Source organism: Mycobacterium sp. NGS40 (assembly GCF_059812735.1).
This window is the reverse complement of the sequence record NZ_JCALDG010000008.1, coordinates 56,241-171,583: the sequence shown is the minus strand read 5'-3', so window position 1 is coordinate 171,583 and position 115,343 is coordinate 56,241. Positions and strand designations below refer to the sequence as shown.

Genomic DNA, 115,343 nt, shown 5'->3' with positions numbered 1-115,343 from the left:
CCGTGCGATTCCGCATACTTGACGACCCCATCAACGGCGGCGGACGTCGTGATAATGGCGGCGGGAGTGCAATCCTGTAGTGCCGACGAAATGCGGCTGTCGTGGGCGCCGAATTGCGGGACCGACAGCGGAACCGCGATGAAACCCGCCTCTAACGCCCCGAGAAAACCGACGACGTAGTCGAGACTCTGCGGGGCCAATATCGCCACTCGATCGCCGGTCGTCCCGCAACGCCGCAGCTCCGCGGCAACGGTCAATGCGCGTCGGCGCAGCTGCGACCAGGTCAGGCTCTCTGCGAAGCCTTTGGGATCGACGTCGTAGTCGATGAACGTGAATGCCGTGTCATTGGGTTGCCGGCACGCATTGTCGCTCAGCACTGCGGGGATGGAGGACTCGATAACGGACATAACGCTACCCTTCTGATTCTTCAAAATATCGGTGCGCATCACGTCCCCCACGGGATGCAGCGGCTTGGTTTTTCGCGGCACCACCCCATGCCACTAACCGATAGGAACTTCTATCTGTGCAGCACCACCCTGGATGAGAAGACTTCAAAGGTGAGGCGGGTGTCCGCGGGTTCATCGGCGGCGGCTACTCCAGTGCGTGAGCACATGGCTTTCGCGACCGTGCCGACTTGCACTCCGACGATCGGCTCCACCCTCTGTGCGACGAAGTGTACCGCCGCGCGGTTCAGCGACGATCCAGCCTGCCCGCGCTTTTCCGGCGCCCGGTGTGGCGCCGTGGTCGCGCTGAGCCGACATGAGCGAGCGCCCGCGGTCATCACCACCTCCACGCGAGGAACCTACCCGTTCTCTCGCGGCCACGTTGGCGAATCGGCGATATCGTTGACCAGCCAATATCGCCGGGCGACCGGCACGCTGGTCCCACAAATAGCCGCTGCACGGCGCCGGCGCATACGCGATGATCGACACCGAGGAGAGCACCGAAGAGAGGAAGCGGCCCATGACAGGCAAGGCGCTGGCAGCAATCGAGCATGCCCTGGCGCTGGCCGGGTCGATGACCTGGGAAATCTTATGGGCGCTGATTCTCGGCTTCGTGCTGTCCGCGGTGGTGCAGGCGGTGGTGCGGCGCTCGACGATCGTGGCGCTGCTGGGCGACGATCGTCCGCGCACCCTGGCGGTAGCGGCCGGCCTCGGGGCGGCATCGTCGTCGTGCTCGTATGCGGCGGTCGCCCTGGCCCGGTCGTTGTTTCGCAAGGGTGCGCATTTCACCGCGGCCATGGCGTTCGAGATCGGCTCCACCAACCTGGTCGTCGAGTTGGGCATCATCCTGGCGCTGCTGATGGGCTGGCAGTTCGCCGCCGCCGAGTTCGTCGGCGGCCCGCTGATGATCATCATCCTGGCCGTCTTGTTCCGGCTGTTCGTCCGGTCCCGCCTCGTCGACGCCGCGCGCGAGCAGGCCGACCGGGGCATCGCCGGATCGATGGAAGGACATGCCGCCATGGACATGTCCGTCAAGAGGGACGGTTCATTTGCCCAGCGCCTGCTTTCCGCAGAAGGCTTCACGTCGGTGTCGCACGTGTTTGTCATGGAATGGCTGGCGATCCTGCGGGACCTGGTGCTGGGCCTGTTGATCGCCGGCGCCATCGCGGCGTGGGTGCCCGAAACCTTCTGGCGGGGTTTCTTCTTGGCTGACGACCCCGGCTGGGCCGCGGTGTGGGGCCCGATCGTCGGGCCGATCGTGGCGATGGTGTCCTTCGTGTGCTCGATCGGCAACGTGCCGTTGGCAGCGGTGCTGTGGAACGGCGGCATCAGCTTCGGCGGCGTCATCGCCTTCATCTACGCCGACCTGTTGATCCTGCCGATCTTGAACATCTACCGGAAGTACTACGGCACCGCGATGATGCTGACCTTGCTCGGCACCTTCTACGCCTCAATGGTCGGGGCCGGGTATCTCGTCGAATTACTGTTCGGCACAACGAATCTCATTCCGGCCGGGCGCACCGCCACGGTGATGGAAGCGTCGATCTCGTGGAACTACACCAGCTGGCTCAACATCGTCTTTCTCGTCGTCGCAGCGGTGCTGATCGTCCGGTTCGTCACGTCCGGAGGAATGCCGATGGTACGGATGATGGGCGGCTCCCCGGAAGCGGCCGACGGTCACCATCACTGACGCGCCAGTGCCGCCGTCCATTGTTCGGTGCTGATCATGTCGCGCCAATTCACGCCGACGGAATCCAGGGCGTCCTCGATGCAGGCCCATACCGACTCCAGGGGCGACGCACCGGGGGCGGCGGCCGCAATTCGGTTCTCCACGGCCAGGTTTGGCGGATTGGGCGCATCGCTGAACGGAGCGAGTTCGTTGATGGCATCGATGACGAGACGTCGCCGGTGCGCGTACGGCGATGCAATCAGCTCCTCGGGCATGATCGGTCGGCCGAAGATGTAGTCCTGCGCGGCCTGGCGATACGGCACCTCGAGCTTGTGACTCACCGGCTCCTCGGGTAAGCCCCCGGCGAAGTACACCGGCACGATCGGCAGTGACATCTCGATCGCCATGTCCAGCAGGGTGGAAGTCAGCCGCTCGACGCGCTGACCGGAGTGGACCTGGCGAGTCCCGTCGGCGTGCACCATCGTCGACACGGCGTGGGCGTCGATATCGCGCTTGATTTCCTCGACCAGGTGCAGGAACTGCTGGGGGTTTTGCTGATCGAAATACCGGATGGTGCGCAGTTGCCTGCCCGCTACCGCGTCGAGCAGCCGCAACAGCTCACCGATCCAACGGTTTTCGTGTTTGGCATGCGCGATCGGCACCACTTGCGTGCCGGTCAGCCATGACGCGATGGTGGTGCCCAACAGCGATTCGATCTGCACCTGGTGGTTGCCCAGCAGCAGGACCGGGCGACCCTGAATCGCCGCCATCGACGGTGGGTCCGCGACGATGACATGCCGGACATAGCGCGACAGCAGGGCCCCGTGCAGCACATCTGCGAAACCGTCGCGCTGCATCCCGAGCGTGGCGGCCCACCAGTCGCGCACCGGTCGCCAATCCGTCTGCAACGACGCACTGGCGCGACACACCCGCTGGCGCGGTTGCTCGATCTCGATCCGGATGCGCTCCAGCGGCAGCGCCGGGCAGCTCACCTGGCTTCCGGCAACCAGAACCTGGCCGGGGTGGATGGCGTTGTGGGCGGCATCGGCGACCGCTTCTTTCGCCGCGATGTCGACGAGCAGCGAATCCCCTTGGCTGTCGGTGCAATACACCGCGTGCAGGGTGCCCTTGAACCAGTCCAGCGTTGCCGCGCGGACCGAATCGAGCGTGACCACGCCCTCGTCGAGCCGCTCGCCCAGCGACATCGCGGGCACCGCCCGGCGTTCGGCCAGGAACGCGCGGCGCTTCAAGCCGCCGGCCTGGGCGAGCGGTCCCTTGGACAACAGGATTTCGACGAGCCGAATGTAGGCCCACGGCTTGCCCCCGGCGCTCAACCACAGATCGATAACCGGCAAGCGGCCATCGTCGTCGTCGAAACCGACGAAACGGGCTTCCACCTCCACGGCACCCTCGGTGGGGGCGTCACGGTAGAACCGCGCCCAGACGACCCGGCTTGGAAACGCGACGGTCGGGTCCGCCGCGTCCGCATACGACTCGACCGCACAACTGTCCGTGGTCCATACGCTCATCGCGGCGTGGGGAACGATATGCAGCGCACCGTCGAGGAGTCCCGGCTGCTGCAGGCCCGCCGGAACCTTGCACAGCTCGACCGCAAGCTTCCCGGACGACCCGTTGCGTGCTATCCGGGCACCGTCGGTCAGCGTGGCGAATGCGGGTCCGTGGAACACCGCACTGGTGGCGTACGGGGTGGCGAAGGGCACCGCCCCGGTCAACTCGGCCGGAGTCGCCGGTTCGCCGGCGTACTGCTCCGCGGTGACGATCGTGGCGTGGGCGTGAGTTTCCCAGCGCGACAACGCCGCTTTCGGGGCGTCTCGCCACACCTCGAGCCGGCCCTCGAAACGTCCGGGTCCAACGGGCACGACGATCGCCCGCAGCCGCTTGGGTGAATCGACGATGATCCAGCGAACCACCCGCAGGTCGGTGACCTCGACCACTTTGGCCGTGCCCGCGGCGCGGCTGACCGCCTGCGCCAACAGATCCAGCACCGACATCATCGGCAGCGACGGAATGACATACGTCGGGCAGTGGTCGGTGATCCAGCTGTCGGCGGCGGGATCGATGGTCGTCTCCACCGTCGTGGCTTGCGCCGTCGCGGACGTTGGCACCGTGGCCGTGGCGGGTAGGGTGGGTGACGTCGTCGACGAGCCGAGCTGCGGTTCCGATTGTCCTTGCGGCACATGGCGTGTGATGCGCATGCCGAGGTTGGTCGCGCTGTAGATCCGCTTGCCGTCCACCCACAGCGAGGCGTCGGCCACGGCCAGAATGCCCGGAACATCACCCTCGTCGCGGGCGATGCGGGTGATCTCGAGCTCGGAGGAGATCTGTTTGTTCGTCGGTACGATCTGTCCGCGATAGCGCCAGGTGATCGCATCGCCCAGCGCGACCGGCTCGAAGCGAGCCGAGGGTCCCGCCTCTGTGCCCAGCCCGTGGTCCAGCATCGCGAATTGCAGGAGCTGCAACATCATTTCGATGCCCAACGAACCGGGCTGCACCGGATCCTGATAGAAGTGGGCCTTGAAGTACCACTCCGCCGGGTCGACGTCCTTGACGGCGCGCCACCGGCCGAGGCCGGCCTCGCCGTCGGTTGGCCATCGTCCCGTCACCCGGTCGATCATCAACAGCATCGGATCGGCCAATCGCGCTCCGGGACCGAAGAACTCGTGCGGGCGCGCGCAAAGGTCGATGACCGGTGCGTCGCATGGGCGCTGCGCGACGGCGCGCTGCTCGTCGGTAACCGGGAGCCCCACCTGCTGTTGCAACGCTTCGCGGCCGAAGTATCCGAAGACCGTGTCGAAGGTGTAGACGGGACCCTCGTCGGCGTGAATCTGACCGTCGAAGGTCACGATGATGGTTCCGCCCGCCTGGGCGATGCTCTTCAAACAGACCTTGGTCCGCAGGGTTCCGGTCGACGGTGTGACCTCGCGGTGCTGCCGGCCGGTGCCATCGAGGTTGCGGAAGTAAAGATCCTTCTCGCTGTTCAACGGGCAGCCGACGTAGCTGGCCAGCCAACCGCAGGGCTGCAGGGCGACCTCCATCAGCACCGCGTTGGGCATCGTCGGCGTCCCGTTCACCGCGAAATACCAAGCATCGCTGGGTACTTCGTACTCCACGACGACTTCCGCACCGGCCTTCACGACGCCGGTCTCACCGACCAGCTCGGTGACCCTGGACATGAAGTGGTAAGGCGGGCCGGGCAGCCTGGCCACCTTGCGATGGGAGTCGAACTTCTCGAACAGCGGGCCGAACGCCAAGGAAGGCTTGGCGATAGCGCTTGCCAGCATCGCTTGGTAGTCGAACGCGAAGCCGTCGACCTCGGCGACTGGTTTGGGTTCGACGTGTCCGACCAACTCCTTGGCGCCCAGATCCATCGGCCAGCCGGGCGAGAGCTTCAGACCCATCCGGCGACAGTGGAACGCCGGCAACCCGTCGACGGTGCACAGCAGGTCGGCGAACAACGTCGGCTCGGGCCCGGCGAGCACCTCACGTACGAACACCTCGTAAACGAGTTCGCGCGATTGCGGTGTGACCTGACCCCGGCACGACAACTTATAGGTCTCGAAAGGCACGGGTTCGAAGCGCCAACCGTCGCATTCCAGCGTCATCCCGAGCGCGGTCATGTAGATGGCCATGGTCTGCATGGTCGCTTCGAACATGAGCGTGCCGGGCATACACGGGTCGTTCTTGAAGTGTCCTGCGAAGTACCACTTTTCGGGATCGATGTGCGCGGCCGCCCGCAGGTAGCCGCGCCCCCACGGGCCGCCGGATAGATCCAGCTGGACGACCTCGTCTACGAACAACATGTCGCCGCCGCCGATGCTGGGCGTGCGGGTGTGGCTGGCCGCACGTTCGAACCCCTGGCCGAATGTGCGCCAAATCTCACCGCCCGACATTGCCTCCAGGTCGGCGCGGGACAGCGAGGTCCGCGACGTCGGCGACGGCGCCGGTTCCATCGGGCCGTCGACGGTCTCGTCCTCGGGACGCCAGAGGATCCCGCCGGAGGAGGCCAGCTCTTCGTCGGAGAAGAATCCGGCCTGGCCGTTGCGCATCGACATGCGCTCGACACCGTCGATCGCGCAGTCGTAGTGGAAGAAGAAGATGCGGATGTCGCCTTGCCGGGCGTGGCCGTCGACGTGGATGTCGAATCGCAGGGTGTCGCCGATTTCGGGTAGTCCGCCCAGGTAGGTCACCTCACAGCCCAGCAGGCGGTACACCCGGTCACCCTTGTTGGCGAAATCGGCGCCCATCCATGAGATGAGCATCAGGTCGGCCTGCCCGGCCTCGATCATGACGCCCGCGGGCATCCGGCCCTGATCGAGATACCACGCATCGGAGGTGACATCGGTTTCGGTCCACAGGGTTCCGGTACCGTTGCGGCCCGGCTCGGCGTCGATGCCCAGGAGGCGATCCGCCAGCAGCAGCGGCGGTTCCGGCATCCGGACCTGACGAAGGTAATTGTCTTGCACCGTGAACGCCTGGCCATAGATGTCGGAGATCTTCCCCGACGCGTGCACCCGCAGACCGTCCTTGTCGAGCGCGAGACCTACCGGCGCGCGCTTGGGTGTAGGCGCCGGAACGTGCTTTTCCGCGGGCCGGACCGGCTGAACCGCCCTGCAGGCACCAGCCAGGGGCGGCTTGTCGATCTCTTTGGGCGCCAACGGCTTCGAGACCGTGTCGCCGTTGCGCGCAGTCGACGTGGAATCGTTGTGGCCCGAGCCGTTGCGGACGCTGTCCCCAGTGGCGGCCGGGTGCGTGCCGCGGTCGTAGACAACCGTCAGCGGCTCTGGTGGCGTCCTGGCGGTCAGCGCCGCGCCGAGCGGCACCCGCACCAACGCCTGCTGCGCCTTGGGCAGAACCGGGGGAACCGGGAGGTGTGTTGCCATGCGCTGCTCCCCTCTACTGGTGATAAAGCGTGAATCCTGTTCGACGTCAACAACGTTCTTAGGTAGCAGGACGTCGGGAAGATGACCGGGGAATCGCAGCCAGGTCGACTTTCCCGACCCGGATCCCGTCTCGGTCCGGTGTGCGTCGAGCGCGCTGGCGTCATGCTGGTCGACGGGCGTTGCCACCAGCACGATTTGCTGTTCCTGGCCGGCCAGCGCGTCGAGGGCGATGGCGACTTCTCGCCGCCGCGAAGACCATTGCGTGCCGTCGGGACGTACGCCGAGAAAGCCGTAGATCACACCGGCGGCGACGTGCAGCAGCCCGGATGCGGCGTGGGCGTGCCCGAGTAGGGGCGAGAGGTCCGTTGCGCCGGGTGCGGTGCCCAACCGAAGGCAATCGCCGCTCGGTCCTCGGCCCGCGGACACAGTGGCAAGAACCGTGTCCTCGTCACGGTGTGCATCGTCGGCGCGTTTGAGGACGAGTACGACGGCGGCGTCACCGGATATCTGCTCACCGGATCCCAACAGCTCCCGGGCCGCCGCTTCGTGCACGGGTTCGCAGCTGAGGTCCACCGCCCCCACGACTGCCGCGTCGATCTCGCCGGCCCGTAATGCGCGGGCGGCCATCTCCAATGCCGTGGTGCCGGAAAGCTCCTCGCGCGATACCGTGAAACTCGGTCCGCGAAGGTCGAATTGGCTGTTCAACCGGTTGGCCACAATGTTGGGCATCGCGCCGACCACCCCGGCGGCGGTCCATCCCTGCGCCACCGCGTCGCGCGCCGTCGCCAGCAGATCCGGGTCATCGATCTCGCCGGCCAGCCGCCAACGCACCCCGAGTCGTGTCACCTCGGCGTCACAGCCCATCCCGACGATAACGCTCGTGGTGTCGGGCGGGAGATCTTTGATCAGACCACCGACATTCATCGCCGCACCGAGAAGGGCGATTTGCTGGGGCAGGGTCTGCTTGAGATCGGTTGGGGGGAAACGTGTCTGAGTAAGGTCGAGGCAGACCTCGGACATCCGCGCCCGTACCGCACCGCTGTCATCGCGGCGGGGAATCGGCTGATTCTTCACCAGATGATCGGCTACCGAGAGGGTTTCGTGTCCATCGCCCACCAGCAGTCCCAGCCCGACGATCGCGATGTCAGCGTCGGCTCCGGTCACGGTCACCGGCCATTGTGGACGGGCGAGATGCTTGTTGGCAGGTTGGACCCATTCTTCCAGCAACAGGTGGGCATTGTTGCCGCCGAAGCCGAAGTTGTTGATCGCGGCGCGACGTGGCCCGACACAATGCCAGGTTTCTGCTTCGGTGAGCAGCCGGAACGGGGAGTCGGCGATAAACGGCAGTGGATCGTCCACGTGCAGCGTCGGGGGCCGGATTCGTGCCCGCATCGCCGCGAGCACCTTGATGGCTCCAGCGGCACCGGATGCCGTGATGGAGTGGCCGAGATTGGATTTCAGCGATCCGATCGGCACGTTCGTCATTCCGTCGAAAATGCGCGCCATGCTCATCAATTCGGTCAGATCGCCCCGGGCGGTTCCGGTGGCATGGCACTCGATCAGGGAGATGTCCTGCGGCTCGAGCTCGGCCATCTCGTAGGCGAGCCGCATCGCGCGTTCTTGCCCCTCCTGCGAGGGCACCAGCAGACCGCGTCCGCGGCCGTCGTTGCCGAGGCCGACCGCCCTGATGACGCCCAATATGGTGTCACCGTCGGCGATCGCGTCCTCCAGCCGGCGCAGCACCAGAATCGCCGCGCCTTCGGCCGGCACCAAACCGTCGGCGTCCTGATGGAACGGGCGCGACCTGCCGGACCGGCTCAGCGCCTGCAGCGCGCTGAAGCCGACGTGTAACAGCAGATCACTGGCCCCGTTGACACCGCCGGCCAGCATCACATCCGCGGTACGGTCGTGCAGCCGGTCACAGGCGAGCTTGATGGCGTACAACGATGAAGCGCACGCGGCGTCGAGGGCGGTGGCACCCCCGGTGAGGCCGAGCGCGTTCGCGATGAGATGAGCGGGCAGGCCGGACATGAACCGGTTACGCCAATCGATCCTGTGTGCTGTTCCGCGCCAGACCTTTTCAGCCAGGTCTGTCATCGTCTTGGTCGGATAGCTCAAGTTTCCGAGGACCACCCCGGCCGAGCCCGGGACTTCGCCGGCACGCCAGCCCGCCCCCGCAATGGCCTGCCGGGCCGCCTCGATGGCCCAGAGGTACAGCGGATCGAGACCATCGAGTGCCGCGGCGTCGAGGAGAAGGTCCCGAGGCGCGAAAGCCTGATCGAAGCCACGCACATATCCACCTCGGTCCGACCAGGTGTGGTCCAGGAAGGCGGAGTTCTTCGGGTCGCGCAGGATGTGCTCAGCCGATACGCCCCAGTAGCCGGGCGGCGCCGAGCCGAGCGCGTCGCGGCCCGCACGCACCGTGTCCCACAGCCCGTCGGGACTCAGGCCGCCGGGCAGAACGCAGCCCTGGCCGACGATCGCGATGGGTTCAAATTTCAAGACGACTCCGCGGCTTTCGGTTGAGATCAGCTGCCGTAGGGGTACATCTCAAGCCGCTTGATGCTGGCAACCACGTGATTGTCCGCGTCAATGAGGTCCAGGTCGCAGACGGTTCGGCTGTTTTTCGCCGCGCCATTGGAGAGCACGCAGCGCAGCCCATCGCCGAGCGCACCGGCTCGGTAGCGCACGATCTCGCCCACCCGCAGCGGCAGCACCTTGGCCCCGAGCTGTTCAAAGCTCCACACCAGTGCCGCTTGCAGGCAGCCGTCGAGCGCGGCCGGATCGGTCGCCCAGCCTTCCCCCGCCCAACCCGCCACCGAGAGCCCGTACAAGGGGGCCGTGGCGGACGACGTCTGGCAGTCGACGCCCTCGAGGACCTGGAAGGCGGGACCGTGGAAGAGCGCACCGTTGGTGTAGCAGGTATCGCGGTTGAGCTGTTTGCCGCCGGCCGGCGCGCTAGCCAGAGTCGGCACCGCCGTTGAGCCCCTGCCTATTTCGAGCGTCGCGGAATAGTAGGCGTTCGATCCGGAAGCGTCGGACAACGTGCACGCCAGCCGATGTGGGTGACCATCGATCGACGCGCAACGCACCAGCAGTGCGTCCCCGCGTTGGTCGAACTCGGACAGCGTCACGCCGCGCAGCACCCGCAGGTCGACGACGCGATCCACACGCTGGCCTGGGCGGCACGCCTGCGCCATCCGCACAAACCATTCCAGCGCCTGCACGATGGGCAGGACCACGTTGCCCTGGATGCGGTGGTCGGCCAGATACGGTTGGCGGGCGGCCTGGGCCACCACACGCGCGACCCGGCCCTCGGCGGACACCGGATGGGTTGGCACACCTGCCAATACGCCGTCTCCGAGGATCACCTCCGGACTGGCCGTCTGCCCGTCCAGCACGTCGGAGACGAATGCGTGGGCACCGTCGGCAAGCGGGATCAAAGAGATTCCCCGGGACTCGAACATCGCCTTGAGACCGGGCGTCACCATACCCGAATCCCAAGGGCCCCAGCCTAATGCGCGAACAAGGCAGCCGGGACCGCGGCGGGCCTGTTCGGCCAGGGCGACCTTGTTGAGTATCTCGTTGGCCATGGCGTAGTCGCTTTGGCCGACGTTGCCGCTGCGTGCTGCCACCGACGAGAACAGGCAGACCAGCTTCAGCGAGTCACCGGCTGTCGCGTCGAGCAGGGCGCACAGACCGCCGACCTTCGTCTCGAAGACACGGTCGTATCCGTCCAGGGTCTTCTTGTGCAAAGGCGCGTCGGCCAATACACCGGCGCCGTGGACCAACCCGGTGATGGGCCCGAAGTCGGCGCGCACGCGGTCAAGCAGCGCGCCGAGTTGAGACGCATCGCGCACATCGGCCGTGGCGTAGCGGACCCGCGAGCCGGCGGCGGATAGGGCAGCAAGCGTGGCGCGCACCTCGCGATCGGCCAGGATGCGCTGCACCTGTTGTTCGAGCTGCTTGGGCGTCAGCTTAAGTCCTTGTGCCGCAGCGCCAGTCAGCAAGGCGCGCTTGAGTTCGGCGTCGGATGTCAGCCCCCGCGCGGCGGCTGGTTCGTCGCCGAGTTCGGTGCGCCCGATCAGCACGAAGCTGGCCCGAGTCTGTTCCGCCAGCGCGATCACCGACGCGGCGGTCACTCCGCGGCCGCCACCCGAGACGACAATGACGTCACGCTGGTCGATGCGACGGGTGTGGGTGGCCACCGGCGCCGCGTCGGCGACCACCGTGACTCGTCCGTGCGCGCTGCCCAGACCGACTTCCAATTCGGCCCCACCCGCCAATATCTCCTGCGCGATGTGCTCGGCGATGGCGGTCGGGGCAAGCTGTGCGGCCGCGATGTCGATGGCCTTGACTTGTGCCCTGGGCCATTCCTGCGCGGCTGTCTTGGCCAGGGCGCCGATGCCGCCGGCCCATGCGCGCGAGCCCGGCTCGGTGAGCAGACCGAAGGTGCCGCCGGTATCCGCAACGGTGACGAAGACGCCGCCGTGTTCTTCATATCGCGCGGCGATGCGTTGTGCATCGGCGAAGACCGCGCGGTTGAGGGCCAGCAAGTCTTCCCGGCTGGTTGTCTGCTGCAGCCCGCCGAGGTGGATCACGGCCTCGGCGCTGGCGCTCGGCTGGTTAACGGTGGTGGCGCTGATCCCGTGGTCGCGAAGGAGGCCGGCCAGGGCCTCACCGACGCCCGGTGCGGCGGCGACAATCTCCACGTTGGCGGCATTGTAGAGGCCCGGCATCGCCATTCCGCTTGCCGGAGCAGCGATTGCGCGCACCGCGTGGCGCGCGATCGCTACTCCGGCTAACTCAAAAGGGAGGCGGTCACCCGCCATGGCGCCGCTGGAGATGGCAGGGACCGGCGGTGGGGCATGCATCGGTGGGGCGCCAGTGTGGGCGACGGGGGCCATCAGCGACTGCAGATAATCAACAATCTCCTGCAACGTCCCCAACGACGCCATCGCCCCAGTCTCCACATCAGGCAACACCGGAACCCGCTCCTGCACCCCCGACAAAATCTCCACCCGCTTAATCGAATCGATGCCCAAATCCGCCTCTAACGCCATCGACAAATCAAGCATCTCAACGGGATAACCCGTCTTCTCCGCCACCACATCCAACATCTGACCCACCAAATCCACCCCCACCACCGACACAACCACCGGGGCCACCGCAGCGCCCGCGGCCGGCGCGGCAGCCGGAGCCGTCGCCGCCGACGGGGCCGGGGCAGGCGGAGCGACCGGGGTCACCAATGCAGTTCCGTTGGCAGTAGCCGGAATTGGAGCAAGTGGCGCGGTCACCGCCGACGGGGCCACCAGTCCTTGCAAAACGCGTTGCAGGCTGTCGAAGGCGTCCCGCAGCGTTCCTACCGCTGCGATCATCTCCGTCACCGCTTCGGCACTCAGCACGGGTGCGGCCGCGGGCGCCGCGACAGGCGCAGGAGCCGCCATCGTCACCGGCGCAGGCGGAGCGATCACGGCGGTCGCGGACGCACCGAGGTGGCCATTGCCATTGCCATTGCTGACGGCATGACCGTTGCCATTGCTCGCGGCATGACCGTTGAGCGCGGCCGCGGGCGCGGCGGGCATCACCGTCGGGGCAACCGGCGCCGGCGGCGGGACCGCGGACGGCGTGCCGTTGATGTGGACCACGGGGGTAATGGATTCAGATGGCATAGATTTGGACTCCGATTCGGTCCTGTGCCCGTTGCTGCGGCCACTGCGGACGAGAATTGTTTCGGTATCGGACGGTCGCCGCACAGCCTCATCGCTGATTGGCGGCCGTCCATAATTGGATCCGTTGATCTTCAAGGTCAGCTTCGGCTTCTCGCGGTTGCGCGGATCGTCGCCGATGCGATAGTCGGCCCACAGGTCCTCGAAATTCATCGGCACGCCCGCGGCGACGAGTTGGGCCAATCCGATCCACAGCGATCGAATGCCATTGCGGCCCTTGGCATCCAGCGACACCGCGGAGTGCTCCTCGCCGGCGAGACACTTGCCGACAAGATTTGTCAGCACGCCGCCGGGGCCGACCTCGATGAAGGTGCGCGCACCGGCGCGCCACATTGCCTGAATCTGCTCGACGAACCGCACCGGCTGAGCGATCTGGTTGGCAAGCGTGGTCCGCATTTGTTGGGCATCACCGGCATACGGCTGCGCTGTCGCATTGGCGTAGACGGGCACCTCGGGCATGCCGAACGCGACACCGGCCAGGAATGAACCGAATGGGACCGCCGCCGGGCTGACGATGTCGGAATGGAATGCGGTAGCGACATCCAGGCGTCGCGCCTTGATGCCCGCCGCGGCAAACCGCTGCGCCGCGTGGTCGATGGCGGTGCTATTCCCGGACAGCACAGCCTGATCGGGAGCATTGTGGTTCGCGATGACAACCGGGAGCCCCCACTCCCCAATCAGTTGGCGGACCTGCTCGACGGGCGCGGTCACCGCACACATCGCGCCGTCGCTGTTAGTGGCCGCTTCGGCCATCAGCTCACCGCGCTTACGCGCAATCTGCAGCGCCACCTCGCCGCTGAAAACTCCTGCGGCACTTAGCGCGGTGACTTCGCCGAAGCTGTGACCACCGACGGCAACGGGTGCAATGCCCAGCGAGTGAATCACCGAGAGCAGACTCAGACTGTGCGCGCCAATACCCGGTTGTGCCCACTCGGTTTTCGTCAGCTCGGCCGCCTGCCGCGCGCGCTCGTCATCGGCGAAGGCCGTCTTCGGCCAGACGACGTCGTGCAGATCGCGATCGGCATTCAACCGGTCAGCTCGCGCGCACTCCCATGCCGCCAACGCAGACTCGTGAAGCTGCGGCAGGTCGGCGCCCATGCCGACGTACTGGCTGCCCTGTCCCGGGAACAGCAATGCGACGGGCCCCGGTCGCTGCGCCGAGTAGAAGTAGCCCCTCGGGGAGGCGAACGACGACGGGACATCCGCCGCGCTGAGCTTCGCCGCGACGTCGTCGAGCATGGTCTGCAAGGTCGCAATACTGTCGGCGACGACAGCCAGCCGGTGAGGTTGCGCGGCGTTGTACGCGGCTTGCGTGTTGCGCGCGATCCAGCTGAGCATGTCCGGACTGTCGACCAGCGATGCCGACAGCGCAGCGGCTTGCTCGGAGAGCGCCGCCGCAGAAGGCGCGCCGAGCACGACCAGTTCGGAATCCCACGAGCGGAACCGATAGGCACGCTTTCCGGTGCCCGCGTACTCCTCGACGGCGACGTGAAAGTTGGTGCCGCCGAAGCCGAACGAGCTGACCGACGCACGCCGGGGAACACCGTTGTCGGCCAGCCATGGCTTGGACTGGGTGGAAAGGTAAAACGGCGACTGCTCGATCTCGAGGGCCGGGTTCGGCCGGTCGATCTTGATCGTCGGCGGCAAGACCTTGTGGTGCAGCGCCATCACCACCTTGAACAGCCCACCCGCGCCGGCCGCACCCTTGGTGTGCCCGATCTGGGACTTGACCGAGCCGAGTGCGCACCACTGCCGATCCTCGCGGCCCGACGCGTTGAAGACCTCCCGCAACGCTTCGAACTCGGCGGCGTCCCCGGCTTTGGTCCCGGTGCCGTGCGCTTCGACGAGCCCGACCGTTTCCGGGCCGTAGCCCGCAGCCTCATAGGCGCGCCGTAGGGCCTTCGCCTGACCAGCCGGGCTGGGCGCATAGATGCTCTTTGCCCGGCCGTCCGAGGAGGTGCCGATGCCCCGGATCACCGCGTAGATCCGGTCGCCCTCGCGCTCGGCGTCGTCGAGACGCTTGAGCGCGAACATGGACAGTCCTTCGCCCAGCATCGTGCCGTCGGACTGGTCGGAGAAGGGGCGGCAGTCGCCACTGGCCGACAGCGCCGTCACCTTGGCGAAGCACATGTACATGAAGATGTCGTTGAAGGCATCGACTCCGCCGGCGAGCACCATGTCCGATTCGCCGAGGTATAGCTCGTGCAGCCCGGCTTCGAGTGCTGCCAGCGAGCTGGCACATGCCGCGTCGATGACGCAGTTGGTACCGCCGAGATCGAAGCGGTTGGCGATCCGCCCGGCGATCACGTTGCCGAGCAGCCCGGGGAAGGTGTTCTCCTGCCAGGTCGCGTAGTTCGACGTCACGCTTTTGCTGAACGCGGCAACCTCGGGCTCCGACAGACCGGCAGCCCGCAGTCCTCGCTCCCAAACCGGCCGGTGCAGACGGCCGCTGATGTAGGTGATCAGCTCCGTGCCGCCGGAGGCACCGAGGATGACGCTGATCCGTTCGCGATCGATGTGAGAAAAATCACCACCCGCCGCGTCCTCTAAAACTTGTTGCGCGACCCGTAGTGCAAGCAGCTGGGCGGTATCGGTCGCGGGCATAACGTTCGGCGGAATGCCGAAATCCATTGGTGAAAAGTCGACATCAGGCAAGAATCCGCCGCGACGCGCGTATACCTTGTCCGGCATATGCGGATCGGGGTGGTAGTAGTCGTCAATGCGCCAGTGTGACTCGGGGACCTCGGAGAACAGGTCGACGCCGCCGATGATGTTGCGCCAGAAGCGCTCGGCCTCGGGAGACCCGGGAAACAGCGCGCTGACGCCAACAACCGCAACTGGGGGGTGCTTGGATGCCATCGATCACCTTTGCATTGGCTAGACGAGCAACATCGAGTGTTTACTTGCGGCACGCCGAAGATTGATCGTCCGGGTTTTGCTGCATTGACCTGTCCCCCCAGACAGGCCGAGCGCTCGCGGGGACCATATCAGAACCGCGCCTGTTGTACTGACGAACTGTCAATACCGTTTGACCGACATTCCGGGCCGGTGATGACCAACGGTTTTGCGGGTTGACATAGTTGGTTATGGGTGATTCGGGTGCCTCTGCCAGCAATTTCCGTTGTCGCACACCGTGCGTACGGTCTCCGCGCCAACAGCCGCCGGGCGCACGCGTAAACACACCCGGCGAGCTTTGCTAAAGCGCCTGGATACGCCGCTGCGGCGGTCGGCGGCGTTGAATTCAGGCGTCACCAAATCCGTCAATTCGCGGTTACTGACGAGTAACAGGAAATATCTGGATATTGTTCGCGTTCCGCCGCCTTTTGCGAGCACGTGAATAGGCCGTGTCAGCTTCGGTGCGCCCCGAAAGCGGGTCGTCTCCGCGGAATTATCGGATCACAATGCGCTAACCGCACGTCAGCAGCTCACAATTCCGCAACCCCGGCACAGTTTGTCGCCATGCGGAAAGGGCCCGCATTCGTCTGCTGCAGGCCGGAAACACCTACAAAGAAAGCGGGCGTGGGGTGTAGTTGAACGCTTGCGCCGGAACGGGCACACCGCATTTGCGAGCCTGGTGGGCCCGGCTGATGTGGGTGGCGCCCTCAAGCAAATTCAGCGCTACTTGATCGACTGTCCGCTGCTCGGCGTCCTCCAGATAGCTACCCGCCACCCAGCTGTTGAAGGCTCCCATCGAGGGGCCGCACCAGATCTGGTAGTCCAGGACACGATCCAGTTGCCCATCGATCGCCCACCGGCTTGATTTGCCGAGGTACCAGCGGAAGACCAGCCCCATCTGATATTTCGAGTCTCGGGTCGCGAGTTCAAGCACCGCGGGGTCGCGCTGCTCCCAGTACTGATGTGTTTCGGCCCAGACCTCCCCGACACTCTTGCCGAGGATTTTCTCCAGCTCCGCACCATGCTTGTCCACGACGGCACTCAGGTTGGGGTTGGCCGCATACCACTCGTAGAGCTTCTTCGCCCGGGGGCCGAACATGGCACCACGCTTGAGGACCTGGAGGTTCACGCCCATCTCGAACATGTCGGACGCCGGGGCCATCATCACGTCGGCCACTCCGGCCTTGGCCAGCATCCCGCGGGCGTGCGGCGAAAGGCCCGACTCGATGCACGACTGGTTGACCGAGCCGGTCAGTACGTAGGCGGCGCCCATCGCGAACGCGCCCGCGACCGACTGTGGTGTTCCAAGCCCCCCGGCGGCACCCACGCGGATCCGGGTGGCCAGGCCGTGCTGCTGTGCCAGCTTGTCGCGCAGCAGGACGATTTCCGAGAACAACGCCGGCAGCGGGCGGTTGTCGGTGTGGCCGCCGCTGTCGGCCTCGACCGTGATGTCTTCGGCCACCGGTACATGCGGCGCGAGCTCGGCTTCCCGCTGAGTCAGCTTGCCGGACGCGACGAGCGCCGACACCAACGCCGCGGGCGCGGGCTCCATGAACATGCGGGCGACCTCGGGACGCGAGATCTTGGCCATCACGTGGTTCTTGCGAACGATCGCGCCGGCCGGATCGGTCGACAGGCCCGACAGGGCGTAGTGCACGACCGCGAGGGTCAGCTTCATGAACGCCGAGGCCTCGACGACGCGGACGCCCCGTTCGATGAACAGCTCGGCGACCCGGCCCTCGAGCGCAACCTCGTTGGGCGAGTGGATCAGGTTGGCGCCCCAGGCAAGTGGCCTGCCGGCCAGCCTCGCCTGAATCTCCGCCAGCCCTCGTTCGACGGCAGCGAACGAGAGGCCGCCCGCGCCGAAGAAGCCCAGCATCCCGGCCTCCGCGATGGCCACCACAAGTGCAGGAGTGGCGATCCCGTTGGCCATGGCACCGGTGACGTAGGGGAAGCGGATCCCGTGGGACTCGCAGAACTCGCGGTCGCCGAGCCATTCCGGATAGATCGGCGGAAGCGTCCCCATCAGTGATATGTCGGCCCCACCGGCGCCGACCAGTTCGCCGCCCATCGCCAGGCCCAGCTGACCGGTGGCGTCCTCGCGGACGACATGAACCGGGTGGCGCACGTACTGCAGGATGTGAGCGATGTCTTGCGGCGCGAACGCCGCCGGCGCGGTCGTCGCTCGCCAGCCGCCCAAGCTAGGGCTCACAGCCGCTTCGGTGCGATCGCTTAATACAGCGGTAGGTCGCTCATCCACTGCCGAGTCCTTCCATCACAGCGTTGACGCGTATCCCCCGCGGTGGCCGAAGCCGTCTGTCGAAAAATCAAGAATGAGCTTCTCATGGACCGCGACCGTGCGGCTGAGGAATCTCAACTCCGTCCGGAAAGTTGTCGGGGCACTCTCCTATAATCGAACTTGTGTTCGAATCAGCCGATCCCGCCGATCTGGTGACGGAGATCGAGTCAACGCACCGGCAGGAGTCGATGCTGGTGGCGCGGCGGATGGCCGCCGTGGCGGCATTGCTTCGGCACCGGGCGGCCGCCACCAAGCAGACCGAACGCGGGCATGGCTATGCCGTGATCGACGGGTTCGAGCGGACCGCGGCCGAGGTGGCCGCCGCGATGAACCTCTCCCCGATGGCGGCAAGTTATCTGGTGACATACGCGGAGTCGCTGGATACCCGGCTTCCCAACCTCGCGGCTCTGCTGTCGGAGGGCCGCACCGATTGGCGCACCGTCCGGTTGATCATCAGCCGCACCGACCTGATCACCGATGACCGGCTGATCGCCGAGGTCGACCGTTCACTGGCCACCCGCATCGGGAAATGGCACGGCTGGTCACGACAACGCATCGTCAATGCGGTCGACGCCACGGTGCGGGCGGTCGATCCCGATGCTGCCCGTCAACGACGCGAGACCGCCGAGAATGACCGGTATATCGCGATCAGCACGCTGAACAACGGGATGGCGGACATCTACGGCACCGTCGGGGCCACGGCCGCGACCGCCTTCGATCGTCGGCTCTCGCAACTCGCGGGCCAAGTGTGCGCCGCCGACCCGCGGACGATGGATCAGCGCCGTGCCGACGCCTTGGCCGCGCTGACGCAGGGGCGGGCCCTGGTGTGCCGCTGCGAACAGCCGAACTGTCCTGCCACGGCCGGCGCCGACGACAGCGATCCGGATTCAGCCGGTGTGCGGGTGGTCATCAACGTGGTCGCCAGCGCACAAACGGTCTATGCCGACGGCGATGAGCCGGGCTACCTCGAGGGTTACGGGATCATCGACGCCGAGCAGGTACGTGAATTGTCCGGCGCCGCAGCACAACTCGTTGCCAACCCGCTCTCCAGCCCGGCGGAGGCACTGCGCTACCAGCCATCCGCGGCACTCGAACGCTTTGTTCGTTGCCGGGATCTGACCTGTCGCTTCCCGGGCTGTAGCCGTCCCGCAGTGGTATGTGATATCGACCACACCATCCCGTTCAACCACCAGGACCCAACAGCCGGTGGCCTGACGGTGGCACACAATCTCAAATGCCTTTGTCGCCAACATCATCGGCTGAAGACCTTCCACGGTGGATGGCGCGACACACAACTTGCCGACGGCACCGTCGACTGGACCTCACCCAGCGGGCGGGTATACCGGACGCACCCGGCCGGGGCGGATCTTTTCGCTCACGCGCGCGGACCGGCGTGTGCCACACCGACTCCGGTGCGACGTGACAGATCCAAGCAGCGACGTGCTCGGATCAGTCAAGCGCGCATGCAGAATCGGCGGTCGCAAGCCCGCAAAGAGGAAGTTGCCGCGCGCAAGTTCCGAAACTATATGCGCGACAGTCTGTTCGCATTCAAGGGCGCATCGAGCACCAGCCCGTTCTGCACCTGGATCAACGAACCCCGCGAGCCCGAGGAACTACCCGATGATTGGGTCCCCGACGCCCCGACGCGGTTGCCCGACGACCCGCCCTATTGATAAAGCCTCACGAAAGCCTTTCGCGCAGACGGCGATTCACCGACTCCGGCAACAGCTTCGAGACGTCGCCGCCCATCATCGCGACCTCTTTGGCCAACGACGACGACACGAACGAATACTGCGGCGCGGTCGCCACGAAGAAGGTGTCCACGTTGGCGATGTGCTTGTTCATTTGCGCCATCTGCAACTCATACTCGAAATCGGTGTCGGTGCGCAGGCCCTTGACGATCGCGGTCATCCCATGGGAGGTGACGAAGTCCACCACCAGGCCTTGCCCGACCTCGACACGCAGATTCGGCAGATGAGCCGTCGCTTCCTCGATCATCGCCACGCGCTCGTCGATCTCGAACATTCCCTTCTTGGCGGGGTTGGTCAGGATCGCCACGACGACCTCGTCGAACTGACCCGCGGCGCGTTCGAAGACGTCGATGTGGCCCAACGTCACCGGGTCGAATGAGCCCGGGCATACGGCGCCGCTCATAAGCGACCAAGGTAGCAGGGCGTCTCAGTCATATTCGGCCAGCTCCAAACGGGTGTCGCCGTAAATTCGCTCCGGCCATGAGGTCCAGCCGTCCGGCCAGGTCAGCGAGGCGCCGGCGGCGGCCCGCTCGACGACTGCGACCGTGGCCGCGCGCACCCAGCCATGAGCGCTCAGCGCGGTCAGGACCGCCTCGACCTCGGCGGCCTCGACGTCGTAGGGCGGGTCGGCGAGCACCAGATCGACCGGGGATGCGGTCCCGCCGGCCAGCACCGCGGCCACCGAGCCCCGGCGCAGCGTCGCGCCCGGCAGACCCAGGGCGTCGATGTTGCGCGCGATGACGGCCGCGGTGCGCTGATCGGACTCGACGAACAGCGCCGAGGCCGCGCCGCGCGAGAGCGCTTCCAGACCCAGTGCGCCCGAGCCCGCGTAGAGGTCGAGCACCGCCAAGCCGGTCAGATCACGCCGCGCGGTGACGATGTTGAACAACGACTCACGCACCCGATCGGTGGTCGGCCGGGTCCCGCGCGGCGGCACTGCGAGGCGTCGCCCTCCGGCGACGCCGCCGATGATGCGCGTCAGCTCAGCACCACCAGCAAATCCCCACCCTCGACCTGCGCGGTGCTCGACACCGCCACCCGGTCCACGGTGGCGTCCTTCGGAGCGGTGATCGGCGCTTCCATCTTCATCGCCTCGATCGTGGCGATGGTCTGGCCCGCGCTCACCCGATCGCCCTCTGCCACTGACACGGTGACGACCCCGGCGAAGGGCGCCGCGATGTGGTCGGCGTTGTTTCGTTCGGCCTTCTCGGCGGTCGGGATCGTGCTGGCAATGCTGCGGTCGCGCACCAGCACCGGACGCAGCTGGCCGTTCATGATGCACATCACCGTGCGCATGCCGCGCTCATCGGGCTCGGAGATGGCCTCCAGACCGATCAACAGGTCGACCCCGCGTTCCAGTGTCACCTGGTGCTCTTTGCCCTGCCGCAGACCGTAGAAGAACTGATTGGCCGACAGATGCGACGTGTCGCCGTAGGTTTCCCTGTGCTCCTCGAATTCCTTTGTCGGACCGGGGAATAGCAGTCGATTGAGGGTGGCTTGGCGTTTGGTACCGCTCAACGCGAGCCCGGCCTCGTCTTCTCCGCTGAGCTGCTGAACCGGCTTGGCGGGCCCGCGGCCCTCCAGCGCGGCGCTGCGCAGCGGCTCCGGCCAGCCACCGGGCGGATCCCCGAGCTCGCCACGCAGGAATCCCACCACCGATTCCGGGATGTCCAATCGCGAAGGCTCCGAAGCGAATTCGTCTGCGGTCAGCCCTGAACCGACCAGGGCCAGCGCCAGGTCGCCGACCACCTTCGACGACGGAGTGACCTTGATCAGCCTGCCCAGCACGCGGTCGGCACCCGCGTACGCCTCTTCGATCTCTTCGAATCGATCGCCCAATCCCAGCGCGATCGCCTGCTGGCGCAGGTTCGACAATTGGCCACCCGGGATTTCGTGGTGATAGACCCGCCCCGTCGGACCGGGAAGCCCGGATTCGAAGGGCGCGTAGACCTTTCGCAGCGCCTCCCAGTACGGCTCCAGTGCGCATACGTCCGAGAGCGACAGACCGGTGTCGTGCTCGGTGTGCGCGGCGGCGGCGACGATCGAGCTCAGTGCCGGCTGGCTGGTGGTGCCCGCCAGTGGCGCGGCGGCACCGTCGACGGCGTCGGCACCCGCGTGCCAGGCGGCCATATAGCTGGCCAGCTGGCCGCCCGGGGTGTCGTGGGTGTGTACGTGGATGGGCAGGTCGAACCGACTGCGCAACGCGCTGACCAACTGATGTGCCGCCTGCGGCCGTAGTAGCCCGGCCATATCCTTGATGGCCAGCACGTGCGCGCCTGCGTCCACGATCCGCTCTGCCAGCTTCAGGTAGTAGTCCAGCGTGTAGAGCCGCTCCCCCGGGTCGGACAGGTCACCGGTGTAGCACATCGCGACTTCGGCAATCGCTGAACCGGTTTCGCGAACGGCATCGATAGCCGGGCGCATCGAGTCCAGGTTGTTGAGCGCGTCGAAAATGCGGAAGATGTCGATACCGGTCGCGGTCGCCTCTTCGATGAACGCCGAGGTGACCAGTTCCGGATATGGCGTGTACCCCACCGTGTTTCGGCCTCGCAGCAGCATCTGCAGACAGATGTTGGGCATCGCTTCGCGCAGCGTGGCCAGCCGCTCCCAAGGATCCTCTTTCAGGAAGCGAAGCGCCACATCGTAAGTGGCGCCACCCCAGCACTCGACCGACAGCAGTTGCGGCATCGTCCGGGCCAGATAGGGCGCCACCATCATCAGCCCACTGGTGCGCACCCGGGTCGCGAGCAGCGACTGGTGGGCATCGCGGAAGGTCGTGTCGGTCACGCCCACCGCCGGTGACTCGCGCAGCCAGCGCGCAAAACCCTCGGGCCCCAACTCAACTAGCCGCTGCTTTGATCCGGCCGGCGGCTCGGCCTCGAGATCGACCAAAGGCAGCTTGTCGTGTGGGTAGACCGTCGACGGGTGCGTGCCATGCGGATGGTTGACCGTCACATCGGCCAGGTAGGTGAGGATCTTGGTGCCCCGGTCGGCCGAGCCGCGCGCGGTCAGCAGGTGTGGGCGCTCATCGATGAACGACGTGGTGATCCGCCCGGCCTGGAAATCCGGATCGTCCAGAACCGCTTGCAGGAAAGGAATATTCGTCGACACCCCGCGAATCCGGAACTCAGCGATCGCGCGCCGGGCCCGGGACACCGCCGTGTGGAAGTCGCGGCCCCGGCAGGTCAACTTGACCAGCATCGAATCGAAGTGGGCGCTGATCTCCGCGCCGAGGTTGGTGCTGCCGTCCAGACGGATGCCGGCACCGCCGGGACTGCGGTACGTGCTGATCCGCCCGGTGTCGGGACGGAACCCGTTGGCCGGATCCTCGGTGGTGATCCGGCATTGCAGTGCGGCGCCGTGCGGCCGGATGTTCTCCTGGCTCAGGCCCAGATCCTCCAGCGTCTCGCCGGAGGCGATGCGTAACTGGCTGGACACCAGGTCGACGTCGGTGATCTCCTCGGTCACGGTGTGCTCCACCTGAATCCGCGGATTCATCTCGATGAAGACGTAATGACCGCTCTCGTCCAGCAGGAACTCCACGGTGCCGGCACAGCTGTACCCGATATGCCGGGCGAAGGAGACGGCGTCGGCGCAGATCATGTCGCGCAACTCCGCGGAAAGGTTTGGCGCGGGCGCCAATTCGATGACCTTCTGGTGACGGCGCTGCACGCTGCAGTCGCGCTCGTGCAGGTGGATCACGTTTCCGGTATTGTCGGCCAGGATCTGCACCTCGATGTGGCGCGGCTTGACCACCGCCTGCTCGAGATAGACCGTCGGGTCACCGAACGCCGACTCGGCCTCACGGCTGGCGGCCTCGATCGCCTCGGTCAGCGCATCGATGTCGGCGACGCGCCGCATACCTCGTCCCCCGCCGCCGGCAACAGCCTTGACGAACAACGGAAACCGCATGTCGGCGGCGGCGGACACCAGCTCCTCGACCGACGCCGAGGGCGCCGAAGATGCGAGCACGGGCAGCCCGGCTTCGCGGGCGGCCTCGATTGCCCGTGCCTTATTCCCGGTCAGTTCAAGGATTTCGGCGCTGGGACCGACGAACGTGATGCCGGCGGCCGCACAGGCCGCGGCCAAGGCCGGGTTCTCCGACAGGAAGCCGTACCCGGGATAGACGGCGTCGGCGCCGGCCCGGGCGGCGGTTTCGACGATCTCGTCGACCGACAGGTAAGCGCGCACCGGATGACCGACGTCGCCGATCTGATACGACTCGTCGGCCTTGAGCCGATGTACCGAGTTGCGGTCCTCGTACGCATACACGGCCACCGTGCCGACGCCGAGTTCGTAGGCTGCGCGGAACGCGCGTATCGCGATCTCACCGCGATTGGCCACCAGCACCTTGGAGATCACCCGCGACTCCTTACAGAAGTGTCGACCAATAGTCCCAGAACCGCACCATGATCAGCAGAAACACCGCGGTGAACCACAGCGCGGTGATCGACCATCGCCATTGATAGAGCAACCGCGCAGCGGTGCTGTCGAGTGCCGGACGAAACACGATGGACCCGACCACCACCAGCAGCGTGATCGTCATCGCCCACACCACCATGCAATACGGACACAACGCCCCGATCCGGTACAGACTTTCGAAGATCAGCCAGTGCACGAACCCCGCTCCGACCAGCAGTCCGACCTCGAGCGAAACCCAAAACCACTGGGGTAGCTCAACTTTCGCCACCGCCAGGACGCCGGCAACTAGCACCACGGTGAACGCCCCGATGCCCAGCAGCGGGTTTGGAAAGCCGAACAACGACGCCTGCGGCGTAACCATCACCGAACCGCACGACAGGATCGGGTTGAGGTTGCACGACGGCACATACGACGGGTTGAGCAGGAGGTCGATCTTCTCGACGGTCAGGGTCGCCGACGAGACCAGCCCGATCGCTCCGGCGATCAGCACCCACCACGCGCTGGCCGTCGGTACCGATGGATCACGCGTCGAAGCCGATGTCGGATCGCCGGACCGCCCGGCGGGTTCGACCGACACCGGGACCGTCACGAAGCCGGAGGAGCGACGGGTGCGTCGATACCCGGCACGTCGCCCACTATGGTCTTGATCTTTCCGACCAGCGCATCGGGTGTCGACGGCTCGTAGTTCTCACCGTTGATCTTGATCGTCGGGGTCGCGGTGATGCCCGCGGCCGAGGCTTCGCCACTGACCTTGGAGATGTACTTCCCGCTGTTGATGCAATCGGGCACCTTGCCGACGACGCCGGCCTCGCGGGCGAGTTCGATCAATTTGGCGTTGTCGGGGAAGCTGCTCCCCCGCTCGTCGGGCTGGATACCGGTCGTGAACAGTGCGGTGTGAAAACGGCGGAACGCGTCCATGTTCTCGTCGGCGACGCACAGCGCTGCCGCCCCCGCCCGCGACGAATAGTTCTGGTTCTTGGAGCTGTCGAGAATGGCCACCATCGAGTAGTCGGCCGCGATGGCTCCGGAATCGATCAGCTTGGCGACCGTCGGCCCGAAGGTGCGCTCGAAATTGCCGCAGGCCGGGCACAAGAAGTCCTCATAAAACGTCACGACAGCCTTCGGGTTGTTCGTCCCGGGCTGGTTGACCACCTTGCTCGACGTGACGCGAACGGTGTCACCCTGACCGGCGATGCCACCCTTCTTGTCCTTATGCGATGTCACGATGTAGAACACCAGCGCGACCGCGAAGACGATGATGAACGCGGTGCCGCCGATCTGAATGAGCCGACCGGACTTCCCGTCTGACGCCTTCAGGTCGAATCGGGGGGGACGTTTCGATTTGTCGGCCACAGCTTCGGTGATCCTTCTGTGTTGGGGCGGCGTGCGGGCGTTACGTCGGAGACCGCGGTACTAGATTACCGGCGAGCGCCGCGCGGCAAATCAGGCCCGGCTCAGGTGAGCGCGCAGTGCGGAAATCAGATCACTGGTGGCGGCGGCGCTGGCGCCCCCCAGCTGAAACAGGCTGGCGAATCCGTGAGTCAGCGAGCCCATGTACCGCAGGTCCACCGGGGTGCCGGCGTCCTGCAGCGCGGAGGCGTAAGCCTGACCTTCGTCGCGCAACGGATCGAAGCCCGCCACGGCGATCAGCGCGGGCGCCAACCCGGACAATGACTCGGCATACGCAGGCGAGACGCGCGGATCCGTCAGGTCGATGCCGGTGCCGTTGAGGTACTCCGCGGTGAACCAGTCGATATCGCGTTTGGTCAGCAGGAAGCCGCGGGCGAACAGGCTCAGCGAACGATTCTGCGCGGTGAAATCGGTCCGCGGGTAGATCAGCCACTGCAGCAGCGGCGCCGGCCCATCCTCTTCGCGCGCCAACTGGCACACGACGGCGGCCAGGTTGCCGCCCGCGCTGTCTCCCCCGACCGCGACGCGCCCCGGGTTCGCGCCGAGTTCTCCGGCATGGTCGTGGGCCCACTTGAACGCCGCGTAGGCGTCGTCGATCGCGGCTGGCGCCGGATGCTCCGGCGCCAGCCGGTAGTCGATCGACAGCACCTGAATCCCGGCGTCGCGGCAGGTCAGGCGGCACAGCGCATCGGCGGTGTCCAGATCTCCGATCGTCCAGCCGCCGCCGTGATAGAAGACCAGTAAGTCCGCGGGCCCATCGCTGGCCGGGCGGTAGTGGCGGGCTCCGATCCCGCCCGCCGGACCGGGAATCGTGAGGTCGTCGACCATGACGTGAATCTGGGGACCGGGTAGCGACAGCAGGGTCTGGCGCATCTGCGCCCGCGACGCCACCGGGTCGTCGTTGACGTCCAGCCCCTCGATGCCGGAGAGCCGCGTCGCGGACAGGACCAGCTGCAGCGTCGGGTCGAGCGTGTTGCCATCGATGATGATCGACCGGCCGCCGAATAGCAGCCGCTTCGCCGGTGTCGGAATCCAGGGAATGGCCTTGACGCCGACGTTGGTGACGACGTCCTGCACGCGATCGGCCCAGCGCGTCGATCCGCGTCGAGCTCCGGGATGCAGGTCCGGCGCGCCTGGCAGACTCTGTGTCATGTCCGGCCCCCTTGAATCAAACTCAGTCACCCTCAATGACGGTCATGCGATCCCCGCCGTCGGGTTCGGAGTCTTCCAGGTCCCTCCGGCAGAGACCGAGCAGGCGGTGCGTACCGCGCTGCAAGCCGGTTACCGGCATATCGACACCGCTGCCGCCTACCGCAATGAACGGGAAACCGGGCGCGCGATCGCCGATTCCGACGTGCCGCGGGATCAACTCTACGTGGTGACCAAGCTGTGGAACTCCGAGCAGGGTTACGACAGCACGTTGACGGCCTTCGACGCCAGCATGGACCGGCTCGGCCTCGACTATCTCGACCTCTACCTGATCCACTGGCCGATGCCGGCGCTGGGAAAGTTTGTCGAAACCTTCAAGGCGTTCGCGCATCTGCGCGACCAGGGCCGGATCCGCTCCATCGGTGTCAGCAATTTCGAACCCGAGCATCTGATGGTTCTGATCGATGCCACTGGCATCGTTCCCGCGGTCAATCAGATCGAGCTGCATCCTCGTTTTCCGCAGACGGAACTACGAAAGGTGCACGCCCAGAGCGGAATCGCGACCGAGGCATGGGCGCCGCTGGGGCAAGGAGCGCTGCTCACAAATCCGACCGTCACCGCCGTTGCGCAAGGTTGTGGGCGGACACCCGCCCAGGTGTTGATCAGATGGCACATCCAGCTCGGTAATATCGTGATCCCCAAGTCAGTGAACCCTGCCCGGATTGCGAGTAACTTCGACGTGTTCGATTTCGATCTCAGCGCCGATGAAATGGCGACGATTTCCTCCCTCGACGACGGAAGTCGGCTTGGTCCTGACCCACGAACCTTCAGTTTCACAGGTAGGTGAATGACGTTGACTGGCGATGCGGGCCTCGCCGTGCCCTCGATCACTCTCAATGACGAAAACACGATGCCGGTGCTTGGCCTCGGCGTCGCGGATTTGTCGGAGGACGAGACCGAACGTGCTGTCTCGGCGGCGCTGGAGATCGGCTGCCGGCTGATCGACACGGCGGCGGCTTACGGCAATGAAGCAGCCGTCGGTCGCGCCATTGCCGCATCCGGGATTCCCCGCGCGGAGCTGTTCGTCACCACCAAGCTCGCCACCGCGGACCAGGGTCTCAAGGGCGCGCAGGATGCCTGCGAAGCCAGCCTCGAACGATTGGGCCTGGATTACCTGGACCTGTATCTGATCCATTGGCCGGCTGCGGCGCTGGGCAAGTATGTGGACTCTTTCGGTGGACTGCTGCAGGTCCGCGCCGCCGGACACGCCCGCTCGATCGGTGTCTCGAATTTCACCGCCGAACACCTCGAGATGGTGATCGACCTGACCTTCACCACTCCGGCGGTCAATCAGATCGAACTGCACCCGCTGCTGAACCAAGACGACATGCGCAAGACCAACGCGCAGCACAATGTCGTGACGCAGTCCTACACACCGCTGGCCCTGGGCAAGCTGAACGACAATCCGACCGTGAATTCGGTGGCCGGTGAGTACGGCAAGACGGCGTCGCAGGTGTTGTTGCGGTGGAACGTGCAACTGGGCAACGCCGTCGTCTTCCGCTCGGCATCACCGGAGCACATCGCCACCGACTTCGACATCTTCGACTTCGAATTGGCCGCCGAGCACATGGACGCGATCAACGCGCTCAGCGACGGAACCCGGCTGCGCCCGGATCCCGACACCTACGAAGGCACCTAGCGCCGGCGCCGGGCCGGCACCCCGACTGTGCGTCTGACGACGCCCCGGCGGCGTGTCGCGTCGCGAGATTCACACTCGCGCTCTCACGGCCCCGCCGGGCAGGTAGTGGCGGCCTGACGCAGCACGCTCGCCGATGCCTGATCCACCGGGAGTTGATAGCCCCTCAGCACCGCGATGAATTGCATCGAGTACTGACAGGCGAACGCCTTGTTGGGCGGCATCCACAGGGCCGGCGCCTGGTCACCCTTGTCCTGATTGGCCTGGCCCTGCACCGCCAGCAGGTTGGCCGGATCGTTGGCGAAGCGCAACCGCTCGGCATCCGGCCAGCCGAAAGCCCCCATGTCCCAGGCGTAGGCGAGCGGGACGATGTGGTCGATCTGCACCGCTTCGCCGACTTTCGCGCCGCGCTGGAATGCGATCGTGGTGTTGGTATACGGGTCGTGCAGCGTGCCGGTGGCAACGGCGGTGGGGCACCGCTTGATCGCCACATATGTCTTATCGACGAGATCGCGGTCGAGGATGTCGTCGCGGGTGTCACATCCGTTGTGCCCGCCCGGCGCGTCGTTGTCGTCGTCCCACGCATCGCCGAATGCCGACCTGCGGTAGTCGTAGTGGTGCACCCGAAGCGGTGCCACCGCGATGCCGGCCAGCACATCGACTCCGGGCGCCACCGTGGGCACGTCGGCGCGCGCGACGATCTCCGCGTGCCTGGCCGATGTCGATCCCAGCGTCTGGTAGGCGACCAGCACCGCGAGCACCGCGACTGCCGATAACCACAGCAGCACTTTGCGATTAATCTGCACCACTTCTGCTCATCGCTCCGCTCTGCATCGTCGCTGGGGCGTCACGACTTATCCAGGTATTCGATGCGATCAGTGTCGGTGAATTGTGCTGCCAGCGAATCCAATTCGGGATTTTGACGGTCGACCTCAAACGCCCGGGTGCAGAATTCGCGTGCCGCTTCGATGTAGGCCAGATGATCGGCCAGCGAGAGCAGCCGCAGATTGATCGCCCGCCCGGACTGGTTGCGGCCCAGCACATCTCCTTCCCGGCGCTCTCGCAAATCCAGCTCGGAAAGGGCGAACCCGTCCAGCGTCGCGGCGACCGCGGTCAGCCGCCGGCCCGCCGCGGAGGCCGGCGAGCTCCACGTGGCAAGCAGGCACAGGCTCGGATGACGGCCGCGGCCGATGCGGCCACGCAGCTGATGCAATTGACTGATCCCGAATCGGTCGGCGTCCATCACCAGCATCACCGTGGCATTGGGGACGTCGACACCGACCTCGATCACGGTGGTGCACACCAGCACATCGGTCTCGCCGTTGCGAAAGGCGGCCATGGCGGCGTCCTTGTCGTCGGCGGCCAACCGTCCGTGCATCAGCCCCAGCCGCACGTTTGACAGCTCACCGCACCGCAGGCGGGCATAAAGCCCCTCGGCGGTCTCCGTCGCGCGCGCGTCCTCGGGCCCCTTCCCCGAATCGTCGGTCTCGTCGATGCGCGGTGCCACCACGTAGGCCTGCCGGCCGGCCGCCACCTCCTCGCGGATGCGCTGCCAGGCGCGGTCCAGCCAGGCGGGTTTGTCCTTGACGAAAATAACGTTGCTGGTGATGGGCTGGCGGCCGCGCGGCAGCTCGCGAAGCGTCGAGGTTTCCAGGTCACCGTAGACGGTCAGCGCGACGGTGCGCGGTATCGGCGTCGCCGTCATCACCAGCAGGTGCGGCGTGATGCCCGCAGGTGCCTTGGCGCGCAACTGGTCTCGTTGCTCGACGCCGAATCGGTGTTGCTCGTCGACGACTACCATGCCCAGGTTGGCGAATTCCACCACGTCCTGCAGCAGGGCATGCGTGCCGATGACGATGCCGACCTCACCGCCGGCGATCTCGCGGCGCACTTGGTTCTTCTGCGCGGTCGACATCGATCCGGTCAGCAGCGCCGCCCGGGTCGCCACGCCGCCTTCACTATCGGCCCCGCCCAGCTGGCCTGCCATCGCCAGTGGCCCTAGCACGTCGTTGATCGACCGCAGATGTTGTGCGGCAAGGACTTCCGTGGGAGCCAGCAGTGCGCACTGGTAGCCGGCATCGACCATCTGCAGCATCGCCAGCACCGCGAGGATCGTCTTGCCCGAGCCGACCTCCCCCTGCAGCAGCCGGTTCATCGGGCGATTTGCCGCGAGTCCATCGGACAGCACCTCGAGCGTTTCGCGCTGTCCGGCGGTCAGCTCGAAGGGCAAGCGGCCCAACAGTTGCGCGACCAAACCGTCTGACCGCCGGGGCGCCGATGGTCCCGATTGCGACAGCTCGCCGTGCCGGCGTGCAACCAGTGCCCATTGCAGGCCGATGGCTTCGTCGAACGTCAATCGTTCGCGCGCACGGCGGCGCTCCGCCTCGTCCTCGGCGAGGTGAATAGCCCGCAGCGCGGCGTCTTCGGACATCAGACCGTGTTCGGCGAGCAACTCCGCGGGCAGCGGATCGGTCACCGGATCGAGAACCTCGAGCACCTGGCGCACGCAGGCGTAGATGTCCCAGCTCTGCAGCTTGGTGCTGGCCGGGTAGATCGGGAAGAAGTGGCGGTCGAAGACCGATGTCAGTTCCTCGCCGGACAGGCCCGCGGAGGTGTCGGCGATGGTTTTCAGCGATTTGCTGCCGCGGTTGCGTCCGCTCGGCGAATTCAGGATGAGAAAGTCCGGATGGGTCAGCTGCATGGCGTTTCTGAAGTAGCCGACTTCACCGGAGAGCATCACCCGGGTGCCCTGGGTGAGGTCCTTGCTGAGGTAGTCGGCGTTGAAGAACGTCGCCGTCACCTTGCCGCGACCCGAGCCCACGGTGATGCGCAGGCATTTGCGCCGCGGATTCTTCTTCATCGGGAACGAGTGGGTGTCGGTGATCGTGTCGACGAGGGTGATGTGCTGGCCGACTTCGGGCCGCTCGGCCCCGTCCGCGGCATCCCATCTCGCGGCCGTCTCGGTATAGCTGCGCGGGTAGTGGCGCAGCAGGTCGTCGACCGTGCGGATGCCGAACACCTCGTCCAGGGAATTCGCCGCCTTGGCGCCCAGCACGTAGTCCAGCCGATCGCTGCGCGACGCCACGATTACTCGACGCCGATCAGCAGAGCGTCGCCGCGGTGGCCGGTGCGGTAGGTCACCAGCTCGGTGCCCGGATGGCGGTCGTGGACGTGCTCTTGCAGGATGGCCGTCACCGAATCGTCGTCGATGCCGGCACCGACCAGCACGGTCACCAGGTCACCACCGGACGCCAACAACAGATCGAGCAGGCCGATCGCCGCCCCGGGCGCGTCGGCGGCCACGATCAACACCTCGTCGCCCGCGATGCCCAGGCCGTCGCCGGGCTGGCAGCGGCCCGCCCAGGTCAGCGCGCTCTCGGTGGCGATACGCACCGATCCGTACCGGGCGCCGCCGGCGGCACGCGCCATCGTGTAGCCGTCGTCGACCGCCTGCCGGTCCGTTTCGTGCACGGCCAGCGCCGCCAGCCCCTGCACCATCGACCCGGTCGGTATCGGCACCACGTCGATGCCCCAGCCGATGGCCGCGGTGCAGCCGGCGACCAGCTCCTCGGCGGCCACGTAGCCGTTGGGCAGCACCATCACCTGCGCGGCGCCGGTGTCGACCACGGCCCGCATCAGTTGGTGGGCACTGATACCGGTGACCGGTTCGCCCGCGTCCGCCGCGGGCGACAACACGTGAGCGCCCTCGCCCGCGAACAGCTCGGCGGCGCCGCTACCGTCGACGACCGCCAGCACGGCCCGTTCCTTGGTCCAGCTGCCCGCGGGCAACCCCACGGCCCCCGAGCTCAGCGACGAAACCATGATCCGGCTCAGCCGTCCGGCCGCCAATCCGGCTTCCACGGCCGCGCCCGCGTCGTCGGTGTGCACGTGCACCGAATAGCTGGCCTGGTTGGTGAACGGCGCGGCGGCGATGGCCACGGAATCACCCAATTTCATCAGCCGGTCCCGCAGCGCGTTGGCCGCCGGCGGATTGCTTCCGTCCAGCCGATACATCACCTCGAACTGCGGTGCCGGCCGTTCGGGGGCACCGGCCACCTGCTGCTCGCGTGGTGAAAGCTCATAGACCGTGCGAGCGGGCGGCTGGCCGCCGACCGTCGAGCGCAGCGCGTCCAGCAGGACCAGCAGGCCCCGCCCACCGGCGTCCACGGCACCGGCGTCGGCCAGCACATCCAGCTGCTCAGGGGTCTTTTCCAGCGCGACGACGGCGGCGTCGCCGGCCGCGGTGATGGCCGAGGCCAGCCCGTCGTTCGCGCACTTCTCGACGGCGTCGGCAGCCGCCCGCAGCACCGAGACGATGGTTCCCGGGACTTCCCGGCCGCCCATCGAGGTGATCACCAGCTCGACGCCGCGCTGCAACGCCGCCCCGAGCAGCATCGCGTCCATGTGTGACAGCTCACCGCCGGAGCCCGCGGCCGCAGTAGCGGTGACGTCGGCGATACCGCGCAGGATCTGCGACAGGATCACCCCGGAGTTGCCGCGCGCGCCGTTGAGCGCACCGGCGGACAGGGCGGATGCGACCCGGGCGACGCAGCGCGGGCTGGCGTCCGCGCCGATCCCGGCGTTGGCCTCGGCCAGCGCGGAACGCATCGTGAACAGCATGTTTGCCCCGGTGTCGGAGTCGGCGACCGGGAAGACGTTGAGACGGTTTATCTCGTCGATGTGCGTGATCAGGTCGCTGACTGCGGTGTGCGCCCAGTCCCGCAGCGCCGGTGCGTCGAGCAGACGATCCGAACTGCCCACTGCGACCCACCTCCTCGGAGCCTTTCGAGCAGACCGCCCAGAATCCACATCTTGCCGGTATGGGCTGACCGGCCTATTGAGCCTAGCCAGCCGCGGCGACGCGCTCAGAAGTAAGCCGAGCGTCAGTTGTGGATCGTTTTGGTGGTTGCCCACCACAGTCGGTATCCTGGGCTGTCGCGGCGCGCAATCCGTGCCGGACCCCCGAACATTTGAGGAGCTTGAACGATGGCCGCTGTGTGCGATATCTGCGGGAAAGGCCCCGGCTTCGGTAAGTCGGTGTCGCACTCCCACCGGCGCACCAGCCGGCGCTGGGACCCGAACGTCCAGACGGTGCACGTGGTGGCGCGTCCCGGCGGCAACAAGCAACGCCTCAACGTCTGCGCGTCCTGCATCAAGGCCGGCAAGGTCGTACGCGGCTAGCCGCGACTACATCACGATGTGTCCGGCATCCACGGGTATCGATACGCCGGTGATGTAGCGCGCGCGGGGACCGACCAGCCACAGCACGGCTTCGGTCACGTCTTGCGCCTCGACCAGCGGCACGTCGGGTAGCAGCATCTGCGCGACGGCCGGGTTCGGATTCTCCAGCATCCGGTTCACTACGAAGTCGTTGAGGATCATCGGGGTCATGACACCGGCCGGATGGATCGAATTGACCCGAATCTTGTGCGGCGCATAGGCGTTGGCGGCCGAACGCATCAGCCCCACCACGCCGTGCTTGGATGCGGCGTAGGCGAACATCGCCGCGGTGCCGTCGCCACCCCGGCCGGTGAGGCCCTGCGACGAGCTGACCATCACAATCGATCCGCCCTTGCCCCCGCGAATCATCGACGGCACCGTCGCCAGCAGCGTGTGCCAGACCCCCTTGAGGTTGGTGTCCACGATCGAGTTGAACACCGGCTCGTTGCGGATCTCGGTGTCACCGATCGCCACCACCCCGGCGTTGGCGATGAGGATGTCCACCTCGCCGAGTTCGTCGATCGCGGTCTGCACGCCGGCCTCCAACTGGGGCAGGTCGCGGACGTCGGCGACGACGGGCACCGCCTTGCGGCCCGCGGCTTCGACCAGGCGCGCGGTCTCTTCGAGATCCGCTTTGGTCCCCAACGGATAGGGAATCGCGTCGATATCGGCGCAGATGTCCACGGCGACTATGTCGGCGCCCTGTTCGGCGAGCGCCACGGCGTGGCTGCGTCCCTGGCCGCGTGCCGCACCCGTGATGACGGCTACCGAATTGTCGAGTTCACCCATGACGGGCAACGTACCTGCCTGCGGGCTTACCATCTGCATCAGGGGAGGATGGCTATGACAATGCAGCTGCAGTCGATCAACATCCCCATGCTCATTGCCCATGCCGGCGGCGATCCCTGGGCCGTCAACCAAAGCCTGCAAGCGGGGCGTCCCGCCCAGATTTCCGATTTGGCGGAGGCCTTTCACGGCGCGGCGGTGTGCACCGCCGAATCCAGTCAGGCTTTCGCGGACGCCCGCCAGCGCTTCGAAGCGGCCTGGAACAGGGAGAACGGCGGCCATCCGATCAATGACTCCGACGAGGTGCAGCGCGTCACCAAATCCCTTGGTGCGCAGTCGCTGCAGTTACCCAAGATCGGCGTCGACCTGGAAAAGATCGCCGCGGCACTGGCCGAAGCCCAGAAGGCCGGCGCGGCACGGATCGCCGCTCTCGAGAGCCAGTTGCAGACGCTCGACAACATGATCACCCAAGCGTTGGCAATGGAAAAGCAAGCCGATCTCAGCGAAGCGGATAAGCGTGCGCTGGCTGCCTTCATCACGACGTGTGAAGACAACGCCATCAATGACACCAAGGCTGCGCTCAACGATCTGCTGGCGACGCGCAACGGTTACGAAGGCACGCTGAAGACCACGATGGCGAGCCTGCACAGCGAAGGCTACGACCCGCCGCAGACCGTCGGTGGCTGGTTCGAAGGCCCGCTGCTACCCGGCCAGGTACGGAATCTGGGTCCGATCGCCGGAACCGGCGCCAATCCCGGCATCCCCGGAATCGGAGCGGCGGACCTAGGCGAAGTGGTGCAGCTGCCAGACGGCCGTTATCTCGCGATCTTCGGGGATTCGTTCTCCGGCAACAAGGCTTACGACGGGACGCATTACCCGTCGGTGGCCGTGCCGGTGACCTTCGACGAGCAGGGCCGTCCCCACTTCGGCGAGCCCCTGACCGGGCCGGACGGCAGCCCGACCATCCTGTTTCCCCCGCCGCCGCAAGCCGCGGGCAAGAACACACTTCCGGCCGGAAGCATCCGGATGCGCGACGGCACCACGTACATGATGGTCGCGGGCACCACCGACCTGAATCCCGACGGCGGTACGTGGCTGACCAAAGTCACCAACGACCCGGCCGGTGGCTGGAAGCCCATCGACGGATCGTGGCGTCCGTGGACACCGGCGCCCAACCCGAACAATGTCCCGCACCCCGGCACCAGTTTGACCAGCCAACCAACCCAGATCAGCGGCTATCAGGCCAACGACGGCAACGTGTACATCGCCGCGGACTCCTTCGACCGCAGCCAGGGCGTCACCATGTACCGCGTGGATCCCGAGCACGTTAGCGACCGTGGCGCATGGCAACCCTGGAACGGCAGCGGCTGGGGCAAAGCCGGTGAAGTCGCGACCGTACCGCTGAGCCCGGACAGGTACGGCGAACTCAGCTTCCAGGAAGTAGGCGGAAAGCCGGTGTTGTCCGGATTCAACAGCAGCCCGGGTGTGAATCAAGTAGAGGTGCGCGTCGCCAACACTCCGACGGACGTATTCAGCGGCAATTCTCCAACCGTGATCGCGCACAACGACAATCAGGGCACCCCGGTCTCGGTTCCCCAGCCTTACGGCGGCTACATCATGCCCGGCTCGACCCTGGACAACCTGAACATCTTCGTCAGCCAGTGGAACACCCAGCTGAATGTCCCGTACAACGTGCAGCAGGTTCTGGTCAATCCGGGGCCATGATCGTCGCGCCGCACGAAAGTAATAGATAGACCACAACTCTCGATAGGACATACATGATCACCAAGGCGTTCGCAGCAGTAGTGGCGGCACCGGCGGTCACCGCGGTGTTCAGCGCCTGCACCGCCCACGCCGATCCGCCGTCGTTCCCTGACATCGCAAGCTATGCACCGGTCAATGTCGCGGACTACGAAGTAGACGCGTCCACCCCGGGAATACCTGCGGCGCAAGTGTTTTTCGTTACCCCGGACGGCGTCAACTGCAACTTCCAATCGGGACAAGCGCAGTGCACGGGAAACAATCTTCCCGGAATCCCGGCTGCCTCACCGACGTCCAAGGGTGCTGCGCGCACGAACTGGATGGGAACCCGGACCGGCCTGCAACAGATCGCACCCTCCGGGGGCACGCCGACCGGAGTCAAGACGCTGCCGCCGCTGCACTCGATCACCGTGGACGGCGTGATGTGCGGCGTCGACAACGCCGGCACCACCGCGTGCAAAGACCCCGACGGCCATGGCTTCGTGCTGTCGGCACACGGGTCCGGCTGGCTGCCGCACGTGTGAACGGGCGGCTAGACGGCCAGCGTGGTGCCCGTCTGTTCTTCGGCGAAGGCCACCAGGCGGGCGGCCACGTCGTAGTTTGACGCCAGCGGTGTGCGGCCGATCAGCGCCGGCTCGCCGCGCAGGCCGAGCCTGCCGCTGACACCGACGAAGCTACCCGGCGGCACCGGTTCGCTGATGCAGTACAACGTGGTGGCCGCGCCTTCGGCGATGTCGTTGGCCAATCGGTCGGCCACGACGGTGACGCCCTTTTGCACCAACGACATCAGCGGCGCGTCGGAGATGTTCGACAGGTTCGAGGCCACCCATCCGGGATGAGTCAGTTGGGTGACGATCGCCGATCCGGCGGCGCGCAACCGGCGATCCAGCTCGAGCCCCCACAGCATGACCGCGAGCTTGGACATGGCATAGGAGCCCAGTCGCGTCCACTTGGTGCGACGCAGGTGCATGTCGTCCAGGCGCAGCTTGGCCGACTTGTGCGCATCGGATCCCACGTTGATGATCTGCGAACGCACCCGGGGCAGCAGCAGATTGGTCAACGCGAACGGCCCGAGCAGATTGGTGCCCAGCGTCATCTCGAAACCGTCGACCGTTTCCTTGCGATGGTCGGTGAGCGTGCCGGCGTTGTTGATCAGAATGTCGACGTCCCCGTCGACCTGATCGGGGAACGCCCGCACCGAGGACAAGTCCGCGAGATCGAGCTTGATCACCGACGTCGAGCCGCCCATCGCAGACATTTCAGAGGCGCGCTCCTTGCCGAGGTCGGTGTTGCGCACGGCCAGGATCACGTGTGCACCGGCTTTGGTCAGCGCCTGCGCGGTGCCCAGGCCGACGCCGTTGGTCGCGCCCGTCACGATGACTCGCTTGCCGGTCAAGTTGCCGAGGCGGCTCGGCGTCCAAGGTGTCGTCACGACGCTTAAGAGTAATGGGCGGTTCTATGTAAGTTGGGTCAGTTCTGCCAACATGGTCTGCATGAGTGACAGCGGACGCGAAATCACCAACCTGATCTACCGGTACGCCGAGCTCCTCGACGGTGGCGACCTGGACGGGGTGGCCGGGCTTTTCGCGCATGGCCGCATCTGCGGCATGGAAGACGGCCCACCGGAAACGGTGTTCGAAGGGTCGGCCCGGGTGCGCCAGATGTACGACATGGCCACCCGGATCTACCAGGACGGCACCCCGAAGACCAAACACAACACCAGCAACGTGCAGCTCCACATCGACGAGGCCGCGGGCACCGCACGCAGCACGTCCTACTACTGCGTCACCCAGGCCACCCCCGAGCTTCCGCTGCAGGTGATTGTCACCGGGCACTACAAGGACACCTTCCACCGGGTCAACGGCGCCTGGTGGTTCGACAGCCGCATCATGTTCGTCGACCAGGTCGGCGACGTCAGCCAGCACCTGAAGTTCTGAACGCGTGACAGCCCCCAGCGCCTTCGACAGCGCCTTTGACCGCGTGCTGGCCGACGCGCAGCGCAAAGAGACGCTAACCGATTGGGGCCCGGGCGAATTCGAGGGCCCGCTGCGGGTGCTGCTGGACGACTACGCGCGCGCCGACCTCAACGCCGTCGGCGTGCACATCCTGCGCTCCGGCATCGTGCACAGCCTGCGCATGCGGCTTCGCACCCAGGAGTGGATCCGCCGGCACCCGGAGATCCTCGACGAGCAGGTCGCCGCGCCGATCGTCGTCGTCGGGATGATGCGCAGCGGCACCACCCTGCTGCAGCGACTGCTGGCCGCCGACCCGCGTTTCGTCTGCGCCTACGGCTGGGAGGTTGTCGAGGTCGCGCCGCGGCTCGACTATGAATTCAGTGTTGCCGACGACGATCCGCGCATCGCGATCAGCGAAGCGCGAGAGGCGAAGTCGCGCGAATTGGCGCCGGATCTGTTCGCGATCCACCCGATGTACGCACGCGAGGCCGAAGAAGAGATCGTCTTCCTGGCCGACGCGTTTCTGTCCCACGTCCCCGAATCCGGTGCGCACCTTCCGCATTACCGGTCCTGGCTCGACCAGCAAGACTTTTCCCCCGCCTACGACCACCTGCACCGCATGCTGCAGTTCATCCAGTGGCAGAAGCGCAGGCGCGGACAGGTGGCGCAGCGCTGGGTACTGAAATCGCCTGCGCACCTTGGGTATCTGGACCTGCTGCGCGCGCGGTTCCCCGGCCTGCACATCGTCCACATGCACCGTGACCCGCGCACCACGATCGCCTCCGGGGCCAGCCTGAACACCACCCTGCACGCGATGCACGCCGACGGCGTCGATGTGCATCGGGTGGGCGAGCAGTGGCTGCAGCGGATGGGCTGGACCAACGATCGGGCCATGTCGACCCGCGCCGGCTGGACTGACGACGCCGCCGTGGTGACCGATATCGGATTCGACGCCGCGGTGGCCGATCCGATCGGACAGGTGGCCCGGGTCTACGACGCCGTCGGCCTGCCGCTCACCGGTCACGCCGAGGATGCGATGCGGCGATGGCTCAACGAGCGTCCCCGCGAGGCGGCCCGCCCGCCCTACGGGCTGGCGAACTACGGCCTGCTACCCGAGCAGGTCGACGAGCGATTCACCATGTACAACCAGCGTTTCGGACAGCACCTTGGAGGAACAGCACATGCCTGACGATCCAGTCTCGACCGCATCCCAGCGCGAACAGGAGCTGGCCGCCCTCGACCTGATCTCCCATCCCACCGTCAAGACCGCGTATCGCACGGTGGCCGAGACCTGGCTGGGACGGGCCAAGGCGTCGGACGCGATGCGCGAGCGGTTCGACGATTCGTTCGCCGAGGTGATGTTCTCGGCGGCGATGTGGTCGTCCAATCAGGACAAGTTGCGGCCCAAGGTCACCTGCATCACCCGGCTGGCGCACCCGGTTGCGGGCCGTCGCATTCCCGGATCACGTTGGGGCATAGACAATCCCGACAGCGTGTATCGGGTGATCCCGATCTCGGGCGACGAGCGTTACGAGATCCGCGGGCGAGTCGGCGAGCACCGCATGACCGAGAACTACTTCACGCTGTGGGACGCCAACATGGGCACCGTCAACGTGCTCAACGGCCGCACGATGGAGGTCGACTCCGACGGCAGCTACACCATCACCGTGGATGCCGACCCGGCCGACGGGCGGAGAAACCATGTGCAGACCTCCCCGGAGGCTCACGAGTTCTACATCCGCGATGTGCTACTGGACTGGGGCCGCGACGACCCCAATTACATTGAGGTGCAACGACTTGGCAGCTCACCGGCCACTGCGGCGCGCACGCTCGACGAGCAGGCCGAGGCGACGGCGGCGATGATGGCGTATTTCGCCAACTTCACCGGCAAGCTCAGCCATGGCGTCTACAAGATGCCCGCCAACCATTTCAACCTGGCCTGGTCGGCGGACAAGGTCGGGGCGATGCGCAACCAGGTGTACGTGATGGGCCGCTTCGAACTCGCGCCCGACGAAGCGTTCGTCGTCGACCTCAACGACGGGGGCGCCGAATACTTCACCGTGCCACTGAGCAATATCTGGGGCACCACACTCGATCTCGTCGACCGCACCGGCAGCCTCAACAAGGCGCAGTCGGTGCCCAATGCGGACGGCAGCTACACCTACGTCATCTCGCCGGTCGACCCCGGCGTCGCGAACTGGATCGACTCCGACGGCCTGCGCGAGGCCATCCTGACCCTGCGCATGGCGGAGTTCGGCGAGACCGGCCCGCGCGAGGACCTCGGGGCCCGCGGACGAGTGATCAAGCTGGACCGGCTCGACGCCGAGGTGCCGCACTTGCCGCGGGTCAGCGCCCAAGAGCGGGCCACCACGCTGGCGCAGCGGCGCGCGGCGTATCTGCGCCGGCTGCCGGAAGGGACGGCCTGAGATGGCGCGCTGGCTGATCACGGGCTGCTCCACCGGCTTCGGACGTGAAATCGCCCGCGCCGCATTGGAAGCCGGCCACAGTGTGGTGGTGACCGCACGACGGGCCGAGACGGTGCAGGATCTGGCCGACGAATTCGGGGACCGGGCCGTCGCCGTAGCGCTCGATGTGACCGATGCCGCCCAGATCGCGGCCGCGGTAGCGGCGGCCGAGCAGGCGTTCGGCGGCATCGACGTCCTGGTCAACAACGCCGGCCACGGCTACCTGTCCTCGGTGGAAGAGGGCGAGGACGCCGAGGTGCGAAAGTTGTTCGACGTCAACTACTTCGGGGCCGTCGACATGATCAAGTCGGTACTGCCGGCCATGCGCGAGCGCGGCGCGGGACACATCATCAACATCTCGTCGATGACCGGTCTGGTGGCCAACCCGCCCAACGCGTACTACTCGTCGACCAAGTTCGCGCTCGAGGCCGTGACCGAGGCGCTGGCCACCGAGGTGCGGCCGCTGGGCATCAAGGTGACCGCGATCGAGCCGGGCGCATTCCGGACCGACTGGGCCACGCGGTCGATGAAGGAATCGCGCAACCCGATCGCCGCCTACGCCGACGTGGCCGCGCGCAAGGACCTGATCAAGCAGTTCGCCGACCATCTGCCGGGCGACCCGCGCAAGGTGGCCGAGGCGGTGCTGATGGTCACCACGCTGGACGAGCCACCGCTGCGGCTACTGCTGGGCCGCGACGTGCTGAAGGCGATGCGCGACAAGATCGCCGCGATGTCGGCGTCGATCGAAGAGTGGAAAGCCGTCACGAAGGACGTGAACTTCCCCGAATCGTGAGCTCAGGGCAGCCGCCAGTCGATCGGGTCGGCGCCCATCCCGGTGAGTAGCTCGTTGGCGCGGCTGAACGGGCGCGAGCCGAAGAATCCGCGCGAGGCGGACAACGGCGAGGGGTGCGGCGACTCGATCGCCACGCAATTGCCCTCTGCCAGCACCGGTTTCAGGGTGGACGCGTCGCGGCCCCACAGGATCGCCACCATCGGCTGCGACCGCGCGACCAGGGCGCGGATAGCGCACTCGGTGACCGCTTCCCAGCCCTTGCCGCGATGCGACGCCGGGTTGCTCGGGCGAACCGTGAGGACCCTGTTCAACAGCAGCACGCCACGCTGCGCCCAGGGCGTCAGATCGCCGCAGGACGGTTGCGGGTAGCCCAGGTCGGCCGCGTACTCGTCGAAGATGTTGGACAGACTGCGCGGCAGCGGCCGCACCTCGGGAGCCACCGAGAAGCTCAGGCCGACCGCATGCCCCGGCGTGGGGTAGGGATCCTGTCCGACGATCAGCACCCGCACCTGATCGAACGGAAAGGTGAAGGCGCGCAACACGTTCGGACCAGCGGGTAGGTACTTGCGGCCGGCCGCGATCTCGTCGCGCAGGAACTGCCCCATCTTGGTCACCTGTTCGGCCACCGGCTCGAGCGCACCCGCCCACCCCTGCTCGACGAGTTCGTTCAATGGACGTGCGGTCACCGGGCAACCCTAACCTTCGAACGACTCCCAGCCCGCGTATCCCTGCCACGCGGCGCCGTCGACGAGCACCCGCGCCGGCCCGTCGAGCACCCGCCCGATCACGCGCCACCCGGATGGCACCGCGCCGGCGAAACAGGCCACCAAGGCGTGGTCTTCGCCGCCGCCCAGCACCCACGACCACGGATCGGCCTGGGTCGCCGCCGCGGCGGCGCTCAGCGCGTCGCGATCGGGCGCCAGCGCCGCGCTGGACAAGTCGATGCCCACCCCCGAGGCGTCGGCGACATGTCGCAGGTCGGCGATCAGGCCGTCGGAGACGTCGATCATGGCCTGCGCGCCCGCGGCCGCGGCCGCGGCACCCTGGCCGTAGGGCGGCTCAGGCACCAGATGACGGGCACGCAGTTGGTCGAATCCACTGATCTCATTGCGCCACAACCAGTATCCCGCAGCCGAGCGGCCGAGTTCGCCGGCGACGGCGAGCACCGCGCCGGGCTTCGCCCCCGAGCGCAACACCGGGGCCCGGCCGCCCAGGTCGCCCAGCACCGCCACGGACAACACCCACAGCGGGGCGCTGACCAGATCGCCGCCGACGATGCCGGCGCCGACTCGCGCGGCCTCGTCCCACATTCCGTCCACCAACGCGTCCGCGTCCGCGGTCGGCGTATCGGCGGGGGCGCCGAAGCCGACCACGAACGCCGTGGCCCGCCCGCCCATCGCCTCGATGTCCGCGGCGTTCTGGGCTATCGCCTTGCGGCCGACGTCATGCGGCGTGGACCAGTCCAGCCGGAAATGCCGGCCGGCCACCAGCATGTCGGTCGACACCACGCTGCGGCCGTCGCCGGCCGATACCACCGCCGCGTCGTCACCGGGCCCAAGCAGCACGGCGTCGGGCTGAACCCGGCCGCGCACCAGCCGGTCGATGACGGCGAATTCACCGAGCTGCCCCAGGGTGGGCGACTCGCCGGATACTTCTTCGCGCACGTCAGCTCCTCCGGCGTGGTACTACACGGCTCTCGTACAGCGGCCCGACCTGCGGTAAGTTTGGTCCCTGCCCGCGCGGGCGGACGGCGCCAGTGTATGAGATGGGAGGTGCCCGGTTCTCGACGCTTCGGGCGTCGACGGCCGGGCGATGATGACCGGTTCGGACTCCGACGACCCAGGCGGACCGCCGCGGGCCCTGCTGATTGCCGCGGTTGTGGTGGCGGTCCTGGCCATCGGCATCGTGCTGGTCATCGCCGCTACCCGCGAAGCGCCGCCGCAGCCGGTCGCCCTTCCCACGGTGCCGGCGCCGCAGGCCGACAGCCCCGCATGCCATGCGCTGTCGGCGGCGCTGCCACAGCGGCTCGGCGACTATCAGCGCGCGCCGCTGGCACAGCCGGCACCCGAGGGCGCGGCCGCCTGGCGCACCGGAACCGGCAACGAGCCGTTGGTCCTGCGCTGCGGGCTCGACCGTCCGACCGCCTTTGTGGTGGGGTCCCCGATCCAGATCGTCGACCGGGTGCAGTGGTTCGAGGTGGCGGCCGAGCAGCAATCCGCCGGTGACGCAGGCAGATCCACCTGGTACACGGTGGACCGGCCGGTGTATCTGGCGCTCACCCTGCCGTCGGGATCCGGACCGACACCGATCCAGCAGCTTTCCGAGGTGATCGACCGCACCGTCACGGCGGTGCCGATCGACCCCGCCCGGCCCGGTGAGCGTTAGCGCAGACCCGTGCCCCGGGCCAGCGCCGTTTCCACCATGGTGGCCAGCAGACTCCGGTAGTCGATGCCGCTGGCCGCCCACATCCTCGGGTACATCGAGATCGTGGTGAACCCCGGCATCGTGTTGACCTCGTTGATCACCGGCCCGTCCTCGGTGAGGAAGAAGTCGACCCGGGCCAGGCCTTGGCAGTCGATGGCCCTGAACGCCCGGATCGCCAATTGACGCACGTCGTCTGCGATCTCGTCATCGACCTTGGCGGGCACATCCAATTCGGCTGCGTCGTCGAGGTATTTCGTTTCGAAGTCGTAGAAGCCGTCCTCGCGACCGCGCACACCGGCCACCCGGATCTCACCTACCGTGCTGGCCTCTATTGTGCCGTCCGGCATTTCGAGCACACCGCACTCCAGCTCGCGACCATTGATCGCGGCTTCGACGATCACCTTCGGATCGTGCCGGCGTGCATCGGCCACCGCGGCGGCCAGTGCATCCCAACTCGCGACCCGGTTGACCCCGATCGAGGAACCACCGCGCGCGGGTTTGACGAACACCGGCAGGCCCAGCCGCTCGCGCTCCTCGGGCGCCAGCGTCTGCCGCGACGGGCGCAGCACCACATACGGCCCGACCGGAATCCCCTCGGCGGCAAGCAGCTTCTTGGTGAATTCCTTGTCCATCCCGACGGCGCTGGACAGCACACCGGCGCCGACGTAGGGCAGACCGGCGAGTTCGAGCAGCCCCTGGATCGTGCCGTCCTCGCCGTAGGGTCCGTGCAGAACGGGGAAGACCACGTCGACCGAACCCAGGACTTCACCGGCGCCCGGCGGTAGCGACACCAGCTGGCCGCCGCGGCGCGGATCTGCCGGCAGGGCCAGCTCGGTTCCCGATTCGGTGGTCACCCCGGGCAGTTGCCGGTCACTGATCGCCAGCGCGTCCGGGTCGCCGTCGGTGAGCACCCACGAGCCTTCGGGGGTGATGCCGATCGCGACCACATCGAATCGTTGCGGATCGAGGTTGCGCAGGATGCTGCCCGCGGACACGCACGAAATGGCGTGTTCGTTGCTGCGCCCACCGAAGACAACGGCGACGCGCACCCGGCTACTGGCGTTCACAACCTGGAGAGGCTACCGGTTGGGATGCCAACGGGTCAGGTCGCCGAGGTGTGGCGGGTTGCCGGAACGGCGGCCGGCGGCGCGCTCATTCCGGCTTGGTGCTGCGGCCCAGCAGCAGGGCCATCGCGTCGTCCACCGAGAGTCCCTTGTGGCAGACCCGGTGTACCGCATCGGTGAGCGGCATCTCGACGTCGTAACTGGACGCCAACGCGAGCACGGATTCGCACGATGTCACGCCCTCGACGACGTGGCCGTCCTTTCCTTCCAGCGCCGCCTGCATGCTTGCGCCCCGTCCCAGGCGCTCACCCATCGACCGGTTGCGCGAATGCGGAGATGTGCAGGTAGCGACCAGATCGCCGACGCCGGCCAGGCCCGCCAGGGTCGCGCCCTTGGCGCCCAGCGCGATGCCAAGCCGCATGATCTCGGCCAGACCCCGGGTGATGATCGCCGCGGCGGTGTTTTCGCCCAGCCCGACGCCGGCCGCCATCCCGCACGCGAGCGCGATCACGTTCTTGCAGGCCCCGCCGATCTCGGTGCCGACCACGTCGCTGTTGGTGTACGGGCGGAAGTAGCCGGTGTTCAGCATGCGCTGCAGGGCGACCGCGCGCCCGGAGTCGCTGCACGCGACCACGGTGGCGGTGGGTTGACATTCGGCGATTTCACTGGCCAGGTTCGGCCCGGAGATCACCGCCACCTGCGACATGTCGACGCCTGTCACCGAGACGATGACCTGACTCATTCGCATCAGGGTGCCCAGCTCGATGCCTTTGGCGAGGCTGACCAGGGTCGCGCCGTCGGCGATCAGGGGTGCCCACTGCTCGAGGTTGCTGCGCAGGTTCTGCGCCGGGACGCCCAGCAGCACCGTCGTCACGCCGTCTAACGCCTCGGCCGCCTCGGCGGTGGCCCGGATACCCGGCGGCAGCAGGGTGCCGGGCAGGTAGGCGGGGTTGTAGCGGGTGGCGTTGATCTGTTCGGCGACATCGGATCGCCGCGCCCACAGCCTGATCTGCGCTCCGGTCCCCTCGAGGGCCTCGGCGAGCACCTTGGCCAGCGACGTTCCCCATGCTCCGGCGCCCATCACCGCAACGGCGCCCGCTGTGCTGGCCATTTCCCATCCCGATCTGTAACAAACGCGGCATCTGCAGCCGCTACACCCTAGAACAGCGACCCGCCGCCGTCACCATGACGGCTCGCGACCGGCGCGGCGACGCGCGCTGGCAGGATTGACGCCATGAGCGGCACCCGGGGTGACGGCGCCGGCGATGTCGCGTTGATCATCGCCGTCAAGCGGTTGGCCGCCGCCAAGACCAGACTGGCTCCGGTGTTCTCGGCGCGGACCCGCGAGAGCGTGGTGCTGGCCATGTTGGTGGACACCGTGACGGCCGCGGCCGGCGTCGCCGCCGTCGGCTCGATCACGGTCGTCACCCCCGACGACGCCGCGGCGGCCGCGGCGGTACGGCTCGGGGCGCAGGTGATCGCCGACCCGACGCCCGAGGGCCACGACGATCCGCTGAACCATGCGATCGCCACCGCCGAACGCTTCGTCGCGGAGTCGTTCGCCAATGTTGTTGCGCTGCAAGGTGATTTGCCCGCGTTACAGACCCAGGAGCTGGCCGAGGCGATCGCCGCGGCACGCGCGCACCGGCGCAGCTTCGTCGCCGACCGGCTGGCCACCGGCACCGCGGCTTTGTGCGCATTCGGCACGGCACTGGAGCCACAGTTCGGCTCGGATTCGGCCGCGCGACATCGTCGTTCGGGTGCGATCGAGCTGACCGGCGCGTGGCCCGGCCTGCGCTGCGACGTCGACACCCCCGCCGATTTGGCCGCTGCCCGCCGGCTCGGCATTGGCGGGTCAACCGCCCGCGCTATCGCCCACCCCTGAGGGCGTAGCAAACCTGTCCGGAGGATGAACGGCACGCCAACGGCGGATGGATGTCTACCGAGCGCTAGCAGCACCACCCGGTGATGAGCAATGATTCCCTCGTGACCGAAATCGAAGCTGAAGCACGGATTGACGAAACCGTGTGGCAACACGGCGACAGCGCCCTGGGCGCTCCCCCTGCTACCACCCACGCGGTGATCGATGATGCGCTGCCGGAGGACCGGTACCTCAACCGTGAGCTGAGCTGGCTGGACTTCAACGCGCGAGTGCTGGCACTGGCCGCCGACACCTCGCTGCCGTTGTTGGAGCGGGCTAAGTTCCTGGCGATCTTCGCGTCGAACCTCGACGAGTTCTACATGGTCCGGGTGGCCGGCCTCAAGCGTCGCGACGAGATGGGGTTGTCCGTCCGCTCGGCCGACGGCCTCACGCCGCGCGAGCAATTGGCCCGCATCGGCGAGCAGACGCAGCGGATCGCGACCCGGCATGCGCGCGAGTTCCTCGACTCGGTGCGCCCGGCGCTCGCGCAAGAAGGCATCTATATCGTCACGTGGGCCGATTTGGATCAGGCTGAGCGCGACCAACTGTCGACCTATTTCACCGAGCAGGTCTTCCCGGTCCTGACCCCGCTCGCCGTGGACCCAGCGCACCCGTTCCCGTTCGTGAGCGGGCTGAGCCTGAACCTGGCCGTCACGGTCAAGGACGGTGGTGGCCAGCACTTCGCCCGAGTCAAGGTGCCCGACAACGTCGATCGCTTCGTCGAACTCGGCGGCGAGGAGGGCGGAAACGAGGGACAAGCCGTCGTCCGCTACCTGCCGACCGAGGAGCTGATCGCGGCGTTCCTCCCGGAGCTGTTCCCCGGCATGGAGATCGTCGAACACCACACGTTCCGCATTACCCGCAACGCCGACTATGAGGTCGAAGAGGACCGCGACGAAGACCTATTGCAGGCGCTGGAGCGGGAATTGGCGCGCCGGCGGTTCGGTTCGCCGGTGCGACTCGAGATCTCCGACGACATGACCGAGGGCATGTTGGAGCTGCTGCTGCGCGAACTCGACGTAAATCCCAGCGATGTCATCGAAGTGCCCGGGCTGCTCGACCTCTCGTCGCTGTGGCAGATCTACGGCATCGACCGGCCGGCGCTCAAGGACTGGACCTTCGTCCCGGCCACCAGCCCGGCGTTCGCCGACAAGGAAACACCCAAGAGCATTTTCGCGACGCTGCGCGAAGGCGATGTGCTGCTTCACCATCCGTATGAGTCGTTCTCCACGAGCGTGCAGCGATTCATCGAGCAGGCCGCCGCCGACCCCAACGTGCTGGCGATCAAACAGACGCTGTACCGCACCTCCGGTGACTCGCCGATCGTTCGGGCGCTGATCCAAGCCGCCGAGGCCGGAAAGCAAGTCGTGGCAATGGTGGAGATCAAGGCACGTTTCGACGAGCAGGCCAACATCCGCTGGGCACGCACCCTTGAGCAATCGGGCGTGCACGTCGTCTACGGCTACGTCGGGCTCAAGACGCACTGCAAGACGTGTCTGGTGGTGCGCCGCGAAGGTTCAACCATCCGGCGCTACTGCCACATTGGGACCGGCAACTACAACGGAAAGACGGCGCGGCTCTACGAGGACGTCGGTCTGCTCACCGCGTCTCCCGAAATCGGGGCCGACCTGACCGATCTGTTCAATTCGCTGACCGGCTACTCGCGCAAGGTTTCCTACCGCAATCTGTTGGTTGCGCCGCACAGCATTCGGACGGGCATCATCGAACGCGTCGATCTCGAGATCGCGGCGCACCGCGAACACGGCGGCGGCCGGATCCGGATGAAAATGAACGCTCTGGTCGACGAGCAGGTGATCGACGCGTTGTATCGCGCCTCGCGAGCCGGTGTGCAAGTCGAGGTGGTGGTGCGCGGAATCTGCGCGCTGCGCCCGGGCGCAGAAGGGTTCTCGGAGAACATCTCCGTGCGCTCGATCCTCGGCCGGTACCTGGAGCACTCGCGGATCATGCATTTCAATCGCCTCAACGAGTTCTGGATCGGCAGCGCCGACATGATGCACCGCAATCTCGACCGTCGCGTCGAGGCGCTGGTTCAGGTCAAGGATCCGAAGCTGACCTCCTATCTGAACGAGTTGTTCGACTCGGCGCTGGACCCGTCCACGCGGTGCTGGGAGCTCGAGGCCGACGGGCAGTGGATCGCGTCGCCACGGGAAGGTCACTCCGTGCGCGACCACCAGGAGTCGCTGATGGAGCGGCACCGGGGCGCCTAACGCCCATGTGGTAATTTTCCAGGCCACCCGATGGCCGGCATGGCGCTGGCCGAATTGACCTGCAGGAGTAAGTTGTCGGACCAGAACTTGTCGGGCGGTCGGCGCTCAGGGAAGCGGATCGTCTACGCCGCAGGCGCGGTGCTGTGGCGACACAGCAGTGCTGATTCGGACAACCCCGAGCTGGAGATCGCGCTCATCCATCGCCCCCGCTACGACGACTGGTCGTTGCCCAAGGGCAAGGTGGACCCGGGTGAAACGGCGCCCATGGCCGCAGTACGCGAAGTACTGGAGGAGACCGGGCACCACGCCGTCCTCGGCCGGCGCCTGGCCAAGGTGAGCTATCCGATCGACGCGGGTGTCAAGAAGGTGTACTACTGGGCGGCGCGCAGCACCGGCGGCAAATTCGTGCCGGGCAAAGAGGTCGACGAACTGATCTGGTTGCCCGTCGCTGCCGCGATGAAGAAGCTCGACTACACTCAGGACCGAAATGTGTTGCGGCGCTTCATGAAACAGCCCGCCGACACGCATACCGTGTTGGTGGTGCGGCACGGCACCGCAGGCCGGAAGTCACGCTTTTCCGGCGACGACACCAAGCGACCGCTGGACAAGAAAGGACGCGCGCAAGCCGAGGCGCTGGTCGCCCAGCTGATGGCGTTCGGCGTCACCGACGTGTACGCCGCCGATCGGGTGCGCTGCCATCAGACGGTCGAACCACTCGCCGAGGAACTGGGTGTGAGCATCGAGAGCGAGTCCACGCTCACCGAAGAGGCGTACGCCACGAGCCCCAAACGGGGCCGGCAGCGGATGCTGCGCATCGCCGGCCGCGAGGGCACACCGGTGATCTGCACGCAGGGCAAGGTGATTCCGGATCTGATCACCTGGTGGTGCGAACGCGACGGCGTGGACCCGGACAAGTCACGCAACCACAAGGGCAGCACCTGGGTGCTGTCGCTGTCCGAGGGCCGACTGGTGGCGGCCGATCACATCGGTGGCGCGCTGGCCGCCAACGTTCGGGCCTGATACACGAAATACCCTTCGGGGGCAGCAATGCCGCCCGAAGGGTATTCGCGTCTGAACTCGGTTGAGTTACTTGCGACCGCGCTTGGCGGCCGTCTTCTTGGCCGGCGCCTTCTTGGCAGCAGTCTTCTTAGCCGGAGCCTTGGTCGCGGCCTTACGCACCGGAGCCTTGGTCGCGGCCTTCTTGACCGGCGCCTTGGTCGCGGCCTTCTTGACCGGGGCCTTGGTCGCGGCCTTCTTGACCGGCGCCTTGGTCGCGGCCTTCTTAGCCGGCGCCTTGGTCGCGGCCTTCTTGGCGGGAGCCTTGGTCGCGGCCTTCTTCACCGCAGCCTTCTTGGCGGGAGCCTTCTTGGCAACCTTCTTGGCTGCCCCTGCGACAACACCACGTTTCACGGCCGGTCCTTCCGACGGGAGGCGCTGTGCGCCAGCAACAACCGCTTTGAATTGAGCACCCGGGCGGAACGCGGGGACGGACGTCGGCTTTACCTTCACCGTCTCACCGGTCCGCGGGTTGCGGGCCACACGCGCTGCGCGGCGCCGTTGTTCGAACACACCGAACCCGGTGATGGTCACGCTGTCGCCCTTGTGTACCGCACGCACAATGGTGTCGACAACATTCTCGACGGCGGCGGTCGCCTGCCGACGGTCCGAGCCCAATTTCTGTGTGAGCACATCTATGAGCTCTGCTTTGTTCATCCAAAACCCTCCGAAGCCAGTGGTCCCATTTTGGGAACCGACTAGCGAACACGGTAAACCCTCACCTAGCAAATTGCCAAGCGCCACGCGCAATTTCACGGCTATGCGACAGGAAATTCCGGAATCTGCTTGCCGCCCTTGGCCGGTGACGCGGGCGAAAAATAAGCCTTGCTAGCTAAGGCGATCGGGGTAATTGGCACCCCGATCAACCGTTCACGGGGCGGGCAGCGTGCGCGGTTTCCAGTCCGGACGGGCCGACTCAAAAGATTCGATCTGGTCGAGTTTCTGCAGCGTAAGGGCTATATCGTCGAGCCCTTCGAGCAGTCGCCAAGCGGTGTGGTCGTCAATCTTGAACGGCAGCACCGTCGTTCCCGCGGTGATATTTCGATCTTGAAGATTGGCAGTGATTTCCAGTCCTGGACTCTGCTCGATCAGCTTCCAAAGCAGTTCGACACCGTCTTGGCCGACTTCGGCCGCCAGCAGCCCCGCCTTGCCCGCGTTGCCCCGAAAAATGTCACCGAATCGAGACGAGATGACCACCCGGAACCCGTAGTCCATCAACGCCCACACCGCGTGCTCGCGCGACGATCCGGTCCCGAAGTCGGGTCCGGCGACCAAGACCGAACCTCGGTCAAATGGACTGAGATTGAGCACGAATGACGGATCTGAGCGCCATGTCGCGAACAAGCCGTCCTCGAAACCGGTTCGGGTGACCCGCTTCAAATAGACCGCGGGAATGATCTGGTCGGTATCGACATTGGAGCGCCGCAGCGGCACGCCAATCCCGGTGTGGGTGTGAAAGGCTTCCATTTTCGTCCTCGATTTCGTTTTCAGTTCAAGTCGGCCGGGGTAGACAATGTGCCGCGGACCGCGGTCGCCGCCGCGACGGCCGGCGATACCAAATGCGTACGGCCCCCTTTGCCCTGGCGCCCTTCGAAGTTGCGGTTGGACGTCGCGGCGCAACGCTCGCCGGGCGCAAGCTGATCAGGGTTCATGCCCAGGCACATCGAGCAGCCGGCTTGCCGCCATTCGGCGCCGGCGGCGACGAATACCTCACTGAGGCCTTCGGCTTCGGCTTGTGCGCGCACCCGCATCGAACCCGGCACGACCAGCATCCGCACGCCCTGGGCCACTGTGCGACCACGCAGCACATCGGCCACCACCCGAAGATCTTCGATACGACCGTTGGTACAAGACCCGACGAACACCGCGTCGACGGCGATCTCGCGCATCGGCATGCCGGGCCGAAGGTCCATATACGCCAACGCTTTCTCGGCGGCCTGCCGCTCGTCGTCGTTGGTCATCAATTCGGGGTCCGGCACCGCCGCACCCAGCGGCACGCCCTGGCCCGGATTGGTGCCCCAAGTGACGAACGGGGTCAACGACTCCGCATCCAGATAGACCTCGGTGTCGAAGACGGCACCGTCGTCGGTGCGCAGCTGTTGCCAATACTGCAACGCGGCATCCCACCGCGCACCGGTCGGCGCGTGCGGGCGGCCCCGCAGGAATTCGTAGGTGGTCTCGTCCGGTGCCACCATTCCGGCCCGCGCCCCGGCTTCGATACTCATGTTGCAGACCGTCATCCGGCCTTCCATGGACAGCGATTCGATCGCGCTGCCCCGGTATTCGATGACATGGCCTTGCCCGCCGCCGGTGCCGATCTTGGCGATCAGCGCCAGGATGATGTCTTTGGCCGTAACGCCGGGCCGCAATTCGCCGTCGACGTTGACCGCCATTGTTTTGAAGGGGCGCAACGGCAATGTCTGAGTGGCCAGCACATGCTCGACCTCCGAAGTGCCGATGCCCATCGCGAGCGCGCCGAATGCGCCGTGGGTAGATGTGTGACTGTCCCCACAGACAATCGTCATTCCCGGTTGGGTCAACCCCAATTGGGGTCCGACCACATGCACGATGCCCTGCTCGATGTCGCCCATCGGATGCAGCCGCACACCGAATTCGGCGCAGTTGCGCCGCAATGTCTCGACCTGAGTGCGCGATACCGGGTCCGCGATCGGCTGGTCGATATCGACGGTCGGCACGTTGTGGTCCTCGGTGGCCAGCGTCAGATCGGGCCGGCGCACCGGCCGGCCGGCCAGGCGCAGGCCGTCAAACGCCTGCGGGCTGGTGACCTCGTGCACCAAATGCAGGTCGATGTAAATCAAGTCGGGCGCGCTGACCCCGTCGCCTGTCGAGCCGGATACCACAACGTGGTCGTCCCAAACCTTTTCGGCCAGGGTGCGCGGCTGGTGCGCAGCTGCCATCGGAGTCACCTCAATCACTTGTTGCGCCTCGATGACCAACAGGGCTGGTGATCTCAGAATGCGAGACGCTAGTATCTCTCTATGAGACAGCATAGCGGCATCGGCGTCCTGGATAAAGCCGTGGATGTGCTGCATACCGTCGCGGAATCTTCCTGCGGGTTAGCCGAACTGTGCGAGCGAACCGGGTTTCCGCGGGCCACCACCTACCGGCTGGCGGCCGCGCTGGAGGTACATCGCCTGCTGGCCCGTGACGACGAAGGTCGTTGGCAACTGGGTCCCGCGCTGAGCGAACTGGCCGCGCACGTCAACGATCCGTTGCTGGCGGCCGGTGCCGCGGTACTCCCCCAATTGCGCGAGACCACCGGCGAAAGCGTGCAGCTGTATCGGCGTGAGGGCACATCGCGGGTTTGCGTGGCCGCCCTGGAACCGTCTGCGGGCCTTCGGGATACGGTTCCGGTCGGCGCGCGGTTGCCGATGACGGCGGGCTCGGGAGCCAAAGTGCTGCTGGCACACAGCGATGTCGCTACTCAGAAAGCGGTGCTGGCGACGGCGAAGTTCACCGACCGGACGCTGGCCGAAGTACGCCGGCGCGGTTGGGCGCAAAGCGTTGCCGAGCGCGAACCGGGGGTCGCGAGCGTCTCGGCGCCGGTGCGCGACGGTCGCGGCGTGGTCGTCGCCGCCATCTCGGTATCGGGCCCCATCGACCGCATCGGCCGGCGCCCGGGCGCGCGCTGGGCGGCCGACCTGCTATCGGCCGCCGACGCCATGGCTCGCCGTCTCTAGTGTGCGTCCAGGACGGTCAGTGTGCGTCCAGGACGCCCTGAGCGCACACTCAAAATCCGCCGCTGACAGACTGACGCGATGGGAACCAACCAGCGCGCCAGCATCGTCATGTCCGACGATGAGATCGCCGATTTCGTCGTCAAGAGCCGCACCGGAACAATGGCCACCATTGGCTCGGACGGCCAGCCGCACTTGACCGCCATGTGGTACGCCGTCGTCGACGGAGAGATCTGGCTGGAGACGAAGGCCAAGTCTCAGAAAGCGGTCAACCTGACCCGCGACCCCCGGGTGACCTTCCTGATCGAGGACGGCGACACCTATGACACGCTGCGCGGGGTTGCCTTCGAAGGCGTGGCCGAGATCGTCGACGATCCGGACGTCGCGCACCGGGTCGGCGTCAGTGTCTGGGAGCGCTACACCGGCCCCTACACCGACGAGATGAAGCCGTTCGTCGAGCAGATGATGAACAAGCGCGTCTGCGTGCGCATCGTCGCGCGGCGTGCGCGCTCGTGGGATCACCGCAAACTGGGATTGCCGCCGATGCCGGTGGGTGGTTCCACCGCACCGGCCGTGCTGGGGACCGGCCAATAAATATGTAGCCCCGATGGGATTCGAACCCACGCTACCGCCGTGAGAGGGCGGCGTCCTAGGCCGCTAGACGACGGGGCCAGAACCGATCCGAGCTGCCAGCATAGCTCACCCGACGGGGGCCACCTAATCGCTTGCAGTGAACCGACTTTGCTGGGGTACCAGGACTCGAACCTAGAATGGCTGAACCAGAATCAGCTGTGTTGCCAATTACACCATACCCCATTGGCTGCCTAAAACCGCTGTTCAGAGCGTTTTCCCGTACTTCTTCACGGGCTGTTGCCAGCCTGGGAGTCCGCCGCCGCCAGCCGTTGTCGGCCTTTGCAAACCGCAGTGCAGACTACCAAAGATTTAGACCGCCTCTTGCCGCGCCGCCCCCAGCCGCTCCAGGCTACGGTCACGACCGAGCAGCTGCAGCGACTCGAACAGCGGCGGGCTGATCGTCGTCCCGGTCGCGGCGACCCGGATCGGGCCGAACGCCTTGCGCGGTTTGAGCGCCAGACCGTCGATCAGCGCGGTCTTGAGGGCCTCCTCGATCGCCGCCACGCTCCAGTCCGGCACGCCGTCCAGCGCCGTCAGCGCGGCGTCCAGCACCGCGCCCGCCTCCGGACCCAGCTCCTTGGCCGCGGCCTTGGGGTCGATCGCGTATTTGTCGTCGTTGAGGAACTTCAGCAGGTCCCACGCGTCACCGAGCACCACGATGCGGGTCTGCACCAGCTCGGCCGCAAAAGCGAAATCCGCTTCGTCGAGCTCCAGGCGATACCCGTGCACGGCGAAGTAGTCGCGCAGCCGGCCAGTGAAGTCGGCCACGTCGAGCATCCGGATATGTTCGGCGTTGAGCGCGTCGGCCTTCTTCTGATCGAAGCGGGCCGGATTGGAGTTGACGTCGACGACGTCGAACGCGGCCACCATTTCGCCGAGGCTGAACAGGTCGTGATCGTCGGCGATCGCCCAGCCCAGCAGCGCAAGGTAATTCAGCAGCCCCTCGGGGATGAAGCCGCGATCGCGGTGGGCGAACAGATTCGACTGCGGATCGCGCTTGGACAGCTTTTTCGTGCCCTCCCCCAATACCGTTGGCAGGTGCGCGAATTCCGGGACCCGTTCGGCCACCCCGATCCGCATCAACGCCTGGTACAAGGCAATCTGACGCGGCGTCGACGGCAGCAGGTCCTCGCCGCGCAGCACGTGGGTGATCTTCATCAGTGCGTCGTCGCAGGGGTTGACCAAGGTATATAAGGGATCTCCGCTGGCGCGGGTCAGCGCGAAATCGGGCACCGAGCCGGCCGCGAAGGTGGTCCTGCCGCGCACCAGGTCATCCCACGCGAGGTCTTCGTCGGGCATGCGCAGCCGCACCACCGGCTTACGGCCCTCCGCCAGATACGCCGCACGCTGCTCCTCGGTCAGCTCGCGGTCGTAGTTGTCGTAGCCCAGTTTGGGATTGCGGCCGGCGGCGATATGGCGAGCCTCGACCTCTTCCGGTGTCGAAAAGGCATGGTAGGCCTCACCCGCCGCGAGCAGCTTGTCCACCACCTCGCGGTAGATGTCGCCGCGCTGCGACTGCCGGTACGGATCATAGGGTCCGCCGACCTCGGGGCCTTCGTCCCAATCCAGCCCGAGCCAACGCAGCGCGTCGAGCAGCGCCAGATAACTTTCCTCGCTGTCCCGCTCGGCGTCGGTGTCCTCGATGCGAAAGACGAAAGTGCCGCCCGTGTGCCGCGCGTAGGCCCAGTTGAACAGCGCGGTGCGGACCATCCCGACGTGTGGGGTGCCGGTGGGCGACGGGCAGAACCGAACCCGGACAGTCCCCGGCGCGGTCACGACTTTCCCTTTCGGACCACGGGATTGGACAGGGTACCGATCCCCTCGATGGAGATGGCGACGGTGTCGCCGTCCTCGATGGGGCCGACGCCGGCCGGGGTCCCGGTGAGGATGAGGTCACCGGGCAGCAGGGTCATCACCGCGGAGATCCATTCGACGATGGCGCCGACGTCGTGAATCATCAGCGAGGTGCGGCTGTCCTGCTTGACTTGGCCGTTGACCTCGGTGCGCAACGCGAGGTCGGCCGGGTCGACATCGGTGACGACCCAGGGCCCCACCGGGCAGAAGGTGTCGTGCCCCTTGGCGCGAGTCCACTGGCCGTCGGCCTGTTGCTGATCGCGCGCCGACACGTCGTTGGCGATCGTGTACCCCAGGATGTTGTCGGCGGCCTGGGCGGCGGGCACGTCCTTACACGGCCGGCCGATCACCACAGCCAACTCTCCTTCGAAGTGCACAGGTGATGCGTTGGCGGGCAAGCGAATCGGCACGTTCGGTCCGATGATGGAGGTGTTGGGCTTGAGGAAGATGATCGGATCGGCCGCGGCCGGGCCCGTTGCGAAGTTCGCCATCTCGGCGATGTGGTCGGTGTAGTTCTTGCCGACGCACACCACCTTGCCGGCCAGCATCGGGGCCAGCAGCCGGACGTCGGCCACCGGCCACGAGCGGCCGGTGAACGTCGGGGTGCCGAACGGGTGCTCGGCGATCTCACGGGCAGTCATCGCGCTGGGATCCTCCAGCGGACCCTCGATGCTGACGAAGGAGACACCATCCGGACTGGCGATTCGACCTAGGCGCATTTCGTTGAGCCTAATGACGGCCGTGAGCCTGACAGCAGCCGGGCGGGACGACGCGTGTGCCACGATGAGGGATGCCCACGGACCCGGGAGTCACGGGCCAACTGAGTGCTGGCGCCCGCTGGTCCATCATGGTCATTTCGCTATGGGTGACGGCGAGTTCGTTCCTCTTCATCAACGGCATCGCGTTCTTGATTCCCTCGCTCCAGGCCAAACGCGGGATTCCGCTGACCGAAGCCAGTCTGCTGTCGTCGATGCCGAGCTGGGGAATGGTCCTGACCCTGATCGGTTGGGGCTACCTGCTCGACCGCGTCGGCGAGCGGGTCGTGCTGACCGTGGGCTCGGCGCTCACCGCGGCAGCGGCCTATGCCGCGGCGTCGGCCCAGTCGATGGTGTTGGTGGGTGCCTACCTGTTCCTGGGTGGCATGGCCGCGGCGAGTTGTAACGCCGCCGGCGGCCGGCTGGTGTCGGCGTGGTTCCCGGTGCACCAGCGTGGCCTGGCGATGGGCATCCGCCAGACCGCCCAGCCGTTGGGAATCGCCCTGGGCGCATTGGTAATGCCCGAGCTGGCCGAACGGGGACTGCACGCCGGGCTGATGTTCCCGGCACTGGCATGCACCTTCTCGGCGGTGGCCAGCGCCGTGGGAATCGTCGACCCGCCGCGCAAACACCGTAAAGTGGCCACTGCGCAGGAATTGGCCAGCCCTTACCGGAAGTCGCTGACGCTGTGGCGAATTCACGCGGTGGCGGGTCTGCTGATGATGCCGCAGACCGTGACCGTGACGTTCATGCTGGTGTGGTTGATGAGGCACCATGGCTGGACCGTCGCCGAAGCCGGCGGTGTGGTTACCCTCTCGCAGGCCCTTGGCGCGCTGGGCCGTGTCGAGGTCGGCCGGTGGTCGGACCGGGTGGGCTCCCGGATGCGCCCGGTGCGAATCATCGCCGTCGCCGCGACGCTGAGCTTGTTGCTGCTCACGCTCGCCGACGACGGCGACTGGGGTTTCGAAGTGCCGGTGATGATCGTCGTCTCGGTGATCGCGGTGCTCGACAACGGATTGGAGGCAACCGCGATCACCGAATTCGCCGGGCAGTTCTGGAGCGGACGCGCACTGGGAATCCAGAACACCACCCAGCGGCTGTTCGCGGCCGCGGGAGCCCCGCTGTTCGGTGTGCTGATCGACGCGGCCAAATATCCGACGGCCTGGGCGTTGTGTGGGTTGTTCCCTTTGGCGGCAATACCATTGGTGCCGGCCAAGCTGTTGCCGCCGGGCTTGGATTCCAGCGCAGCTACAGCGCGGCCGCGATCCGCTCCCCGACTTCGGCGGTGGAGCGCCGCTCGTTCCCCCGAGACGCCAGATACGTCTCGACCGCTCGGTCCACCCGGCTAGCGGCTTCGGTCTCACCGAGGTGAGCGAGCAGCAGCCCGACCGACACGATGGCCGCGGTCGGATCGGCGATGCCCTTGCCGGCGATGTCGGGCGCGCTGCCGTGCACCGGCTCGAACATCGACGGGTTGGTCCGTGTGGCATCGATATTTCCACTGGCGGCCAAGCCGATTCCGCCCGTCACCGCGGCGGCCAAATCGGTGATGATGTCGCCGAACAGGTTGTCGGTGACGATCACGTCGAAGCGGCCGGGGTCGGTGACCAGGAAGATGGTGGCGGCGTCGACGTGCTGATACGCCACCTCGACGTCGGGGTAGCCCGCACCGACTTCGGCGAAGACTCGCGACCACAGTTTCCCGGCGAAGGTCAGCACGTTGTTCTTGTGCACCAACGTCAGATGCTTGCGACGCTGCCGGGCCCGCTCGAACGCGTCGGCCACGACGCGACGCACCCCGAACGCGGTGTTGACGCTGACCTCGGTGGCGACCTCATGCGGGGTCCCGACCCGGATCGCGCCGCCGTTACCCGTATACGGCCCTTCGGTTCCCTCGCGCACTACCACGAAATCGATTTCAGGGTTGCCCGCCAGCGGGCTGCTGACGCCTTTGTACAGCCGGGCCGGACGCAAGTTGACGTGATGGTCCAACTCGAAGCGCAAGCGCAACAACAGCCCTCGCTCCAGCACGCCGCTGGGCACCGACGGGTCACCGATCGCGCCGAGCAGGATCGCGTCGTGCTGGCGCAGCTCGGCGAGCGCGGACTCCGGCAGCAGCTCGCCGGTGGCGTGGAAACGCCGTGCGCCCAGGTCGTATTCGGTCTTCTCGACGCCCGGCTTGACGGCATCCAATATCTTGACCGCCTCGGCGACTACCTCGGGCCCGATGCCGTCGCCACCGATGATCGCCAATTTCATGACAGGTCAACAACTTCCAGTTTGTTGGCGCCGACCGCCTGCGAGATCGCCGAGCGCACGTCGGCGGGCACGTCCTGGTCGAGCCGCAGCAGGATCGTCGCGCTCGGACCCTCGGCGTCCTCGGAGAGCTGTGCGGCCTGGATATTGACCCTCGCCGCCCCCAGCAGGGTGCCGATCTTGCCCAGCGCTCCGGGCTGGTCGATGTAGTTGATCACCAGGTTCTTGCCCTGCGCCCGCAGGTCGAAGTTGCGGCCGTTGATCTGGACGACCTTCTCGACCAACTGCGGACCCGACAGCGTGCCCGCGACGTTGACGCTCGAGCCGTCGTGGGCGACGGCACGCACGTCCAGGACGCTGCGATGGTTGGGACTCTCGGTGGCCGTGCTGATTTCGGCGGTCACGCCGCGCTCGGCCGCCAACGCCGGCGCGTTGACGAAGGTGACCGGATCCTCGATGATCGCCGAGAACAGACCGCGCAGGGCCGAAAGCTTCAGCACCTCAACGTCTTCGGACGCCAACTCGCCGCGCACCTGGACCGACAGCGACGCGGGCAGGCCATCGGTCAGTGCCGCGGCCAGCACGCCGAGTTTGCGCGCCAGGTCCAGCCAGGGCGCCACCTCCTCGTTGACCACGCCGCCGCCGACGTTGACCGCGTCGGGCACGAACTCCCCCGCCAGCGCCAGCCGCACGCTCTCGGCGACGTCGGTGCCGGCCCGGTCCTGCGCCTCGGACGTCGATGCGCCCAGGTGCGGTGTCACCACCACCTGCGACAGCTCGAACAGCGGGCTGTCGGTGCACGGCTCCTTGGAGTACACGTCGAGACCGGCCGCACGCACATGCCCGCTGGTGATCGCCTCGGCCAGCGCGGCCTCGTCGACCAGCCCGCCGCGCGCGGCATTGACGATGATGACGCCGGGCTTGGTCTTGGCCAGCGCCTCCTTGTCGATCAGGCCGGCCGTCTCGGCGGTCTTGGGCAGGTGCACCGAGATGAAGTCGGCACGGGCCAGCAGGTCGTCGAGGGAGAGCAATTCGATGCCGAGCTGCGCCGCGCGGGCCGGCGACACGTAGGGGTCGTAGGCCACGATGTGGGTGCCGAACGCGGCGATCCGCTGGGCGACCAGCTGGCCGATCCGGCCCAGCCCCACCACCCCGACGGTCTTGCCGAATATCTCCGTGCCGTTGAACGACGACCGTTTCCAGGTGTGTTCGCGCAGCGATGCGTCGGCCGCGGGGACCTGCCGGGCCGCCGACAGCAACAGCGCCAGAGCGTGCTCGGCGGCGCTGTGGATGTTCGACGTCGGGGCGTTGACCACCAGGACGCCGCGCGCGGTGGCCGCGTCGACGTCGACGTTGTCCAGACCCACCCCGGCGCGGGCGACGATCTTGAGTTTGGGGGCGGCCGCGAGTACCTCGGCGTCGACGGTGGTCGCGGAGCGCACCAGCAGCGCGTCGGCCTCGGGCACCGCTGCCAGCAGCTTCTCCCGGTCCGGACCGTCTACCCAGCGCACCTCGACCTGGTCGCCCAGGGCGGCGACAGTTGATTGAGCGAGTTTGTCGGCGATTAACACAACAGGCAAGTTCACCCGACCAGGTTATAGGCCGGGGTCTGGGCTGTAATTGTCCGATGGACGTCACCTTCGATGTGACGACAGTCGGCAGTGGACCCAACGGGCTTTCGACGGCCGTGATCTCCGCCCGCGCGGGACTCAAAGTGCAGGTCGTCGAGGCGCAGCCCACGTTGGGGCGGCGGTGCGCGCACCGCGGCCGACCCAGAATTTCCCGGAGTCGAACACGACATCTGCTCGGCGGCGCATCCGCGGGCGCTGGCGTCGCCGTTCTTCGCGCAGTTCGAACTGCCCGCGCGCGGCGGGCGGCTGGAGGTCTGCGACATCGCCTACGGCAACCCGCTGCCGGGCCGACCCGCCGCGATCGCCTACCGCGACCTCGAGCGCACCTGCGCCGAGCTGTCCGACGCGCTGCGCCTGGGCTGCGGATGCGGACTCAGGGCACGCCGGCGTGGGGGGTTGGGCGGAGGGGACGGCGGTGCGTTGTTCACCGGCGTTGCCGCCCATGTGCTTTCGCGGATGCCGTCCCTGACGGCGGCCGGTGCCGGGTTGATGCTGGCGACCCTCGGCCATGCGGTCGGCTGGCCGATCCCGGTGGGCGGCAGCCAGGTGATCACCCACGCGCTGCTCGCCGACCTGCGCGCACACGGCGCTGAGGTGGCCACCGGCATCGAAATCAGCGCGCCGCCCGGGCCGTCGCCCGGAGTTGTCGCCTACGACACCGCGCCCACCGCACCGCTGCGGATATACGGTGCAGCGCTACCGGAACACTACGCAAAGGCGGCGACATGGGAATGGGCGGCAATTCCGCGTGGCGCGCGATCGCCGGGCCCACGCCGCGCCTAAACCCCTAGCCCACAACGATTCCCAAGACGTTCTGTGTTCGGCGGCCACACCCCCGGGCGGCGGCGTGCACGGTATGGCCGGCTACTACGCCGCGCGCAGCCTGCTGCGCCGCGAGTTCGGGTTGGACATGCCTAGGCTGGCGCCATGACCAAACTCGCGATCATCTACTACTCGGCCACCGGCCACGGCACCACGATGGCCAACCGTGTCGCCGCGGCGGCGCAGGCCGCCGGCGCGGAAGTCCGGGTACGTCCCGTCGCCGAGACGCGTGATCCGGAATCCTTCGCGCAGAACCCCGCCTGGGCGGCGAACTACAACGCCACCAAGGACCTGCCCGCGGCCACCGGCGACGACATCGTGTGGGCCGACGCCGTGATCTTCGGCTCGCCCACCCGATTCGGTTCTCCGGCGTCGCAGCTGCGGAACTTCCTGGACTCACTCGGCGGGCTGTGGGCCGAAGGCAAGCTGGCCGACAAGGTGTACGCGGGCTTCACGTCCTCGAACACCGCGCACGGCGGCCAGGAGACCACGCTCGTCGCGCTCTACCTCACGCTGATGCACTTCGGCGGCATCCTGGTGCCGCCGGGCTACACCGATCCGAGCAAGTTCGTCGACGGCAACCCCTACGGGGCCAGCCTGCTCACCACGCACGACAACATCGAGGCATTCGACGACGCCACCGGCAACGCGCTGGATCATCTGGCCCGCCGCGTCGTAACGATCGCCGATCGTCTGGAGTCGTAGCAGCTGTACGCGGGCCAGCCGGGCACCCGACGCGGGCCGCCCGGCCAGCCGGGCGTTCGGCGTAAGAGGGTTAAGCCGTTTCGGTGATCGGGCGGTCGACCCAGCTCATCAGGTCGCGCAGCTTCTTACCGGTGACCTCGATGGGGTGCTCGGCGTTCTCCTTGCGCAACTGCTCGAGCTGCTTGTTGCCGCCCTCGACGTTGGCGACCAGCTTCTTGGTGAATTCACCACTCTGGATGTCGCGCAGGATCTCTCGCATCCGCTCCTTGGTGCCGGCGTCGATGACCCGCGGGCCCGACAGGTAGCCGCCGAACTCCGCGGTGTCGGACACCGAGTAGTTCATCCGGGCGATGCCGCCCTCGTACATCAGGTCGACGATCAGCTTCAGCTCGTGCAGCACCTCGAAGTACGCCATCTCCGGCGGGTAGCCCGCCTCGACCATCACGTCGAAACCGGTCTTCACCAATTCCTCTGTGCCACCGCATAACACGGCCTGCTCGCCGAACAGGTCGGTCTCGGTCTCATCCTTGAAGGTGGTCTTGATGACGCCGGCCCGGGTGCCGCCGATGGCCTTGGCGTAGGACAGCGCCAGCGCCTCGCCCTCGCCGGTCGGGTCCTGGTCGACGGCGATCAGACACGGCACGCCCTTGCCGTCGACGAACTGACGGCGCACCAGGTGCCCGGGCCCCTTCGGGGCGACCATCGCGATCGTGACGTTGCCGGGCGGCTTGATCAGATCGAAGTGGATGTTGAGACCGTGACCGAAAAACAGTGCGTCGCCGTCGTTCAGGTTCGGCTCGATGTCGTTCTTGAAGATGTCGGCCTGGGCGGTGTCGGGCGCCAGCAGCATGATGACGTCGGCCCACTTGGCGACCTCGGCGGGAGTGTCTACCTCCAGGCCCTGCTCCTCAACCTTGGCCCGCGACTTCGAACCCTCCTTGAGCCCGACACGCACCTGCACACCGGAGTCGCGCAGGCTCAGCGAATGCGCATGCCCCTGGCTGCCGTATCCGATCACGCCGACCTTGCGACCCTGGATAATCGACAGGTCGGCGTCGTCGTCGTAGAACATCTCTAGTGGCACGGTGAATCTCTCTTTCTTATTGGACTTTTGGAATGTGTATCGCTTATTTGGCGGTGCCGATTCCACGCGGCCCACGGGATAGCGACACCACTCCCGATTGGACGATCTCGCGGATACCGAACGGTTCCAGCACTCGCAGCAGCGCTTCGAGCTTGCCGCGGGTACCGGTCGCCTCGACGGTCAGCGAATCCAGCGATACGTCGACTACCTTGGCGCGGAACAGGTTTGCCGCTTCGATTACCTGGCTGCGGGTACCGGAATCGGCCCGCACCTTGATCAGCGCCAGCTCGCGAGCCACCGAGTTGTCCTCGTCCTGCTCGACAATTTTGATGACATTGATCAGCTTGTTGAGCTGCTTGGTGACCTGCTCGAGCGGAGTCTCCTCGGCGGAAACCACGATGGTCATCCGCGACATGTCCTTCTGCTCGGTGGCACCCACAGCCAGCGACTCGATGTTGAAACCACGCCGCGAGAACAGCGCCGCGACGCGCGCGAGCACACCCGGCTTGTCTTCGACCAACACCGAAAGTGTGTGCGTTTTGGCGTACATATCAGGCGTGCCCTTCGGTTTCGTCGTCGAACAGCGGCCGGATTCCGCGGGCGTGCTGAATCTCGTCATTGCTCGTCCCGGCGGCCACCATCGGCCACACCTGTGCATCCGCGCCGACGATGAAGTCGATCACCACCGGGCGGTCGTTGATGGCGCGCGCCGCCTTGATCGCCTCGACGACGTCTTCCTCACGCTCACAACGGATTCCGACACAACCCAGCGCCTCGGCCAGCTTGACGAAGTCCGGGATGCGGTGAGAGTGCGTGGCCAGGTCGGTCTGCGAGTAGCGCTCCTCGTAGAACAGGCTCTGCCACTGCCGCACCATGCCCAGGTTGCCGTTGTTGATCAGCGCCACCTTGATCGGCACGCCCTCGATCGCGCAGGTGGCCAACTCCTGGTTGGTCATCTGGAAGCACCCGTCACCGTCGATCGCCCAGACCTCGGCCTCGGGACGAGCGACCTTGGCGCCCATGGCCGCCGGGATGGCGAAGCCCATGGTGCCCAGGCCGCCGGAGTTGAGCCAGGTGCGCGGCTTCTCATAAGAGATGAACTGGGCCGCCCACATCTGGTGCTGCCCCACGCCGGCCACGTAGATCGCGTCGGGCCCGGCGATCTTGCCGAGCTGCTCGATCACGTATTCCGGGCTCAGGCTGCCGTCGCTCTGCGGGCCGTAACTCAGCGGATAGGTCGACTGCACCTCGTCCAGATATCCCCACCAGGCGGTCATGTCGATCTTGCCCGGGGTTTCGTACTGGCGCAGCATCGCGATCAGGTCGGTGATGACGTTCTTGACGTCGCCCACAATCGGCACGTCGGCGACCCGGTTCTTGCCGATCTCGGCCGGGTCGATGTCGGCGTGGATGACCTTCGCTTCGGGCGCAAAGGAATCGAGCTTTCCGGTCACCCGGTCGTCGAAGCGGGTGCCCAGCGCGATCAGCAGATCGCTGCGTTGCAGCGCGGCCACCGCGGCGACCGTGCCGTGCATGCCCGGCATCCCCAGGTTCTGCCGGTGGCTGTCCGGGAACGCGCCCCGCGCCATCAGCGTGGTGACCACCGGAATCCCGGTCAGCTCAGCCAAATCCCGCAGCTGCTCGGTCGCCTCGCCGCGGATCACGCCGCCGCCGACGTACAGCACCGGTTTGCGCGCACGCGCGATCAGCTTGGCGGCTTCGCGGATCTGCCGGCTGTGCGGCTTGGTGTTCGGCTTGTAACCGGGCAGATCCATTTTCGGCGGCCAGCTGAACGTGCATTGACCCTGCAGCACGTCCTTCGGGATGTCGACGAGCACCGCTCCCGGACGCCCCGAAGCGGCGATGTGGAAGGCCTCGGCCATCACCCGCGGAATCTCGTCACCCGAGCGGACCAGGAAGTTGTGCTTGGTGATCGGCATTGTGATACCCGAGATGTCGGCCTCCTGGAAGGCGTCGGTCCCGATCAGTGACCGCCCCACCTGCCCCGTGACGGCGACGACGGGGATCGAGTCCATCTGCGCATCCGCCAGCGGGGTCACCAGATTGGTGGCACCGGGACCCGACGTGGCCATCATGACGCCGACCTTTCCGGTGGCGTGCGCATAGCCACTTGCCGCGTGACCGGCACCCTGCTCGTGCCGAACCAGCACGTGCCGCAGCTTTTTCGAGTCGAACAGCGGGTCGTAAACCGGCAGCACGGCGCCACCCGGGATGCCGAAGATGACCTCGACGTCGAGTTCTTCCAACGACCGGATTACCGACTGAGCACCGGTAACTTGCTGCGGTGCAACATGTTTCGCTTGCTTGGCCGGAACTTTTGCGGCGTCTTCGGTGCTTTCCGTGGCGTCCGGCGCCCAGTCGTCTCCATTGTGCGACTTGGGTGTCTGTGACCTGGTGGGTGCGCTCACTCTGGTGATTGTCCTCTTAGTCCTGATTTGGCTGGGGAAGTTTCGTTGATACGCAAGAAAAAACCCCCGTCAGCTCTCGCTGATCGAGGGTTGCGCGTTGGTGCCGGATCGCTTCACATGCTGAAGGAACTAGTCACGCACCAACGCGCGGCTAATTACTACGAGCATCCCGGGCTTTCCGGTGGTCTCCATAGCCCCCGACGGTAGCCTTCGCACTGCTCAACCGTCAAATCCGGTGCGACGGGGCCCCGTCATGGCCGCGCCGGCACCACCCGCGGCGCCACGAAGTCACCGGCGCAACCCGGGGTGAAATGATGCTGGGGTGGCCTCCGGTTCTGCAGCCCCGACACCCGTGCCCGTAGTGATCAAGATCTCACCGATGGCGCACCTCGCCGTGGGATTTCTGACGCTCGGATTGCTGATCCCGGTGCTGGCCTGGCCGCTGTCGACCCCACTGCTGCTGATCCCGGTGCTGTTGTCCGCATTGATCATCCGGCTGCGCACCGTGGCCGACAACCAGGGTGTGACGGTGCGGAACCTGACGAGCAGCCAAACGGTCGGCTGGGACGACATCGACGGGCTGCGCTTCCACCGCGGTTCGTGGGCACGCGCCAGGCTCAAGAGCGGAACGGAACTACGCCTGCCGGCGGTGACTTTCGCGACACTCCCGCAGCTGACGGCGGCCAGTTCGGGGCGAGTCCCCAACCCCTACCGATGACCGGCTGACGGGCGATTCAGGCGATCGGATTGACGCCGTTGAGCAGCACCCACACCGCGATACCGGCGGCGATGCCGGCAAGCAGGGCCACAAACGACCCGATGAAGGGCCGGTGCGCCCATCCCCTGTTGGCGTCCAGGCCATAACGGCCAGGCCCGGCCAGAATAATCGCAACCGCGAGGACGATCAGCGTGATCTGGTACTCGTGCCCCTGCGGCAGGAAGTACGCGAACGTGTGTGGTCGCGCCGACACGCTGACCAGCAGCTCGTTGATCAAAAAGGCCAGCGCGCCCGCGGCGGCCACCGGGGTGAACAAACCCAGCACCAGCAGCACACCCGCGGCGATCTCGCCCCCGGCACTGACATAGGACAGGATGTCGGCGTGCTGGTAGCCCGCGTCGGACAGTGAGTTCTTGAAGCTGGTCAGGCCCTGACCGCCCCACCAGCCGAACAGCTTCTGTAGCCCGTGCGCGCCGAGCACCACCCCGAGGCCGACCCGCAGCACCAGCAAACCCAGACTCTGGGTGCCGCGCCGTCCGATCGCGCGTTGCCGTTCGTAGTCCTCGCTCGGGTCGATCTCGGCGGGCTCGGCCGCCAAATGCCGCGGCGCCGGCTGCGGCTGCACGTAGGGCAGCGGCTCCTGCTGGTCGAGGACGTTATAGGACGGCCCGGCGGGGGCGGCGACCTGATTCGGGTCTTGGTAGGGGATCACGGAGGTGGTTCCGAAGTCGCCCGGATACCCGACGGGGGTCAGGTCATCTTCGGGGTCGACCAACCGCGCCGCGGCGGGGCGCCCCGGTACCTGCCCGGGAACTTCGCCGGGCCGCTGCCAAGATGCGTCATTCGATTGACCGGTCACGGGTGTCAGGGTAAGGGCATTTAGGCCCGAATTGGGGATTTGAGCGGCGCTTTCGCCGTGTAATCGGCGGCTAGACCATTAAATGGGCCCGGATTGACTCCAAATGGACTCGGCGGGGTTCCGAAATGGTGAACGCGTGCTGAAAACCAGCTCGCCACCGGCCGATGGAGTGGCGTCGCGGCGCCCACGCAGGCCCGCCTGTGGCGCCGGTGCCCGCCCTGTCCGTAGCCTGTCGATCATGCGTTTGGGGTGGCCGGTTCGGTGCGGGCTCGCTGCGCTGTGCGCGGCGATGGTGGTCGCGACGGGCTGCGCGCGGTTCAACGACGCCGCCTCCGCGCCGTTCACCACCGCCCCCGAACTCAAGCCGCAGCCGAGCTCGACGCCTCCCCCGCCGCCGCCGCTGCCGCCCACGCCGTTCCCCAAAGCCTGCCCCGCCCCCGGGGTGATGCAGGGATGCCTGGAGAGCACCAGCGGCCTGATCATGGGGCCCGACAGCAAAACCGCCTTGGTCGCCGAGCGCACCACCGGCGCGGTCAAAGAGATCTCGGTCAGCGCCGAGCCGAAGGTGAAGCTGGTCATCCCCGTCGACGGATCCGGGGATGGCGGCTTGATGGACATCGTGCTGTCGCCGACCTACTCCCAGGACCGGCTGATGTACGCCTACATCAGCACGCCCACGGATAACCGGGTCATCCGCATCGCCGACGGCGATATCCCCAAGGACATCCTGACCGGGATCCCCAAGGGCGCCAACGGCAATAGTGGGGCACTGCTGTTCACCAGCCCGACGACGCTGCTGGTGCTGACCGGCGATGCGGGCAACCCTGCCATGGCCGCCGATCCGAAGTCGTTGGCGGGCAAGGTGCTGCGCATCGAGCAGCCGACCACGGTCGGTCAGGCGCCACCGACCACCGCACTGTCCGGCGTCGGCTCGGGCGGCGGACTGTGCGTCGACCCGGTGGACGGCTCGCTGTATGTCGCCGACCGCACGCCGACCGCGGACCGGTTGCAGCGCATCACCAAGGCCTCGGAGGTCTCCACGGTGTGGACGTGGCCGGACAAACCCGGCGTGGCCGGATGCGCGGCGATGGACGGCACCGTGATGGTCAACCTGGTCAACACCAAGATGACGGTGGCGGTGCGGCTCGACCCGAAATCGGGTGCGGTCACCGGTGAACCCGACGTCGTCCGCAAGGACACCCACGCCCACGCGTGGGCGCTGCGGATGTCGCCGGACGGAAACATCTGGGGCGCCACCATCAACAAAACCGCCGGCGATGCCGAAAAGCTTGACGACGTGGTGTTCCCGCTGTTCCCGCAGGGTGGCGGCTTCCCGCGTAACAACGACGACAAAGCCTGACGAAAAGGCCGCGCGCAGAACTGGAGCGCTAGGACTGCCCGCAGGCGGCCAGCACCAGCTCGCGCACCCGGGCGGCGTCGGCCTGGCCACGGGTGGCCTTCATGACCGCGCCCACGATCGCGCCGGCGGCTTGAACCTTGCCACCGCGGATCTTCTCCGCCACATCGGGATTGGCGGCCAGGGCCTCGTCCACCGCCGCCTGGGTGACCGAGTCGTCGCGCACCAGCGCCAGGCCACGTGCGGTCATCACCTGCTCGGGTTCGCCTTCTCCGGCCAGCACACCTTCGACGACCTGGCGGGCCAGCTTGTTGGACAGCTTTCCCTCGTCGACAAGTGCGATCACCGCGGCGACCTGAGCGGGCGTGATGGCCAGCTCGTCCAACTCGATGTTCGCCTCGTTGGCCTTCTGCACCAGGAAGTTTCCCCACCAGGAGCGTGCGTCCTTGCTGGAGGCGCCGTGCTTGATGGTGGCGGTGACCAATTCGACCGCGCCGGCGTTGACGAGATCGCGCATCACCTCGTCGGAAACGCCCCACTCGTCCTGAATCCGCTTGCGGCTCAACCAGGGCAGCTCGGGGATCGTCTGGCGCAATTGCTCGACCAGCTCTCGGCTGGGCGCGACGGGTTCCAGGTCGGGCTCGGGGAAATAGCGGTAATCTTGCGCCGTTTCTTTGGCGCGGCCGGGACTGGTGTACCCCGCCTCGTGAAAGTGTCTGGTTTCCTGCGTGATTGAGCCGCCGGAAAGCAGAACAGCGGCCTGGCGCTGCATTTCGTACCGCACCGCGACCTCGACGCTTTTCAGCGAGTTGACGTTCTTGGTCTCGGTCCGGGTGCCGAATTCGGTGGCGCCGGTAGGTTTCAGCGAGACGTTGGAATCACAACGCATCGAGCCCTGGTCCATCCGTACATCGGATACTTCCAAGGCGCGCAGCAAGTCTCGCAAGGCGGTCACGTAAGCCCGCGCGATCTGCGGCGCCCGGGCTCCGGCTCCCTCAATAGGCTTGGTGACGATCTCGATCAGGGGAACGCCGGCGCGGTTGTAGTCGATCAGCGACGTCGTCGCACCGTGGATGCGTCCGGTCTCGCTGCCCAGGTGGGTGAGCTTGCCGGTGTCCTCTTCCATGTGGGCGCGTTCGATCTCGACCCGCCAGGTGGTGCCGTCTTCCAGCGGCGCCTCGAGGTAGCCGTTGATGGCGATGGGCTCGTCGTACTGCGAGATCTGGTAGTTCTTCGGCATGTCCGGATAGAAGTAGTTCTTCCGGGCGAAGCGGCACCACGGCACGATCTCGCAATTGAGCGCGAGTCCGATGCGGATCGCCGACTCCACCGCTTTCTGGTTGAGCACGGGCAGTGAACCGGGCAGCCCCAGGCACACCGGGCACACCTGGGTGTTGGGTTCGGCACCGAATGTGGTTGAGCAGCCGCAGAACATCTTGGTCGCGGTGGACAGCTCGACGTGTACTTCCAGCCCGAGCACGGGATCGAAACGTGCGATGACGTCGTCGTAATCCAGCAGCTCGGCCGCTCCGGAGGTAACAGTCATGGCAACGATCCTAATGGTGGCCCAGCGGGGGCATAACAGCCCAGGCTCAGGACAAGGCGCGTCAGCGCCAGGACCGCAGCGCGGCTTCGCGCTCCGGCCGGCCGGCGACGAAGTCGCCCAGCGCGGCGGCCAGCTCCAGGTAGGCGCGCCGGCTTTCCTTGCTCAGCCGGTCCAGCCCGAGCTCTTTGCCCTCGCGGACGTGCCGATCGAATGGCAGCGTTACCGTGGCCGCGACGCGCGCCGACAGCGCCTCGAACTCCTTGGTGACCACGCCGTCCAGCTTGGCCGGTTCGGTGTAGTTCATCGCAAGCACCGTCGCCTTCAACAAGCGGCGATGTCCGTTGTTGGACAACCACTCCAGCGTTGTCCTGGTCTTGCGCACCGCATCGATCGAAGTGCCGGAGACCACGACCAGAGCGCGTGCCTCGGGCAGCACCGCGTCCATCACGCCGGAGTTGATCGCCTTGACGCAATCCACCAGCACCAGCGAATAGTGCTTGCGCAGAATCGAAAAGGTCTTGGCGATGTCCTGGCGCTCCAGCCGCCAGTCGGTGCGGCCGTAGTCAGGCAGGCCCAGCACTTCGAGGCCGAAGCTGTTCATGTGGGTGTGCGCGCGCACCTCCGCATACTGGGTCACCGAATCGCGCGCGAGCAGGTCGGCCAGGCCCAGCGGGTTGCGGCGACCGTGGCGCTCCGCCAGGTCGCCGGCGTCGATATCGACGGCGATGACCCGGTCGCCGCGCGCCTCGGCCAGCGTCGAGCCGAGCGCCTCGACCACCGCGGTCTTGCCGACGCCGCCTTTGAAGTTCAGCACCGCGATCGGAAACGCCCCACCGATCGGCACACCGATGCGCTCGCGCAGCTCCCGCTCGTAGGCGGCCTGTTTGCCGGGGCCGAGGTCGATTCCGGTCACCCGGTGGATCACCGCTCGCCAGTTGAACCTGCTCGGCTCCGAGCCCTCCCGGAAGTCCAGGCCGTCCAGGGCGGTCCCGCCCAGGGTCAGATCGCGACGGTACGGCACGGCGGCTCGCCGAGCCCGCGCCAGCCGGTTGGGCGTAGCCGGGCCGCTTGACCTGGCCGGTTTCGCGGGCGGGCGCGGCTCGGGCACCGTGGCCGCCGTCGGGTCGGCGTTGGCTCGCCAGCTCGGCACCGAAGCCGCCGGACCCGCGGAACTCGACGGATATGCCGGCGCAGCAGACAGCGCGTTGACTCCGCGAACTCCCTCGCGGTTGCTCATAACGGCAGGTGTAGCCACTTCGACCTGGTGGTTAAACCCGGAAATTCGGCCCGTCCAGGAGTGCTGGCAGGTTGAGCCGGCAAATTCATTCGGTCGTCAGGCTGCTGCCATCCGACGTTTGCCCGCCGCGGCGTCAGCTAGAGCCGATGTGCTTGCTTCAGCATCCGGCCCGCACGTTCCCCGATGACCACACACGGCGCCATCGTGTTGGTGGTGGTGATCTCCGGCATCACGGAGCCGTCGGCCACTCTGAGGCTGTCGATTCCGTAGACCTTCAGGTCGCCGTCGACCACCGACATCGCGTCGCGGCCCATTTTGGCCGTGCCGACCTGGTGAAAGAAGGTGTTCGCCGCGTCCCGGACGAACTCTTCCAGCGCCGCTGGGCGCAGGTTTCCCGGCATGACCTCGCGTTTCACGTACGGCCGCAGGGGCGCGCTGTTGGCGATTTCGCGGCACCACTGCACGCAGGCGATTCCCTTTCGGACATCGTCGGGATCCCCCAGCGTGTTGGCGTCGATGCACAACGGATCCGTGGGGTTGGGGCCGCTCAGCCGGATGCGGCCCCGGCTCTTCGGATGAGCCAGCGCGGCATGAAACGTCCAGCCGGCTTCGGGAAGCCCGAACCGGGCGGCGGTCTCGTCGGTGGCGTAGGGAACTTCTACCTGCCAGGCGAAGAGGTCGGGGTGTGTCAGCCCGGACTCGCTCTGCCCGACTATCACCACTTCGGCCGCATTGTTCCGCGGCGGCTGCGCGTCGCGGTATTCCCACATGCAGTCAAAGGCCACGTGATCCTGCAGGTTGCGCCCCACCCCGGGCAGATGTTGATGTATCGGAATCCCGACCCGGCCGAGCTCGTCTTGGTCTCCTATGCCGGACAGCATCAGGACCTTGGGGGTGTGGTTCGCGCCCAGCGACAGGACAACCTCCGCGTCGGCGTCGATGCGGCGGGTGCTTCCTCGATGACGAATTTCGACGCCGACGGCTTTGCCGTCCTGAATCACCACGCGCTGCACGACCGCGTGAGTGAGGACGGTGAGGTTGGGCCGATCCATCAACGGGAAGGTGAACGAGCGAAATATCGACTGGCGCTGCCCATTTCGGATGCAGAGATCTCCCAGCGCAGCACCGCTCGTCGTCTCCATCATTGAGCCGTTGGCCGACGGGTAGACCGCGAGGCCGTTGGCCCGCGCCGCGTCCAACGTCGCCAGCGCAAGCGGATGGGGGTTCGGGGGCGGCTGGATGAAAACCGGGCCACCGGTTCCCCGGTATGCCGGATCCGGTGCGCCGTGCCAGTCTTCGATCTCCCGATAAATGGCGAGGATGGACTCGTAATTCCACGCCGGATCGCCCGTTTCGGCGGCGAAGTGATTCCAGTCGTCGCGGTGGGCGCGGATCCATCCCATCACGTTGATGCTCGAGCTGCCTCCCAGCACCTTGCCCATCGAATGCACGATCGAGCGGTTATTGATACTGGGGTTCGGCATACTGCGAAACCCCCAGTCGCGCTGCGAATTCAAGTTGGCCACCCATTGCCCGGGGTCGATGACTTCGGTGACGTTGTCGTCGCCGCCGGCCTCGACCAGCAGTACGTCGACATCCGGGTTTTCGGCCAACCGTCGAGCCACTACCGACCCCGACGAGCCCGAACCGCACACGATGAAGTCGTACCGCTGCTTGAGCACAGCGCTCAGCGAAGCCTGATTCGCGGCCACCCGCTCAGCGAACTCCCGGTCCACATCGAATTCGATTGCTGTTTCCTGCATTTGGTCCCCCAAGTGGGCAGTTGATGTCGCTACCCACTATCGGCGCGACCGTCATGCATGTCTTGCCCGTTCGCGCCGGGATCTTGCCGGCGTGCGCAATTCTGTGCCCAGAGCCGATACTCTCGCGGAGTTCTCCCGTGCGCCGCCTTGAACAGCCGGGAAAAATGCGCCGCGTTCACCAGACCCCACCGCGCACCGATCACACTCACCGGCACCGTCGTGAGTTCGGCGTTCGCAAGGTCCTTGCGACAGTGCTCGATCCTGCGGCTCCGGATCCAGTCGGTGACGGTGCGGCCGTCGTTTTCGAACAACCGTTGCAGTTGGCGCAGCGAGATGTGCTGCGCCGCTGCGATCGCCGGCACATCCAGGTCCGGGTCGCCGAGGTTGCGTTCGATGAATGCGAGTATCGCGAGCATTTGATGGCTCACATCGCGACGCTGCGGGCGTTCACACGCCAATTGCTCGCCCAACGATGCCTCGAGCATGTCGAATACCGCGTCGGCGACGTGGAGATTGAGCACTTGGGGGCCCTTGGCGGCCTGTCTGCCGAGCTCGACAAGAAACGGTGCCAGCAGCGCGCCCATCCCCTGGCGACCGTCGAAGCGACGGGCCGTCAGCTGAGATAGCTGTGCGGCCGGGATCCGCAGTAACTCGCGAGGAAGGAGCGCACTGTACATCCGGAATTTGCCGCTGACCGCGAAGTCGAACGGTCGCGTGGTGTCGTAGACGACGTAATCTCCAGGCGACAGGTTTGCTTCGCGGCCGTCCTGCCGCACCACGCAGCGGCCCCCCACGTGCACGCCGACCTTCAGATATTCGCGGCTGTGGTGGTCGATGAGCTGAGGCGTCCCGCGCAGCAACTGCCCACGCGTTCGGCGCAGCACGATGTCACCGTCGAATTGCAGCCGGTTGATCCGCAACGTGCCGAGGCTCGAGGTCTGCAGCGAGGCGTGGAAGGAGTCGGTGTCCTCAACCGAGAGCACCACCGGGACGAACGTGTCGCGAACCAGCTGGTGAAAGACATCGAAGCGCTCCTTGGCGCTGCGTTGTCCGGATTTGCTACTGGTCATGCTCGCTAGGAACGTCTCAACCGGCGGAATTGTTCACCATTGGCGGCCGGTGCTTTGCCCGCCGCGGCGGCCTCAGCCGAAGAACGCGGCGGCCTCGTCGTGGCGTGCGTCGGGCACCAGCTTGAGGTGGCGGGTGGCGTCGGCCAGCGAGACACGGCCGATGTCCTGCCCGCGCAGCGACACCATCTGCCCGTATTCGCCGGCGTGCGCGGCGTCGGCGGCGTTGACGCCGAACCGGGTGGCCAGTACGCGATCGTAGGCCGTCGGGATGCCGCCCCGCTGGACGTGGCCCAACACGGTCACTCGCACGTCCTTGTTGATCCGCTTCTCCACGGCAACGCCCAACTGCGCAGCGACGCCGGTGAATTTCTCGTGGCCGAATTCGTCAATCCCGCCCTCCCGCAAGGGAATCGACCCGGGGATCGGCTTGGCTCCTTCGGCCACCACGCAGATGAAGTGCGAATCCCCGCGCTGGAAACGGCGTTTGACGAGCCGGCACACATCCTCGATGTCGAAGGGCTGCTCGGGAATCAGCGTCATGTGCGCGCCGGATGCCAGCCCGGCGTTCAGCGCGATCCAGCCGGCGTGGCGGCCCATCACCTCCACCAGCATCACTCGCTGGTGCGACTCGGCGGTGCTGTGCAGACGGTCGATGGCGTCGGTGGCCACGGTCAGCGCGGTGTCGTGCCCGAAAGTGACGTCGGTGCAGTCGATGTCGTTGTCGATCGTCTTCGGTACGCCGACGACGGGGACATTCTCCTCCGAGAGCCAGTGTGCGGCCGTCAGCGTGCCCTCGCCGCCGATCGGGATGAGCACGTCGATGCCGTTGTCGTCCAGGGTCTGCTTGATCTGATCCAGCCCGGCCCGCAACTTGTCGGGATGCACGCGAGCGGTGCCCAGCACTGTCCCGCCCTTGGCCAGCAGCCGGTCATTGCGATCGTCGTTCTGCAGCTGGATGCGCCGGTTCTCCAGCAACCCGCGCCATCCGTCCTGGAAGCCGACCACCGACGAGCCGTACCGGGCGTCGCAGGTCCGCACCACCGCCCGGATGACGGCGTTGAGCCCCGGACAGTCGCCGCCCCCGGTGAGAATTCCGATCCGCATCCTCTTATCTTGCCTGTCTGGGCCGCCGTCGGGGCAAATCGGGCGGTGTGCGGGCTAGACGGTCGGCGCGGCCGGTAACGGTCCACGCGCCGCTTCGTAGGCGGCACCGACGCGATAAAGGCGATCGTCGGCCAGCGCGGGCGCCATGATCTGCAGGCCCACCGGTAGCTGGTCGTCCGGCGAGAGTCCCGACGGCACCGACATTCCGCAGTGCCCGGCCAGGTTCAGCGGCAACGTGCACAAGTCGAACAGGTACATGGCCAGCGGATCGTCGACCTTCTCCCCCAGCCGGAACGCGGTGGTCGGGGTCGTCGGCGACACCAGCACGTCGACGGACTTGTAGGCCTCGTCGAGGTCACGGGCGATCAGGGTGCGCACTTTCTGCGCCTGGTTGTAGTAGGCGTCGTAATAGCCCGCCGAGAGCGCGTAGGCGCCAATCATGATGCGGCGCTTGACTTCTGGACCGAAGCCGGCCGCCCGGGTCAGCGCCATCACTTCCTCGGCGCTGTGGCTGCCGTCGTCACCGACCCGCAGCCCGTAACGCATCGCGTCGAAGCGCGCCAGGTTGCTCGACACCTCCGACGGCAGGATCAGGTAGTAGGCGGCCAGCGCGTGATCGAAATGCGGACAGTCGACTTCGCTCACCTCGGCACCCAGCGCGGTCAGCTGTTTGACCGCCTCCTCGAACGACGACAGCACTCCGGGCTGATAGCCTTCGCCGCGCAGCTGCGAGACCACACCGATTCGCACGCCGCTCAGATCGCCTGCGGCACCGGCGTTAGCGGCGCCGACCACGTCGGGCACCGCGGCATCGACCGAGGTCGAGTCCATCTGGTCGTGGCCGGCGATCACCCGATGCAGCAGCGCCGTGTCGAGCACGGTGCGCGCGCAGGGGCCGCCCTGATCCAGCGACGACGCGCAGGCCACCAGGCCGTAGCGCGACACCGTGCCGTAGGTGGGCTTGACCCCGACGGTCGCGGTCAGCGCGGCCGGCTGACGGATCGAGCCCCCGGTGTCGGTGCCGATGGCCAGCGGCGCCTGGAAGGAGGCCAGCGCCGCGGCGCTGCCCCCGCCGGAGCCGCCGGGCACCCGCTCGAGGTCCCACGGGTTGCGGGTGGGGCCATAGGCGGAGTTCTCCGTCGACGAGCCCATCGCGAACTCGTCCATGTTGGTCTTGCCCAGGATCGGGATGCCCGCCGCACGCAGCCGGGCGGTGACGGTGGCGTCGTAGGGCGAGCGCCAGCCCTGAAGGATCTTGGATCCGCAGGTGGTGGGCATATCGACGGTCGTGAACACGTCTTTGAGCGCCAGCGGAACGCCGGCCAGCGCCGAGGGCAGCTGCTCCCCGGCCGCCACCGCCTCGTCGACCGCGGCCGCCGCCGACAGCGCCTCGTCAGCCGCGACGTGCAGAAACGCGCCGTACCGGTCATCGGACGCCGCGATCCGGTCCAGGTATGCCTGGGTGACCTCGACCGACGACAGCTCCTTGGCGGCGACCTTGGCAGCCAGCGTCGCGGCGTCGGAACGGATGATCTCGTTCACTCGCTGTCTCCGAGGATCTGCGGGACGGCGAAGCGGCCGTCGACGGCCGCGGGCGCCGCGGCCAGCGCCTCCTGCTGCGTCAGGCTGGGCCTGGTCTCGTCGGGGCGGGTGCCAGTGGCGTCTTTCAAGACGTCCTTGAGCGGGTTGTCGGTCGGCTCGACGCCGGTGACGTCGACCGCCTGGATCTGGCTGACGTGGGTCAGGATGGCGTCGAGTTGGCCGGCGTAGCTGTCCAACTCGGTATCGGTCAATGCCAGCCGGGCCAGCCTGGCCAGGTGCGCGACCTCGTCGCGGGAGATCTGGGACACGAGCGAAAAGCCTATCGGTGCTGCGGTCACGCGCGTGCAGCTGGCACCCACCCTGCGGAAATGCCGGACGCGCGGCTCTGTGCGACAGTGGGCGCGTGCCGTCGTATCTGTTGCGCATCGAGCTCGTCGACCGCCCGGGAAGCCTGGGCGCGCTGGCGGTTGCACTCGGTTCGGTGGGCGCCGACATCCTGTCGCTCGACGTCGTCGACCGCAGCGCGGGGTATGCCACCGACGACCTGGTCATCGAACTGCCCGCCGGCGCGATGCCCGACACGCTGATCACGGCGGCCGAGTCCCTCAACGGCGTCCGGGTGGACAGCGTGCGCCCGCACACCGGTCTGCTGGAAGCGCATCGCGAGCTGGAACTTCTTGACCACGTCGCCGCGGCCAAGGACAAGGCGGCGCGGCTGCAGGTGCTGGCCGACGAGGCACCCCGGGTGCTGCGGGTGAGCTGGTGCACGGTGTTGCAGGGCGCCGAGGGTGAGCTGCGGCGCCTCGCCGCCAGCCCGGGGGCGCCCGAGACCCGTGCGGTATCGGCCCCCTGGCTGCCGATCCAGGAGGCCGCGACGCTGGACGGCACCGCCGAGTGGGTGCCGCAGGCCTGGCGCGACATGGACATCACGATGGTCGCCGCGCCACTGGGTGACCCGCAGACCGCGGTGGTGCTGGGCCGTCCGGGCCCCGAATTCCGGCCGTCGGAGGTGGCCCGCCTGGGTTACCTGTCCGGCATCGTGGCCACCATGTTGCGCTGAATCAGCGCGCGGCCACCGGGGGTTTGGGTGCCGCGGCATCGCCGTCTTCCCACAGCAGCAGCTGACGAACCGCCGGACGCGGACCGTAGGGCCGCAGCATCGTGCTGGCCGGACGCGGACGCACCCGTTGCGGCCACCAGAACCAGCGCCCGAGAATCCTTGCGACAGAAGGCGTCATGAATGAGCGCACGATCAGCGTGTCGAACAACAAGCCCAGCCCGATCGTAGTCCCGATCTGACCGAGCACCTGGAAACCACTGAAAACAAACGCACACATCGTGACGGCGAAGACGATGCCGGCCGAGGTGACCACCGACCCGGAGCCGGCCATCGCCCGGATGATGCCGGTATTGAGACCGGCATGGATTTCTTCTTTGAACCGGGAGATCAACAGCAGGTTGTAGTCCGAACCGACCGCCAGCAGCAAGATCACCGCCAGTGCCAGCACGACCCAATACAGCTCGATACCAAACATGTATTGCCACACCAGAACTGACAGCCCGAACGAAGCGCCCAGGGATAGCGCGACGGTGCCGACGATGACCAGCGCGGCGATCAGGCTGCGCGTGATGATCATCATGATCAGCAGGATGAGGCTCAACGCGGCGAATGCCACGATCATCAGGTCGTACTTGGCGCCCTCTTGGATGTCCTTGTACGTCGCGGCGGTGCCGCCGAGATAGATCCCCGAGTTCGCCATCGGCGTGCCCTTCAAGGCCTCGTGCGCGGCCTTCGCGATCGGGTCGATGTGCGAAATACCTTCGGTGGTAGCGGGATCGCCGTCATGCGTGACGATCATGCGGGCGGCCTTACCGTCGGGTGAGAGGAACAGTTTGAGCCCGCGTTTGAAGTCGGGGTTGTCGAACACCTCTGGCGGCAGATAGAAGGTGTCGTCGTTCTTGGCGGCGTCAAACGCCTGCCCCAGCGCCGTCGAGTTCTCCAGCGCACGCGCGTTCTGGGCGTAGATGCCGGACAGCGTGGCGTAATTCGCCAGTGTCAGATCGCGATTGGTCTCCTGGCTTTGAATCTGGGGCGGTATCAACGCCACCAGCTTTGGTTGCAGTGCGTCGAGTTTGTCCAGCGAAGCCGTCAGGTTCTCGAATTTTTCGGTCAGCTGGTCGATGCCGTCGAGGGCGTCGAACAGCGACCTGAACGCGAAGCAGGCAGGAATGTCGTAACAGTGCTTCTCCCAATAGAAATAGCTGCGAATCGGCCGGAAGAAGTCGTCGAAATTCGCGATCTTGTCGCGTAGGTCTTTGATCGTCGCGAGCGTATCGCGAAAGCTTTCGGTCTCGTCGTGGGTGGTGCCGGCCAACTGCTGCTGCAGGACGAACTGCTGTCGCAGGATGTCGATCGTCTTCGATAGTTCGTTGGCTTGCTTGAGGGCGTCGTCGGCCCGATCTCGTTGGTAGGTCAGGTTCTGCTGCTGGGCGGCACTCTGATTGCTCACCACGAACGCGAGCGAGCTGTGGACCAGCGGGGTTCCCAACGGCCGGGTGATGGTCTGCACCTGGGCGACCCCGGGGACGTGGAACACGGCCTTGGCCACCTTGTCCAGGATGAGCATGCTGGCCGGATTACGCATGTCGTGATCCGATTCGACCATCAGCAGTTCCGGCTCCAGCCGGGCTCGCGAGAAGTGCTTCTCGGCGGCGGTGTAACCGATATTGGCCGGAGCGTCGGCGGGCATGTAGGGACGGGTGTCGTAGCTGGTCTTGTATCCGGGCAGGGCGATCAGACCGACCAGGGCCAGCGCACTCGCGGCCGCGAGAACGGCGCCGGGCCAGCGGACGATGGCCGTGCCGATCCGCCGCCAACCGCGCGTCTGTATCGCTCGCTTCGGGTCGAAGATGCCGGCCTTGGCACCCAAGGTGAGAATCGCGGGCCCCAGTGTCAGCGCGGCGAACAGCGCCACCAGGATACCCAATGCTGCTGGGATTCCCAGACTTTGGAAGTACGGCAGCCGGGTGAAGCTCAGACAGGCCACCGCGCCGGCGACGGTGAGCCCGGATCCCAACACGACGTGCGTGGTGCCGTGATACATCGTGTAAAAGGCTTTTTCGCGGTCTTCACCGGTCCCGCGCGCTTCCTGGTAGCGGCCCACGAAAAATATCGCGTAGTCCGTTCCGGCGGCGATCACCAACAGCGTCAGGATATTTGTCGCGTAGGTCGACAGGCCGATGATTCCCTCGTTGCCGAGGAACGCGACAAGGCCTCGGGCAGCTGACATTTCGATCAGCACCGTGGCGAGAACCAGCAGCGTGGTCAGTACCGAGCGGTAAACGAAGAACAACATCAGTGCGATCACCCCGATGGTGATCGTGGTGACCTTCGCGGTGCCCTTGCTGCCCACGTCGAACTGGTCGGAGATCAGCGGCGCGGCGCCGGTCACATAGGTCTTGACGCCCGGTGGCGGCTTCATGTGGTCGATGATGTCGCGGATGGCGCCGACACCCTCGTTGGCCAACGCGGAGCCCTGATTACCCGCGAGGTTCACCTGGACATAAGCGGCCTTGCCGTCGGTGCTCTGCGATCCCGCCGCGGTGAGCGTGTCGCCCCAGTAGTCCTGAACGTGCTCGACGTGCTTTTTGTCCTGCTCGAGCTTGCGAATCATCTCGTCGTAGAAACGATGGGCGTCCGCGCCGAGCGGTTTGTCGCCTTCCAGCACGATCATCGCCGAGCTGTCGGTGTCGAACTCATGGAACGCCTGGCCGATGCGCTTAATTGCCTTGAGCGACGGGGCATCCGGAGAGTTCAGCGCCACGTTGTGGGTCTTGCCCACCTCTTCCAGCTGCGGTACCGCGATGTTGGTGATGGCGGCCAGCGCCACCCAGAAAAGCAGGATCGGCAGCGCGAGCCGTCGGATGTTGCGCGGCACCGCAGGCCGCGTCTGCTGTTCGTTGGTTTGGTTGCTCATCCCGACTTATCCAGACAGAAGGTGTAGGCGTCGACCTTGTTGACGGTGCGTTCGTCTTTGACTTGACCGTTGACGGTGATGCGGCAACCGAGGGTGTCGCCGTTGCCTTGCGCCACGACGTTGGCCACGACCGCGGGCTCCGTCGTGGTGATCGTGAACGACCAGGGCAGCGGCGCGTTCTTGACTTGCTGCGGCTGGGCATTGACGTCCAGGTAGTTGATCGTCGCCACCGCACCCGGCGCACCGAAGACCTCGAGCACCACCTGCTTGGGGTTGAACGGGACGATCTCGTTGGACAGGCCGCTGTTGGCCGAGGTCTTGTAGTTCGAGCCGAAGATCCCGTGCAGGCGGTAGATGCCGAATCCCGCGACGGCGACGACGAGTATCGCGACCAAGACTATCCAGCCCTGCCGAAGCAGGTTGGACATTGAAATCGCCTTCACCCTCGGCCTTTCGATGGTCGGGCGTTCTCGATCACTCTATGACTACGACCGCTGCCCCGCGCAAGGGCGAACGGACGGATCTCACAGTACGGTACTGGACCGTACTGTGACAAGAGACGCGCGCGTACACATTTTCAACAGCCGGACGACGTGCAGGCGGCCGCGTTACCCGGCGGTCCGCGTCAGACCCGGCATCAGGAACTGGTCGACCAGCAGCTGCACCGTCTGGCGCGTGGGCGGCCGGTCGGGAATGAGGGACCGGAAGATGAGATAGCCGGGTAGCAGGTCCCAAAGTTCGTCAACGAAAGCATCTTTGGCGATCTCGCCACGATCGACGGCCCGCTGCATCACGTGCTTGATCAAGGCCTTGCGCTGCTTGAGGAATTGATCCTGCAGGGCCTCGTTGAGCGCCGGATGGCGCGATACCTCGACCATCACCGCGCGGATGGTGCTGGCGTGCTGACGTCCGTGCTCGCCGCACACCTCGCCGAGATTGATCAAATCGTCGCGCAGGCTACCGGTATTCGGCGCGACCGCGACCTGGCGGACACCTTCGATGAAGGCGGCCAGCACCAGTTCGGCCTTCGAGGGCCATCGCCGGTACACCGTGGCCTTGCTGGCGTGGGCAGCACTGGCGACCGCGTCGATCGTCAATTGGTCATAGCCGTGTTCTTGCAGTAGCTGCAACGTCACCGCCAACAGTTCGGCCTCGCGCGGAGACCACGGCGATGGCTCCGTGCACTGATCGGCCGTCTGGGTCATAGCGCCCACCATAAAGCCGGAACACCGGTACGGACCAGTACTGCGCTGTTAATCGGCTGTGTTGTCGGCCGCGGGCCCGTCGGTCAGCAGCCGGCGAAAGCCGTCCTCGTCGAGGATGGGCACACCCAACTCGACCGCTTTGTCGTACTTCGAGCCCGGCGAATCGCCGGCGACCAGATAGGCGGTGTTCTTCGACACCGAACCCGCGGCCTTGCCGCCACGGGACACAATCGCCTCCTTGGCCTCGTCGCGGGAGAACCCGGTCAGCGACCCGGTGACCACGATGCTCAGCCCGGCCAGCGTCCGCGGGGTGCTCGCGTCGCGCTCGTCGGCCATCCGCACGCCCGCCGCCCGCCACTTGTCGACGATCGCGCGGTGCCAGTCGACGGTGAACCATTCGGTGACCGCGGCGGCGATGGTCGGCCCGACGCCCTCGACCGCGGCCAGCTCGTCGGTCGACGCCGACGTGATCGCGTCGAGGCTGCCGAATTCGGTTGCCAGGGCACGCGCCGCGGTCGGGCCGACGTGCCGGATCGACAGCGCCACCAGCACTCGCCACAGCGGCTGCGCCTTGGCCTTGTCGAGGTTGGCCAGCAGCCGCTTACCGTTGGCCGACAGCGTGCCGGCCTTGGTGGTGAACAATTCGGTGCGCAACAGGTCGTCCTCGGTGAGGGTGAACAGGTCTCCCTCGTCGGTGATCACTTCGGCCTGCAGCAACGCGATGGCGGCCTCGTAGCCCAGCCCCTCGATGTCGAAGGCGCCGCGGCCGGCGACGTGAAATACCCTCTCCCGCAACTGCGCTGGGCAGGATCGGGAGTTGGGGCAGCGGATGTCGGCGTCGCCCTCCTTGGCCGGGGCCAGCAGGGTGGCGCATTCGGGACAGTGGGTGGGCATCAGGAATTCGCGTTCGGTGCCGTCGCGCAGATCGGCGACCGGGCCCAGCACTTCGGGAATCACGTCGCCGGCCTTGCGGATCACCACGGTGTCGCCGATCAGCACGCCCTTGCGTTTGACCTCGGAGGCGTTGTGCAGGGTGGCCATTTCGACCGTCGAACCCGCGACCTTGACGGGCACCATGACCGCGAACGGTGTGACGCGTCCCGTCCGCCCGACGTTGACCCGGATATCCAGCAGCTTGGTCTGCACCTCTTGCGGCGGGTACTTGTACGCGATCGCCCAGCGCGGCGCTCGCGAGGTCGACCCCAGCCTGCGCTGCAGTGCGAAGTCGTCGATTTTGACGACGACACCGTCGATTTCGTGATCGACGTCGTGGCGGTGCTCTCCCCAGTAGGAGATCCGTTCCAGCGCACCCCCGGCGTCGGGGACCCGGGCGGTGTGGCCGGAGACGGGCAGCCCCCAGGCGCCCAGCGCCAGGTAGGCGTCGTGCAGACTGGCCGGCCGAAATCCCTCGGCATGCCCGACGCCGTGGCAGATCATCCGCAGTTTGCGGCGAGCGGTCACCGCGGGATCCTTCTGCCGCAGCGAGCCCGCGGCGCTGTTGCGCGGGTTGGCGAACGGGACCTTGTTGTCTTCGACCAGGGCGGCGTTGAGCGCCTCGAAGTCGGCGACCCGGAAGAACACCTCGCCGCGGACCTCGAGGACGTCGGGAATCGGGTAGTCGTCGCTGGGCGTCAGCCGTTCCGGGACATCCTCGATGGTGCGCGCGTTGTTCGTGACGTCCTCGCCGGTGCGGCCGTCACCGCGGGTGGCCGCGCGGACCAGGCGGCCACCGCGGTACACCAGAGCCAGTGCGACGCCGTCGATCTTGAGCTCACAGAGGAAGGGCACGTCATGGCCGACCTCGGCGTGGATGCGGGTGGCCCACACGTCGAATTCCTCAGTGCTGAACACGTTGTCCAACGAGAGCATCCGTTCCAGATGCTCGGCCGAGGTGAAATCGGTGGCAAATCCCGCGCCACCGACCAGCTGTGTCGGTGAATCGGGGGTGCGCAGCTCGGGGTATTGCTCCTCGAGAGCGCCCAGCCGGCGCAGCATGTCGTCGAAATCGGCGTCGGAAATGACCGGCGCATCGCGCACGTAGTAGCGAAACTGGTGCTCACGCACCTCGTCGGCCAATTCACGCCATTGACGCCGGACCTCGGGCGCGACAGGGTCAGCTTCTGGCGAACTCACCTTGGCAGGCTATCGAAGGGTGGGGACAGTGCCCGCCGGTGACGCCCGGTCGCGTCTGCCGTACCAGCAACCAGGAAAAGCCGACGTGTCCTTTGTGCCCGCCTCACAGCGACAATCGGAGCACGCGGGCGGTCGCCGCGAGAGTTGTCGCTCGGAGGCGGGCAAAAAGGTACAGGTCCGGTTACCGCGACGGGTGCGGCGGATGTGACAAGCGGCTCGCCACCTAGATGGCGTCGGGGTCCTCGGCGAACGCCTCGGCGGCCTTGCGGGCCAGCTCGATCGCGGTGCGGGCCCACTGTGGCGTCGCATTGGCCAGACCACATGCCGGGGTGACGCCGATGCGCTCGCGCAGCGCCGAGCGGCCGAAGCCGAGCCGATCGGTCACCGCGACGAGGGCCGCGGCCACCTCCTCGGCCGCGGGCCGGCGTTGCGGAGCGGTGGCGGCCACCACGCCCAGCATCACCGCGCGACCCGATTCGACGAACGCCGCGATCCCGTCCAGGTCCGCGGGCCGCAGCGTTGCGGCGTCGACCGATATTGCGCTAGTCGCACTGCGCGCCAACAGATCCCACGGCAATCCGGCCGCGCAACTGTGCACCACCACCTCGGCGCCCACCGCCTGCGCGCAATGGTCGAGCAGCCCTTGAGCCACCGACTCGTCGAGCGCGGCAACCGGACTCAGTGCGGTGACTCCGCTCAGCTGGCCACCCAGCGCCGCCGGCAACGACGGCTCGTCGAGTTGCACGACCACCGGTGTGTCGAGGCGGCGCGACAGCGCGGCACGATGGTCGGCAACACCCTCGGCCAGCGACGCCGTCAGGTCGCGCACCGCCCCCGGGTCGGTGATCGCCCGGTGGCCGTTGGACAGCTCCAGCCCGGCGGCCAGTGTGATCGGGCCCGGCGCTTGCACCTTGACCACCCGTCCGCCACCACGCAGGCCCGCCGTCTCCCAGGCTTCCTCGAGGGCATCCATGTCCTCATCGAGGAGGCTGACGGCCCGGCGGGTCACCGCGCCGGGCCGACCGGCGATGCGGTAACCACGCGGCACGGTGTCGATCGCCACATCGACGAGCAGCGCGCCGGCCCGCCCCAGCAGGTCGGCGCCCACTCCCCTGGCGGGCAGCTCGACCAGGTGAGCCATCGCGGCCGCCAACTCACCGACGACGACCTCCGTCGCCGGCCGTATCGCGATGCCGGGCCATGAACCGACGCCGCTGGCCGTCGCGAACGGAGAGGCGAAAACACTCACCCGGCAACCGTATTCGACGTCGCATCACGAGCGGGCGGCCAGGGGTGTGTTGTGGCCGGCCAACACGGCTAGGCTCGGGGGTTTAGAGGGGTGCAAAACGGTGTGGCGCAAGGCAAGATTCGCGTGGCCGCTGCTGATGTGTGGCGCGGTGGTGCTGAATGCGGCGTGCACCCGGGTGGTGGACGGCGCGGCAGTGCCGGGGTTCACCGGCGGCGCCAAGGGCATCAACGGGGTCAATGTCGACACGATCCTGCTGGACCAGGCGAGGATGCAGGCGATCACCGGCGCCGGCGAGCACCTGTCGATCATTCCGTCGATGGACGGACGCACCCCGGTCGACATCGACACGCTCGCCGACACCACGCCGCGCGCCTGCCGGTTCCTGTTCGCCGAGACCGCGACGTTCGGGCCCGACATCGAGGAGTTCCACAAGACCACGTTCCAGGATCCGCCTGACGGCGCCCTGATCTCTGAAGGCGCCGCGGCCTATCGCGATGGCGCGACCGCGCAGCACGCCTTCGCCGCACTGGTGTCGACGGTCACCGACTGCGCGAACGGCTCGGCCGGCGAAGCATTCGTCGGCGACTGGAAATCCGATGCCAGCTCGCTGCACCTGGGTCCGGGCGGCTGCGGCCGCGACTACCGGGTCCAGTCGGTGGCGTTGGTGGAAGTCACCTTCTGCGGCTTCCCGCAGTCGGTCTCCGACATCGTGATGACCAACATTGTCGCCAACTTCCCGCGGTAGATTTCGCTAACCTGCTTATGCGACAGGGGTTTTCACCAGTGCGCCGTGGTCTCCAACGCGAAGTTCTGGTGGCCGCACTGGACCCACATCGCGACATGCAGGGCCGTGACAGCCGCGGAGACCGCCAAAGCGGTGATCGCCAGCGCAAAGCCTTGCTCCGCACGGCGCCTGACCTGCCAGATGCCGGCAAGAGCGAGAACGCTGCTCAGGATCGGGCTGCCGTACATGCCCATGATGCTGAGCACGAACGCCGCAATGGCAAGGCCGTTGGTCTGTACTGCCTGCGCCTGCGCGGTGATGTGGTTGTCGTTCATCGTCATTCGTTCCTTCCCCGCTCAGGGGTCGATCAATTACGAGACGAATGTTCTCCGCAAGCTCTTGGAAAATCCTTGGAAGCCGCAGCGATGGCCGCTGAGCAGGGGAATCAGCGCGAGGTGCCGGCAATGGTGGCGCTGCCGAGCACCTCGTCGCCGGCCGGATCCGGGCGATACAGCACGACGGTCTGACCGCGCGCCACCCCGCGCAGCGGGACGCGCAACCGCACGCAGAGCTCGTCGCCGACCAATTCGGCCACCGCACTCGCGGTTTCGCCGTGGGCCCGCACCTGCACGGCGCACTCGATCGGCCCCGCCGGTGCGGCTCCCGCGGTGAAGACCGGGTCCCGTCCCGTCAGCGCATGCACTTCGAGATCGGCGGCACTGCCCACCTGCACCGTCGCGGTGTCGGCGTCGATTGCCGTCACGTAGCGCGGCAGACCGTCCGGCCCCGGCCCGGCGATGCCCAGGCCCTTGCGCTGACCGATCGTGAAACCGTGCACGCCGTCGTGATTGGCCAGCACCGAGCCGTCGGAACCCACGACGTTGCCGCGGCGCACCGCGATGCGCTCCCCCAGAAACGCCCGGGTGTCCCCCGACGGGATGAAGCAGATGTCATGGCTGTCCGGCTTGTCGGCGACGGCCAGACCGCGACGAGCCGCCTCGGCCCGGATCTGCGGCTTGGGGGTATCCCCGATCGGAAAAGCGGCATGGCGCAACTGCTCTGCGCTCAGCACCGCCAGCACGTAGGACTGATCCTTGTCGTGGTCGACGGCGCGGCGCAGCCGGCCTTGCGACAAACGCGCGTAGTGGCCGGTGACGACCGTATCGAAGCCCAGGGCCAGGGCACGCGCCGACAGTGCGGCGAACTTGATGCGCTGATTGCAGCGCACACACGGGTTGGGCGTCTCGCCACGCGCGTAGGACGACACGAAGTCGTCGACCACGTCTTCGGCGAACTTCTCCGCGAAATCCCAAACGTAGAAGGGGATTCCGAGTACATCGGCCACGCGGCGCGCATCCGAAGCGTCCTCTTTCGAGCAGCAACCCCGCGAGCCGGTGCGCAGCGTGCCGGGCGCCGACGACAGCGCGAGGTGCACGCCGACCACGTCATGTCCGGCATCGACCATCCGAGCCGCGGCGACCGACGAATCGACGCCGCCGCTCATTGCGGCAAGAACTTTCACCCCGACGCCCCCGCGGCGGCAAGCGCCGCGCGCCGGGCCCGATCCACCGCGGCCGGCAGTACCCGCAGCACCTCGTCGACGTCGGCATCGACACTGGTGTGGCCCAGCGACAACCGCAGCGATCCCCGCGCGGTCGCGGCGTCGGCACCCATCGCGATCAGCACATGTGAGGCCTGCGGAACTCCGGCGGTGCACGCAGAACCGGTCGAGCATTCGATTCCGTTGGCATCCAACAACATCAACAGAGCGTCGCCTTCACAGCCACGAAAAGTGAAGTGGGCGTTGCCGGGAAGTCGCGAATCACGGGATCCGTTGAAGCCGACGTCGTCGATCTCGGCCAGCACCCCCTCGACCAGCCGATCACGCAGGGCGCGCAGCCGTGCGCTGTTGGCCTCGAGGCCGTCCACGGCGAGCCGCATCGCGGCGGCCATTCCGACGGCACCGGCGACATCCGGCGTGCCGGAACGGATGTCGCGCTCCTGTCCGCCGCCGTGCAGTAGTGGCGCACAGGCCACGTCTCGGCGCAACAACAGCGCACCGACCGCCTGCGGCCCCCCGAACTTGTGCGCGGCGACGCTCATCGCCGACAGCCCACTCGCGGCGAAGTCGACGGGCAGCTGCCCAACGGCCTGCACGGCGTCGCTGTGCATCGGAACGCCGAATTCGGCTGCGACCGCGGCGAGTTCGGCGATGGGCATGATGGTGCCGACTTCGTTGTTGGCCCACATCACCGAGACCAGCGCGACGTCGTCCTGACTCTCCAGCAGCTCCCGCAGCGCGGCAGCCGACACCGAGCCGTCGGCGGCCGTGGGCAGCCAGCTCACCTGGGCGCCCTCATGCTCGACGAGCCAGTCGACCGAATCCAGCACCGCGTGGTGTTCCACCTGGCTGGTGATGATGCGCAACTGACGCGGATCGGCCTCGCGGCGGGCGCGGTAGATGCCCTTGACGGCCAGGTTGTCGCTCTCGGTGCCGCCCGCCGTGAAAATCACCTCGGACGGCCGCGCGCCCAACTTGTCCGCGATCAGCTCGCGGGACTCCTCGATGCGGCGCCGCGCCGTGCGACCGCTGGTGTGCAGCGACGAGGCGTTGCCGACCATGCCGAACACGGCCGTCATCGCCTCGATGGCAGCGGGGTGCATCGGGGTGGTGGCAGCGTGATCGAGGTAGACCATGACGCGCCCCAGGATACCGGGCCGCCCGGATACCCTAAGCGGCCAGCACGTGGCCTCGATCTGAGCGCTGACCTGGGCGCCGCCCCACGCCGACGCCCACCGCCGACTGGCAGCGGCGCGCCAGCCCCCGCCGGTCGGCGCCCGGTAGCTGCAGAGACTCCACGTGGACGTGCGCCAGGGTGCGGCGCTGGGTGATCAGCCGGCGCATCGCCGCCGCCAGGGTGTCGTCCCCGACGAAGGCCGGAGCGGTCGAAATCAGGCCGTCGACGTGGTGATATGTCAACCGCAGCGGCTGAACCGGGCGGCCGGCGTCGATCGCGGCCTGGAACATCGCCGGGTAGAACGAGCCGCAGGCCACCCCGCACCACGTGGTGCCCTCGGGAAAGGCCACCACGGTTTCACCGCCGCGCAGCCGGTCCGCGACGGTTTCCACCACGGCGGGCAACTGCCGCAGGCTGGACCGTTCGATCGGAATGATCTTCAGCAGCCGCTGCGTGAGCTCGCCGAACATGTCAGCGCGTGCGACGTACCAGCCGGGCAGCACCGCGCCGATGGAGAAGACGTCCAGCCAGGACATGTGCGGACCTACCACCAGGACGCCACGCAGGTTTCGGATCGGGGCACCCGACACGCTGATCCGGACCCCGAAAACGCGCAGCACCATCCGGCAGTAGAACTGCCGCACCCGCATTTGCCCCCGCCAGGGCACCAGCGCCATCGGCGCCCCCAGCAGCAGCAACACCACCAGCATGACGCGAAGGGTCACCCGCAGCACCACCACCAACCTCGACGAGGCGGGGGCGACCCCTACACAGCTGCTGTCGCACGTCGCGCGCGGCAGCCAGGCGTGGTCGGTGGTGACTGCGGGAGCGTTCATCGGTCGCCGCCCGCCATCTCCGAAGCCGCCGAGACCGACCGCAGTCGTCGCAGATATCGGGTATCGGCCTGGCGTTTGTTCAGCAGCACGCAGAAATCGCCGACACCGAAGTCGGGGTCAAGCGCCGGCTCGCCGCAGGATTTGGCGCCCAGCCGCAGATAGCCGCGCATCAGCGCCGGAACCGAAGGCCGTTGCGGCGGCGCGATCTCGTCAAGGGACTTGCCGTCCACGACGACCGGCCGGTGCGGGTACACCCGATACTCCGGGGGCGCCGCATGCCGGCTGCGCACGAAGTCGCGCACACCCCGAAGCTGGCTGCCCGGCGCGTCCTGCCCCGTTTCGGAATCGGCTTCGCTGCCGATCGGCACCGACACACACCCGATCACGTAGTCGTAGCCGTAGCGGTCCAGGTAGGCCAGAATCCCTGCCCACATCAACAGCACGACACCGCCGTTGCGGTGCCCGTCACGCACCACCGCACGGCCCATCTCCACCAGCGACGGCCGCAGCGGGTCGAGCGCGCCGAGATCGAATTCCGTCGCCGTGTACAGGCCCCCGGCCGCGATCGCGCCCGCCGGCGCCAGCATCCGGTAACACCCCACCAGCTCGCCGGTGTCGTCGTCACGAACCAGCAGGTGATCACAGAACTCGTCGAAGCGGTCCACGTCCCGGTCCCCCGCACCCGATTCCGGCAACGCGAAACCTGGCGTGCTGGTGAATACGTCGTACCGGAGCCGCTGCGCCGCCTCGACCAAACTGGGGTCTGTGGACAGCAACAGCGAGTAACGCGGCCCAGACGAGCTGGTCGCGGCTCCGTCCGGCGTATCACTCGGTATCAGGACAGAAGCAATGCTCATGGGAAACAACGTGGCGTAATCGAGGAGCGAATCGGCATCGGCGCTATGACGTGTTGGTGCACGCAAGATGACGAAATGTGTGCCCACGGTGAAGTGTGGCGTACGTAACGCTGACGCTCACCGTACGCAAGCGCCCGAGATAGCGCCAATACAATGCCGCGCCAGGCGGATTTGTCCGCGTATTCGTAAGAGCGGCAACGCAATAAACACTCGCACGTCGGTCGCTATTAACGTGCTCGCCAATTTCGAGCGAATCGGATACCCGAGTGCAGCGCGCCATGTTTGATGTAGGCGTGCTGCAGACCTCGAAGTTGAATATCCAAGCGCGGGCACAAGAAGATAGCCGACTGGCCAGCCTGCGTTACTACGCCGCGTGCAACCGACTGCCGTTCTTCAGGCGCGTCGAATCCGCTCCCGGTCCGACGTCGGTCATCGAAGGAAAGACTCGAATCATGTTCGGGTCGAACAATTCTCTGGGCTTGTGCGGCGATCGGCGATTGGTCGATGCGGCCAATCGGGCGACCGAACTGTATGGGCCGGCCTGTGGCGGCGCGCCTCCGCACTGCGGCACGCTGCGGGTCAAGGTCGAGCTCGAGGAGTTGTTGGCCGACTGGTACGGCACCGAAGCGGCGCTGGTCTTCAACAGCGGCTACTTGGCCAATGTCGGTGCCATCACTGCCCTATTGGGCGCGGCCGATCTCGCGTTCCCCGATAGCGAGGCCCACACGTCGCTGCACGACGGCATCCGGCTTTCGGGCGCCAGTTCCCGATACTTCGCGCACAACGACCTGAATTCGCTGGAACGCAACCTGATCCGCACCGCGGAGCGCGGCGGCACCAAGTTGATCGTGATCGACGGCCTCTACTCGATGCAGGGCGACGTGGCGCCGATGGAAAGCATTGTCGCGCTGGCCAACAAATACAATGTCGCCCTCTACGTCGACGAGGCGCACAGCCTCGGCGTCTTCGGGCCCAACCGAACCGGGATCGCCGAAGAATACGGTTGCGCCAAGGACGTCGACGTGTTGATGGGCAGCATGTCGAAAGCGATCGCGTCCACCGGTGGTTTCATCGTCGGCTCGCGCGACCTGATCGATGTGCTCCGATTACGTTCCAGCCAGCACATGTTCACCGCGACCGGGGCGCCGGCGGCGATGGCGGCCAGCATCGCCGGGATCGACATCATTCGCAGCCCGGAGGGCTCCCAGCGCGCCGAAGCGGTGCTGGCCAACGCCCGCGCCCTGCGCGACGGCCTGATGTCGCACGGCCTGCAGGTGCGGGCGGGCATCGTTCGTGCGGACGGCTCCCACGTCGTGGCCCCGCATGTATCGGTGTGGATCGGTCCGGAAGCGCGCGCGATCGCGGCCTGGAATGACGCATTCGACAACGGCGTCTTCTGCTCACTGGCGGTCGCACCCGCGGTCGGCGAGAACGACGCCCTGATGCGCTGCTGCGTGTCCGCCACCCACTCGCCGGCGCAGATCGACCGTGCCGTCGACGTCATCGCCTCGGCCGTGCTCAATGCTGAAGACACGAATAATTCTGGCGCATAAGGGATATGAGTAAATTCACTGACCGCATCGCAAAGGTGGCCGCGGATTCCGCGTTGGGCCTTCGCTTCGGCACCGCCGGCAATCTGCATTTCGCGAGCTGGCATGACATCAATCAGTCGGCGGGCAAGGTCGCGGGCCGGCTGGCCGCCGAGGGAGTCACGCGCGGGGCCAGGGTGGGCGTGCTGGCCGCCAACGCCGAAGATGTCGCACCCGTCGTCCAGGGCATCTGGAAACTGGGTGCGGCGATGACGATGCTGCAGCAACCCACGTCGCAAGCCGACCTCAGCGAGTGGCACGAGGGAACCCTGCGGGCGCTGAGCCTGCTCGAAGCGCACTGCGTGCTGGTGGGGCGGCCGTTCGTCGCGGTCGCGGACGCCCTGCGGGCCTCGGGATACCGGGTCATCGAGGTGCCCGACACGTGGGCCGGGGCCGACGCGGCCGAGGAGCCCACCGGCGAGGACGACGTCGCCATCTACCAGCTCACCTCGGGATCGACCGGGGATCCCAAGGCCGTGGCGATCACGCACGGCAACCTGTATGCCGATATCGCCGCCATGGTGGCCGAAGTCCGCATCGACGCGTGCGTCGACGTCACGATGAGCTGGCTTCCGCTCTCCCATGACATGGGCCTGATCGCCTATCTGCTCTCGCCGATGTTCGCCGGCAACGCGGCCGTGTACATACCGCCCACGGAGTTCGTCAAGTCACCGCTGGCCTGGCTGCAAATCCTCACCGAGCAGCGGGCCACCGTCACCGCGGCACCCAACTTCGCCTATTCGATCGTCAGCCGCAGGCTGCGGGCGGTCAGCGACGGCGCCTACGACCTGAGCGCGCTGCGCTGCGTGGTCTCCGGTGCCGAACCCATCGACCCGGTCACGATGTACGAGTTCGCCCAGCAGGCCGCGCGGTTCGGGATGCGGGTTTCGGCGATCGGCGCGGCCTACGGTCTGGCCGAAGCGACGGTCGCGGTGTCCTTCTCGCGGGTGGATCGACCGCTGGCGGTCGAGAACGTGTGCGCCGACGAACTGGAAACCCACGGCCGCGCGGTCACCGGCTGCGTCTGCGGGGCGCCCAAGAAGGAATTCGTCCTGCTGGGTCGTCCGATGTCCGGGGTTCAGGTCCGCATCGCCGACGAGGACCGGGGCACCCGGCCGGCTCGGCACCTGGGCGAGGTCGCCATCCGGGGCGACGCGGTGACCCGGCACTACCTGACGGCGCACGGCGAGGTGGCCGCCGTCGATGCGTACGGCTGGTTCTACACCGGCGACCTCGGCTACCTCACCGACGACGGCGAGATCGTGGTGTGTGGGCGCCGCAAGAACGTCATCATCGTCGCCGGCCGCAACATCTTCCCGTCCGACATCGAGCGACTGGCCGCCTCGGTCGACGGCATCAGGCGCGGTGGCGTTGTCGCGTTCGGGGTCACGCTCGCCGATCAGCGCGAGGAGATCCGGATCGTCGCCGAGACGGTCCAGGAGGATCCGGGCGAAGCCGCGCACGAGATCCGTCGTCAAATCGGCCGAAAGGTCCGCAGCGCAACGGGATTGAGCCCGACGGTGCTGCTGGTCGGCAAGGGCAAGGTTCCGAAGACACCGTCGGGCAAGATCCGCCACGTCGCGGCCAAAGAAATGTTCGGAGAGGTCTTGGGAGAGGTCTTAGGAGAGGTCTTAGGAGAGGTCTTAGGAGAGGTCGAAGCACTGTGAGTAGCGTCAATGATTCCGTCGTGTCGATCGTCACCCGGCTGGCGCCGGACCGGATGGCTCAGGTCACCGGCGACTCGCATCTCGTCGACGACCTGGGCTACGACTCGCCCCGCAAGATGGAACTGGTAGCAACCCTGGAAAGTCACCTCAAGATGCGGCTCAAAGACCCCGAGACGCCGCTGGACACCGTGGGCGAAGTCGTCGACTGGGTCAACGCCAACATCGGCGATTAGCCGGATCCGGCCGCGGGTAGGCCGTTGCGGTGAACAACGTCGCGGAGACCGGGCGAAGGTGGTGTTTCGCCGATCAGCTCGGCCCGCATTTCCTCGACCACCCCGACCAACCGGTGCTGCTGATCGAATCCCGAGCGGCGTTCGGCCGCCGCCGATTCCACCGTCGCAAGGCTCACCTCGTGCTGTCCGCACTGCGTCATCGGGCCGCGGAGCTCGGCGATCAGGCCGTGTTTCTGCAGACCCGCACCTATCGGGAGGCGCTGGACACGGTCACCGGTCCGCTCAGCGTCTGCCAGCCGACCTCCCGGGCCGCGGACAGCTTCGTGCGCTCGATGCCGGGAGTCGAGGTGTTGCCTGCGCGCGGATTCTGCACCGACCGTGCGCAGTTCGACGAGTGGGCACGCGGACAGCGCACGCTGTTACTGGAGAATTTCTATCGCGATGCACGCCGCCGGTTCGATCTGCTGATGGACGGGGACGAACCCGCGCAGGGACGGTGGAATTTCGACGCCGACAATCGCGAGCCGGCCCCGAAGAACACCGACACCTTGGGCATCACCGCGCCGTGGCAAGCCGAAGAGGACGAGATCGACGAGCAGGTGCGCGCGGATCTCGATCGCTGGGAGCGCGAGGGTGCAGTGGCCTTCGTCGGATGCGATGGGCCGCGCGAATTCCCGGTCACCGCAACAGAGGCCCAGTCGGCGTTGCAGATCTTTCTGCGAGATCGCTTGCCGCACTTCGGCCCTCACGAGGACGCAATGCTCAGCGGGGACCGCCTGATGGCTCATAGTTTGCTGTCCGCTCCGATGAACCTCGGTCTGCTCGACCCGCTGGAGTGCGCGTATGCGGCCGAAGATGCCTACCGTGGCGGGCATGCCTCACTCGGGAGTGTGGAGGGTTATGTCCGCCAGCTGATCGGCTGGCGTGACTACATCTGGCACGTGTATTGGCACTTCGGTGCCGACTATCGCCGTCGCAATGCACTGCAGGCGCAAGCCGGCTTGCCGGACTGGTTCAGCGATCTGGACGCCGACGCGGTACAAGCCCGGTGCCTGAGGGATGTACTGGCGCAGGTCCGCGATCATGGCTGGGTCCATCACATTCCGCGGTTGATGGTGTTGTCCAATTACGCGCTGCAGCGCGGATGGCATCCCGCCGCCGTCACCGATTGGTTCCACCGCTGTTTCGTCGACGGCTACGACTGGGTGATGGTCGCCAACGTCGTCGGCATGTCCCAGCACGCCGACGGCGGGCTGATGGCCACCAAGCCGTATGCCGCCGGCGGCGCCTACATCAACCGGATGAGCGACTACTGCGGCCAATGCCGGTATCACCCCTCCGAGCGCGTCGGCGAACTCGCCTGCCCGTACACCGCCGGCTACTGGTGGTTCCTGCACCGCAACCGGCGACGCCTGGAAGGCAACCGGCGAATGAACCAACCCCTGGCCGGGCTGCGGCGGTTGAAGGATGTCGACGAGGTCGTCGCGCAGCAGCGCCGGCTCGGGCAAGCGGCGCCCTAGCGTGCTCACCGTCGACAGAACGATCGCCGCGCCGCCGCCGGTGGTATGGGAGTTGCTGGCCGACCTCGACGCGTGGCCACGCTGGGGCCCGACGATCCGCCGGGCCCGGCTTGACGAGCCGTACGCAGAACTGGCGCTGCATGCCACCGGCACGGTGCAGACGTCGTTGCTGGTTGCGGCGCCGTTTGTGATCACCGAATTCGAGCCGGGCCGTTCCTGGGCGTGGCGGGTGGCCGGGATCCCCGCGACGCGGCATCGGGTGGACCCGGCTACCGACGGCACCCGGGCCAGCATGGAGGTGCCGTGGTGGGCGGCGCCTTATGCGACGGTGTGCGCGATCGCGTTGCGGCGCATCGACGAGATGCTGACGCGCGGGTAGACCGGGCACGCAAAACCCCCCGACGCGACGTGCGTGCGGGGGCGTTTGCGTGACGAAAGAATCAGCCCTTGCGGGTCTTGACCGCGTCGGTCAGCTGCGGCGCGACCTTGAACAGGTCGCCCACCACGCCGTAGTCGGCGATCTCGAAGATCGGCGCCTCTTCGTCCTTGTTGACCGCGATGATCGTCTTGGAGGTCTGCATGCCCGCGCGGTGCTGGATGGCGCCCGAGATGCCCAGCGCGATGTACAGCTGCGGCGACACCGTCTTGCCGGTCTGGCCCACCTGGAACTGGCCCGGGTAGTAGCCGGAGTCGACGGCCGCACGCGACGCGCCGACGGCCGCGCCGAGCGAGTCGGCCAGCTTCTCGACGACCTCGAAGTTCTCCGCACTGCCGACACCGCGGCCCCCGGATACCACGATCGTGGCCTCGGTCAGCTCCGGGCGGTCGCCGGCGACGGCGGGCTCACGCGAGGTGACCTTGGTGGCGTTCTCGGCGGGCGCCGGGACCTCGACCTTGACCTCTTCGCCGGCGCCGGCCTGCGGCTCCGCGTCGACCGCACCGGCACGGACGGTGATGATCGGGGTGTCGCCGTTGGCCTGCGCCTCGACGGTGAACGCGCCACCGAAGATGGAGTAGGTCGCCTTGTTGCCTTCCTTGACCTCGACCACGTCGACGAGCAGGCCGGACCCGAGCCGAGCCGCGAGCCGGCCGGCGATCTCCTTGCCGTCAGCGTTGGCGGCGAGCAAAACCGCTGCCGGAGAAGCGGATTCGACCAGCGAGGCCAGCACGTCGACGACCGGGGTGAGCAGGTACTTGTCGACGTCGTCGGACTCGGCGACGTAGATCTTGGCGGCGCCGGCCTCCTTGAGTCCGTCGGCCAGCGGCGCGGCGGTGCCCGGCGCGCCGACGACGACGGCGGACGGCTCGCCCAGCGCGCGGGCGGCGGTGATCAATTCGGCGGTGACTTTCTTGACCGCACCTTCGGCGTGCTCAACGAGCACCAGAACTTCAGCCATGGGTTATCTCGCTCTTCTCGTGTCTTGGGTGGGTGCTCGTGTCAGATGATCTTCTGGCCGACCAGGTACTTGGCGATGTCGTTGCCGCCCTCGCCCTCGTCGGTGACCTTCTCACCCGCGGTCTTGGGGGGCTTCGGCGTCGAGGACAGCACGGTGGACCCGGCGTTGGCCAGCCCGACCTCGTCGCTCTCGACGCCGATCTCGGCCAGGGTCAGCACCGTGACCTCTTTCTTCTTGGCGGCCATGATGCCCTTGAAGGACGGGAAGCGCGGTTCGTTGATCTTCTCGGTGACGCTGACCACCGCGGGCAGGGTGGCCTCCAGCGTGAAGACGCCGTCGTCGGTCTCGCGCTCTCCGGTGACCTTGTCGCCCTCGATGGACAGCTTGCGCAGGTGGGTCAGCTGCGGCAGGCCCAGGTACTCGGCGATGACCGCCGGAACCGCGCCGCCCGTACCGTCGGTGGCCTCGTTACCGGCGATGACCAGTTCGGTGCCCTCGATGGTGCCCAGCGCGCGCGCCAGGGCCCACCCGGTCTGGATGACGTCCGATCCGTGCAGGCCGTCGTCCTTGAGGTGCACGGCCTTGTCGGCACCCATGGACAGCGCCTTGCGGATCGCCTCGGTGGCGCGCTCGGGTCCGGCGGTCAGCACCGTCACCGAACCCTCACCGCCCTCACGCTCGCGGATCTGCAGGGCCTCTTCGACGGCGCGCTCGTTGATCTCGTCCAGCACGGCGTCGGCGGCCTCTCGATCCAGCGTGAAATCGCCGTCGCTCAGCTTGCGCTCCGACCAGGTGTCAGGGACCTGCTTGATCAGGACCACGATGTTCGTCATGAGTGTGGTTCGTCCTCCTCGAAGGAGTCCCGCGGCAGTGAGCAACGAGACTTTTCAGTACGTGTTTCGCAACGCACACGGGTGTTACTACTGGGTAACTTTGTGCGGCCTGCTCTCACACCATAGCGGGTCGTACTGCAGGTTCTTGCAGGCCCGCCTCCCCCCGCGACCCTGGCCTACCCGCTGAGCGGTTCGCGAATCCGGCACTTCGCGTTAGCCTCCCTATGCAATGAGCGCATTCGTCCCCGACGCCCCCCAGCACCCGCCCGCCGGCACAGCGCCGGAGGTCTTGCCTGCTAATCCGGGGGTGTTGACGCTGACGGGCGAGCGCACGATTCCTGACCTGGACATCGAGAACTATTGGTTCCGCCGCCATCAAGTGGTTTATCAGCGGCTGGCTAAGCACTGTGTGGACCGTGACGTGCTCGAGGCCGGATGTGGCGAAGGTTACGGCGCGGATTTGATCGCCGACGTCGCCCGCCGGGTGATCGCGGTGGACTATGACGAGGCAGCGGTGGCTCACGTCCGCAGCCGCTACCCCAGGGTGGACGTCATGCAGGCCAACCTGGCCGAGCTCCCGTTGCCGGACGCCTCGATGGACGTCGTGGTGAATTTCCAGGTCATCGAACACCTGTGGGACCAGACCCAGTTCGTCAAGGAATGCGCGCGGGTGCTGCGGCCGTCCGGGTTGCTGATGATGTCGACGCCCAACCGCATCACCTTCTCCCCCGGCCGCGACACCCCGATCAACCCGTTCCATACCAGGGAATTGAACGCCGACGAGCTGACCGAGTTGCTGGTCGACGCCGGGTTCACCCGGGTGGCGGTCAGCGGCCTGTTCCACGGCGCCCGCCTGCGCGAAATGGATTTGCGTCACGGCGGTTCGATTATCGAGGCGCAGATCGCACTGGCGGTGGCCGGCGACGAGGGAGTGCCATGGCCGCCGCAGCTGGCCGCCGACGTCGCCGCGGTCACCATCGACGACTTCGAGCTCGTCGGCGCCGGGGACCGGGACACGCATCCTATTGACGACAGCCTGGATCTGGTCGCGATTGCGGTGCGGCCGTGAGCAATTCCGCGACACCGGTGCCCGGCATGTTCACTCTGGTGCTGCATACCCACCTGCCGTGGCTGGCCCACCACGGCCGCTGGCCGGTCGGCGAGGAATGGCTGTACCAATCGTGGGCCGCGGCTTACCTGCCGCTGCTGCGCGTGCTGCGCACCCTGGCCGACGAGGATCGCCACCGGTTGGTCACCCTCGGGGTCACCCCGGTGGTCAACGCGCAACTCGACGACCCGTACTGCCTCGACGGCATGCATCACTGGCTGGCGAACTGGAGGCTGCGGGCGGCCGAGGCCGCCAGCGTGCGGTCGATCCCCAAGTCGAAGTCGGCCGGCTACCAATCCTGCACACCGGAAGCGTTGCGGGAGTTCGGAATTCGCGAGTGCGCGGAGGCGGATCGGGCGCTCGAGGATTACGCCACGCTGTGGCAGCACGGCGCCAGCCCGCTACTGCGCAGCCTGATCGACGCCGGAACCGTGGAGTTGCTCGGCGGCCCGCTGGCCCACCCCTTCCAGCCGCTGCTCGCCCCGCGGTTGCGTGAATTCGCGTTGCGCGAGGGCCTGGCCGACGCGCAGCAACGGCTGGCATACCGCCCCGGCGGCATCTGGGCGCCCGAGTGCGCCTACGCCCCGAGGATGGAACGCGACTACGCCGGCGCCGGGATCACCCACTTCATGGTCGACGGTCCCTCGCTGCACGGCGACACGGCGCTGGGACGACCCGTCGGTGACACGAATGTCGTGGCGTTCGGGCGCGACCTGCAGGTCAGCTACCGGGTGTGGTCGCCGAAATCCGGCTACCCCGGCCACGCCGCGTACCGCGACTTCCACACCTACGACCACCTCACCGGGCTCAAGCCGGCGCGGGTCACCGGACGCAACGTGTCCTCGGATGCCAAGGCGCCGTATGACCCCGAGCGCGCCGAGCGCGCGGTGGACGTGCATGTCGCCGACTTTGTCGACGTCGTGCGCAACCGGCTGCGCAGCGAGTCCGAGCGCATCGGGCGCCCGGCTCACGTCATCGCCGCCTTCGACACCGAACTGTTCGGCCACTGGTGGTACGAGGGCCCGACGTGGCTGGCCCGGGTGCTGCGGGCGTTGCCCGCCGCCGGAGTGCGGGTCGGCACGCTGTCCGATGCGCTGGACGGCGGATTCGTCGGCGAGTCGGTGGCGCTGCCGCCCAGTTCGTGGGGCTCGGGCAAGGACTGGCAGGTGTGGGCCGGGGAGCAGGTGGCCGACCTGGTCCAGCTCAACACCGAGGTCGTCGACACCGCCCTGAGCACCGTGGACAAGGCACTGTCGCAGAACTGCGACGGCCCGACCCCGCGCGACCGCGTCGCCGACCAGATCCTGCGGGAGACGCTGCTGACGGTGTCCAGCGACTGGCCGTTCATGGTCAGCAAGGACTCCGCCGCCGACTACGCCCGCTACCGCGCCCATCTGCACGCGCACGCCACCCGCGAGATCGCCGGGGCGCTGGCCTCGGGCCGCCGCGACACCGCGCAACGGCTGGCCGACGGATGGAACCGCGCCGACGGTCTATTCGGCGCGCTGGATGCCCGAAGGCTGCCGCGATGACAGCCCGGCGCCGAGTCTGCAGCGGTGGCGCCGAGACTGCGGCCACGGTGTGCTTCGGAGCCAAATCCACGCCGTGGGCGCAGTCTCGGCGACAAGGGGGCTGCGCGTGAAAGTCCTGATGGTGTCCTGGGAGTACCCGCCGGTCGTGATAGGCGGCCTGGGCCGTCACGTGCATCACCTGTCGACCGCGCTGGCCGCCGCCGGCCACGACGTGGTGGTGCTGTCGCGCCGCCCGACCGGCACCGACCCCAGCACGCACCCGTCCTCCGACGAGATCAGCGAGGGTGTACGGGTGATCGCCGCCGCCCAGGATCCGCACGAATTCGCTTTCGGCACAGACATGATGGCCTGGACCCTGGCGATGGGGCACGCGATGATCCGCGCCGGGCTCGCACTCAAGAAACCGGGCACGCAGCGATTGTGGCAACCCGACGTGGTGCATGCGCACGATTGGCTGGTTGCCCATCCCGCCATCACGCTCGCCCAATACTACGACGTACCAATGGTTTCCACGATCCACGCGACCGAGGCCGGCAGGCATTCGGGCTGGGTTTCCGGAGCGATCAGCCGTCAGGTGCACGCGGTCGAATCGTGGCTGGTGCGTGAATCCGATTCGCTGATCACATGTTCGGCGTCGATGAGCGACGAGATCACCGAACTGTTCGGACCCGGCCTGGCCGAAACTACGGTGATCCCCAACGGAATCGACGCGGCCCGTTGGCCATTCGCGCTGCGGCGCCCCCGCACCGGGCCCGCCGAACTCCTCTACGTGGGGCGGCTGGAGTACGAGAAGGGTGTGCACGACCTGATCGCCGCGCTGCCGCGGATCAGGCGCACCAACCCGGGCACCACGCTGACCATCGCCGGCGACGGAACCCAGCAGGACTGGCTCGTCGAGCAGGCCCGTAAACACCGGGTACTCAAGGCAACTCGCTTCGTCGGGCACCTGCACCACGATGAACTGTTGGCGGCGCTGCACCGGGCCGACGCCGCGGTGTTCCCAAGCCATTACGAGCCGTTCGGGCTCGTGGCCTTGGAGGCCGCCGCGGCCGGCGCGCCCTTGGTGACCTCCAACATCGGCGGCCTGGGTGAAGCGGTGATCAACGGGCAGACCGGGGTGTCGTGCGCGCCGCGCGACGTGACCGGACTGGCCGCGGCGGTGCGCACGGTGCTCGACGATCCGGCCGCCGCGCAGCAGCGTGCTCGCGCCGCCCGCGAGCGGCTCACCTCAGACTTCGACTGGCGCACCGTCGCCGGGCACACCGCGCAGGTGTATGTGGCGGCCAAGCGCGGCGAGCGTCAGCCGTTGCCCCGGCTGCCGATCTCCGAGCACGCGCTGCCCGACCGCTGAGTCTCACGCGTTGTCGATGCCGATCGAATAGGCGCAATAGCGCCAAAGGCGTTCGCGCTCACGCTCGCCGTGTCTGGTCAACGGCAGATAGTGCTCAGGGCGGGGCCGCCGGTCATGCCAGAAACCACCGCTGGGTGGCGCCGGTTCGGTGGCGGCCAGCCAGATCGCGGTGTCGGCTCCCTGTTCGGGCGTGCGCAGCAGCGGACCGGTGAGCGCCCGGAAACCGGGAAGCGACGTGGCCACCCCGGGCGTATCGGCCCACCCGGGGTGCATCGAATAGACGCGGATGCCGTCGTCGGCCCAGTGGCGGGACAGGATCGGCGTCAACGCCACCTGCATCCGCTTGGTCCGTGCGTACGCGGTGACCCCGCTGTACGGCTCGTCGGAGTACTCGGGGTCGTCGGCGGGCAGCGACTGCGTGTACATCCCGCCCGAGGACATGAAGATCACCCGCGGGTTCTCGGCGCCGCGCAGGACCGGAAGCAAGCACTCGGTCAACAGCACCGGCCCCAGCACGTGGGTGGCCAGGGTGACCTCATGGCGATCGGCGGTCTCGGCCCGCTGCGGCGGCAACACCCCGGCGTTGTGGATCAGCACGTCCAATTCCCACACCCGCGCGGACAACTCAGCCGCGAAGGCACGCACTGCGGAGAGGTCGGCGACGTCGCACACCTCCACCTGCACGTCGGCCTCGGGGTTGGCGTCGACGATCTCATTTCGGGCCAGCTCACCGCTCGTCTCGTCGCGCACCGTCAACAGCACGCTCGCTCCCAACTCCGCCAGGCCTGTCGCAATCGCCTTGCCGATGCCCCGGTTGGCCCCGGTGACGAGCGCCGTTTTTCCCTTCAGCGCGTGCGGCGCTGGGTCGTCTGGCCATCCCAGGCTGCGCAGTTGATAGCCGACACGGGTATAGCCTCCGACGATCGACCGGTCCAGAGCGGTGTCGAGCAGGGACCGCAGGGCGCCGTTAATACTCATGCCGTCTGAGTTACCCACCACGGCGCAAGGCATGCCTTCGTCGTCATCGGGTAAGAATCGAACGATGGGACTCGAATATTCAAGCGTGGTGGATGCGCCGCGCGAGGACGTGTTCGCCTGGTACGCACGCCCGGGCGCCTTCGAGCGGCTGTCGCCCCCATGGTCGCCGATGCGATTGGTCACCGAGGCGGCCTCACTCGAAGACGGAAGGGCCGAACTCGCCCTGCCGGGTGGGCTGCGCTGGGTGGCCCAGCACCAGGCCGACGGCTACGACCCGCCACGGCGGTTCGTCGACTCCATCGGCAGTGACGGGCTGGCCTCGCTGCCCGCCCGCGTCGCCGTGCGGTGGCGACACATCCACGAATTCGAAGACCTCGGCGACAACCGGACCGAGGTGATCGACCGCGTCCAGACTCCGGTGCCCGGCGCCGCTTTGCGGCCCATGTTCGTCTATCGGCACCGCCAGCTGGCCGACGATTTGGCGGCTCATCGGCTGGCGGCCCGGCGCGGGCTCAACCCGCTGACCGTGGCGGTCACCGGGTCGTCGGGACTGGTCGGGTCGGCGCTGTGCGCGTTCCTGAGTACCGGCGGCCATCGCGTCCTGCGACTCGTCCGCCACCGGGCGCGTGGCGACGACGAACGACAGTGGAATCCCGACGACCCCAACCCGGATCTGTTGACCGGGGTCGACGCGGTGATCCATCTGGCCGGCGCATCGATCGCCGGGCGGTTCACCGAAGAACACCGGAAAGCGGTGCACGACAGCAGGATTGGTCCAACCCGTCGGCTGGCCGAACTGGTGGCGAGCATAACCGCCGGCCCCCCGATGCTGATCTCGGCTTCGGCCATTGGCTACTACGGATACGACCGCGACGACGAGAACCTCACCGAGGCAAGCGAGCGTGGCGACGGATTTCTGGCCGACGTCGTCGCGGACTGGGAGGATGCGACCGCGCCGGCCGCCCAGGCCGGGGCGCGGGTGGTGCAGGTGCGCACCGGCATCGTGCAATCGCCCCGCGGCGGCACACTGAAACTGATGCGTCCGCTGTTCAGCGCCGGTCTCGGTGGCCGGCTCGGCAATGGCCGGCAGTGGTTGTCCTGGATAGGGATCGACGACCTGATCGATGTTTATCACCGGGCACTGTGGGACACCAAGCTTTCTGGTCCGGTGAATGCTGTTGCGCCGCAACCGGTTCGCAACAGTGAGTACACCCGCACGCTGGCCCACGTGCTGCGGCGGCCCGCGGTACTGCCGGTTCCGCCGCTGGGGCCGCGAATCTTGCTCGGCGAGCAGGGGGCCCGGGAACTCGCCCTGGCCAATCAGCGGGTTGCGCCAGAGAAGCTGGACCGCGCCGGGCACCGCTTCCGCCAACCCGAGCTGGACGGCGCCCTACGCCACCTGCTCGGTCGCGAAACTGTGCGCAATTAGGACTCGCGGCGTGCCGCGAACAGCCCGGAGAACCGGCCTTCCCGGCTGCGCTGGTAAGCCCGGCCACGAAGATCGGCAAGCCAGCCCGGATACAGCGTCACGCCGGGCGCGGTATTAAGGACGGGATCGAACGAGACATCCGCGCGCCCCGCGTCGACGAGATCGGACACGTGCAGCCGTGCCAACGGTGTGAAATCACCTCTGCCCCCGGCCTGGTCCAGGGTGACATCGATTCCGCCGGACTGGATCCGGCCGGCCACGTCCGTGAGGGACAGGCCGGTGCCACCGATCTCGGTATCGATGCGGGCGCGCAACCACCAGGGCCTTTCCCGGTAGCGCAGGGGCATGAGATTGGTCATCGTCTGCCCAGTCCACGATGCGACCGGCCGCAACGCCACCGCACGCGTCACTACTCCGGAACCGGCCGAGACGAGCAGAATGTCCCACAGTCCGGCGCGTGGCTGCGGGTCCGCGATGCGGATGGCCAAGCCGATGAAATCGGGGAGAGACCCGGGTGTGCCCACGGCCTTAGACCAGCGCACGACAACGTCACCCGACGGGAATGGCAGACCGCATTGGGCCGGTGCGACCCGCTCCGCGTGGCCTTTGGCCAGTACCCCGGCGGGATGAAAGAACCGGCGACCGCGCACCGCCGATCCCAATCGGAACGGCAGCGCGACAACGTCGGAAACACTCACCGGCGGACTCCTTTTTTCGGTTGTTAGAAACATCTAAGGAACCACACAAACAGTGCCTGAGCTGTGCGAATAACGCCCTGCGGTGCGTGTGATTGCCGTGTCGCTGCAGGTACCCGGCCTAAAGCCGATCAAACCCGTAGGGTGGGGGATGCGCTCGGTCGTTCAATAATTTAATGTTTAAGCAGATGAACCAGAACTCATATGCAACTGACCGGTGGACAGACCTCGCCCTAGAACCGTCAGTCGCCCGTTTGTTGTCTCGTCGAAGGGGTACCAACGCGTGAATCTGAGCCGTTCGCAACAGCGGCCGACCAACCGTGCTGGGGGTGCTTCGGTGGGCACGGTGCGTTCGTTTCCGCAAGTACGACCGGTCGAAGCGCTGCCGTCGATTGCTCTACTGCCACCCCAGCCGGGTCAACTGCGAGCGTGGCGGACCGGCCTGAGAGAAGCCGTCCTCGCCGAGCTGACGCGGTTCGTCGCCGTGCGCTGCGCCGACGACTTGGCCCCCTCCGGCGTCGACGTCGCCGGCGATGTTTTGCTGGAATTCGTCACAGACGGAAAATGCCTGCGTTCGACGTTCATGTATCTGGGCTGGCTGTGTGGCGCAGGGCCGGACAGCGCGGCGCTGTCGGCGACAGCCAGTCTAGAGTTGCTGCAGGCGTTCGCCTTACTGCAGGACGACGTGATGGACTGTTCGCCGTCGCGGCGCGGCCGTCCGGCGGCGCACGTCCAGTTCGCCGACTGGCATCGACAGCGCGGCCTTGCCGGTTCGTCGCTGCGGTTCGGTGAATCCGCGGCGATCTTGCTCGGCGACCTGTGCCTGGTCTGGGCCGAACAGATGCTTCGCGACAGCGGGCTGGCGGCCGAGCCGCTGCAGCGCGCCTGGCCGCGCTACGACGCCATGCGTACCGAGCTGGCGGTAGGCCAATTCGCCGACCTGGCAACCGATCTGCGCGATCTGCCGACGATGGATTCGGTCCTGCGGGTGGCCCGGATGAAGTCCGGCAACTACACGGTACGACGACCGTTGGAGATCGGTGCGGCGATGGCGGGCTGCGACGAACGGGTATTGACCAGCCTTGGCCAGTACGGTGCGGCCATCGGCGAGGCGTTCCAGTTGCGCGACGACATCCTCGGCGTCTTCGGCTCTCCCACCGTCACGGGCAAGCCCAACGGGGGCGATCTCAGCGAACGCAAAGCGACCAGCGTCGTGGTGGCTGCTTACCAACTCGCCGATGCCGCCACCCGACGGCAGTTCAGCGAGCTGATGAATTGCGAGTGCCTTGACGAGGCCGCGGTGGAATACTGGCGCAACATGATCTTGGCCACCGGGGCGGTGCAATTCATCGAGGGTTTGATCGATGACAGCGTCGCCACCGCGTGTAACGCCCTAACCGGTGGATCGATCGACGATCTGATCATGAGCGCACTGGTCGACATGGCCAGCGTCTGCACCAGGCGGGCCGCGTGAGCGCACGAAGCGACCGCGTCGTCGTGGTCGGAGCCGGATTCGCGGGCCTGTCGGCAGCGTTGCATCTGGCCGGACGGGGCCGCGAGGTCACGGTGGTCGAGCGTGAGGCTTGGCCGGGTGGACGAGCGGGCCGACTCGACGTCGGCGGCTATCGGATCGACACCGGGCCGACGGTGCTCACCATGCCCGACATCATCGACGAGCCGTTTGCCGCGGTCGGTAAAGACCGCTCGGAATTCGTCGACCTGATGCCGATCGACCCGGCCTACCGAGCCATGTTCGCCGACGGCAGCAGCATCGACGTCCACACCGACGCCGTGGCGATGACCGCGGCGATACGCGAGTTCGCCGGCCCACAGCAGGCGTCGGGCTACCTACAGCTACGCGACTGGCTGGATCGCCTGTACCGCACGGAATTCGACGGCTTCATCGGATCCAACTTCAACTCTCCACTGTCCCTGGTGAACCGCAGGCTGGTGCAACTCGCGGCGATGGGCGGGTTCCGGCGGTGGGAAACCATGGTCCGGCGTCACATCAGTGACCCGCGGCTACGGCGGATTTTCACCTTTCAGTCCCTGTATGCCGGCGTCGCGCCACAGCAGGCGCTGGCCGTGTACGCGGTGATCGCCTACATGGACACGGTCGCCGGCGTCTTCTTCACCCGCGGCGGCGTCCGCGCGCTGCCCGACGCCCTCGCGTCGGCCGCCATCGGGGCCGGAGTCCAGTTTCGTTACGGGTCAACGGTTTCTGCGCTGGACCGCGACGGTGAGCAGGTCACCGCGGTGCGCACCGCCGACGGCGATCGCATTGAGTGCGACGCGATCGTCCTGACCACCGAACTGCCGCTTACCTATCAGCTGTTGGGCCGGCGACCACGCCGGCTATTGCCGCCACGCCCGGCCCCGTCCGCGGTGGTCATGCATGTGGGTTGTCACGCCGCCGCTGCGGCTCAACAAGCGCACCACACCATACTTTTCGGCGAGTCCTGGGAGCAGACGTTCACCGACATCATCCGCGACGGACGCACCATGCGAGACCCGTCCTTGCTGGTGACTCGGCCCACCGTCAGCGACCCTGGTCTGGCCCCCGACGGACGCGATCTGCTCTATGTGTTGGCTCCGGCGCCGAACCTGGCGCACGGACCCATCGACTGGGCGCGCCGCGGTCCCGCATACGCGGACACCCTGCTGGATACGGTGCAGGAACGCCTGCTGCCCGGGCTGCGCGACAGCGCCGAAATCCTCGGCGTCGTCACCCCCGAAGATTGGGCACGTCAAGGCATGGCGGCCGGCACCCCGTTCGCGCTGGCCCACACCTTCGCCCAGACCGGTCCTTTCCGGCCCGCCAACACCGTGCGCGGAATCGCGAACGCCGTGCTGGCCGGCTCGTCGACGGTGCCCGGCGTGGGTGTGCCCACCACGCTGATCTCCGGGCGGCTGGCTGCCGACCGGATTACCGGGGTTGCCATCGAAAAGAACCGGACCGCAACAGTTCTCGATATGAAGGCGCCGCTGCGATGATCCGCACCGAATTGGATGCAGCCGGAGTCGACGACCCGCGGCTTCGGCTCGCCTATCGCCAGTGCCGGAAGATCGCGGCCAACAACGGCCGCACCTACTTCTTGGCGACGCGCCTGCTGGCGCCGGATCAGCGTCCGGCTGTCCACGCGTTGTACGGCTTCGCCCGCCACGCCGACGACATCCTCGATGAGTTCGACGCGGCCCTGGACGCGCAGGCGCGCGCAGAGCGGCTGCAGCGGCTGTCCGATCGGTTTTTCTCGGCCGACCCGCATGAGGATGAACCCGTTCTCGTCGCGGTCAACCACACCATCGCTCGCTACGGCATCGCCGCGGATCTGTTCGAGGACTTCCTCGCCTCCATGCGGATGGATCTCACCGTCACCGACTACCCGAACCGTGACGCACTGGATGTCTACATGCGCGGCTCCGCGGAAGTCATTGGATTGCAGATGCTTCCGATACTCGGCATAGTCGGGGACCCGACAGAGGCAGCGTCATGTGCGGCGGCCCTGGGCCGCGCCTTTCAACTCACCAACTTCTTGCGCGACGTCGACGAGGATCTGCAGCGAAACCGGGTCTATCTGCCCGCCGACGAACTCGCCAGTCACGGTGTCGATCGCGACCTGCTGATGTGGTGTCACAGCCACCGCCAAACCGATCCGCGCGTGCGCGCGGCACTGGCGGCGCAGCACGACATCACCCGCAACATCTATCGTTACGCCGCCAATGGGATCTCGCTGCTGGCACCCAGGTCCCGGCCCTGCGTCGCGACCGCGTTGACGCTCTATTCCGAGATCCTGGACCGCATTGAAGAAACCGACTTCTCGGTATTCGCCGGCCGGGCGACGGTCGGGATGCCACGACGACTCCAGGTCGCCGCGAAGGGACTGCTGTGGTCCTGGCGGCTCCGGTTCGCCGAGTCCGGCGCCGACACCGAACACCGGAAGCGCGGTGGCGTGTGAGCGACCGTTGGCAGTACCTGATCGTGCTGGGGTTGTGCCTGGCGATCACGGCGCCGCTGGAGCTGTTTAGGCCCGGCGTCTACCGCCAGCCGCTGCGCCTGCTGCGCGCGGTGCTCCCGGTTGCCGCCGTGTTCCTGGTGTGGGACGCGGTCGCGATCGCCGCCGGGGTCTGGACGTACAACGCGGCCTACCTCAGCGGCATGCACATTCCGTTTCGCATCCCGGTGGAAGAGTTGCTGTTCTTCGTGGTGATTCCGTTGTGCGCCTTGCTGACCTACAACGCGGTCACCGCCATGCTGGGGCGAGGCCGGCGCCGATGATCGGCCTGGGCTACACCGTGCCCGCCGTCGTGTCGGTGCTGGCGGTGATCGGGCTGGAGTTCGCCCTGCTGCATACCGGGCTGTTCAGGCGACTCGCCTATTGGTTGTCGATGGTGATCGTGCTCGGTTTCCAAGTACCGGTCGACGGCTGGCTGACCAAACGCAGCGCGCCTATCGTGTTGTACAACGACCGCGACACCAGCGGGATTCGGTTCCCGTTCGACATCCCGATCGAGGATTTCCTGTTCGGGTTCGCCATGGTCACGGCCGTATTATTGCTCTGGGAGTACCAGCGTGCGCATAGATGACAGGGGTCTGCCCCGCGACGACGTGCCGACGGCGTTCAACGTCGGCGCGCACGCCTATGACCGATTGGTCGGAGCCAACCCGGGCTACCACTCAGCCCTGGAGCTGTCCGCACACCGTATGCAACTTCCCGGCCGCGGCCGGGGTCTGCGATTGCTGGACGCGGGTTGCGGTACCGGTGCATCCACGGCGGCGCTGCTGAAGGTCGCGCCCGAAGCCGAGATCGTCGCGGTGGACGCGGCGAACGGAATGCTGGACGCCGCAAGGAAAAAGCGATGGCCGCCATCCGTGCGGTTTGTGCTTTCGCGCGTCGAAACGCTCGGTGAGCACGGTGTCGACGGACCATTCGACGGCATCCTGGCGGCATATCTGCTGCGAAACCTCGCCGATCCCGACGCTGCGCTGTCAGCGTTTCGAGACCTGCTGCGTCCGGGCGGCACTCTGGTGGCGCACGAGTACTCGGTGCGTGATTCGCTTGTGGCGCGGTGGATTTGGCATGCGGTATGTTGGGGCATCATCATTCCCGCTGGCGGCTTGCAAACGCGCGACACTGTGCTGTACCGCCACCTGTGGCGCAGCGTGCTGACCTTCGACGGGGCCGCGCGGTTCCAGCTCCGGATGCGTGACGCGGGTTTCACCTCGGTGCGCAGCGACACGGTCCCCGGCTGGCAACGCAACATCGTCCACACCTTCCGGGGGGATGCGCCGCAATGACCGACCGCCGCCGCCACCTTCACCCGGCACCGCCGGGGTTGCCCGACGCACGGGCACTGCCGTCGCCGCCCCGTGCCGTGGTCGTCGGAGCGGGCATCGCCGGCCTGACTGCCGCTGCCGGCCTGGCCGAACGCGGTGTCACCGTCGACATCGTCGAACGCGAAGGCTACCTGGGCGGCCGGGTCGGCGGCTGGACCGAGCCTGGAGAACCTCAGCCGGGCAACGACTTTGCGATGAACCGCGGGTTTCACGCGTTCTTCCGACAGTACTACAACCTGCGCGCACTGCTGCGCCGCGTCGATCCACAACTGCGGATGCTCGTCGGCGTCGACGACTATCCGTTGGTTGACGGCGCGGGCCGGCGTGACACCTTCGAAGGGTTGCCGCGAACACCGCCGTGGAATGCGCTCGCATTCGCCTTGCGCAGCCCGACTTTTCGACTCGGCGACCTGGCCCGCATCGATGCTCGCACCGCGGCACCGCTGGCTGCGGTCTCGGTGCCCGACATCTACTGGCAGCTCGACCACATCGACGCCGAATCATTCCTGAAAAGCCTCAACTTCCCGGAGTCGGCGCGTCACCTCGCGTTCGAGGTGTTCTCGCGCAGCTTCTTCGCGGCGCCCGACCAGTTGTCGGCCGCGGAACTGGCGACGATGTTCCACATCTACTTCCTGGGTTCCAATGAAGGTCTGCTCTTCGACGTTGCGAACGCGAACTTCAATGTGAGCCTGTGGGATCCGCTGCGGGAATACCTGGAAGATCGGGGCGTTCGGGTGCACCTCGGAACAGAGGTTCGCCGCGTTGCCCCCGGCGCGAACAGCTGCCTGCGGGTGGAGACGAATTCGGCCGAGCGGTTCGACGCCGATGCCGTGGTACTCGCACTCGACACGCGCGGTCTGCAGCAAGTCGTGGCCGCGTCCCCAGGCCTCGGAGACGACGAGTGGTACAGCAGGATTCGCGAATTACGGACCGCGCCGCCATTCGTGGTTCATCGCCTCTGGCTGGACCGGCCGGTGGACCCGGCGCGAGCGCCCTTCCTCGGCACCGCCGGCCATCCCCCGTTGGACAACATCAGCGTGCTCGAGCGTTATGAGCGCGAAGCGGCCGAATGGACCCGCCGCACCGGCGGCTCCGTTGTCGAATTACATTCGTATGCAATCGATAGCGATACCCCGCAGGAAGCGGCGATTGGACAGCTGCACCGAATGTACCCCGAGACCGCAACTGCGCGAGTGGTGCGCGAACGTGTGCTGCGCCGAAGCGATTGCCCCCTGTTCGCCCCCGGCACCTATGCGCGCCGGCCGACCGTCACCACACCACAACCCGCCCTGATGCTGGCCGGTGACGGTGTTCGGGTGGATCTGCCTGTCGCACTGATGGAGCGGGCCGCCACGACCGGCTGGGTGGCCGCTAACCGGCTGCTCGCGAGATGGGGACTGGCCGGCCACGAGCTGTGCACGGTTCCGATCCGTGGCCGGTCGAGGTTGCTTCGGTCGCTGGCCGAACGGCAAGGACGCTCGCTATGAACGTCCGCGACCAGCTACGCCGCCGGCTGCCGAAAGACTGGCCGGTCGAGATCATGCCGCGCAGCCCGTGGTCCGAGCAGCGACCGACCTACCGCGACGCGAACCCGGCCCTCATCGAGGCCGCCTTGGCTCGGTCCCAGTCCAGGCCGACCGGTAACTGGTACGCATTTGCCGCAAGCGCAGACATCCGGCGCGATCGCCCGCTCGGCGCGTGCGTCGCGGGCATCGAGCTCGTCGCCTGGCGCGACAAAGACGACCGACTGTGCGTCGGGCCGGCGGGCTGTCCACATCTGGGCGCCGACCTTTCGACCGGGGTGGTGCGCGAGGGTGTGTTGTTCTGTCGGTGGCACGGCCTGGCGCTGGACGGCCAGACATGCGAAATGCGTTGGCGGCCCTATCCCAGTCATGACGATGGCGTGCTGGCCTGGGTACGCCTCGACTCCGTCGGCGGCGAGGCACCACTGGACGCGCCGAACATCCCTACCCGACCGACCGGCGAAACGGTGCACACCGTCGCTCACCTGGTCGGCCACTGCGAGCCGGCCGACATCATCGCCAACCGGCTCGACCCCTGGCACGGCGCATGGTTTCACCCTTACTCGTTCACCGAGCTGGAGGTGCTCACCGCCCCGACGGAGCAGGACGACCGCTTCATCGTCGCGGTCACGTTCCGGATGGGCCCAATCGGCGTTCCGGTGATAGCGGAATTCACCAGCCCGGAGGCCCGCACCGTCGTGATGCGCATCGTCGAAGGCGAAGGAACCGGCAGCGTCGTGGAAACTCACGCCACGCCGCTGGGCCCGGGGCCGGATGGACGTCCGCGGGTTGCCGTCATTGAAGCCGTCGTCGCGCATTCGGAGCGACCGGGATTCCGATTTGCCGGGCGTGCGGCGCCGATCATCACCCGCCTGGTGCGCTTCGCCACCAAGCGGCTGTGGCGCGACGACATCGATTACGCCGAACGCCGATATCGGATCCGCTCCGGCAGCTGACCGCGATTTCAGCGGCGTTCGCCCGGTAGCCGAACCCGGCCCGCGACCGACAGAAAGGCGACAGGTATTGACCGACAAGGGCCACGACCCGACCCGAGCCTGACGCTTTTCCCTCGACCGCTCCGCTAGGTTCACCTCTGACGCGCCTGCTCGAGTCGTTCTCGGCAAAGCGCGCGGATACCCTGGTGTAACTAGTGAAGGATCCGGTAAGTGACCAACAGCCGCGCGCATGACCCGCAACTCAGCCGTGCTGAGCTGGAGAGATCGCTGTCGGCCGATCTGCGGGCCATGACCGCGCGATCCGACCGGGTTGGCCGTCATTTCGCGCGCATGAACGAAGTCAGCAGTAGCGACTTCCACGCGCTGCTGCACATCATGGTCGCCGAGACGGCCGGGGAGCCGTTGACGTTGGCGCAGCTACGGCAGCGAATGGACGTGTCCCCCGCGGCGATCACCTATCTCGTCGATCGGATGATCGAAGCCGGACATATCCGGCGTGAACCCGACCCGAAGGACCGGCGCAAGTGGCTATTGCGCTACGAGGTCACCGGTATGACCATGGCCCATTCCTTCTTCAAACCTCTCGGTGCGCATTTCACCACCGCGATGGCCGATCTCAGCGACGACGACTTGATGGCCGCGCACCGTGTCTTCACCGCGATGATCACGGCGATGTCGACGTTCGAGGAGGAAGTCCTCACCTCGGTGCCTAACTCGTCTGCGAACTCCGAACCCGCGGAGCCGCACCGGCGTCAGGGCCCTGCGCAGTAAGCCGTGCGGTGCCCAACAAGCGTTGCTCGATCAGGTCGGCACCGCGTGCCACGCCCCCGGTAGCGGCGAAACCCGCGGCCACCCGGCGCGCACCATCGGTCATCGCCGACGCCCTGCGGACCGCTTCGGCGAGCCGGGTGGGTGTCAGCCTTCTAGCCGGCAGCCGGGTGCCGCACCGCGCTACCTGAACGCGGCGGGCGACCTCAGCCTGATCGCGCCCGAAAGGCACGGCGCAGACCGGCACACCCCGGCTGAGCGCCTTCACCGTGGCCCCCATCCCCGCGTGCGTCACCGCGCAGATCGCACGGTCGAGTATCACGCTGTGCTGCACGAATTGGCACACGGTGGCGTTGGTTGTCCGCGGCAGCTCCGCGGGCACCCCGGCCGGGAAGGTGGCGACTACGTGGACGGGCTGATCGGCCAACGCGCGCAACGCCATCTGCCCCAGCTTGGCGTCGGCCTGCGGGATCGAGGACGTGCTCACCAATACGATCGGATCGTCGATGGCCGATAGCCACTCGGGCACCACCGCCGGGGTGGGCTCGAAAAAACACGCACCAAGGAAATGCACCGAGTCGTCCCAATCGGGGTGCGGATATTCGAAGGGTTCACCCCCCACCGCCAACAGCAGCGGCGCGCGTCTCATCAGTTCGTCCACCGAGCCGACCGGGCTCACCTCCAACGCTACCCGAATCGGGTTGACGCTCTTCAGTATCCGGCGATCGAAGAGATGGTGGACCATTGGACGTACCTGTGCGTCGCGGATGCGTCCGGCCAAACCACTCATGGGCCGGAAACCGGGGCCGAACGGCGGGGCTGCGCGTGAACTCAAGTACGGCGTAAAGGGGGAAAACACCAGCCACCCAACGCCACTGGCCTCGGCAGCCGAGATAGCCCCCCAGCAGTTGGCGTCGACGATGATCACGTCGGGTGCCACGGACTCGATAGCACGGCGCAGGTCGTCGACTTCAACGACTGCCCGCCGGCACAGCACGTCGATGGTGGACTTCAACATCCCAAAGGGGTTGGTGGCCAGCCGGTCCTGCCCGGTGATCGCCTCAATCCGCGGATCGACGGGCTCGGCGCGAAATCCGATGGCCGCCATGGCTTGCACCTGCGCGGCTTGGGTGCGCAGGTGCACCTGATGGCCGCGCGCCGCCATTTCCCGCAGCAGCGCGGCCAGCGGATACACGTGGCCTAGCGCGGGCGACCCGTACGCAAGAACTCGCGCCTGCCTCACGGGACTGTGCTCACGCCGATCTGTCGGATTGCACCCAGATCTTGTGCACCGCATCCGTGCAGGCATATTCGCATCTCGTCGATGAATCCCTGCAGGAAGTCTGTTACCGCAGAGGCTGATTCGACGGCAGCCGACAGCAGCGGGCGAGCAACGGCCACGACGTCGGCACCCAGACACAGCGCTTTGACGGCATCGGTGCCGGTTCGTATTCCACCGGAGGCGACCAACGGTATGTCCGGCAGGGCCGCACGCACCTCGCGCACCGCCTGCGCGGTGGGTATGCCCCAGTCCGCCAGATCTGGATAGCGCAGCTCGCCGTAACGGACGAATTGCTCCACGCGCGACCATGATGTGCCGCCCGCGCCCG

94 protein-coding genes, 2 tRNA genes and 1 pseudogene (2 of these 97 cut by a window edge) are annotated in these 115,343 nt (G+C 66.9%); 42 read left to right on the top strand and 55 right to left on the bottom strand.

All coding sequences use genetic code 11. The features are described 5' to 3' along the window. Positions 1-407: the beginning of an AMP-binding protein gene (locus AC5Y5O_RS14720; protein ID WP_500025626.1), read on the bottom strand. It extends 1,333 nt beyond the left edge of the window; the window shows 407 of its 1,740 coding nt (coding positions 1-407); it begins with the start codon at positions 405-407; its stop codon lies off the left edge, out of view. Positions 408-963: 556 nt separating this feature from the next. On the opposite strand from AC5Y5O_RS14720, the gene AC5Y5O_RS14715 reads away from it, so the two are divergent. Further along, positions 964-2,133 carry a permease gene (locus AC5Y5O_RS14715; protein ID WP_500025625.1) on the top strand — a complete coding sequence of 390 codons (1,170 nt, stop codon included), beginning with the start codon at positions 964-966 and terminating at the stop codon, positions 2,131-2,133. Here AC5Y5O_RS14715 and AC5Y5O_RS14710 read toward each other — a convergent pair. From AC5Y5O_RS14710 to AC5Y5O_RS14700, 3 genes are all read right to left on the bottom strand, one after another. Beyond that, positions 2,127-9,515, bottom strand: coding sequence for a beta-ketoacyl synthase N-terminal-like domain-containing protein (locus AC5Y5O_RS14710; RefSeq protein ID WP_500025624.1), 7,389 nt, complete (start codon positions 9,513-9,515; stop codon positions 2,127-2,129). The genes AC5Y5O_RS14715 and AC5Y5O_RS14710 overlap by 7 nt on opposite strands. 26 nt (positions 9,516-9,541) lie before the next feature. Next, positions 9,542-15,601, bottom strand: a complete 6,060-nt coding sequence (locus AC5Y5O_RS14705; RefSeq protein WP_500025623.1) for an SDR family NAD(P)-dependent oxidoreductase — start codon at positions 15,599-15,601, stop codon at positions 9,542-9,544. A gap of 643 nt (positions 15,602-16,244) precedes the next feature. Then, complete coding sequence (locus AC5Y5O_RS14700; protein WP_500025622.1) at positions 16,245-17,849, bottom strand: PfaD family polyunsaturated fatty acid/polyketide biosynthesis protein; 1,605 nt, start codon at positions 17,847-17,849, stop codon at positions 16,245-16,247. Between the two features lie 209 nt (positions 17,850-18,058). On the opposite strand from AC5Y5O_RS14700, the gene AC5Y5O_RS14695 reads away from it, so the two are divergent. Continuing rightward, positions 18,059-19,609, top strand: coding sequence for an HNH endonuclease signature motif containing protein (locus AC5Y5O_RS14695; RefSeq protein WP_096286010.1), 1,551 nt, complete (start codon positions 18,059-18,061; stop codon positions 19,607-19,609). 7 nt (positions 19,610-19,616) lie between these two features. On the opposite strand, the gene coaD is transcribed toward AC5Y5O_RS14695, so the two are convergent. The 6 genes from coaD to AC5Y5O_RS14665 form a co-directional block, all read right to left on the bottom strand. Continuing rightward, the gene (coaD, locus tag AC5Y5O_RS14690; protein WP_096286008.1) at positions 19,617-20,090 is read right to left on the bottom strand and encodes a pantetheine-phosphate adenylyltransferase; all 474 of its coding nucleotides are present in this window, start codon (positions 20,088-20,090) and stop codon (positions 19,617-19,619) included. A gap of 24 nt (positions 20,091-20,114) precedes the next feature. Then, entirely contained in the window at positions 20,115-20,669 is a 555-nt protein-coding gene (rsmD, locus tag AC5Y5O_RS14685; RefSeq protein WP_096290976.1) for a 16S rRNA (guanine(966)-N(2))-methyltransferase RsmD, read from the bottom strand. Beyond that, the gene (locus AC5Y5O_RS14680) at positions 20,666-24,049 is read right to left on the bottom strand and encodes a pyruvate carboxylase (RefSeq protein WP_096286006.1); all 3,384 of its coding nucleotides are present in this window, start codon (positions 24,047-24,049) and stop codon (positions 20,666-20,668) included. The genes rsmD and AC5Y5O_RS14680 overlap by 4 nt, the downstream gene beginning before the upstream one ends. A gap of 10 nt (positions 24,050-24,059) precedes the next feature. Further along, entirely contained in the window at positions 24,060-24,698 is a 639-nt protein-coding gene (locus tag AC5Y5O_RS14675) for a vitamin K epoxide reductase family protein (RefSeq protein ID WP_423790866.1), read from the bottom strand. After that, entirely contained in the window at positions 24,695-25,462 is a 768-nt protein-coding gene (locus tag AC5Y5O_RS14670) for a DsbA family protein (RefSeq protein ID WP_096286004.1), read from the bottom strand. The genes AC5Y5O_RS14675 and AC5Y5O_RS14670 overlap by 4 nt, the downstream gene beginning before the upstream one ends. A 90-nt stretch (positions 25,463-25,552) precedes the next feature. Then, positions 25,553-26,671 carry an alpha/beta hydrolase gene (locus AC5Y5O_RS14665; protein ID WP_096286002.1) on the bottom strand — a complete coding sequence of 373 codons (1,119 nt, stop codon included), beginning with the start codon at positions 26,669-26,671 and terminating at the stop codon, positions 25,553-25,555. On the opposite strand from AC5Y5O_RS14665, the gene AC5Y5O_RS14660 reads away from it, so the two are divergent. Both AC5Y5O_RS14660 and AC5Y5O_RS14655 read left to right on the top strand, forming a co-directional pair. Continuing rightward, entirely contained in the window at positions 26,670-27,515 is an 846-nt protein-coding gene (locus AC5Y5O_RS14660) for an aldo/keto reductase (RefSeq protein ID WP_096286000.1), read from the top strand. The genes AC5Y5O_RS14665 and AC5Y5O_RS14660 overlap by 2 nt on opposite strands. Continuing rightward, positions 27,516-28,367 (top strand): aldo/keto reductase, encoded by an 852-nt coding sequence (locus AC5Y5O_RS14655; RefSeq protein WP_423790865.1) that lies wholly within the window; start codon positions 27,516-27,518, stop codon positions 28,365-28,367. A gap of 83 nt (positions 28,368-28,450) precedes the next feature. Here the strand turns inward: AC5Y5O_RS14655 and AC5Y5O_RS14650 are convergent, their stop codons facing one another. Genes AC5Y5O_RS14650 through AC5Y5O_RS14640 form a run of 3 tightly spaced genes read right to left on the bottom strand, consistent with a single transcriptional unit; the run spans position 28,451 to position 33,125 of the window. Continuing rightward, the gene (locus tag AC5Y5O_RS14650) at positions 28,451-29,164 is read right to left on the bottom strand and encodes an HNH endonuclease family protein (RefSeq protein WP_096290973.1); all 714 of its coding nucleotides are present in this window, start codon (positions 29,162-29,164) and stop codon (positions 28,451-28,453) included. Between the two features lie 47 nt (positions 29,165-29,211). After that, positions 29,212-31,449, bottom strand: a complete 2,238-nt coding sequence (recG, locus tag AC5Y5O_RS14645; protein ID WP_096285999.1) for an ATP-dependent DNA helicase RecG — start codon at positions 31,447-31,449, stop codon at positions 29,212-29,214. 2 nt (positions 31,450-31,451) lie between these two features. Continuing rightward, entirely contained in the window at positions 31,452-33,125 is a 1,674-nt protein-coding gene (locus AC5Y5O_RS14640) for a DAK2 domain-containing protein (RefSeq protein ID WP_096285997.1), read from the bottom strand. A 225-nt stretch (positions 33,126-33,350) separates the two neighbouring features. On the opposite strand from AC5Y5O_RS14640, the gene rpmB reads away from it, so the two are divergent. Further along, positions 33,351-33,545 (top strand): 50S ribosomal protein L28, encoded by a 195-nt coding sequence (gene rpmB / locus AC5Y5O_RS14635; protein WP_036467958.1) that lies wholly within the window; start codon positions 33,351-33,353, stop codon positions 33,543-33,545. A 6-nt stretch (positions 33,546-33,551) separates the two neighbouring features. On the opposite strand, the gene AC5Y5O_RS14630 is transcribed toward rpmB, so the two are convergent. Beyond that, positions 33,552-34,373 (bottom strand): mycofactocin-coupled SDR family oxidoreductase, encoded by an 822-nt coding sequence (locus tag AC5Y5O_RS14630; protein WP_500025621.1) that lies wholly within the window; start codon positions 34,371-34,373, stop codon positions 33,552-33,554. A 60-nt stretch (positions 34,374-34,433) separates the two neighbouring features. Between AC5Y5O_RS14630 and AC5Y5O_RS14625 the strand changes: the two genes are divergently transcribed. Next, positions 34,434-36,095 (top strand): putative alpha/beta hydrolase, encoded by a 1,662-nt coding sequence (locus AC5Y5O_RS14625; RefSeq protein WP_500025661.1) that lies wholly within the window; start codon positions 34,434-34,436, stop codon positions 36,093-36,095. A 53-nt stretch (positions 36,096-36,148) separates the two neighbouring features. Further along, the gene (locus AC5Y5O_RS14620; RefSeq protein ID WP_096285993.1) at positions 36,149-36,655 is read left to right on the top strand and encodes a hypothetical protein; all 507 of its coding nucleotides are present in this window, start codon (positions 36,149-36,151) and stop codon (positions 36,653-36,655) included. Between the two features lie 8 nt (positions 36,656-36,663). Here AC5Y5O_RS14620 and AC5Y5O_RS14615 read toward each other — a convergent pair whose 3' ends face one another. Continuing rightward, positions 36,664-37,563, bottom strand: a complete 900-nt coding sequence (locus tag AC5Y5O_RS14615; protein WP_500025620.1) for an SDR family NAD(P)-dependent oxidoreductase — start codon at positions 37,561-37,563, stop codon at positions 36,664-36,666. Positions 37,564-37,624: 61 nt separating this feature from the next. On the opposite strand from AC5Y5O_RS14615, the gene AC5Y5O_RS14610 reads away from it, so the two are divergent. Genes AC5Y5O_RS14610 through AC5Y5O_RS14595 form a run of 4 tightly spaced genes read left to right on the top strand, consistent with a single transcriptional unit; the run spans position 37,625 to position 41,344 of the window. Next, positions 37,625-38,068, top strand: a complete 444-nt coding sequence (locus AC5Y5O_RS14610; RefSeq protein ID WP_500025619.1) for a nuclear transport factor 2 family protein — start codon at positions 37,625-37,627, stop codon at positions 38,066-38,068. Between the two features lie 4 nt (positions 38,069-38,072). After that, complete coding sequence (locus AC5Y5O_RS14605) at positions 38,073-39,275, top strand: sulfotransferase family protein (protein ID WP_096285987.1); 1,203 nt, start codon at positions 38,073-38,075, stop codon at positions 39,273-39,275. After that, positions 39,268-40,512: a DUF1214 domain-containing protein gene (locus AC5Y5O_RS14600; protein WP_096285985.1), complete on the top strand. Its 1,245-nt coding sequence runs from the start codon at positions 39,268-39,270 to the stop codon at positions 40,510-40,512. The genes AC5Y5O_RS14605 and AC5Y5O_RS14600 overlap by 8 nt, the downstream gene beginning before the upstream one ends. A gap of 1 nt (position 40,513) precedes the next feature. Then, complete coding sequence (locus tag AC5Y5O_RS14595; protein ID WP_096285983.1) at positions 40,514-41,344, top strand: oxidoreductase; 831 nt, start codon at positions 40,514-40,516, stop codon at positions 41,342-41,344. Positions 41,345-41,346: 2 nt separating this feature from the next. Here the strand turns inward: AC5Y5O_RS14595 and AC5Y5O_RS14590 are convergent, their stop codons facing one another. Both AC5Y5O_RS14590 and AC5Y5O_RS14585 read right to left on the bottom strand, forming a co-directional pair. Further along, positions 41,347-42,030 (bottom strand): uracil-DNA glycosylase, encoded by a 684-nt coding sequence (locus AC5Y5O_RS14590; RefSeq protein ID WP_096285981.1) that lies wholly within the window; start codon positions 42,028-42,030, stop codon positions 41,347-41,349. Positions 42,031-42,039: 9 nt separating this feature from the next. Beyond that, positions 42,040-43,008, bottom strand: a complete 969-nt coding sequence (locus AC5Y5O_RS14585) for a thiamine-phosphate kinase (RefSeq protein ID WP_096285978.1) — start codon at positions 43,006-43,008, stop codon at positions 42,040-42,042. Positions 43,009-43,156: 148 nt separating this feature from the next. On the opposite strand from AC5Y5O_RS14585, the gene AC5Y5O_RS14580 reads away from it, so the two are divergent. Further along, a complete protein-coding gene (locus tag AC5Y5O_RS14580; RefSeq protein WP_096285976.1) occupies positions 43,157-43,729 on the top strand; it encodes a DUF3515 domain-containing protein in 573 nt (190 codons plus the stop codon). Here the strand turns inward: AC5Y5O_RS14580 and AC5Y5O_RS14575 are convergent. Together AC5Y5O_RS14575 and AC5Y5O_RS14570 are read right to left on the bottom strand one after the other, a co-directional pair. Continuing rightward, the gene (locus AC5Y5O_RS14575) at positions 43,726-44,835 is read right to left on the bottom strand and encodes a D-alanine--D-alanine ligase family protein (RefSeq protein ID WP_500025618.1); all 1,110 of its coding nucleotides are present in this window, start codon (positions 44,833-44,835) and stop codon (positions 43,726-43,728) included. The two genes, AC5Y5O_RS14580 and AC5Y5O_RS14575, sit on opposite strands and share 4 nt — an antisense overlap. A gap of 85 nt (positions 44,836-44,920) precedes the next feature. Next, a complete protein-coding gene (locus AC5Y5O_RS14570) occupies positions 44,921-45,943 on the bottom strand; it encodes an NAD(P)H-dependent glycerol-3-phosphate dehydrogenase (RefSeq protein WP_096285972.1) in 1,023 nt (340 codons plus the stop codon). A 123-nt stretch (positions 45,944-46,066) separates the two neighbouring features. On the opposite strand from AC5Y5O_RS14570, the gene cofC reads away from it, so the two are divergent. The 3 genes from cofC (at position 46,067) to mutT1 (ending at position 50,001) form a co-directional block, all read left to right on the top strand. Next, the gene (cofC, locus tag AC5Y5O_RS14565; RefSeq protein WP_500025617.1) at positions 46,067-46,717 is read left to right on the top strand and encodes a 2-phospho-L-lactate guanylyltransferase; all 651 of its coding nucleotides are present in this window, start codon (positions 46,067-46,069) and stop codon (positions 46,715-46,717) included. An 80-nt stretch (positions 46,718-46,797) separates the two neighbouring features. Continuing rightward, positions 46,798-48,981, top strand: a complete 2,184-nt coding sequence (locus AC5Y5O_RS14560) for an RNA degradosome polyphosphate kinase (RefSeq protein ID WP_096285968.1) — start codon at positions 46,798-46,800, stop codon at positions 48,979-48,981. Positions 48,982-49,053: 72 nt separating this feature from the next. Next, positions 49,054-50,001 carry an 8-oxo-(d)GTP phosphatase MutT1 gene (mutT1, locus tag AC5Y5O_RS14555; protein ID WP_500025616.1) on the top strand — a complete coding sequence of 316 codons (948 nt, stop codon included), beginning with the start codon at positions 49,054-49,056 and terminating at the stop codon, positions 49,999-50,001. A 66-nt stretch (positions 50,002-50,067) separates the two neighbouring features. Here mutT1 and AC5Y5O_RS14550 read toward each other — a convergent pair whose 3' ends face one another. From AC5Y5O_RS14550 to leuC, 3 genes are all read right to left on the bottom strand, one after another. Next, complete coding sequence (locus AC5Y5O_RS14550; RefSeq protein ID WP_096285966.1) at positions 50,068-50,694, bottom strand: HU family DNA-binding protein; 627 nt, start codon at positions 50,692-50,694, stop codon at positions 50,068-50,070. Positions 50,695-50,907: 213 nt separating this feature from the next. Next, complete coding sequence (leuD, locus tag AC5Y5O_RS14545; protein WP_096285964.1) at positions 50,908-51,504, bottom strand: 3-isopropylmalate dehydratase small subunit; 597 nt, start codon at positions 51,502-51,504, stop codon at positions 50,908-50,910. Between the two features lie 20 nt (positions 51,505-51,524). Then, positions 51,525-52,955, bottom strand: a complete 1,431-nt coding sequence (gene leuC, locus AC5Y5O_RS14540) for a 3-isopropylmalate dehydratase large subunit (RefSeq protein WP_096290970.1) — start codon at positions 52,953-52,955, stop codon at positions 51,525-51,527. Between the two features lie 81 nt (positions 52,956-53,036). Here leuC and AC5Y5O_RS14535 point away from each other — a divergent pair, with 81 nt between their 5' ends. Together AC5Y5O_RS14535 and AC5Y5O_RS14530 are read left to right on the top strand one after the other, a co-directional pair. Continuing rightward, positions 53,037-53,738 carry an IclR family transcriptional regulator gene (locus AC5Y5O_RS14535; protein WP_096285962.1) on the top strand — a complete coding sequence of 234 codons (702 nt, stop codon included), beginning with the start codon at positions 53,037-53,039 and terminating at the stop codon, positions 53,736-53,738. Between the two features lie 78 nt (positions 53,739-53,816). Beyond that, positions 53,817-54,329: a pyridoxamine 5'-phosphate oxidase family protein gene (locus AC5Y5O_RS14530; protein ID WP_096285960.1), complete on the top strand. Its 513-nt coding sequence runs from the start codon at positions 53,817-53,819 to the stop codon at positions 54,327-54,329. Between the two features lie 5 nt (positions 54,330-54,334). On the opposite strand, the gene AC5Y5O_RS14525 is transcribed toward AC5Y5O_RS14530, so the two are convergent. The 4 genes from AC5Y5O_RS14525 to AC5Y5O_RS14510 all read right to left on the bottom strand — a co-directional run bounded on the left by AC5Y5O_RS14525 (position 54,335) and on the right by AC5Y5O_RS14510 (position 56,941). Beyond that, a tRNA-Glu gene (locus AC5Y5O_RS14525) sits at positions 54,335-54,407 on the bottom strand. A 72-nt stretch (positions 54,408-54,479) separates the two neighbouring features. Then, a tRNA-Gln gene (locus AC5Y5O_RS14520) sits at positions 54,480-54,551 on the bottom strand. A gap of 126 nt (positions 54,552-54,677) precedes the next feature. After that, positions 54,678-56,144 (bottom strand): glutamate--tRNA ligase, encoded by a 1,467-nt coding sequence (gltX, locus tag AC5Y5O_RS14515; RefSeq protein ID WP_096285958.1) that lies wholly within the window; start codon positions 56,142-56,144, stop codon positions 54,678-54,680. After that, positions 56,141-56,941, bottom strand: a complete 801-nt coding sequence (locus AC5Y5O_RS14510) for a fumarylacetoacetate hydrolase family protein (protein ID WP_096285956.1) — start codon at positions 56,939-56,941, stop codon at positions 56,141-56,143. Before AC5Y5O_RS14510 ends, gltX begins: the two co-directional genes overlap by 4 nt. Positions 56,942-57,012: 71 nt before the next feature. Between AC5Y5O_RS14510 and AC5Y5O_RS14505 the strand changes: the two genes are divergently transcribed. Continuing rightward, positions 57,013-58,326, top strand: a complete 1,314-nt coding sequence (locus AC5Y5O_RS14505; RefSeq protein WP_500025615.1) for an MFS transporter — start codon at positions 57,013-57,015, stop codon at positions 58,324-58,326. Here AC5Y5O_RS14505 and AC5Y5O_RS14500 read toward each other — a convergent pair. Beyond that, positions 58,226-59,236 (bottom strand): 3-isopropylmalate dehydrogenase, encoded by a 1,011-nt coding sequence (locus tag AC5Y5O_RS14500; RefSeq protein ID WP_096285952.1) that lies wholly within the window; start codon positions 59,234-59,236, stop codon positions 58,226-58,228. The genes AC5Y5O_RS14505 and AC5Y5O_RS14500 overlap by 101 nt on opposite strands. After that, positions 59,233-60,819 (bottom strand): phosphoglycerate dehydrogenase, encoded by a 1,587-nt coding sequence (serA, locus tag AC5Y5O_RS14495; RefSeq protein WP_096285950.1) that lies wholly within the window; start codon positions 60,817-60,819, stop codon positions 59,233-59,235. Before serA ends, AC5Y5O_RS14500 begins: the two co-directional genes overlap by 4 nt. A 41-nt stretch (positions 60,820-60,860) precedes the next feature. On the opposite strand from serA, the pseudogene AC5Y5O_RS14490 reads away from it, so the two are divergent. Both AC5Y5O_RS14490 and wrbA read left to right on the top strand, forming a co-directional pair. Then, positions 60,861-61,795: pseudogene (locus AC5Y5O_RS14490) on the top strand (phytoene desaturase family protein). Further along, positions 61,792-62,391: an NAD(P)H:quinone oxidoreductase gene (gene wrbA / locus AC5Y5O_RS14485; RefSeq protein WP_096285948.1), complete on the top strand. Its 600-nt coding sequence runs from the start codon at positions 61,792-61,794 to the stop codon at positions 62,389-62,391. The pseudogene AC5Y5O_RS14490 and the gene wrbA overlap by 4 nt, the downstream one beginning before the upstream one ends. Positions 62,392-62,461: 70 nt before the next feature. Here wrbA and ilvC read toward each other — a convergent pair whose 3' ends face one another. The 3 genes from ilvC to AC5Y5O_RS14470 are packed head-to-tail and all read right to left on the bottom strand — an operon-like array spanning position 62,462 to position 65,904. Next, a complete protein-coding gene (ilvC, locus tag AC5Y5O_RS14480; protein WP_096285946.1) occupies positions 62,462-63,463 on the bottom strand; it encodes a ketol-acid reductoisomerase in 1,002 nt (333 codons plus the stop codon). A gap of 55 nt (positions 63,464-63,518) precedes the next feature. Next, positions 63,519-64,025: an acetolactate synthase small subunit gene (gene ilvN, locus AC5Y5O_RS14475; protein ID WP_090601096.1), complete on the bottom strand. Its 507-nt coding sequence runs from the start codon at positions 64,023-64,025 to the stop codon at positions 63,519-63,521. A gap of 1 nt (position 64,026) precedes the next feature. Then, complete coding sequence (locus tag AC5Y5O_RS14470; protein ID WP_500025614.1) at positions 64,027-65,904, bottom strand: acetolactate synthase large subunit; 1,878 nt, start codon at positions 65,902-65,904, stop codon at positions 64,027-64,029. 379 nt (positions 65,905-66,283) lie between these two features. On the opposite strand from AC5Y5O_RS14470, the gene AC5Y5O_RS14465 reads away from it, so the two are divergent. Continuing rightward, complete coding sequence (locus AC5Y5O_RS14465) at positions 66,284-66,622, top strand: PH domain-containing protein (protein WP_096290969.1); 339 nt, start codon at positions 66,284-66,286, stop codon at positions 66,620-66,622. Between the two features lie 16 nt (positions 66,623-66,638). Here the strand turns inward: AC5Y5O_RS14465 and AC5Y5O_RS14460 are convergent, their stop codons facing one another. Continuing rightward, complete coding sequence (locus AC5Y5O_RS14460) at positions 66,639-67,481, bottom strand: DoxX family protein (protein ID WP_500025613.1); 843 nt, start codon at positions 67,479-67,481, stop codon at positions 66,639-66,641. A gap of 238 nt (positions 67,482-67,719) precedes the next feature. Between AC5Y5O_RS14460 and AC5Y5O_RS14455 the strand changes: the two genes are divergently transcribed. Continuing rightward, a complete protein-coding gene (locus AC5Y5O_RS14455) occupies positions 67,720-68,841 on the top strand; it encodes a PQQ-dependent sugar dehydrogenase (protein ID WP_500025612.1) in 1,122 nt (373 codons plus the stop codon). A gap of 28 nt (positions 68,842-68,869) precedes the next feature. Here the strand turns inward: AC5Y5O_RS14455 and gatB are convergent, their stop codons facing one another. From gatB to gatC, 7 genes are all read right to left on the bottom strand, one after another. Beyond that, positions 68,870-70,384 carry an Asp-tRNA(Asn)/Glu-tRNA(Gln) amidotransferase subunit GatB gene (gatB, locus tag AC5Y5O_RS14450; RefSeq protein WP_096285938.1) on the bottom strand — a complete coding sequence of 505 codons (1,515 nt, stop codon included), beginning with the start codon at positions 70,382-70,384 and terminating at the stop codon, positions 68,870-68,872. Positions 70,385-70,445: 61 nt separating this feature from the next. Further along, the gene (locus AC5Y5O_RS14445) at positions 70,446-71,621 is read right to left on the bottom strand and encodes a MinD/ParA family ATP-binding protein (protein WP_096285936.1); all 1,176 of its coding nucleotides are present in this window, start codon (positions 71,619-71,621) and stop codon (positions 70,446-70,448) included. 137 nt (positions 71,622-71,758) lie between these two features. After that, the gene (locus AC5Y5O_RS14440) at positions 71,759-73,384 is read right to left on the bottom strand and encodes a GMC family oxidoreductase (protein ID WP_096285934.1); all 1,626 of its coding nucleotides are present in this window, start codon (positions 73,382-73,384) and stop codon (positions 71,759-71,761) included. A gap of 29 nt (positions 73,385-73,413) precedes the next feature. Next, positions 73,414-74,454 (bottom strand): AraC-like ligand-binding domain-containing protein, encoded by a 1,041-nt coding sequence (locus AC5Y5O_RS14435; protein ID WP_096285932.1) that lies wholly within the window; start codon positions 74,452-74,454, stop codon positions 73,414-73,416. 72 nt (positions 74,455-74,526) lie between these two features. Then, complete coding sequence (locus tag AC5Y5O_RS14430) at positions 74,527-75,558, bottom strand: ATP-dependent 6-phosphofructokinase (protein ID WP_096285930.1); 1,032 nt, start codon at positions 75,556-75,558, stop codon at positions 74,527-74,529. 54 nt (positions 75,559-75,612) lie between these two features. Then, complete coding sequence (gene gatA / locus AC5Y5O_RS14425; RefSeq protein WP_096285928.1) at positions 75,613-77,100, bottom strand: Asp-tRNA(Asn)/Glu-tRNA(Gln) amidotransferase subunit GatA; 1,488 nt, start codon at positions 77,098-77,100, stop codon at positions 75,613-75,615. Next, positions 77,097-77,408 (bottom strand): Asp-tRNA(Asn)/Glu-tRNA(Gln) amidotransferase subunit GatC, encoded by a 312-nt coding sequence (gene gatC / locus AC5Y5O_RS14420; RefSeq protein ID WP_096285926.1) that lies wholly within the window; start codon positions 77,406-77,408, stop codon positions 77,097-77,099. The genes gatA and gatC overlap by 4 nt, the downstream gene beginning before the upstream one ends. 95 nt (positions 77,409-77,503) lie before the next feature. Between gatC and AC5Y5O_RS14415 the strand changes: the two genes are divergently transcribed. Further along, the gene (locus tag AC5Y5O_RS14415; RefSeq protein ID WP_096285924.1) at positions 77,504-78,160 is read left to right on the top strand and encodes an ACT domain-containing protein; all 657 of its coding nucleotides are present in this window, start codon (positions 77,504-77,506) and stop codon (positions 78,158-78,160) included. Position 78,161: 1 nt separating this feature from the next. Here the strand turns inward: AC5Y5O_RS14415 and AC5Y5O_RS14410 are convergent, their stop codons facing one another. From AC5Y5O_RS14410 to AC5Y5O_RS14390, 5 genes are all read right to left on the bottom strand, one after another. Continuing rightward, positions 78,162-81,077, bottom strand: coding sequence for an MMPL/RND family transporter (locus AC5Y5O_RS14410; RefSeq protein ID WP_096285922.1), 2,916 nt, complete (start codon positions 81,075-81,077; stop codon positions 78,162-78,164). Further along, positions 81,074-81,505: an MmpS family transport accessory protein gene (locus tag AC5Y5O_RS14405; RefSeq protein WP_207768485.1), complete on the bottom strand. Its 432-nt coding sequence runs from the start codon at positions 81,503-81,505 to the stop codon at positions 81,074-81,076. The genes AC5Y5O_RS14410 and AC5Y5O_RS14405 overlap by 4 nt, the downstream gene beginning before the upstream one ends. Positions 81,506-81,685: 180 nt before the next feature. Next, positions 81,686-82,294: a TetR/AcrR family transcriptional regulator gene (locus AC5Y5O_RS14400; protein WP_207768484.1), complete on the bottom strand. Its 609-nt coding sequence runs from the start codon at positions 82,292-82,294 to the stop codon at positions 81,686-81,688. Positions 82,295-82,330: 36 nt separating this feature from the next. After that, positions 82,331-84,415, bottom strand: coding sequence for an NAD-dependent DNA ligase LigA (gene ligA / locus AC5Y5O_RS14395; protein ID WP_096285918.1), 2,085 nt, complete (start codon positions 84,413-84,415; stop codon positions 82,331-82,333). A gap of 223 nt (positions 84,416-84,638) precedes the next feature. Next, complete coding sequence (locus AC5Y5O_RS14390; RefSeq protein WP_096285916.1) at positions 84,639-85,664, bottom strand: uroporphyrinogen decarboxylase/cobalamine-independent methonine synthase family protein; 1,026 nt, start codon at positions 85,662-85,664, stop codon at positions 84,639-84,641. 136 nt (positions 85,665-85,800) lie between these two features. On the opposite strand from AC5Y5O_RS14390, the gene AC5Y5O_RS14385 reads away from it, so the two are divergent. Beyond that, positions 85,801-86,409, top strand: coding sequence for a sensor domain-containing protein (locus AC5Y5O_RS14385; RefSeq protein WP_096290967.1), 609 nt, complete (start codon positions 85,801-85,803; stop codon positions 86,407-86,409). Between the two features lie 32 nt (positions 86,410-86,441). On the opposite strand, the gene AC5Y5O_RS14380 is transcribed toward AC5Y5O_RS14385, so the two are convergent. From AC5Y5O_RS14380 to AC5Y5O_RS14360, 5 genes are all read right to left on the bottom strand, one after another. Further along, positions 86,442-86,723: a DUF4190 domain-containing protein gene (locus tag AC5Y5O_RS14380; protein ID WP_500025611.1), complete on the bottom strand. Its 282-nt coding sequence runs from the start codon at positions 86,721-86,723 to the stop codon at positions 86,442-86,444. A gap of 110 nt (positions 86,724-86,833) precedes the next feature. Then, positions 86,834-87,910: a tRNA 2-thiouridine(34) synthase MnmA gene (gene mnmA, locus AC5Y5O_RS14375; RefSeq protein ID WP_096285912.1), complete on the bottom strand. Its 1,077-nt coding sequence runs from the start codon at positions 87,908-87,910 to the stop codon at positions 86,834-86,836. Then, positions 87,907-89,085: a cysteine desulfurase family protein gene (locus AC5Y5O_RS14370; protein ID WP_096285910.1), complete on the bottom strand. Its 1,179-nt coding sequence runs from the start codon at positions 89,083-89,085 to the stop codon at positions 87,907-87,909. Before AC5Y5O_RS14370 ends, mnmA begins: the two co-directional genes overlap by 4 nt. 34 nt (positions 89,086-89,119) lie before the next feature. Then, the gene (locus AC5Y5O_RS14365) at positions 89,120-89,962 is read right to left on the bottom strand and encodes a lysophospholipid acyltransferase family protein (RefSeq protein WP_096285908.1); all 843 of its coding nucleotides are present in this window, start codon (positions 89,960-89,962) and stop codon (positions 89,120-89,122) included. Next, entirely contained in the window at positions 89,959-90,819 is an 861-nt protein-coding gene (locus AC5Y5O_RS14360) for a GNAT family N-acetyltransferase (protein WP_096285906.1), read from the bottom strand. Before AC5Y5O_RS14360 ends, AC5Y5O_RS14365 begins: the two co-directional genes overlap by 4 nt. Positions 90,820-91,097: 278 nt before the next feature. On the opposite strand from AC5Y5O_RS14360, the gene AC5Y5O_RS14355 reads away from it, so the two are divergent. From AC5Y5O_RS14355 to AC5Y5O_RS14335, 5 genes are read left to right on the top strand one after another with little or no spacing between them, the layout of a single operon-like run. Further along, complete coding sequence (locus tag AC5Y5O_RS14355; protein WP_243393828.1) at positions 91,098-92,372, top strand: aminotransferase class I/II-fold pyridoxal phosphate-dependent enzyme; 1,275 nt, start codon at positions 91,098-91,100, stop codon at positions 92,370-92,372. A gap of 5 nt (positions 92,373-92,377) precedes the next feature. After that, positions 92,378-94,075, top strand: a complete 1,698-nt coding sequence (locus tag AC5Y5O_RS14350) for a fatty acyl-AMP ligase (RefSeq protein ID WP_096285902.1) — start codon at positions 92,378-92,380, stop codon at positions 94,073-94,075. Next, positions 94,072-94,308: an acyl carrier protein gene (locus AC5Y5O_RS14345; protein ID WP_096285900.1), complete on the top strand. Its 237-nt coding sequence runs from the start codon at positions 94,072-94,074 to the stop codon at positions 94,306-94,308. The genes AC5Y5O_RS14350 and AC5Y5O_RS14345 overlap by 4 nt, the downstream gene beginning before the upstream one ends. Positions 94,309-94,337: 29 nt before the next feature. Beyond that, on the top strand, positions 94,338-95,828 hold the full coding sequence (locus tag AC5Y5O_RS14340; RefSeq protein ID WP_096285898.1) for a cryptochrome/photolyase family protein: 1,491 nt from the start codon (positions 94,338-94,340) through the stop codon (positions 95,826-95,828). Position 95,829: 1 nt separating this feature from the next. Beyond that, a complete protein-coding gene (locus AC5Y5O_RS14335) occupies positions 95,830-96,207 on the top strand; it encodes an SRPBCC family protein (RefSeq protein ID WP_243393825.1) in 378 nt (125 codons plus the stop codon). A gap of 61 nt (positions 96,208-96,268) precedes the next feature. On the opposite strand, the gene AC5Y5O_RS14330 is transcribed toward AC5Y5O_RS14335, so the two are convergent. Then, the gene (locus AC5Y5O_RS14330) at positions 96,269-97,225 is read right to left on the bottom strand and encodes an electron transfer flavoprotein subunit alpha/FixB family protein (protein ID WP_096285894.1); all 957 of its coding nucleotides are present in this window, start codon (positions 97,223-97,225) and stop codon (positions 96,269-96,271) included. Positions 97,226-97,266: 41 nt separating this feature from the next. Next, entirely contained in the window at positions 97,267-98,058 is a 792-nt protein-coding gene (locus AC5Y5O_RS14325; RefSeq protein ID WP_096285892.1) for an electron transfer flavoprotein subunit beta/FixA family protein, read from the bottom strand. Positions 98,059-98,287: 229 nt separating this feature from the next. On the opposite strand from AC5Y5O_RS14325, the gene AC5Y5O_RS14320 reads away from it, so the two are divergent. The 3 genes from AC5Y5O_RS14320 to AC5Y5O_RS14310 all read left to right on the top strand — a co-directional run bounded on the left by AC5Y5O_RS14320 (position 98,288) and on the right by AC5Y5O_RS14310 (position 102,049). Next, positions 98,288-99,127 (top strand): class I SAM-dependent methyltransferase, encoded by an 840-nt coding sequence (locus tag AC5Y5O_RS14320; protein ID WP_096285890.1) that lies wholly within the window; start codon positions 98,288-98,290, stop codon positions 99,125-99,127. After that, a complete protein-coding gene (locus AC5Y5O_RS14315; RefSeq protein ID WP_096285888.1) occupies positions 99,124-100,698 on the top strand; it encodes a 1,4-alpha-glucan branching protein domain-containing protein in 1,575 nt (524 codons plus the stop codon). The genes AC5Y5O_RS14320 and AC5Y5O_RS14315 overlap by 4 nt, the downstream gene beginning before the upstream one ends. A 106-nt stretch (positions 100,699-100,804) precedes the next feature. Then, positions 100,805-102,049, top strand: a complete 1,245-nt coding sequence (locus AC5Y5O_RS14310; RefSeq protein ID WP_096285886.1) for a glycosyltransferase family 4 protein — start codon at positions 100,805-100,807, stop codon at positions 102,047-102,049. 3 nt (positions 102,050-102,052) lie between these two features. Here AC5Y5O_RS14310 and AC5Y5O_RS14305 read toward each other — a convergent pair whose 3' ends face one another. Continuing rightward, positions 102,053-103,027, bottom strand: coding sequence for an SDR family NAD(P)-dependent oxidoreductase (locus AC5Y5O_RS14305; RefSeq protein WP_096290966.1), 975 nt, complete (start codon positions 103,025-103,027; stop codon positions 102,053-102,055). 64 nt (positions 103,028-103,091) lie between these two features. Between AC5Y5O_RS14305 and AC5Y5O_RS14300 the strand changes: the two genes are divergently transcribed. Next, positions 103,092-104,456, top strand: a complete 1,365-nt coding sequence (locus AC5Y5O_RS14300; RefSeq protein WP_096285884.1) for a TIGR01777 family oxidoreductase — start codon at positions 103,092-103,094, stop codon at positions 104,454-104,456. On the opposite strand, the gene AC5Y5O_RS14295 is transcribed toward AC5Y5O_RS14300, so the two are convergent. Then, positions 104,453-105,187 carry a catalase family protein gene (locus AC5Y5O_RS14295; RefSeq protein ID WP_423790864.1) on the bottom strand — a complete coding sequence of 245 codons (735 nt, stop codon included), beginning with the start codon at positions 105,185-105,187 and terminating at the stop codon, positions 104,453-104,455. The genes AC5Y5O_RS14300 and AC5Y5O_RS14295 overlap by 4 nt on opposite strands. Positions 105,188-105,533: 346 nt before the next feature. On the opposite strand from AC5Y5O_RS14295, the gene AC5Y5O_RS14290 reads away from it, so the two are divergent. The 9 genes from AC5Y5O_RS14290 to AC5Y5O_RS14250 all read left to right on the top strand — a co-directional run bounded on the left by AC5Y5O_RS14290 (position 105,534) and on the right by AC5Y5O_RS14250 (position 113,736). After that, the gene (locus tag AC5Y5O_RS14290) at positions 105,534-106,625 is read left to right on the top strand and encodes a polyprenyl synthetase family protein (protein WP_096290965.1); all 1,092 of its coding nucleotides are present in this window, start codon (positions 105,534-105,536) and stop codon (positions 106,623-106,625) included. After that, positions 106,622-108,145 carry a phytoene desaturase family protein gene (gene crtI, locus AC5Y5O_RS14285; protein WP_096285880.1) on the top strand — a complete coding sequence of 508 codons (1,524 nt, stop codon included), beginning with the start codon at positions 106,622-106,624 and terminating at the stop codon, positions 108,143-108,145. The genes AC5Y5O_RS14290 and crtI overlap by 4 nt, the downstream gene beginning before the upstream one ends. Further along, positions 108,142-109,107 (top strand): phytoene/squalene synthase family protein, encoded by a 966-nt coding sequence (locus AC5Y5O_RS14280; RefSeq protein ID WP_500025610.1) that lies wholly within the window; start codon positions 108,142-108,144, stop codon positions 109,105-109,107. Before crtI ends, AC5Y5O_RS14280 begins: the two co-directional genes overlap by 4 nt. Beyond that, positions 109,104-109,427: a lycopene cyclase domain-containing protein gene (locus AC5Y5O_RS14275; RefSeq protein ID WP_096285876.1), complete on the top strand. Its 324-nt coding sequence runs from the start codon at positions 109,104-109,106 to the stop codon at positions 109,425-109,427. Before AC5Y5O_RS14280 ends, AC5Y5O_RS14275 begins: the two co-directional genes overlap by 4 nt. Next, positions 109,424-109,735: a lycopene cyclase domain-containing protein gene (locus AC5Y5O_RS14270; RefSeq protein ID WP_096285874.1), complete on the top strand. Its 312-nt coding sequence runs from the start codon at positions 109,424-109,426 to the stop codon at positions 109,733-109,735. The genes AC5Y5O_RS14275 and AC5Y5O_RS14270 overlap by 4 nt, the downstream gene beginning before the upstream one ends. After that, positions 109,722-110,447, top strand: coding sequence for a class I SAM-dependent methyltransferase (locus AC5Y5O_RS14265; protein ID WP_096285872.1), 726 nt, complete (start codon positions 109,722-109,724; stop codon positions 110,445-110,447). The genes AC5Y5O_RS14270 and AC5Y5O_RS14265 overlap by 14 nt, the downstream gene beginning before the upstream one ends. Next, the gene (locus tag AC5Y5O_RS14260) at positions 110,444-111,973 is read left to right on the top strand and encodes an FAD-dependent oxidoreductase (RefSeq protein WP_096285870.1); all 1,530 of its coding nucleotides are present in this window, start codon (positions 110,444-110,446) and stop codon (positions 111,971-111,973) included. The genes AC5Y5O_RS14265 and AC5Y5O_RS14260 overlap by 4 nt, the downstream gene beginning before the upstream one ends. Then, positions 111,970-112,965: a DUF5914 domain-containing protein gene (locus AC5Y5O_RS14255; protein ID WP_096285868.1), complete on the top strand. Its 996-nt coding sequence runs from the start codon at positions 111,970-111,972 to the stop codon at positions 112,963-112,965. Before AC5Y5O_RS14260 ends, AC5Y5O_RS14255 begins: the two co-directional genes overlap by 4 nt. A 210-nt stretch (positions 112,966-113,175) precedes the next feature. Further along, positions 113,176-113,736 carry a MarR family winged helix-turn-helix transcriptional regulator gene (locus tag AC5Y5O_RS14250; protein ID WP_207768482.1) on the top strand — a complete coding sequence of 187 codons (561 nt, stop codon included), beginning with the start codon at positions 113,176-113,178 and terminating at the stop codon, positions 113,734-113,736. On the opposite strand, the gene AC5Y5O_RS14245 is transcribed toward AC5Y5O_RS14250, so the two are convergent. Together AC5Y5O_RS14245 and fni are read right to left on the bottom strand one after the other, a co-directional pair. After that, entirely contained in the window at positions 113,675-114,976 is a 1,302-nt protein-coding gene (locus AC5Y5O_RS14245) for a glycosyltransferase (RefSeq protein ID WP_243393822.1), read from the bottom strand. The two genes, AC5Y5O_RS14250 and AC5Y5O_RS14245, sit on opposite strands and share 62 nt — an antisense overlap. Continuing rightward, positions 114,973-115,343, bottom strand: the 3' end of a protein-coding gene (gene fni, locus AC5Y5O_RS14240; protein ID WP_096285864.1) for a type 2 isopentenyl-diphosphate Delta-isomerase. 676 nt of this gene lie beyond the right edge of the window; only the last 371 of its 1,047 coding nucleotides appear in the window; its start codon lies beyond the right edge, outside the window; its stop codon occupies positions 114,973-114,975. The genes AC5Y5O_RS14245 and fni overlap by 4 nt, the downstream gene beginning before the upstream one ends.

Bases quoted from the DNA above. Each gene is read 5' to 3' on its own strand.
- AC5Y5O_RS14530 (WP_096285960.1), top strand. From the start codon at position 53,817: ATGGGAACCAACCAGCGCGCCAGCATCGTCATGTCCGACGATGAGATC.
- AC5Y5O_RS14255 (WP_096285868.1), top strand. From the start codon at position 111,970: ATGAACGTCCGCGACCAGCTACGCCGCCGGCTGCCGAAAGACTGGCCG.
- AC5Y5O_RS14455 (WP_500025612.1), top strand. From the start codon at position 67,720: ATGCGTTTGGGGTGGCCGGTTCGGTGCGGGCTCGCTGCGCTGTGCGCG.
- AC5Y5O_RS14350 (WP_096285902.1), top strand. From the start codon at position 92,378: ATGAGTAAATTCACTGACCGCATCGCAAAGGTGGCCGCGGATTCCGCG.
- AC5Y5O_RS14705 (WP_500025623.1), bottom strand. From the start codon at position 15,601: ATGGCATCCAAGCACCCCCCAGTTGCGGTTGTTGGCGTCAGCGCGCTG.
- AC5Y5O_RS14510 (WP_096285956.1), bottom strand. From the start codon at position 56,941: ATGCGCCTAGGTCGAATCGCCAGTCCGGATGGTGTCTCCTTCGTCAGC.
- AC5Y5O_RS14595 (WP_096285983.1), top strand. From the start codon at position 40,514: ATGGCGCGCTGGCTGATCACGGGCTGCTCCACCGGCTTCGGACGTGAA.
- AC5Y5O_RS14625 (WP_500025661.1), top strand. From the start codon at position 34,434: ATGCAGCTGCAGTCGATCAACATCCCCATGCTCATTGCCCATGCCGGC.
- wrbA (WP_096285948.1), top strand. From the start codon at position 61,792: ATGACCAAACTCGCGATCATCTACTACTCGGCCACCGGCCACGGCACC.
- AC5Y5O_RS14660 (WP_096286000.1), top strand. From the start codon at position 26,670: ATGTCCGGCCCCCTTGAATCAAACTCAGTCACCCTCAATGACGGTCAT.
- AC5Y5O_RS14280 (WP_500025610.1), top strand. From the start codon at position 108,142: ATGATCCGCACCGAATTGGATGCAGCCGGAGTCGACGACCCGCGGCTT.
- coaD (WP_096286008.1), bottom strand. From the start codon at position 20,090: ATGAGCGGCGCCGTATGCCCGGGCTCATTCGACCCGGTGACGTTGGGC.
- ilvC (WP_096285946.1), bottom strand. From the start codon at position 63,463: ATGTTCTACGACGACGACGCCGACCTGTCGATTATCCAGGGTCGCAAG.
- AC5Y5O_RS14445 (WP_096285936.1), bottom strand. From the start codon at position 71,621: ATGAGCAACCGCGAGGGAGTTCGCGGAGTCAACGCGCTGTCTGCTGCG.
- leuC (WP_096290970.1), bottom strand. From the start codon at position 52,955: ATGGCAGCTGCGCACCAGCCGCGCACCCTGGCCGAAAAGGTTTGGGAC.
- AC5Y5O_RS14610 (WP_500025619.1), top strand. From the start codon at position 37,625: ATGAGTGACAGCGGACGCGAAATCACCAACCTGATCTACCGGTACGCC.
- AC5Y5O_RS14505 (WP_500025615.1), top strand. From the start codon at position 57,013: ATGCCCACGGACCCGGGAGTCACGGGCCAACTGAGTGCTGGCGCCCGC.
- AC5Y5O_RS14370 (WP_096285910.1), bottom strand. From the start codon at position 89,085: ATGGTCTACCTCGATCACGCTGCCACCACCCCGATGCACCCCGCTGCC.
- AC5Y5O_RS14385 (WP_096290967.1), top strand. From the start codon at position 85,801: ATGTGTGGCGCGGTGGTGCTGAATGCGGCGTGCACCCGGGTGGTGGAC.
- AC5Y5O_RS14550 (WP_096285966.1), bottom strand. From the start codon at position 50,694: ATGAACAAAGCAGAGCTCATAGATGTGCTCACACAGAAATTGGGCTCG.
- ilvN (WP_090601096.1), bottom strand. From the start codon at position 64,025: ATGTACGCCAAAACGCACACACTTTCGGTGTTGGTCGAAGACAAGCCG.
- AC5Y5O_RS14295 (WP_423790864.1), bottom strand. From the start codon at position 105,187: ATGTTTCTAACAACCGAAAAAAGGAGTCCGCCGGTGAGTGTTTCCGAC.
- AC5Y5O_RS14665 (WP_096286002.1), bottom strand. From the start codon at position 26,671: ATGACACAGAGTCTGCCAGGCGCGCCGGACCTGCATCCCGGAGCTCGA.
- AC5Y5O_RS14400 (WP_207768484.1), bottom strand. From the start codon at position 82,294: ATGGTGGGCGCTATGACCCAGACGGCCGATCAGTGCACGGAGCCATCG.
- AC5Y5O_RS14715 (WP_500025625.1), top strand. From the start codon at position 964: ATGACAGGCAAGGCGCTGGCAGCAATCGAGCATGCCCTGGCGCTGGCC.
- AC5Y5O_RS14305 (WP_096290966.1), bottom strand. From the start codon at position 103,027: ATGAGTATTAACGGCGCCCTGCGGTCCCTGCTCGACACCGCTCTGGAC.
- AC5Y5O_RS14430 (WP_096285930.1), bottom strand. From the start codon at position 75,558: ATGCGGATCGGAATTCTCACCGGGGGCGGCGACTGTCCGGGGCTCAAC.
- rpmB (WP_036467958.1), top strand. From the start codon at position 33,351: ATGGCCGCTGTGTGCGATATCTGCGGGAAAGGCCCCGGCTTCGGTAAG.
- gatB (WP_096285938.1), bottom strand. From the start codon at position 70,384: ATGACTGTTACCTCCGGAGCGGCCGAGCTGCTGGATTACGACGACGTC.
- AC5Y5O_RS14325 (WP_096285892.1), bottom strand. From the start codon at position 98,058: ATGACGAACATCGTGGTCCTGATCAAGCAGGTCCCTGACACCTGGTCG.
- cofC (WP_500025617.1), top strand. From the start codon at position 46,067: ATGAGCGGCACCCGGGGTGACGGCGCCGGCGATGTCGCGTTGATCATC.
- AC5Y5O_RS14465 (WP_096290969.1), top strand. From the start codon at position 66,284: ATGGCGCACCTCGCCGTGGGATTTCTGACGCTCGGATTGCTGATCCCG.
- AC5Y5O_RS14500 (WP_096285952.1), bottom strand. From the start codon at position 59,236: ATGAAATTGGCGATCATCGGTGGCGACGGCATCGGGCCCGAGGTAGTC.
- AC5Y5O_RS14360 (WP_096285906.1), bottom strand. From the start codon at position 90,819: ATGAGCATTGCTTCTGTCCTGATACCGAGTGATACGCCGGACGGAGCC.
- AC5Y5O_RS14435 (WP_096285932.1), bottom strand. From the start codon at position 74,454: ATGACCAGTAGCAAATCCGGACAACGCAGCGCCAAGGAGCGCTTCGAT.
- AC5Y5O_RS14580 (WP_096285976.1), top strand. From the start codon at position 43,157: ATGATGACCGGTTCGGACTCCGACGACCCAGGCGGACCGCCGCGGGCC.
- AC5Y5O_RS14535 (WP_096285962.1), top strand. From the start codon at position 53,037: ATGAGACAGCATAGCGGCATCGGCGTCCTGGATAAAGCCGTGGATGTG.
- AC5Y5O_RS14440 (WP_096285934.1), bottom strand. From the start codon at position 73,384: ATGCAGGAAACAGCAATCGAATTCGATGTGGACCGGGAGTTCGCTGAG.
- AC5Y5O_RS14630 (WP_500025621.1), bottom strand. From the start codon at position 34,373: ATGGGTGAACTCGACAATTCGGTAGCCGTCATCACGGGTGCGGCACGC.
- AC5Y5O_RS14600 (WP_096285985.1), top strand. From the start codon at position 39,268: ATGCCTGACGATCCAGTCTCGACCGCATCCCAGCGCGAACAGGAGCTG.
- AC5Y5O_RS14355 (WP_243393828.1), top strand. From the start codon at position 91,098: ATGTTTGATGTAGGCGTGCTGCAGACCTCGAAGTTGAATATCCAAGCG.
- AC5Y5O_RS14620 (WP_096285993.1), top strand. From the start codon at position 36,149: ATGATCACCAAGGCGTTCGCAGCAGTAGTGGCGGCACCGGCGGTCACC.
- AC5Y5O_RS14365 (WP_096285908.1), bottom strand. From the start codon at position 89,962: ATGAACGCTCCCGCAGTCACCACCGACCACGCCTGGCTGCCGCGCGCG.
- AC5Y5O_RS14300 (WP_096285884.1), top strand. From the start codon at position 103,092: ATGGGACTCGAATATTCAAGCGTGGTGGATGCGCCGCGCGAGGACGTG.
- AC5Y5O_RS14655 (WP_423790865.1), top strand. From the start codon at position 27,516: ATGACGTTGACTGGCGATGCGGGCCTCGCCGTGCCCTCGATCACTCTC.
- AC5Y5O_RS14330 (WP_096285894.1), bottom strand. From the start codon at position 97,225: ATGGCTGAAGTTCTGGTGCTCGTTGAGCACGCCGAAGGTGCGGTCAAG.
- AC5Y5O_RS14410 (WP_096285922.1), bottom strand. From the start codon at position 81,077: ATGAGCAACCAAACCAACGAACAGCAGACGCGGCCTGCGGTGCCGCGC.
- AC5Y5O_RS14320 (WP_096285890.1), top strand. From the start codon at position 98,288: ATGAGCGCATTCGTCCCCGACGCCCCCCAGCACCCGCCCGCCGGCACA.
- AC5Y5O_RS14405 (WP_207768485.1), bottom strand. From the start codon at position 81,505: ATGTCCAACCTGCTTCGGCAGGGCTGGATAGTCTTGGTCGCGATACTC.
- AC5Y5O_RS14260 (WP_096285870.1), top strand. From the start codon at position 110,444: ATGACCGACCGCCGCCGCCACCTTCACCCGGCACCGCCGGGGTTGCCC.
- AC5Y5O_RS14380 (WP_500025611.1), bottom strand. From the start codon at position 86,723: ATGAACGACAACCACATCACCGCGCAGGCGCAGGCAGTACAGACCAAC.
- leuD (WP_096285964.1), bottom strand. From the start codon at position 51,504: ATGGAAGCCTTTCACACCCACACCGGGATTGGCGTGCCGCTGCGGCGC.
- AC5Y5O_RS14270 (WP_096285874.1), top strand. From the start codon at position 109,424: ATGATCGGCCTGGGCTACACCGTGCCCGCCGTCGTGTCGGTGCTGGCG.
- AC5Y5O_RS14570 (WP_096285972.1), bottom strand. From the start codon at position 45,943: ATGGCCAGCACAGCGGGCGCCGTTGCGGTGATGGGCGCCGGAGCATGG.